The organism is Acinetobacter seifertii, from assembly GCF_016064815.1.
GTDB lineage: Bacteria > Pseudomonadota > Gammaproteobacteria > Pseudomonadales > Moraxellaceae > Acinetobacter > Acinetobacter seifertii.
Genome location: NZ_CP065820.1, coordinates 2,710,556 through 2,825,898, shown reverse-complemented (window position 1 = coordinate 2,825,898; position 115,343 = coordinate 2,710,556). Strand labels below are relative to the sequence as shown.

Here is a 115,343-nt window from a genome sequence, read left to right as displayed (position 1 = left end):
GACATGTTTAAGTGTTGGATGGTCAAAAGGAGTGGCTTTCCAGCGCTGTACAGATAGACCAATTGGAATATCGGCTAAGGTAAACTCAGTTCCTGCAACATAGGCTTGAGTTTTTGCAAGCTGTTGGTCAAGAATCTGCATATGGTGATTCCAATTATCAATACCTTTTTTTAATAAATCTGGATCTTGATGATTTGGTGAATGTCTAAGCAAAGACATAATCGTATAAGTCCAACTATTATTTAGCTCGATCGCTTGCCAATCAAGCCACTGGTCAACAAAGAATCTTTCTTTCGCTTGAGTAGGGTAAAGCTTATGCTCTTTATCATAAGCATTGGCGAGATAACGTATAATACTGTTGGACTGCCAAAGAACTAAATCACCATCTAAAACAACAGGAATTTGACCATTTGGGTTTAATTGTAAATATTCTGGTGATTGAGCAGAGCGAAAGCCTCTACCCCAGTCTTCTCTTTCATATTCAAGATTTAATTCTTCACATAGCCATAAGACTTTGCGAACATTAATGGAGTTATCACGCCCTAAAATTTTTAACATATTGTTTTCTGACTATGGTGAGTTTCAGTAAATTGAATGTAATACAGATTCTTTGATTTTTTAAGATTTAATAATAAAAAAAGATAAGTGAACAAAGAGCGCTTATCAAAGCATAATTTTCTTGATATTTATCATTCTGTTGCGCTAGAAATATACAGACAGTTTTGTATAGTTGGTGTTAAAATAATGTATTGAAAATGAAAATATAAATTCTTAATGTTTCTTAATTTTACAATTGATGATCAAGACAAGATCATAGGGGAAGGCGTAATCCAAGTAGGTTGGTTTCTGGTAGATGATACGTCTGCATTACTTTATGAACCACCTTATCGAATGCGTTCAAAATCTGAAACCAAGCATGCGAAGTCAGCGAGTCGCTGTCCTGCGGTATTACAACTTGAAAGTCGCTACTTCGTGGTGAATTGTCCTTTTGATTTTCATTTAAGATTCGCCCGAGATGCAAACGGAAAACCGACTTTAGTTAATGTATTAGGCGACCAGTCACCTGTTCGAGCCAATAAATTACGCGAGTTGCTAACGTTGGTAAATGAAAATGAATGGCGGACACCCCAAGTGCCAATTCTCCAACTTAAATTGCCTTACTGTTTTATAGCTGATGAAGTCGTGTATTTAACTCAACTCGATGCATTTGCACATTATCGTAAAAATCCTTTACCTGGAACTATTTTTGGTGGACGTTTCCCAATTCATATTTGGCCTAGACCATTAATGTGGGCGTTTGAATGGCACGACACATCAAAGGATTTAATATTAAAACGTGGTGCCCCTTTATTTTACTGCCAGTTTGATGGTTTTGATCCATCACGATCAGTTAAGTTAATTCAAGCAGAAAAAACTCCTGAGCTTATGCATTATATTGAACGAATATCTGGTGTTGTAAATTATATGAATCAGACATTTAGTTTGTTTAATGAAGTAGAGAAAATAAGGCCAAATAAGTTACTCGAGAATAGAAAGTTGTAAGTAAAATAAAATATTTTTTTTATAATATTTTATTGACATATTAAATCCCAACTAAAGTTGGGAATGTTTTTTAATAAATAGATTTTATGCGAATTGGTAGAGCTTTTAATTATAAAGTGAATTTAAATTTTCTTTTAATATCTATTTTAAGTTTTAGTATTTAATTAGCAAAAATCAGAAACCTTATTAAAAAATATTAAATCTAATTAATGATTAAAAAGGGGAAATCATATGAGTACAATCCAAAATTTAACAACTAAGCAAATTAAAGATTATCAAGAACTAATACTGACACAAGGTATTAATGCTGTTCCTGCTGTTTATAATGCACTAAATAATATAGGCTTTGGTTATGCTGGTTGGGCATTTGGTGTATCAACCGGTAATACTATAACAGGTACAGGAGCATTGGATTTTATGCAGGAGACAGCTCATCGCTTTGGGACAACGATTAGCGCTGGAACCGTTGAAAAAATTCGAGTTGGGATGCTTAATGGTTATTTAAATGCTTTGCTGGAAAAGGCAATTAATAATGGAGGTTTTGTTAATGAAGAAATAGATTTTCCAAAAATACGAGAATTTCATATGCAGGTTTTTAATGCTAATGGTTTAAATATTAATTATTGGACATTAGAAACACCCATGAAAATTATTGAAAACTTTGGTATTGATGTTGTTAACCAAAAGTGGAAGGAAATAACAGAAACTGAAGGCACAGGTCCAGATGCATTATTGAATAGTTTGGTACTAGTAGATTGGGTTACAGAGGCTAGCCATGGAACAATTTATTTAGATAAAAATAATAATTTAATTACTCGTTCTGAGTTATTGATTCATCCAGAATTAAGATTAAAAATTGAGCAAACTAAAGATGTATCTGATTATTCGAATGATGCTGAAGAATGGCTGGCTAGATTATCCTTAGGTGGTGTTGGGTCTGCAGCTCATTATGCTTTAAATCGTTTTTTTGGTGAAGATAACTACTGGGCTGTTGGTGATCAAGATAAGATTGATCAAAACGATATATTATCAGTTGAGCCTGGTACAGATGTCTCCTATGTCTATGGGTTGGGGGGAAATGATAGAATATATGGTTTAGAGACAAATTCTAATTTCATTGGATTATATCATTCATCTTATAGTACAAAAGATCGTTTCTATGGTGGGACAGGAGATGATGAACTTTATGGTGGTAGTAATCGAGATCAACTTTATGGTGGACTTGATAATGATCATTTATACGGTGGAAAGGATAATGATCACTTAGATGGCGGAGAAGGAGATGATATTTTAGATGGCGGAGAAGGAGATGATATTTTAGTTGATGAGAAAGGTGATGATACTTATATTTTTGATGGAAAATATGGATACGATACCATCTATGATTTAGATGGTAATGGTCAAATAAAAATAGATGGTGTAGTTCTATCTGTTGGTGAAAAAATTAATAATAAACTTTGGAAAAGTGCTGATGGACAATACACGATAGCGTTAGTCGATGATTTCGATGGTGTAACGACAACACAAAAAATAGTAATTAGTAAAGAAAATGATAATAAAAGTATTACTGTAAAATACTTTAATAATGGTGAGTTAGGCCTCAATTTTGGTGATTTAGAGAATAATAGTACTCCACCATCTGATACCTCGATTTATGCCTTTGGAACAGACGGTAATAATATTATTTTTGGTGAACGTTATGTGGCAAGTTTTGCAGGAAATGACTTTATTCATTCTACTAATGAAAATGCTGTCATTATTGCTGGTGATGGTAATGACTTAATCTCTACAGGCCAAGGGGATGATGTTATTTATGCTGGAGTAACTACATCAGAACAAGATAATAATATTATATTTTCTGGAATTGGTAGAGATCAGGTTTATGGAGGTGCTGGTAATGATATTATTATGACCTCAAATAGATTGGATACAGTAAAAGAACCCTTATTAAATCAAATTGGAAGTGCAAATATTGGGACCACAGAGTTAAATAAAGAATATAATATTTTAAACTTTAATTTTGAGCTGGATTTAGATAAGAATAATAAATTTTCATATTATATATATAATAATTTAGGGAAATCTACAGAGCAGATTCTCCCCTTTTTCGATATTTATTATACAGGCCAATATGGTAAATACTATCTTTATAACTTTATAGAAGCTTTAAATTATGGTCATGGCTACGCAGGAAGTGATATTGCTTATGGCGGTCTAGGAAATGACATTATCTTGGGTTCATCTGATAAAGACTTTCTATATGGTGGAGAAGGAGATGATGCTATTTATGGAATGGATGGCAGTGATTATCTATATGGTGGTGATAATAACGATACCATATATAGTGGGGATGGAAGTGATGAGCTAATAGGCGGTAATGGAAATGATGAGCTTGTGGGTGGGCTTGAGCGAGATACCCTATATGGTGGTGAAGGCGACGATATTATCGAAGCCGATTTAAAAGATTTGGAAGGTAAGTTTGCTCCACCAATTGAATCTGAAAATTATAATCGTTTCGGTGATGATTTAGTTTATGGCGGTGCAGGAAACGATAAGATCTTAGGAAACTTAGGTAATGATGAAATTTATGGGGATGATGGCGATGATGAAATTTTGGGAGATCACCTGACATTAGAAGGAAAATATCATGGCGATGATAGATTATTTGGAGGTAATGGTGATGACAAAATATGGGGGAATGGTGGAAAAGATATAATTCAGGGTGGAAGCGGAAACGATCATATTTCAGGAGATTATGTTTCATTAGATGGTGTATACCATAGCGAAGATACTTTATATGGTGGAGATGGTAACGATACGATTTTGGGGCAAGGTAACGCAGATTACATTTTTGGAGGCGATGGTGATGATTTAATTACAGGAGATGATTCGGATTTAGATGGACAATATCATGGAAATGATGAGATTCATGGGGATGATGGTAATGATGAGATTAATGGAGATGGTGGAGATGATGAAATCTATGGGGATAAGGGAAATGATAGGGTTTCTGGGGATAATTCAGCTCTAGATTCTCAATATCATGGTAATGATAAAATCTACGGTGGTTTAGGAGATGATCTGTTATGGGGGGATGGAGGTTCTGACATTATTTATGGGGGAGTTGGTAGCGACTATATAGAAGGAGATAATACTCAGTTAGATGGACAATATCACGGTGATGATACGCTTTATGGAGATGCTGGTAATGATAATATCCATGGTGATGGTGGTTCGGATATTTTATATGGAGGTGATGGAGATGATCACCTTGTAGGTGATGTAACTGATGATCGTACTTCCGATGGTAATGATCAACTTTATGGTGGAAGTGGAAAAGATATTTTATTGGGTTTTGATGGTAATGATATTTTAGATGGAGGAGCGGGAGATGATATTATTTATGGTGGAAAAGGCAATGATAATTTTATAAGTAATGAAGGGAATGATCAATTAGCTGGGGGCGAGGGAAATGATACATACTATATTCAAGTAAGAGATTCGGAAATTAATATTTTAGATAGTTCTGGAGAAAATCACTTTTATTTAGAAGGAAATTTTAATCTTTCAAATATAAATATCTATCATTATAATAATGCAGTTAGTCTTATTAGTCCAACAATAAGTCAAGATCCTGATGCTGTTTTACCCCAGTTTAAATTAACTTTTTTTGATGATAGTGAAACTCAACCAACAATTGATGGGGGAATTGTCACAGATGAATATGGAAACAACGTTACGGGTGGTTATAATCAATATCTTCATTTTAATCGTAATGAATATAATATAAATACAAATTTAAATAATACAATTCGGAATGATTATGTTATTCATCTTGATACCTATTTAAAAGAACGTGAAGGATTAAGTTATAAAATTTTGAATACCTCTTGGCATGGAATCCAAGGGTTATATCTAATTTTCACTAATAGTTATATTAAAGATGATAATTTAATTTATGAAAATTCCGATTTAAGTGACATTGTTGATATTCAACAGATTAGAAATAATGTTGTTTCGTATGGGCAATATCAGGCCAATGAATATCACTTGTTAGGAGGAAATGATCAAACAACAGGCTCTGAGAGTGAAGATATTGTTTATGGTGGAATTGGCGATGACACTATCAAAGGTCTTGGTGGTTCAGATCAGCTCTTTGGCGATGAAGGGGATGATAGGTTAGAGGGGAATACTGGCAATGACTTTATTAGTGGGGGCACTGGTAATGATCAACTCTTTGGTGGTGAAGGTGATGATCAGTTAGAAGGTGGTGAAGGTGATGATCAGTTAGAAGGTGGTGATGGAAATGACATTATTGAAGGTGGTGATGGAAATGACATCATTAAAGGTGGAAATGGTAATGATATCATTAAAGGGGGCATTGGCAATGATCAACTTTTCGGTGGTGTTGGTGAAGATCATTTAGAAGGTGGAGAGGATGATGACTATTTAGAAGCTGGCGATGGAAATGACATTATCGAGGGCGGCACTGGCAATGATCAACTTTTTGGAGATATTGGTAGAGACGTGCTTTACGGTGGAGATGGTGATGATAAATTATACGGTGGAGATGATAATGATATTTTAAGTGGAGGAAAAGGTAATAATATTTTAGAAGGAGGAAATGGGGAAGATATTTATTTGTTTGATATATTTAGTCAACAGAATACTATCTATGATGGGGATGATAGTATATTAAAGTTTAATGGAATAACTTCAAAAGATGTAGTAATTGAAGTGGTGAAAGATGATTTAAATATTCATTATAATGAAAGTTCATTAGTTACAATTTCTAATTTTATATCGAAAGGGAATATCAAGGAAATTCAGTTTGATGACTTGACTCTAACAAAAGATAAGTTGAATGAGTCAATAACAATAACAAAACTAGGAGATGGTGGTGATAATTACTTGGGTGGCTCTGCTGAGTTTAATAATATCATGTATGGTGGTGATGGTAATGATAATTTATCTGGTGGAAAATTATTAAATTATCTTTATGGTGGAAGTGGTAATGATTCATTCCAAGTAAATTATTCATACTCTCAATCAGAATTTAATTTATTTGGTGGGTTGGGTTATGATTCATACAATTTAAAATTAGGTACAAAAACTTGGATTGAAGATGAAGACTATCTTGGGGTTATAAATGTTGATTCACAAATCTATTTTACATTAGTAGGTAATGTTTTTATTCGCTCACCAAATAGCAGTTCTGCTGAATTAATATCTCAAAATAATGGACATACAGAATATAAATACACATTAAATAATAGGCCGTTACTTCAAGCAACTTATGATTATCATTCTAAAAAATTTACTCTCATGAAGGATGATTTGTTTATTTTTGGATTAAAAAATATAAACGCAGCTAGTGATTTAAGTTTATATAAAAATATGAATATTAGAATCGATGGTGAGGATATTTATCATACTAATGCCACTTATAGTCATTATCTAGCTACTGAATTTAAATTAACAGATTTTATTTCATCTATTGGCGATGTGAAATCTATTTATGATGATGGTGATAATATAATTGATGGTTTTGGAAATTTAAATAATTTAATTTATGCAGGAAATGGCAAAAATATTATTTTAACTCAAAGTGGGAATGATACCATTTATTCAGGAAGTGGAGCAGACACAATAGATGTTGGTAGTGGAAATAATAAAGTTGAAAGTGGTGATGGTGATGACCAAATAACTATAGGTCAAGGGAATAATTATATAATAGCAGGTGCTGGAAATGATATTATTAGAGGTGGAAGAGGTGAAGTATATGGTGGTGAAGGCAATGACTATATATCTATAGAAAGTGGTGATGTTTATGGCGGTAATGGTGATGATACTCTTGTTGCTGGAAAATCAGGTAATTATTTAGATGGTGGGGATGGAGCAGATCATCTGATAGGAGGGTTAGGTGATGATATCTTTATTGTGGATGAACAAGATACTTATGAAGAAAATGATACAAATGGTGGTTACGATACAATTTATATTGCTAAAAATTTTGATCTTGCATTAAATAATTTTGAGGCTGTTACATTATTGGGTAACCAGAATATTAATGCCTATGGAGATGAATTTGATAATAAATTAATTGGCAATAGTGGTAATAACTATATTGACGGTCGTGCAGGTAGTGACTATATGCAAGGGGGTATGGGTAATGACTATTATGTTGTTGATATAACCGAAACCATTGAAACTGATGATAATAGTGTTAGTTACATTATAGACGGAGACCTGGTTGTTGAAGATGTTGATGGTGGTATAGATACTCTTGAACGTTGGGAAGATGCACGCTTTATTAGTCAAGATGAAAATGGAAACCCAGTTTTAACAGATAGTTATAAAATATTAGAAAATAACATCGAAAATCTTATTTTAAAAGGTAATGCTAAAACAGGATTTGGTAATGATCTTGATAATATCATTGTTGGAAATGAGCAAGATAATTATATTGATGGTTTAGCCGGAAATGATACTTATATCTTTAACAGAGGTGGTGGTACAGATACCTACAGCTTTGAAGATAATATTGATGCTGTAAATATATTAAAAATTCAAGGTTATTCAGCTAATGATGTATCTGCTCAAAAATATGGCGATAGCGTATATCTTAGTTTTAAAGGTACAAATGATCATATTTGGCTTTCTAATTATTATATTGCAGATACCGAAAATACCACCTATAAGATGGATCAGATTAATTTTGATTCTGGAGTGATTTGGGGAGGTGATGATATTAACACATTAGTTAATAGAGCCTTAACAAACCATGCACCAACTGTTAATGCAGCTATACCATTAATTACAAGTAATCAGGGAACTGAATTTAGCTATAAATTTGCTAATAATATTATTGTTGATCAGGATAGCTGGGATTCTTTGAGTTATAAAATTACTTTAACGACTAAAGATAGTAGTGGACAATATCAATCTCTTCCATCATGGTTAAGTTTTGATACTGCAACACAAACTTTATCTGGTACTCCTCCTACTAATGTGACTGGCAACTTATCGTTCTTTTATTGGGGAACAGATATGTATGGTTATAGTACTGCCACCTCATTTAATTTAAAAGTTAGTTTACCGAACCAAGCTCCAACATTGTTAAATGCAATTGCAGATCAAAGCGTGACGGATGCTAAAGCATTTAGCTATACCGTTCCTGCAACAACATTCAAAGACCCTGATGGTGATACATTAACGTATTCGGCTACCTTAGAAGATGGCTCTCCATTACCATCTTGGCTTAGTTTCAACCCAACTACGAGAGTGTTGAGTGGTACTTCACCTGATAACACAATGCCGCTAAATATTAAAATTACAGTCAAAGATATTGCTAACCAATCAGTTTCTGATGTGTTTAAGCTAACATTTGTTGTTCAAAATCAAACAATAAATGGAACAAGCAATGCTGATACGTTATATGGAGCTTCAGGAAATGACACCCTAACAGGACAAGCAGGTAATGATATTCTCTATGGGCAAGCAGGTAATGACACTTTAAATGGTGGTACGGGTAACGACACAATGTACGGTGGAAAAGGTGATGACACTTATATTGTGGATAGTACTGCGGATGTTGTTAGTGAAAGTGTGAATGAAGGAACTGATACTGTCCAAAGTAGTGTTACTTACACATTAGTAAATAATGTGGAAAATTTAACCTTAACAGGCACTACAGCAATTAATGGTACAGGTAATGCACTCAATAATGTGATTATTGGTAATAGTGCAATTAATACTTTAACTGGTGGCGCAGGTGATGATTATCTGGATGGAGGAGTTGGGGCAGATAAATTATTAGGAGGAACAGGTAATGACTCTTACGTTATTGACAATACAGGTGACATTGTCACGGAAAATACCGGTGAAGGGATAGATACTGTTCTTAGTTCAATTACTTATACTCTCGGTAATAATCTTGAAAATCTAACATTGACTGGATCAACAGCAATTAATGGTACAGGTAATGCGCTCAATAATGTACTTGTTGGTAATAGTGCAATTAATACTTTAACTGGTGGCGCAGGTGATGATTATCTGGATGGAGGAGCAGGAGCTGATAAGTTACTTGGTGGTTTAGGTAATGATACTTATGTAATTGATAACTCTGGCGATATTGTTACAGAAAATGCTAGTGAAGGTATAGATACGGTTCTGAGCTCTATTACTTATACATTAGGCAGTAATTTAGAAAATTTAACTTTAAGTAGTTCAACAGCCATCAATGCAACAGGTAATACATTAAATAATACTCTTACAGGTAATAGTGGAGTAAATGCTTTAAATGGTGGAGCTGGTAATGACATTTTAGATGGACAAGGTGGAAATGATCAGCTTACCGGCGGAACTGGTGCTGATACAGCACTGTATCAATTATTAGTTCAATCTGATGCTCTGGGTGGAAATGGTACAGATGTCTGGTCTGATTTCACTATTGGTAATACCACATCAAATACAAATGCAGATAAAATTGATATTGGTGATCTGTTAATTGGTTATTCTGGTACTTATAGCTTTATTAGTTTGGAACCATTTATAAAAACTGTTGTGAGTGGTTCAAATACACAGTTATATATTGATAGGGATGGTGCAGGAACGACGTATAGTAGTTCATTGTTGTTAACATTGAATAATACAAACGTTAATTTAAATGATCTAATTAATAACCAGCAAGTTATTATTTAAAAATTAGGGCGATGAGACCAAAATTATTTTTGGTCTTTATCTTAAATTGTTCATTTATCTAAAAGATTAAAAAAGGCATTAAATACTAATATTTAATGCCTTTATTTTTTGTCTTTAGTAGTTAAATTTTACTTAATCTTTTTAAAGATAAAGTCATTAATTTTATGACCTGACTCAATACCACGGCGCTCAAACTTAGTCACTGGACGCCACTCTGGTCGAGGGTAACTGTTGCCTTTACCTGCCAAATTTTCAAGATCTGGGCGGTTATCTAAAATATCAAGCATCCATTCTGCATATGGTTCCCAGTCTGTTGCTGCGTGGAATGTACCACCAAGCTCAAGTTTCTGTTCAACCAGTTGCATACGCTCATGAATAACAAAACGGCGTTTGAAATGACGTTTCTTTTGCCAAGGGTCTGGGAAGTAAAGTTGTACACAGTTAATACTGTTGTCTGGCATTTCACGTAAAACTTGAATCGCGTCTGCATCGAGTACTCGTAAGTTTTTAAGTTCCGCTATACCTGCTTCGTATAAACATTGGGCAATACCAGGTACATGGACTTCAATGCCCACATAGTTGCGTTCAGGATTCGCCTTAGCCATAAGCACTAGCGAACGTCCCATACCAAAACCGATTTCAACAGTTAAAGGACGTTCTGGATGTTCAAAGTGTTGACGTAAGTCACCAACAGGATATTCCAAAATTAAATCGCGATGTTGTTCTAATGCCGTGCGTTGAGACGTATTAAGTGGTGCTGAACGACGCATAAACGTCACAATTTCACGGTGTTCAGGCAAATTGTCTAATTCTGCAATTTGCGTTTCTAACTGATCGATCGACATAACCTTGGCAATATTGAAATTCAAATGCGGTATTTTAAGTCTTCAGGTGGTCAAGTCAAATATTTCGGTGTTTTTCTTCATGTAGATGTCATGATCAATATTTAATCTAAGAGACTAATTAAAACTCACATGAACATTTTTAATCATGAAAACTTTTCAATTAAGAACACTTTCAGTTTTTTTAAGTGCATTTGGTGCATTTTCATATAGTTCTGTTGCTCAGGCACAGCTTATGTTTAGCCAGTATGTTGATGGTAGTAGTAATAAAAAAGGGTTGGAGATTTATAACCCTGATGGTACTACAGTTAACTTAGCTGATTATGAGATTCAACAGTTTAATAATGGTGGTACTGCAAAAACGGTGACTTTCCGTTTACAGGGTACACTTCCAAGTAAGCAGAAGTTTTTAGTGGGCCGCTCGGAGCTACAAACTGAACTTGGTAGTAAAGTAAATCAAGTAGCTGCCTTGTCTTTTAATGGTGATGATGCAGTTGTACTCGTTTATAAAGGCACACCTGTCGATCGTTTTGGGCGTATTGGTGAACGACCAGAGGCAGGTTGGGGAACAGCCGTTTCAAGTTTAGGAAATAGTTTTAAACGTATCGAAACTGAAAACCCAGCTTTAAGTATCGATCCAACCGCAGCATTTGATTTGGACCACTCGTGGACAGCATGGGCAAACCGAAATGATTTTTCAAATCTATCGGGTTCTACGACTCAGCCGCCAGTGCAAACGGTCAGTTGTTCAAGCTCAGATACACCAATTGCCGATTTAGCATCTTCAACACAAAATCAAACCTATACAGTACGTGGTGTAATTACTGCTGACTATCGCTATGCGAATGGTTTTTCAGGCTTTTATGTTCAAACACCTGACACCAAAGCACGTGCAAATGTAAGTAATGCCATTTTTGTTTATATTCCAAATAGCAGCACGGTAAAAGGTGGCCAAGTTGGTGATGAAGTTATTTTACGAGGCCGTTTAACAAGTTATCAAAACCAGCTACAAATAGACCAATTACAGCAAGATATTCAAAGCTGTAATAGCAATATGGCAAATCAAGTTCAGCCAATTAGCTTGGAGTTACCATTTACTAGCTTAGCAGGCGGTTCAACAAATTCTCCGCAGCGTTATCAAGGGATGTTGGTCAAATTACCTCAAGCTTTGACGGTAAGTGAAAACTATAACTATGGCCGTTATGGTGAACTATCGCTGAGCTTAGGCCGCTTATATATTCCAACCAATTTATATCCTGCCTTGTCGCCAGAAGCGAAAGCTTTAGCTCAGAAAAATTTATTATCGAAAATTATTTTTGATGATGGATATAACAACCAAAATCGTACTCCGTGGTTACCAACAAATTTTAGTGCTGCCAATACATTACGTTCAGGTTATCAGCTTAAAAACGTTGAAGGGATTTTAGAGTATCGTTTTAATGGCTGGCGCGTACAGCCAGTACTTGGACGGACACAACCAGAAGTTGTTACTCAAACAAATCCACGTCAGGGTGTCCTTACAAAAAATGCCAATCATATTCGCGTAGCTTCATTTAACGTTTTGAACTATGACAATGGCGCAACAGGCTTCCCAACAGAACGTGGCGCAAATACACAAACAGAGTTTGATAAACAACACCGTAAAATTGTAAGTGCATTAAAAGCGATTGATGCTGACGTATACGGTTTAATGGAAATTGCCAACAATGGTTATGGTCCAAACAGCGCAATTGCTCATTTAACAAGTGCATTAGGTCCAGACTGGAAATATGTGGTTCCTGAAAACTTGGATCGTTTAGGTGGCGATGTTATTGCTGTTGCGATTATTTATAACAGTAAGCGTGTTAGACCTTTAAATAAACCTGTTGTGCTGGATTTAGGTGATAAAAACCGAACGACCTTAGCACAAACTTTCCAAGCTGTTCGTGGCAATAAGACATTTACTGTTATTCCAAACCATTTAAAGTCAAAAGGTTGTACTGGAGTAGACGCGAACTCTACTGACGCTGATCAAAATGATGGTCAAGGATGTTGGAACCCAACCCGTGTGAAAGCAGTTGATCAAATCGTGCAGTGGCTCGCGAAAAATCCAACTCAAGTTCCTAAGCAAAATGCTTTGCTGGTAGGGGATATGAACAGCTACGCAAAAGAAGCACCAATTTTAGCTTTTGAAAAAGCCAACTATAAGGTTTTACTTAATGACGCTAAGATTGGGCAAGGTACTCAGGCATATAGCTATGTTTTTGGTGTGGCAAGTGATGCAAATGGCAATGGTGGAGCGGGTAACTTAGACCATGCAATTGCCGACGCAGATTTATATCCAAAAGTAGTTCGTACCTTTGCTTGGCATATCAATGCAGATGAGCCAACAGTTCTAGACTACAACGAAGAATATAAAACCGATGAGCAAAAAGCGCTATTTTATGGTGAAGATGCCTATCGTTCTTCAGATCATGATCCTGTCATTGTCGATCTAGATTTAAATGGTAAAGACTCAAGTCATCCTGATAATGGCAACAAAAATCCTATTTTGGATTTCTTAAACCAATTAGTTGAATGGATTAGCCAACTTTTTAAGCGTAATTAACGGTAAAAAATGCGTGATGTGAATGTGTTTTATCATATTTTAAACAATCGTCACGCAAGACAACTTGCAAGGTCAAACTTTTTCAAGAATATTAGATAGTGTAACTAATTTATAAATTTACGCTTTTTTACAATTAAGGAATTGTACAAACCTTGCAGGTTTTTTAGAAGCAATTTAAAACGTTAATGTGAGATAAGAAGGATCAGATATGAAATTATATTATTCGCCAGGCGCATGTTCTTTAGCTGCACATATTATTTTAAATGAAATTAATGTTGATTTTGATTTAGAAAAAGTAAATTTAAAAACACATAAAACAGAAAAAGGCGCAGATTATTACGAAATTAACCCGAAGGGCTATGTACCAGCTTTAGAAATTAACCCGGGTTTAATTTTGACTGAAAACGTGGCGATTTTACCGTTCCTTGCGCAGCATGACCCAAAACAGGATTTAATTCCTCCTTCAGGCTTAGGCCGTGCGAAAGTATTGGAATGGTTAGGTTATTTGAACTCTGAATTACATGATGCTTATGCAGTATTTTTTGGCGCACCGTTAACAAACGATGAAAAGACAAAAGCTTATGCTGAAATCGACCGTCTTTTAAAATATATCGATAGTTATCTATCTGAATCGGACTATGACTATTTAGTAAATGATAATTTTGGGCCAGCTGATGCTTATCTATTTGTTTTAACGAATTGGTCAAACTCTATTGAGCATGATTTAACACCTTATAAAAATATTATTGCATTACGTAATAAAGTTGCTGAGCGTCAATCTGTACAAATTGCAATGCGTGATGAAGGTTTAATTTCATAAGCGATTTTAAGTGTATTAAAAAAGCCCCTAATCAATAGGGGCTTTTTTAATATTAGAGATTGTTAGTTTTGAGCTTTCTCTTTAACGTCAGCAGCAGCATGTTCAACAGCTTTGGCTGTATCAGCAGTTGCTTTACGCGCAGTCGCTTCAGTTTGAGCAGCAGCATTTGCAGTTTTATCGGCAGCGTGGTCAGCAGCAGCATCAATTTTAGCTGTAGCATTGTCTGTAGCAGTTGCAATATCGCTCGCAGCTTTATCACCAGCAGATTTAATATCAGCGGTTGCTTGTTTAGCTGCATTTTCTAAATGTTCACCTGTAGTCGCACCAGTTTCTGGAGCTTTATCTTTATTACAACCAACTAGGGCTACGGTCGCAGCAAGACCTAAAGCAACAAGTAATTTATTCATTGTGTTTTTCCTTCTAATTCATGGCATCCAAATATGGATGTCTAAAATATAAACATAAAGTAAATGATTAATAAAGATCGAAAATTGTTAAAAAGTTGTAACTTCAATATTAAAAAAGCCTAGCATTTTAGAATGCTAGGCTTTCGTTTAATAAGAGGGAGCTAACCAGTTTTTACTGCCCAGAACGGATGATGTAATCAAACGCAGAGAGCGAAGCTTTAGCACCTTCACCTGTAGCAATAATAATTTGCTTGTAAGGTACAGTGGTACAGTCACCCGCAGCAAATACACCTTGTACATTGGTTTCGTTGCGGTCATTCACAATGATCTCACCACGGTTGGTTAACTCAACTTCACTGTCTTTCAAGAAGTCAGTGTTTGGTAATAAACCAATCTGTACAAAGATCCCTGCAAGTTCCACTACATGCTCTTCATCAGTCCCACGGTCTTTATATTTAAGGCCAGTGACTTGTGAGCCGTCACCTAACACTTCTGTACTTAAGGCATTCATAATCACAGTTGTGTTTGGCAAGCTATGCAGTTTGTTTTGCAAAACTTGGTCAGCACGAAGTTTCGTGTCGAACTCAACCAGAGTCACATGCTCAACAATCCCTGCAAGGTCAATTGCAGCTTCAACACCTGAGTTACCACCACCAATCACGGCAACACGTTTGCCTTTGAACAATGGACCATCACAGTGTGGGCAGTACGCAACACCACGGGTGCGGTATTCAGCCTCACCCGGTACATTCATTTCTCTCCAACGCGCTCCTGTTGAAAGGATAACTGTCTTCGATTCAAGCTTTGCACCGTTTTCAAGTTCAACTGCAACCAGACCATTTGCAGTTTGGTTGGCACCTGTGATTTTGCTGACACGTTGCAGGTTCATGATATCCACATCATATTCACGAACGTGTGCTTCCATCTCGGCAGCAAACTTAGGACCTTGAGTCTTTTGCACAGACGTGAAGTTTTCAATGTCCATGGTATCCATCACCTGACCACCAAAGCGTTCAGCTACGATACCAGTGTTAATACCTTTACGTGCAGCATAAATTGCAGCTGTTGCACCCGCAGGTCCACCACCAATCACCAATACATCAAAAGCATCTTTGGCATTGAGTGCTGCTGCATCTTTTTCAGCTGAGTTGGTGTCGAGTTTTGCCACAATCTCTTCAAGGGTCATACGACCTTGACCAATGTGCTCATTGTCTTGGAACACCATTGGTACAGCCATGATTTTGCGTTGTTCAACTTCGTCTTGGAAGAATGAGCCGTCAATCATGGTTGCTGTAGTGTTCGGGTTGTAAATGGCAATCAGGTTAAGTGCCTGTACCACGTCCGGACAGTTATGACAGCTTAATGATACAAACACATCAAAATTGGCTTTGAGGTTTAGGCCTTTAATTTGGTTGAGCACTTCATCAGAAACCTTCGGTGCATAGCCAGACACCTGTAACAGAGCCAAGATCAAAGACGTAAACTCATGACCCATTGGTAAGCCGGCAAAGAACACACGAGGCTGTTCACCTGCTTTAGCCACACCAAAGCTTGGACGACGTGTATTGTTACCATCAAAACGGGCAGTCACCTTGTCAGAAAGCTCAGCGATTTCTGTCACCAGTTCTTTAATTTGAGCAGCTTTATCTGACTCATCTAAAGCAGCCACTAATTCGATTGGACTTTCTAAACGTTCTAAGTAAGCTTTTAATTGAGTTTTAATGTTTTGATCTAACATCTGTTTTTACTCCAATTCATCCAAATTCTTTCAATAGATGCATAGTACGTTAAAACACAAAATAGGTGAAACAGTATGTTTTTATAGATTTAATCGGTTTTTTGAATTATTGAGTGTATTCATAAATAAGATCAATAATTTATCTATAAATGCTCTTTATTACTCATTTTTATCTTTTAAAGTGAAAGTATTTAAAAATTTATATATGTTATATGGCTGTAAAGATTTTATGTCATAACATTAAAAGGTACTTTCATGTCATTGCAACGCGGCATTTATCAGCATTATAAAGGTAATCTCTATCAAGTTTTTTCTGTGGCAAAACACAGCGAGACTGAAGAAGAGTTAGTTGTTTATCAGTGTCTTTATGGTGACTATTCAACATGGGTACGTCCGCTAGATATGTTTACTGAAACGGTTCAAATGGCTGATGGAAGTATCGTGCCGCGGTTCAAGTTAATTCAAAGCACTTAAGTTAAACGGCTGTCATATAAAATAACAATTTTAAAGGGTGAAAATATGCCAAATACTTTTTTCTTACAAAGAGTTGCAGATTTATATGACACCTTTAAACGACATGATGCCCAGCAGTCAGATCGCTTGCTGCGCTATCGAAATATTGAGGCTGAGTCTGCAAAACTTCTATCGCAATTGATTCGAATGCAGCAGGCCAAATCAATTTTAGAAATTGGTACTTCAACGGGTTATTCTACTTTATGGCTTGCTGAGGCTGCACAATCGACACACGGGAAAGTAATCACGCTTGAAATTGATGCCAATCGTAGTAATGAGGCGAAACGCCATGTTACTGAACTGGCATTAAATGAAGTCGTTGATTTTTGGATAGGGGATGCCGCAGATTATTTAAATGAAGCTCAGGAAACTTTCGATTTTATTTTGTTAGACGCTGAACGTGATGCATATGAAAGTTATTGGCCAGATTTAAAGCGTCTGATGAAGCCCAAAGGTGGTGTTCTTATTATTGATAAGGTTATTTCACATGCAGCTGAGGTAAGTCCATTTTTATCTTTGATTAAAAAGAATGCAGATTTCATGAGTAGTATTTTACCTATTGGCGCAGGGTTGTGTTTAGTGGTTCTAAAGTAGATTTACTTTCTTGAGATATTCTTGTCGATAAGCTTGTGGACTACAGCCGTGTACTTTATTAAATGCACGGGTGAAATTGGCAGGATTAGAATAGCCCAGTTCATACGCAATATGGGTAATGGTAAAGCTAGAATTCTCTAATAAATCAATGGCACGCTCAGTGCTGATTTGTTGCTTTAAAGCATGGAATTCAACACCTTGCTGCTGTAAATAACGTTGCAAGGTCTTGGTCGAAATATTTAATACTTTGGCACATTCCATTAGAGTTGGAACTTGATTGGCTTGCCGCAACATCATGCTAACCCATTCAACAATTTCGCCTTGATGGTAGATCTTCTGGATTTGTTCCTGGCAGCGTTGTTCAACTATTTTTAAACTATGTGCGTCAGCTAGAGGCAAGGGTAGTGCTAGTTGTTGCTCATCAATCACCACGCGTATACCTGAAAGCCATGTATAGTTAAAGTGGAAATTGGCCTTCACTAAAGATATGTAACGTTCTTGATAGCTCGGCTCAGGAATACTCAAATACACTTGGTAGCGTTGTAATTGCTGGCCTGCCAACTCTAACAAGCTGTAGTAAAACGCCACGGCAATCGCTTCAATATGAAAAGCCAAACACTGCTTATTCATCTGCAAAATCGGTTCAAATAATAGTTCAACCTTTTGCTGATTGGTCGGAAACCCGATGCTGAGCTTAAAACTCGGCATAATCAGTCTAAAATATTGTGCAATCAGCCTAAGTGCATGTTCCAAATTAGGACTAGTCATTAGCGCATAACCCACCAGACTATGTGAGCTGAGTTTTATATTTTTACCCAGTTCAAAGGCTAAGTCTTGGGTGTTGGGCAGACTTAAACCTATTTCAATAAATTGTTCAATTTGTTGAATCGATAATAATTCTGTTTTTGCCAGTTCTTGTTGGAATGTCCTCAGTAAATCATTATTGTATTGATGCGTGCCGATTAAAATTTCAATCAGCCGTAAATAATAACGTGATGGGATAACAGGAATCTGTTGCTTCTGCACAAGAAAAACTCAGCAAAGTCTTAAAATGATAATAACAAGTCTTAAAATGATAATATAGAGGGGCTATGAGCGAGCACAATCAATTCAAGCAAAACATTTTGTTTTTGATTGGAGTCTCTAATGAATATGCATACTCAACTGGATGTCGAGCAAGCGACAACAACATTTAAGGATAAAAAACGTCATTTATGGCTATTGGGTTTAGCTGTACCGACCATTGCAATGGGTGGGCTAGCAGGCTATCAATTTGGTCCTAAAAAAACTAAAAAGTTCTTCGCTTCATTTGGGCCATTATTTATTCATGGTGTTATTCCTGCATTAGATAAACTGATTGGTGAAGACAAGGAAAATCCACCATTAGATGCAATCGCTGATTTAGAAGCAGATCCGTATTACGCACGCATTGTTAAACTTTTTATTCCTTTGCAATATGCAACCAATATCTATGGAGCATATTTGGCAACTCGTAAAAATACACCTATAGCTGATCAGGTTTTACTTGGAACTTTAGTAGGAATGGTCAATGGGATTGCGATTAATACTGCACATGAACTTAGTCATAAGAGTGGTCGACTTGAACATTATTTATCTCATTTGGCGTTAGCACCTTCGGGGTATAACCATTTCCGAATTGAACACCCTTATGGACATCACCGCCGTGTTGCGACACCTGAGGACCCAGCATCTTCACAATTTGGCGAAACCTTTTGGAAGTTCTTACCGCGGACTGTAGTTGGGAGTTTTAAATCGGCGGTTGAAATTGAGAAGAATCGCTTAGAGCGTAAGAAATTGCCTTTCTTCTGTAAGGAAAATGAACTGATTCATGGCTGGGCAATGTCGGCTGCGTACCATGCAGCCATGTTTGCGAAATTTGGTGCGCGTTCGATTCCATTTCAAGTTACTCAAGCCGCGTATGCAGTAACTTTGTTTGAATCGGTGAATTACATTGAACATTATGGTTTAAAGCGTGCAAAGAAAGAAAATGGCCAATATGAACGTACTTTGCCAGAGCACAGCTGGAATAATAATAATGTGGTGACCAATCTGTTCTTGTATCAATTACAACGGCATTCAGATCATCATGCCAATCCAACTCGCAGCTTTCAGACCTTGCGGCATTTTGAAGATGCGCCGCAATTGCCAGCAGGTTATGGTGCAATGATTTTGCCCGCGTTTATTCCATCTTGGTGGTCAAAAATTATGGATGAACGTGTTGTCGAGCACTATAAGGGCGACCTCAGTAAAATCAATATGCATGTTGATGTGAAAGAAAAAATGCTAGAGAAATATATTAAGCAAAATAACGCGGCTTAATAGTCGAAAGATATAAAACAGATCAGCCCAAGCGGGCTGATTTTTTATAATTAAGCAGAAATACAGAGCCTGTTAAAATGAAGATCAAACTCAAGATATTTGTGAACAAATGCTGTTTTATCCGTGGTGCGTAACAAATTATTGTAGATAAACTCTGGAACGGGATGATAAAGCTCACCTGAGCCATTGCTATAGAAAATTTTTAAATAGCGTGAAGAAACATCATATTTCCAAGAGGTTACAACAACAGATTTTTCCATATAACTACTCCTACTTTTGTTTGATCTTTTAATACATATACAAAACTCTTTTGTTTCATAATTCGACAGTACTCTAAGTTAAGCAGGCTGACAATTCATAAATGAATGTTGCTATAAATTTATAAGTATAAGAATTGTAAAAAATTAGCTATGAAATTTTGGTAGATAATAAGACTTAGATTTATAAAAATAATCAATAAAAAAACCACCCTAAAAAGGGTGGTTTTAGACGTATTGGTCTAATCTAAAAAATTAGATTTTACCAACTAAGTCGATAGATGGAGCAAGAGTAGCTTCGCCTTCTTTCCATTTAGCTGGGCAAACTTCACCTGGGTGAGCGTGTACGTATTGAGCAGCTTTTACTTTACGAAGAAGTTCAGACGCATCACGGCCGATACCACCAGCGTTAAGTTCAACGATTTGGATTTTACCTTCTGGATCGATAACGAAAGTACCACGATCAGCTAAACCTTCAGATTCGATAAGAACGTCGAAGTTTTTAGAAAGAGTCCAAGTTGGGTCGCCAACTAATGGGTATTGGATTTTTTTGATTTCTTCAGAAGTGTCGTGCCAAGCTTTGTGAGTGAAGTGTGTATCAGTAGATACAGCATAAATTTCAACACCAAGTTTTTGGAATTCAGCGTAGTTGTCAGCTAAGTCACCAAGTTCAGTTGGGCAAACGAAAGTGAAGTCAGCTGGATAGAAGAATACAACAGACCATTTACCTTTAAGGTTAGTTTCGTTAACTTCAACAAATTGGCCGTTGTGGTAAGCAGTTGCTTGGAAAGGTTTAACTTCAGTATTAATCAAGCTCATCATTGTCTCCATGATTGAGGTTTATATTTAAACTTGTTTACGAGATGTAGAATAAATAAAAATTCTTTATTGGGGAAATAGTATTTTTACATGACTAAAATCGGAAAATTGAATAAGTGATAAATTTACGATTTTTAAGTCCCCAAACACTGTATTCGATTTGACTGCAAAAACATGTAAATCAAATGACAGTTATCGTAAAAGAAACTTGCATAACAACATGAAGTCTAGCGAGACAAAATTCAAGGGTAAAATTTTAAAAAATTAAAAATATATAAAAAACCAACTGTTTTACCTGAAGAGCATTAAAGCGTAAAATAGCGGATTGTTGAATTTTCAGGAAAATTTATCTGTGCTGAATGGTTTAAATATAGATCAATGGGTGATGGCGAGAGATCGTTACCGTTTAAATCGTTTGCGTAAAGATAAAAAAGCCGATACTTCAGAGATTGAAAAATTATTTGAACAGTCTAATGCAAAAGTTAGACAGCGTTTTGAACGTCTACCTAAAATTAAACTGAATCAGGATTTACCTGTTTCTCAATATGCAGATCGTTTAATTGAAGCGATTCAAAAGCATCAAGTTATTATTGTGGCAGGTGAGACAGGCTCAGGTAAAACTACTCAGCTTCCTCAAATTGCCATGTTAGCGGGTCGTGGTTTAACGGGCATGATTGGTCATACCCAGCCACGTCGTTTAGCTGCACGTAGTGTTTCTCAGCGTATTGCAGAAGAAGTTGGCGAAAAGCTTGGTGAATCGATTGGTTTTAAAATCCGTTTTAATGAACAAGGCTCGCAAGATTCGATTGTACGGTTAATGACCGACGGTATTTTGCTTGCCGAGTTAGGCAATGACCGCTTTTTGTCTAAATATGACACGATCATTATTGATGAAGCGCATGAACGCTCACTCAATATCGATTTTATTATGGGTTATTTAAAGCAGTTACTGCCAAAGCGCCCAGATCTAAAAGTGATTGTGACTTCGGCAACTTTAGACGTAAATCGTTTTAGTAACTACTTTAATAATGCACCAGTTTTTGAAGTAGAAGGTCGTAGCTACCCAGTTGAAGTACGTTATCGCCCAATTTCAGAGATGAATATTGGTGGTAGTGATGATGACGAGTTCGATGATTTTGAAGAAAACCTTCCTCGCGCAGTGGTACAAGCTGTAGAAGAATGTTTTGCCGATGCCGAAGAAAAAGGCCATCCTGAACATGCTGATATTCTGATTTTCTCAAGCACAGAACAAGAAATTCGTGAGTTGCAGGAAACCTTACAAAAGTACGGGCCAAGACACACCGAAATTTTACCTTTGTATGCACGCTTAGCTGTTTCTGAACAACAAAAGATTTTTAGTCCGGGTGGAAAAGGTCGTCGTATTATTATTGCCACGAACGTGGCCGAAACTGCACTGACGGTTCCAAATATTCGTTATGTAATCGACAGTGGTTTTGCCCGTATATCTCGTTATAACTACCGTTCACGCGTACAACGCTTACCCATTGAAGCTATTTCTCAAGCAGCAGCCAATCAGCGTAAAGGGCGTTGTGGTCGTATTGCTCCGGGTGTATGTATTCGTTTATATAGCGAAGAAGACTTTTTAAGCCGTCCTGAATTTACCGAACCTGAAATTAAGCGAACCAACTTGGCTTCGGTTATTTTGCAAATGCAAAGCTTAGGGTTAGGTGAGCTAGAAAACTTCGATTTTATTGAGCCACCAGATTTCCGCCTAGTCAATGACGGTCGAAAACTACTCATCGAGTTAGGAGCACTTAACGAGAAGAAAAATGAGCTGACTAAAGTCGGGCAAATGATGGCACGTATGCCAATTGACCCACGACTCGCACGCATGATTGTGGGCGGTGCTCATTTCGGGGTGCTTAAAGAAATTTTAGTGGTTGTCAGTGCGCTTGCAGTGCAAGATCCGCGTGAGCGTCCAGCCGACAAACAGATGCAGGCTGACCAAAAGCATGCACTATTCAAAGAAGCAGATTCAGACTTTCTGTTTTATTTAAAACTTTGGGAGACTTTAAATCCTAAAGGTGAAGGAGGGATGTCTGAAAATAAACGTCGCCAGTTTGCCAAGCAGCATTTCTTAAGTTGGTTACGTTTACGTGAATGGAAACAGACGCATAAACAATTGGTCGAGTTAGCTGAAGGTTTAAAACTGAGTTTTAATGAAAAACCTGCGAACTATGAAAACCTGCACCGTGCGTTGCTGACAGGTTTATTGTCTTTTATTGCCAATAAAACTGATGAACGTAATATCTTTATGGCAGTGCGTCAGCAAAAGGCGAAAGTCTTTCCTGCCAGTACTTTGCACAAAACCAATACTGCTTGGGTGATGGCTTTTGAGATGGTGGAAACCTCTCAGGTTTATTTACGTACTTTAGCCAAAATTGATCCTGAATGGATTTTGCTTGCTGCACGCGACTTGTTGAAATATCACTATTTTGAGCCGCATTGGTCTAAGAAAGCTGGGATTGTAAATGCGTATGCTCAAATTTCGCTGTTTGGTTTAATTATTGAACCAAAACGCTTAATTAATTTTGAGAAAGTTGACCAGCCTGCTGCTCATGAAATTTTCTTACGTGATGCATTAACCACAGGTAACTTAGGTACAGTTCCGCCATTTTTAAAACACAATTTACTTAAACTTGAAGAAGTTGAACGAGTTGAAGATAAATTGCGTCGCCGTGATTTGGTAGTGGATGAAGAAACGATTTATCAGTTCTATGCCTCTAAAATTCCTGAAGAAATTGCAAGTCGAAGTAGTTTTGAAGACTGGCGTGCAACGGTTGAAGCAAAAAATCCACGCTATTTATTTGTAGAAGATAATGCACTTTGGCTCAATGACCGTCCAACCACACAGCAATTCCCAGATCATTTGCATAATGGGCAGCTACGTTTAGCAACGACATATCGTTTTGACCCAAGTCATGATGAAGATGGTGCAACGGTTCAAATTCCGGTACAAGCTCTTCCTCAGGTCGATGAAAACATTTGGTCTTGGGGGATACCAGGTTGGCGTTTAGATTTAATCGAAGCACTACTAAAAGCTTTACCAAAAGACAAACGTCGTAGTGTAGTGCCTATTCCTGACACAGCTCGTAAACTCATGCAGGGTATCGATGCTGTACATTTGCGGCAGCATATTTTTAGTTATTTAGCTTTTGCTTTACGTGGTGAGCAAATTACTGAAAAAGATTTCTCGTTTGAACGTATTGATCCATATTTGGTGCCTTTCATTAAGGTCATTGATGAAAAAGGTAAGCTGATTGCGAAAGGGCGTGATTTACCTGAGTTAAAAGCACGTTGCCGCGTAGAAACACATCGTCCAGTTAAACAGCAAAAAGGTGAGTTTAAAAACTTTCCTGAAAACTTTACTTTTGAGGCCTCTCATAAAGTCACGGGCGTTGTAGTTAAACAATATCAGGCTTTAGTTCCGACCAAGGCTTTTGCTGACCTCGAAGCTAAAGATGAGTCAGGCATTGTTATTCAAACGTTTAACGATCAGGCTGAGGCGATTAAACAACATCGTGAAGGGATTATTCGTCTGGTCCATATGCAACTAGGGGACTTGATTCGCCAGTTGAAAAAGCAGATTTCAAAGCCGCTCGCGTTGGCTTATTCACCTTTGGGCGATAAAGCTAAGCTTGAGCAGATGTTGGTCTATGCAACGTTGCAGATGGCAATTACGACTTTGCCAATTAACGCTGATGAATTTAATAAGCTGCTAGATCAGGTCAAAAAGCAATTTTTGAGTTATGGTCAGCAAGCACTTGAGCAATTAAGTGATATTTATATACAGTGGCAGCAAATCCGTCGTCAGCTTTTAGTACTTGATTCAGGCGTGTTTGGACGCAGTATTGATGATATTGAAGACCAGTTAGATCTCATGTCACTTGGTAATTTTGTTTACCGCCAACCGGTCGATCTTTGGCAGGAATATCCGCGATATTTAAAAGCACTGCTATTGCGTTTAGATCGATTGCCAAATAATCTACAGCGAGATCATGCTGCAATTGACGATGTCGATCCATGGATGGACAAGGTGTTTAAATTCAAAAACGATCCAAAAATCAAAGAATTGTATTTGATGTTGGAAGAATTCCGCATTTCTTTATTTTCTCAACCGATGAAAACCAAGATGCCTATTTCGCCAACTCGACTGCAAAAGTTATGGGATCGTTTGGGAATCAGTTAAGATAGATCGGGGTCTGTTTATGCTGTTGTTTAGCCTACAACGCAATTTATAAATGAAAGATTAACAGACCCTATTCATTTTTTTAGGAGTTTTACATGGGCATTCGTATCACAGGTACTGGGTTATTTCACCCAACAGAAATCATTTCTAATGAAGAACTGGCCGACAGTTTAAATGCTTATGTGGAACAATATAACCAAGAGAATGCAGAGAAAATTGCAGCAGGTGAGCTAGAAGAATTACGTGGTTCTAGTGCTGAATTTATTGAAAAAGCGTCTGGTATTAAGCGCCGTTACGTGATTGAGAAATCAGGTATTCTCGATCCAAATCGTTTGCGTCCTCGTTTGTCTGAACGTTCAAATGATGAACTTTCACTTCAAGCAGAGTGGGGCGTCATTGCTGCGAAACAGGCAATGGAAAATGCAGGCGTAACAGCTGAAGATATTGATGTTGTGATTTTGGCATGTTCAAACATGCAGCGTGCTTATCCAGCTGTAGCGATTGAAATTCAGTCGGCACTTGGCATTCAAGGTTATGCCTACGACATGAACGTTGCATGTTCAGCTGCTACTTTTGGTTTGAAACAAGCAGCAGATGCAATTCGTTCAGGTGCTCGCCGTGTTTTATTGGTGAACGTTGAGATTACATCGGGTCACCTAGACTACCGTAACCGTGATTGTCATTTTATTTTTGGTGATGTTGCGACCGCTTCTATTATTGAAGAAACCACCACTAAAACTGGTTTTGAAATTTTAGATATTCATTTATTTACTCAATTTTCAAATAACATTCGCAATAACTTTGGTTTCTTAAACCGTAGCGAAGATGCGGTCGTTGATGACAAGTTATTCCGTCAAGATGGCCGTAAGGTATTTAAAGATGTTTGTCCATTGGTGGCAAAAATCATTAATGCACAGTTGGAAAAAATGCAGTTAACTGCAAATGATATTAAGCGTTTCTGGTTACACCAAGCTAACGCCAATATGAATGAATTAATCTTGAAATATGTGGCTGGTAAAGAGGCAGATCTAAGCCGTGCACCAATTATTCTAGATGAGTTTGCCAATACCTCATCAGCAGGTGTTATTATTGCTTTGCACCGTACAGGCCACGAAGTGGATGATGGCGAATATGGCGTGATTTCATCTTTCGGTGCTGGTTATTCAGTAGGTTCGATTGTTGTTCAAAAGCACGTTGCTTAAGTTACTAGATTAATTAAAAACGCTCGTAAGAGCGTTTTTTATGGGTCGAAAATAATAAAGCGGACTAAAATTAGCCCGCTTCAATTGAATCAAAAATGATTAAAACTTTTTGGTGTAGTTTACAAACAGGCGATCTTCACCAAAGTCATTGCCATGTTTAACCTTGTAATCAATTCGAATATATTGCAGAGCGACGCCTTTTAAGAATGGCTGCTGAAACGCATAATTTAAAATCACATTCGATTCGGTTTCATGGTTCTTTTCACCATTTGCTGCTTTAAAGTCATGGCCGTAAACATATTTCACCATTGCGTTTAAGCCCGGAACATAATCTTTAAAGTCATAGCCATACATGACATGGTAAGACTTTTCATCTTCTTTAAAGAATCCAGTAGCATTCCAGTTAATGAAATAGGTCTCTGGTAAAAAACCATCTGGTAATGGGTAAGCTGATTCTCCAATAATTTGTTGGTACCCCAAACCAAAGGTATGATTTTTTACTTTAAGCGTTTCTAACACCCCAATGTTTTGCGCATCAATATCAAAAGTATTGCCGTCATCTTTTGCATTGAAATATTTAAACTTAGACGTAAGCGCAAAATTAGGTTGTTTCCAATTATGCTCAAGCCCTACATAGTGTTTGTTGTAGAGGTCTTCTAAATTACCAAAATAGTATTCACCCTTGAGTGATGGCGTAAATTGATAACGCAAGTCAATGTAGTTCAGGCCATCAGATTCTTTAGTGATTCCATTTGCCGTAAAGGAAAACTTTTTAAAGTCTTCTTCATTTCGTGGAGAGACTTTTTCAACCCGACCAATTTCAGCATAAAGCTGATCTGAAAGTTGCGACTTAAGATTGGTTCCCCAATAAGAAGCAAGTAATTGTCGGCTGGCATCGACAGCCGTTACAGGCAGGTCTAACCAGAGCTCACCGACACTTAAAAGTGTTTTGTCGTAGCCCAGTTTTAAAGTTGCGCCGTATTTTAAGAAGTCAGATGCCTGAGACTGAGTTTCTTTATTAAAAGGTAAAACTGTGTCTGCAACATGTTTATCTGAACTCAAGCGAACGGCATATTGAACAGAAGCATCGACTCCAATGGTGATAGGCTTATCTACTATGACTAGTGGGGTGTCATGCATTTTAGATTTATAAAATAATGATGCTGCCTGAGACCAACTGCCAGTATCTTTTAAGGCATCATTATCAAAATTACGGTTGATATAGGCGTTTTTTAAAGTGAACTTCCATTCATCTTCACTTTGTTGAGCTGTATCTGCTGCCCATAAACTTGAGCTAGTCAATAAACCTAATAATGTAGCTATTGCTAAATTACATGGTCTAAAACGGTGTAATAATTCCATAATCCATTTCCAAAAAGATGCGCCAGTCCTCGACGCATGTATTTTTACTGCTGGGTAAGCGTGTTTTGAGAGTTAAAAGTTGATGGCGTTTGTGCAGTAACAGAGGCTTTTAAATTGACCATAAATATTGCAAGTGCAGCAATCACACCTGGAATTGCAATCGCTAAGAAATTCATTTGGTGTGGAAGCTCAAGAGTGAGTAGGGCTCCAGTTAAAACTGGTCCGATAATCGCACCAATACGGCCAATTCCAGATGCCCAGCCCATGCCTGTTGAACGAAGTGCCGTCGGATAGAACTGTGCAACGAAGGTATAGAGTAAGATTTGCGAACCAATTGTGGCGGCACCAGCAATCGCAATCAGGCTATATAAAATAATTTGCGGACTATTAATACCAAGCAGAATTAAAGCTGCTGATCCCACAACAAACATGATCGTAATAACAGGTTTTAAATGAAATCTGTCTGCTAAAGCACCGCCGCCAATTGCACCGACCATGCCGCCAATATTAAGTGCAAAGAGGAATAACATGCTTGTACCTAATGAGTAGCCCGCTTGCAGCATGAGTTTAGGTAACCAGCTTCCTAAGGCATACACCATGAGTAAGCACATAAAGAAAGCAATCCAGAACATAAATGTGCTGAAAGTACGGCCTTGTTGGAAAAGCGCACGGACAGGTGCATCGGTTGTGGTGCTTTCATTTAACACCAGTTGTGTATTGGCGGTTACCTGAGTTTGAGGTGCAATTTTACAAACAATACTTTTTGCCTGCTCGCTATGGTTTGATTTCACTAAAAAGGTGAGAGACTCTGGCAAAAATTTCCAGATCAACGGCAGTAATAGCAGGGGAATACCGGCAATTAAAAACATGATTTGCCAGCCCATATCTTTAATGAGCCATGCACCGAGTAGTGCTGATGTCATGCCACCAATTGCATAACCACTAAACATGATTGCCACTAATGTACTGCGGATTTTTTTCGGTGCGTATTCGGTCATAAGTGCGACCACATTTGGCATAACGCCACCAATCCCTAGGCCTGCAATAAAGCGCAAAATAGCAAACTCTGTTGGTCCTTTGGCAAAGGCACCGATAAAGGTAAATCCGCTAAATAAGGTGACACAAATCAGGATGGTTTTTTTACGTCCCAGTTTGTCTGAAAGTGTGCCGAAAATCATGGCACCAAACATCATACCAAATAGAGCAGCACTGGCGAGTAAACCAGCTTCTACCGCAGTTAATGACCATTGTTGCATTAACAGAGGAAGAGCAACCCCATAAATAACTAAATCATATCCATCAAAAATAATAATAAGTAGGCACCAGATTAAAACTTTCCAATGAAAAGATGTAAAACTGGCTTTATCAATTAACTCATTAATATTAACCTTGCTCGTATCCATTTTCTTCACCTCCAATTTGTGAAGTGTCGCGTTATTTTTTAATAAACTATTTTGTTATTGGATTAGAGTCAAAAACCTAATTGATATATCTTTATGTCTTTAAGGTATTGTGTTTTAATTGATTTAATTATTTGAAAAATATGTATTTATTTTTATTGTTTTAGCTGGTTTTGTTGTGTCTTTAAAATGGGGTTAAATATTGTATTATGAGAATTTTAAGTGTTTTATAGGTGTTTTTTTATAGATTTTATTGATGATAATCACAGCTAAAAATATAGCTAAATTTATATTGTGAATTGAAGTGAAAATATAAAAACAAAATACTAAAGTCTATTATTTAATTATTTTAGAAATTGATCTTAAAAATGAAATTTAATCTATATTCAATAAAAAATGCCAAATCAGAATTAGCAAATTATTTGCATCCTAATTTGGCGATTGAGGCTTTATTTTAGTGGTAGGCGCTTAGATAAAAAACTTAATTTTTGGCTGGCGTTGAGCGTGGTGTAAGAATGAAATGGGCGATTACACCAATACAAATACCCCAAAAAACTGAGCTTAATCCAAGAAAATGCATGCCTGATGCTGTCGCTAAAAAGGTAATAAGTGCAGCATCACGTTGACTGTCATTCTTCATGGCAACAGAAATATTGGTGGCAATCGCTCCAAGCAAGGCTAAACCTGCCAGTGCTGCAACTAATTCTTTAGGAAGTAAGCTAAATAGCATGACAATACTGCCAGCAAATAAGCCTCCTAAAATATAAAAAATTCCGTTGGCGATTCCTGCGATGTAACGTTTTTCTTTAAGTTCATGTGCATCTTTACCCATACATAAAGCTGCAGTAATTGAGGCTAGTACAATGGTAATACCGCCGACACAGGCAACAGCTAAAGAGGCAATACTAGTGACAGTAATAATGGGTTTGGCTGGGGTGTCGTAACCGCCGAGTTTCATAATCGCCATACCCGGTAAAAATTGGCCGGTTAGGCTGACTAAAATGAGAGGAACGGCGAGATTCAGTGTTGAGTTCCATGTCCATTCTGGGCTAATCCACTGTGGAATAGCTAAACTAAAACTCACATCAACCGGATTCATCTTGCCTAAAATGAGGCTTAATAAAACTCCAGCAGCTAACACCCAAATCATGGTGTAGCGCGGCATTAAACGTTTGGCAATTAAAAAGACAATAAGCATGCTAAATACAATAAAAGGCATGCTATCAGACGCGGTAAACAGACCAATACCAAATTGAAAAAGAATACCTGCCATCATGCCCGCAGCAACATCTTGCGGAATCCACTTCAGTAACTTGTCGAAGTAACCTGTAACGCCAATTAAAAAAATAACGATGGCAGAAGTAATATAGGCGGCTACTGCTTCATTCAACGAGACGTTTGGAAATAGAGTAACTAACAGGGCAGTACCCGGTGCAGACCATGCAGTTATGACAGGCGTTTTATATTTAATTGAAAGATAAATACCTGAAACGGCGGCACCAATTGAGATTCCCCAAATCCATGACACCATCATGTCAGTGGAAACATGGGCACGCTGAGCAGCTTGGAAAAAAATAATCAGTGGGCCTGAGTAAGAAATTAAAACCGCAAGAAAGCCAGCAACTGTTGCTGATATGGACCAGTCATTTTTTAATGTCTTGAACAGGGTTGCCATGTGTGATTGCCTCCATGCAAATCATGTTATTTACCCAATCATGTAAAAAGATCAGGGTTAACCCTGATCTCCACCTCCGACCGAAATAACCGATCCGGTCATATAGGATGCTTCGTCTGATGCAAGAAATAAAATTGCATTCACTTGTTCTTGAATTGTGCCATAACGACCCATAAATGTTCGATCTATTGTTTGATCAACCACTTGCTGCATCCAGTCTTTTTCATTTTGACTTAACGGATTAGCGTTACGTGGCACTTTACGAGGGGGTGCTTCGGTTCCGCCAGTCGCAACGGCATTGACTCGAATTCCGTCTTTAGCATGTTCAAAAGCAAGCGATGCTGTTAGAGCATTCACACCGCCCTTAGATGCAGAGTAGGGAATACGATTAATACCACGGGTTGCAATTGAAGAAACATTTACAATAACACCCGCTTGTTGCTTAATCATGGCGGGTAGCACAGCGCGGCAACACCATAACGTTGGAAACAATGAGCGGTTCACTTCCTTAATGATCTCTTCTTCAGAAAACTCTTCAAAAGGTTTCATCCAGATCGCGCCGCCTACGTTATTAATCAGGATATCTACCCGACCATAATGTTCGATGGCTTTTGCGACTACTGCTTGCGCACCTGCATAGGTTTCAAGGTCAGCATTAATCGTGACGGCATTGCCATTTGCGCTCTGAATTTCTTTGAGAACTTCCTCAACATATTCAGAGCGGTCAGCCATGATGACTTGGCCGCCTTCAGCTGCGACTTGCAGTGCCACACCACGACCAATGCCTTGAGCACTACCCGTAACAATCACGACCTTATCGGTAAATCTTTGACGGTTTGACATAGATAACTTCTCCACCTTGAATTAGTTTGCAGAGAATTTTTCAAACAAGAAATTAGCAGGTTTGATATTTTCAGTTTCTAACCAGCCACGTACCGCTTCTACCATTGGTACTGGTCCACATAGATAAACATCGACGTCGCCGCCATTTAACCATTCACTTTCAATATGACCAGTGACATAGCCTTTGCGTTCATGATTACTCTCAGGGCTTGCAACTACAGTTCGATATTCAAACCAAGGGAATTTCGCTTGCAACTCATTGAGTTTTTCTAGAGCAACCAAATCAAAGTCATTAGTTACGCCAAAGACTAAACGAACTGGTTGTTCTGAACCTTTTTCTTCAAGCACTTGTAACATCGACATAAATGGGGCAATGCCAGTACCGCCTGCGAGCATCAGCACTGGACGCGCTACATTACGTAAATAGAAGCTACCGAATGGACCGGTAAATGTCATTTTGTCGCCAGCTTGGGCATTTTTGCTCAAGAATTCACTCATTTTGCCATTTGGTACGTTACGGACCACAAAGCCCGTTAAGCGATTGCCCGGTTTTGAGCTAAATGAATATGAACGTGTTTCGCCAGTTTCAGGAATCGCAACGTTGACGTATTGACCTGCAAGGAAATGAATATCTGGTTGACCTTCATCAAGTTGAATATCAAATGTGATGGTTGAGTTTGATAAATTTTCAACGCGAGCTAGGGTGCCTTGGAAGCTATGAATTGCAGTTTTGCAAACATCTGACGAGGCTTGAATCTGGAATACCGCATCTGAAGTTGGGCGACATTGGCAAGCAAGAATATAACCTTGCTCAGCTTCTTCTGGGGTTAGTGCATCTTCAATATAGGTTTCTTCTGGCATGTCATAACTGCCAGATTCGCAAAATGCGCGGCAAGTTCCACATGCACCGTCACGGCAATCCAAAGGAATATTAATTTTTTGGCGATAGGCTGCGTCAGATAGGGTTTCGCCTTGAGCTACGTTAATGAAACGTGTAACACCATCTTCAAATTGAAGTGCGATATTGTGGTTTGACATGGCATGTATCCTACAAAATATTTGAAACTTTTACCCTCAGCCAACAGTCCGTTTAACTGAGGGGGTATGTCTTAAAGGTGGTAGATATCAATCACTTGATTGATATAGTCATTTTTCAAAACGACATACTTGCTCAAGATTCTTGGTTGATCACCTGAAAAATCGATCACATAACGTGACATACCGAAATAGCTGTAATTTGTCTTGTAACGGAAACTCAAGGTATTCCAGTTAAAGCGGACCGTGACTTTGTCGCCGTCGCGTTCTACGACTTCAACGTTGGCAATATTGTGGCTTGTGCGTGTGTCCGGCATGGTTGCAGATGAGCGCTCGGTTTTAATACGGAACACGCGATCTTCTAAACCTTGACGGTCTGGATAATAAATAAGTGAAATTTCAGATTGCGGATCTTCAGTTAATCTATCGTCGTCATCCCAAGCTGGCATCCAAAAAGAAGCTTCTGGTGCATAGCATTCAAGCCAATCTTCCCATTGTTCATCATCTAAAAAGCGAGCTTCACGATAGAGAAACTGAGCAATATTTTCTAAAGTTGCTTTGTCTTGAGCACTCATGCTGTTTCTCCCTGATCAGCAATTTCTTTCTCTGATGCAATCGCATGTTTCATGGTGTGTAACCAATATTGATGTTGGGCAAGATAAAGACCTTCATCTTCAGTTTTGATACCACTTAACATTGGTTTTAAACCGATTTCATTCGCTGCATCGTCTGGTCCATAAATCCAGTGTTTAGAACCACGGCACATGTCATTCCATTCAAGGGCAATACCTGCGTAGCCTGCCTGACAAGCACGGAATTCTTCTAAATCGTCTGGTGTTGCCATACCTGAAGCATTAAAGAAATCTTCATATTGACGGATACGACGTGCACGAGCTTCGGGTGCTTCGCCTTTAGGAGCAATACAGTAAATGGTAACTTCGGTTCTATTGACAGAAAGTGGGCGAAGTACACGAATTTGCGAACCGAACTGATCCATCAAATAAACGTTTGGATAGAGGCAAAGATTACGTGAACGCTCAATCATCCATTTCGACATCGCTTCACCGTATTTTTCGGTGTATTCGTCTGCTTTCGGGAAGTTTGGACGGTCTTCTGGGTTTGCCCATTGTGTCCAAAGCAACATGTGGCCATTTTCAAAGCCATACGAGCCACCGCCTTGTTTACCCCAAGAACCTGCACTCATCGCACGGATGTTATCGGCAGCTTGAGTTTCTTTACGGTGTTGAGTCGTTGCTGCGTAGTTCCAGTGCACAGCAGAAACGTGGTAACCATCGGCACCATTTTCAGCGGTGAGTTTCCAGTTACCTTCATAGGTATAGGTAGATGAACCACGTAAAACTTCTAAACCATGTTCAGACTGGTCAACAATCATGTCGATGATTTTGGTGGTTTCACCCAAGAATTCTTCAAGTGAAGGAACATCGGGATTTAAGCTACCAAATAAGAAACCTTTGTAGCTCTCAAAACGAGCCACTTTTTTAAGGTCGTGTGAGCCTTCTTGGTTAAAGCAGTCCGAGTAACCAGCTTCACTTGGATCTTTAACCTTGAGTAATTTACCTGAGTTGTTAAACGTCCAGCCGTGGAAAGGGCAAGTATATGTTGCTTTGTTACCACGCTTGTGACGGCAAAGTTGTGCTCCGCGGTGTGAACACGCATTGATCATGGCATTGAGTTCGCCGTTACGGTTGCGGGCAATAATGACTGGCTGACGGCCAATGTGCGTGGTGTAGTAGTCATTATTGTTTGGAATTTGGCTTTCGTGTGCTAAATAAACCCAATTACCTTCGAAGATATATTTCATTTCGAGGTCAAATAGGGCTTCGTCAGTAAAGACTGAGCGATGAAGTTTAAATTCACCTGTATCGATGTTATCGACAAGTAATTCATCAATACGGTCAAGATGGCTAGTATTGATTACAGGAATACGTGGCATGTCCGTTCTCCGACTTTCCAAAAGTGTGGAAGTCACCAAGGCCTTAGCTACGATCTACAAGGTCTTGATATCCTAATATTGTCAATGAAGCGCATGAGTGCGCTGGGTGTTTAACCGTGAATTGATGAAGATGAATCACTGGAAGATTGGCAAGAGGGCTTTTTCACTAAGCAATTCATCACTTCATCGGTTTGTTGCTTGTATATACCTTAAAAGAATGGTTAAACTGTGTCTAAGACTGAATTTGCATTTTTTTATATCTTAAAGGTATGGAAACCTGATGGAACTAAGACATTTACGGTATTTTGTGGCTGTTGTTGAAGAACAGAGCTTTACAAAAGCCGCGGAAAAACTATTTATTGCTCAACCACCTTTGAGTCGACAGATTCAAAATTTGGAAAGTGAGCTTGGAATTCAACTGTTTGAGCGTGGAAGCCGTCCTTTACAGACAACCCCAGCCGGACATTTCTTTTATCAGCACGCCCTTAAACTTTTGTCGAATGCTGAAGAAATAAAAAGTATGACCAAACGTATTGGTCTCATTGAACGTAGTGTGACGATTGGTTTTGTCGGGTCTTTACTCTATGGTTTACTGCCGCGAATCATCTATTTATTTCGGCAACAACAACCTCATTTGAATATTCAATTGATGGAGTTAAGTACGACTGAGCAACTACAGGCATTAAAAGAAGGGCGTATTGATGTTGGATTTGGACGTCTAAGAATTAGTGATCCTGCGGTGAGACGTATTTTGCTACGTAAAGAGCGATTGGTGGTTGCTGCACATACCAGCCACCCGATTGCTCAGCGTACGGAAGGGGTATATCTGGCCGATCTCATTGATGAAAAGATGTTTATGTATCCCACTTCTCCGAAACCCAATTTTTCGACCCAGCTTTTAAATATTTTTGCCGAGCATAGTTTGGTTCCAAAAAATATGCATGAAATACGGGAAATTCAGCTGGCTTTGGGCTTGGTTGCAGCGGGTGAAGGTTTGTGTATTATTCCTGCCAGTGCCGATACCATTCGATTTCCACACTTAAACTACATTCCGATTTTAGATAACGGTGCAGTCAGCCCGATTTTCATTACTGCTCGTGCAATGGACCGAAGTGAAGACTTACAGCTTTTATTTGATTGTATTTATCAGGTGTATGATCTTGAAGGGATACCTTATCAACGGACGGTTTTTACACTTGATCAGAACCCGATAGATGATTCAAACGGCATCGATTTTTAAATAAAGCAGGGCATAGCCTCAAAAGCTGAAGCTATGCGTTGATGTGTTTTAGAATGCCCAAATTAGTTTTAGCCAGCTGGTATGTCCTTCGGGACGATATTCGACTTCGGTTTCTTTTAAAATTTTGGCTTCAATAGACCAGTTTTTATCGGCATATTGAATACCTGGCCCAATTGCAAAAGCTTGTCCTTTAAACCCAATGTCATTTCCGTTTACTTTGTCATCTGTGGTTTGTTTAAAAGCATAGCCTTCAACCGCAATTTTTAGTTTGGGGTTAATGCGGTAACCTAAGCTATAATCACCCGCAATATATTGTCCAGACTGGTAGTCGGTTGCATCGTTACGCGTATTCTAGCTATAAGACAATTTTGTAGAAAGATCTAAGCCTGCCGCGTTGGCATAACTATAGGCAAGAATAGGTCGAATGGTGTGATAGTTTTTCCCGAGATTGGCTTCAACTGGATGTGTCGTACTTGGAGTGTCGTAATCACCTGTTCCAAGTACGGTTTCTAGGGCTGCAATCCAGTGATGATTTCCTTGATGCCAGCCGAGCATACCACCCAAAATTAAGTCTCCGAGACCTTGGTTTGAGTCAGCCATTCCATTTACTTTAAGGCGTAGATCAACCAATGGCTGGGCTGCATAAAACCCGAGTTGTCCATCCATAATTTTTTGATCGGTCATCCAGACCAACCGCGGAACCACAGCGTTGACATCAACATGGAACTGGTCGGGACCATTTTGAAAATCTGATGCGTGGTAATTTTGATAATAACTGAGTAGATAGACCCCAGCAGGTGGTAAGGCACCCGCCATCATACCTTCGGCACCTAATGCAAAAGAGTCTGAGCCATTTTCTGTCGCAAATGCAGAGGGAAGGTAAAGGGTGCTGATTACACCACATATGATTGCAGCAATTTTGTTATTCATAGAATGTCCTATTCTGTGTTGTTTGGCTTGTCACTAAAAAAACGTTATTCCTTAACGGTCTTTAAAAACTTAAGTCTGTTTAACCTGTAAATTTTGAATGCAGAACTCCTGTGAGCCTTGTATTTGCTTTCTAAATTACAAATAAATACAAAGCTCATTTGAAAAAGTGGATTGTTGAATGATTTATCTTTAAATATGTTTGAATAAAGCCGAACGCGATTGTCCGGCAGCACCATCGGCTGCACTTAAGAATCGTTCAGTGTGAATGTCTCGTTCGAATAAGCGACTTTGCATGAGTGTTGAAATTGCCGAGTCGATCATGATGGGTGGGCCGCACAAATACGCTTTGTGTCCACCACATCGATTTTCAAAGTAATCGGCAACAGCCTCATGCACGAATCCGGTAAATCCAGTCCATTGGTCTTCTGGTTTTGGTGCATTCAGGGCAGGGATATAGCGGAAGTTTGGATAGTCTTTTACGAGTTGTTCAAACAATTCTCGGTTGTACAGCTCTGCCAAGTCTCGTGCTCCTTGGAAGAGGTAAATCGTGCGACTATCTCCAGACTCAAGTAAATCTAAAATCATCGATTGTGGACTTGAAAGACCTGAACCACCTGCAATGAAAATGGCATTTTGATCATCTGATTTGCGTACAAAAAATTGACCATAAGGGCCCGAAATATCGAGCTGATCACCCGTGGAAAGCTGTTCATGCACATAAGTCGTTGCTGCACCGCCTTCAACTTTACGAATATGCAGTTCAACGATGCCGACTTCACTTGGTGAATTGGCAATTGAAAACGCACGAGTTCCTTCAATGTCTGGAAATTGGACATTGATATATTGACCCGCTTGGAACTCGATTGGGCGATCTAGTTGTAGACGAATACCCTTAATGGTCGGCGATAGGTCTTTTATTTCAATGACGGTCGCTTGATAGTCTTGAACCAAATGGCCTAAGAAATCTGGGTCTTCATCGACATCGGCTTCAATGATCATGTCGGATTGTGGTTTGCAGCAGCAGGCAAGTACCTTGTTTTCATCACGTTCAATATCCATGAGCGCAAAGGGCGAGGCTTCACCAACATCGTAAAAACCATCTGTGACTTGAACCTTACATGTCCCGCAAGTGCCATGACCACAGGCAAAGGGTAACCAAACGCCTTGACGTAAAGCGGCATCTAAAATGGTTTGGTCTTCTTCTACTTCAATCGTTGTTCCGATCGGTTCAATAGTGACTTGATAACTCATGACACACCTCCGAATTAAACATAGCTGTCGTTATAGCCATTTAATTCTGGCGTAACGAAACGAAGTAATGACTTATGACCAAAACCAAGCTCTGCCAAGCTTTGTGTACTCTTAGGACTAATTGTTTGACCATCTAAGGTATATTGCACTTTTGACCAATCAATTTTGGCAAAATCTGGATGTTGGGCAAAACCACCTGTAATTTGTTGCTCAATCAACTGTCCAAAAGTTTGTTGAGGTGAGGCAAGCATGGCATGTGCTGAGCAAAAAAGGGTGTGATGATCCCAACCCACGTAAAGTAAGAATTGATCGCCATAATTTTTTTGCAGATCAAGTGGTTCAAATTGATAGTTGTTGTGTATCGCGCGAACAGTCATGTTCAATCTCCTTATTTCCTATCAGGCAGCGTGATCACTGCCTGAATAATTCCTTGTGCTTAAGCTGCGTTACCTTTCCATTTTTTCCAGCGCTGTTGGTCTGGTGAACCTTCAATATCCAGATTGTCGGCACCGACATTCATGCGGTAATAATCGCGGAGCATGGTTTCGAGGTCACCGCCACCACAGTTGCCTTGCAAAATTTGATTTACAGGGAGCCATGCTTGTATATATTTCTCAGGCTCGCGCTCGAAAATGTCATGACAACCATCTGAACAGGTGTGGTAGCGTTCGCCTTGGTAAATGCTATGGCGATAACTAAACTGAGTCGGGTCATCGCCCATTTCAGTAAAGGTCATTGGAATCTGACAAACCTGACAAAGCTGTGGTAAACCTGCGCTATAGAAGCGTTTACCTTCAGCTTCCATTTTGCGAGCCAATTCCCATTTTGGACGGTAGTATTTATCGAAAGTGTCTGGATATTTAGCAGATAACCAATCCATTTCTTCGTCGGTTGGAATCCATGTATGGAAACCAGCAGCATGACCAAAGTTATAGAAAATCCACCATGCTTGATGTGAGACATGCTCTTTTTCTTTTACAATGACATCGCTATATTTCGGCATACGAATGCCATAACGGCTTAAATCTTTAAATAGCGCACCGCCTGCCTGTTCAAAATAAACTTCCCAAGCTTCTTTCCAAGACATCACTTTGTTTGGCAGCATGTAATCCATCATCATGCCCACAATTGAAAGCAAACGCGTCCCACGCCAGAACCATTTATCAATCCATTCCTGCACAATCGGTACGTTATCTTCATGCTGTTCGAGCAAGAATTTTACGATTTCAAGACCAAGCGTCATGTGACGAGCTTCATCGGACTGCGCACTAAAACCAAAGGTTACGGTTGCCATATCGCCGTTATAAGCTGCTCCCGACATAAACGGAACAAATAGCAAATTGGTAAGTACATATTCAAAAGCAAAACTAATTGCTAATAAAAACTCGAAAGGACCAGCAGAACGAGCGTCTTCAAAAAATGATTTAGGCACAGACAAATACCAAACGCGGTCATGCATATGCGCCCAGTCCTGAAAACCATCAAAAAACTTGTTGTAATGGCTCATGGCATGAATTTGAGTCTGTACATGACGCAGCTCATCAATCGACTGCATCTGAGAAGCAATACGTGCTCCAATACCACTAAACTGGCGACCTACATGGGCATAACCTTGATAAGCCTGATATTCAAGTGGGGTAACCGCCGTTAAAAAGAGTTTGATCGCATTTAAGTAGCGTTCATTGCTGACATTCATCTGACCATTGTTTTGAGCAAAGGCATCAAAAATGGCATAAAGTTTTTTCTCTTTTTCTGCCTGATATTTCCAGTAAGCATCCATGGTTAAACGGAATGGATCTTCCCATTTAGACCAGTCCGTAATTTTGATGCCTTCAAATTCTTCATAAGGGAAGGCGTCTTTACGGTCAGCATAGGAAAAGTCCCAGTCCAGATCACGGGTTAATGCGCGGTAACGATCTTTAGCATTTAACTTTTTGCTGGTTTCTTTGGTTTGAGTTGTCATGATTGATCATCCTTAAATCTTTGTTAAACAACATCTATGTTGTGATTAATTCCAGTGAAGGCGGAAAGTATCGTTATCTTCTTCGACGTTGCCGCCCAGCGTAATCATGTTGAGTTGTAACGATTGGATGTCCCAATCTTGGCCTAGTTTTTCAGATACGGTTTCGGCTTTAATGACCAAATCAGTTTCACTTTCAATTCGAATCATGGCTGGTAAATACTGAATTGAAGCTTCAGGGTTATCTTCTTCAATCGCTTCGAGGATGTAGCGTGACGTATCATTGTCTTGTAACGCGAGATAGACTTTAGACATGTTGCTTCTCCTTAAGCATTTGCAAGTTCAGGTTGTAGACCTAGTTTTTTTGCACGTTCAATCACAACTTGTTCTGCTTGATCGACTGCATTTGATGTTAAGGCTGCTGTTGCCCAAGGTGTAAAGGCCGCTTTTACTTGAGCTAAAGACTGAGTGAACCATTCATTTAATAGTTGTTTATTGTGATCGGATTCTGCTGCGGCAGTTTTAATGACGGTGTCTGACCACTTACGTAAATCACCTAAAGTGTCTTTCATAAATTCAGTCAGCATGGCTAAGTCACGAGCATTTTGAGTGACTAACCACTGATCAAACTGTTGATAGACCAGCTCTGTTACAAAGCCGTCAATCACAAGATTTTGTAATAAGAAAAGTTTGAAGTAGTCTTGCTCGGTGAGACTTTCTTCACACAGACGGCGTAAGCCTTGCCATGCAGGATGTTGCATCCAAATCTGTTTTGCCTGTTGTAATGAATCGCCGCTATTACCATCTAAAGCTAGACCAATGCGTGAGATGTACTGCGCAATTCCTAAATGATCCATTGCCGCATAAATACAAGCTTGGGTAAGTACCGTGCCATATCCATAGGCACTGCCAGACATCATGTGTAAGTTTGCAGTTTGTTCAACGTGGCGAAATGGCAATAAGCACTCAATGACCTTAGCTTTGACTTCATCAGACAGATGTTCTGCAAGCTGACGTTTTTCGAAAAAAGCAAAATTACTTTCTGCAGTGTCTTGTAAACGTGCACGGTGCTGAACATAAGTTCCATAATAGAATTGACGTGGATCTTTAAATGCATACCAGTCTCGCATTTGCAGGGCAGTATGGGTTTTGTCATTTAAAGTCTTTTCAGGTTTCCACAAAGGACGATAGTGAAAGTTAGTTTCTGCTTGTACATCGAAACTCACTTCTTGATATCGAGTTGCTGGCTTACTACCAAATCGTCTTTCGATATAGGCATAGTTCTGGCGGATAGGTTCGACATTTGACGTTTTGATTTCTAAAGTCATGGCTTTATCTCCTTATATTTTTACATCTGATCATCGTGATCGTTGCTATTACGTTGCGTGCCGACTAAGGTTGCTTCAGTGCCATAGCGCCATTTTTCTTCCTGAGCATCATTAAAAGCTTGCTGCTCTTGGGTCATTTCAACCACTTGATTGGTCTTACAAAAATCATTAAATGCATGTTTAGGCAAAACCAGTTCCACAAATAGACTTGGGTCGTGAATGGCAAAATCGAATTCGATAAACTCTGCGTTTAAGTCGCCAGTGACCCGGATATATTTGGTTAATGCTTCGACTTGAGGTTGCGTCATGCTGTACTCCATCAAGACATGGTCTCGAAATTGATGAATGCTCCTTGCTCTCGCTATAAGCTTTACAAAAGCTATGCCAACTTTATTTTTGTTATTAAAAAACAATAAATTAAGATTTTTTATAAAAATGAAGAATTTTTAAAATTCACCATTTCATGAATTTTTTGAATGGTGAAATAGAGATATTCATGATTTGATGAAGAGGGTTGTAAAAATTTCTTTTTAGAATGTTTGAGGCTTTAAATGAAGAGAGTTAGAAATACTTTTTTAGTATGAAGTTATGTCTTTAAGGTACTAGGACATTTATCTGGTTCTTCGATAAGATGAGATAACACCCAAATGTGTTTAATGGATTAAAACAGATCACTCATGGCTCGAGTAAAATACGATACAACGGGACGATACGCAGATCATCCGCAAGAAATTCATGATTTGCTGTCTAAACTGCATTTTGATACTGCCCACGGCCAAATCTGGTTTGATGAATATCGAATGCTGCTTTTACACACCAGCATTATGGGATATTTGCGTAAAGACTTAGCGCACATGATTGGGCTTGAGCGGACCAAGCGTTTTTTTATTCGTTTAGGGTATCAAGCTGGGTTAAAAGATGCAGAAGTTACAACAAAAATGCGTCCCGATTTAAATGAACACGATGCTTTTATGGCAGGCCCACAAATGCACGCCATTCGTGGAATGGTGCAAGTACAGGCCAACCAGCTCAATTTAAGCCACGATAAAAAACAGTTTTATGCCGATTTAAATTGGCTTAACTCTTTTGAAGCTGATGTGCATTTAGAGCATTTTGGCCCAAGTGATGAACCTGCGTGCTGGATGCTTCTGGGTTATGCATGCGGCTACAGTAGTTTTGCGACGGGCATGACCATTATTTATCAAGAAATAGAGTGTAAGGCCTGCGGCGATGAGCATTGCCGTATTATCGGTAAGCCTTTAGAAGAGTGGGAAAATGCAGATGAGCTAATTCAGTTCATGTCTCCCGAACCCATGGAAAAAGAACTGATTGCGTTGCAGGCTGAACTTTTTGAGCTTAAAAAATCAATTTATAGCGACAGTGAAGCCGATTACCAATTATTTAGCTCAGTGGGTAAGTCAGCATCTTATAAACAGGTCTGTGCATTACTAACCAAAGCAGCAGGTTCGAAAGTTTCTATTTTGCTACAAGGTGAAACTGGCGTTGGTAAAGAAGCTTTTGCACGAGGGGTTCATGCAAATAGCCAAAGAAAAGACCAACCTTTTGTTGCGGTAAATTGTGCAGCGATTCCGCCAGAATTAATTGAGTCTGAGTTATTTGGGGTAGAAAAAGGTGCCTATACGGGGGCACATCAATCTCGCTTGGGCAAGTTTGAACGAGCCAATGGCGGTACTATTTTTTTAGACGAAGTGATTGAGCTTTCACCTCGTGCACAAGCGGCACTATTACGCATTTTGCAAGAAGGTGAATTTGAGCGAGTTGGAGATTCGCAGACACGTATTTTAGATGTCCGTGTAATTACAGCAACCAATGAAGACCTTGAACAAGCTGTGAAAACAGGACGATTTCGGGCAGATTTGTATTATCGCTTAAATATTTTTCCAGTTCAGATTCCGCCTTTGCGGGAGCGCCGTGAAGACATTCCTTTATTGGTTGAACACTTTCTTCATCGTTTTGAAAAAATGTACGGCAAAACTATTCAGGGCGTAAGTGAAAAGACCAAAGTTTTTATGCAGCAATATGAATGGCCAGGAAATATTCGTGAGTTAGAAAACTTATTAGAAAGGGCGGTTTTATTAACGGATGATCAGCAACTCATTAAGTTAAATGCCATTTTTCCACAGATCAAGCATGACCCAGAGCAGGCTGTAACTGTTGAAACCAACTTTGAGCAATTATTGCAGGCAGAGTTTAATTTAGAAGAACACGAAAAGCAGTTAATTTTAACAGCTTTAAAAAAGGCAAATCATAATGTGTCTGAAGCGGCACGCTTATTGGGACTAACTCGGGCAGCACTAGACTATCGAATTAAAAAATTTCAGCTTTGAGACAATATCAACAAACACAAAATAAAGGCCTAACTTTAAACGTTAGGCCTTATTGATTATTGCACTTGAGCTGGGAAACCATCTTCTTCAAGTGCTTCAGTAATTTTATCAACGCTTTCACTGCTTTCAACAGTCACGATTTTGGTCGTTAAATCTACATCTACTTTGGCATTTGGATCGATATCTTGAATCGTCGCAGTCACGCCACGAGCGCAGCCACCACAAGTCATATTTTCAATAAGTAGTTTCATGTTCATACTCCATCAAGAATGAGATGTTTGTTTGGATAACACTGAGTCTAAACCTTGTCATGATTGTAAGGTCAAGACCAATTTTTTAAAAAAATATGCTTGACCTTCCCATGATGGGAATCTGTATGCTCAATACAGAATATTAAATTTTGCAGATTTGCAGAGGTGTTTGATGGACTCAAAAAACACAAAATTGCCAGCATATAGTGAAACACTTCCAATTGAAGGCATGACCTGTGCCTCGTGTGTAGGGCGTGTCGAAAAAGCACTTAAGAAAGTTGAAAATGTAGAGATTGCTAACGTTAATTTGGCAACAGAAAAAGCCGTTGTTTATTCAAATCAACCGATTCAGCGCGAAGCACTGGTTAAAGCAGTTGAACGAGCAGGTTATGATGTTCCAAAAGCTGCACCAGTAGAATTGTCTATTGAGGGTATGACTTGTGCATCTTGTGTTGCACGTGTTGAAAAGGCCCTTAAAAAAGTAGAAGGCGTTCAAGAAGCCACAGTCAACTTAGCAACAGAGCAAGCTTGGGTGCAGGCAGATGCATCAGTCAATATTGAAGACTTAATTCGCGCTGTTAAAAAAGCAGGTTATGACGCAAAAGCATCAGAAAAAAATCAAGATGAGCAGCTCGATAAAAAAGCGTCAGAGTTAGATCAGCTAAAAAAAGATTTGATCATTTCGATTGTGTTGGCTTTACCTGTGTTTATTTTGGAAATGGGTTCACATCTCATTCCAGCTTTTCACATGTGGGTCATGCATACGATTGGTCAATACAATAGCTGGCTTTTACAGTTTGTTTTGACCACATTAGTACTCGTTTTTCCTGGTCGCCGTTTTTACCAAAAAGGTATTCCGGCCTTATTACGTTTAGCGCCAGATATGAACTCGCTGGTTGCTGTTGGCAACTTAGCTGCCTATAGCTTTTCAGTTGTGGCAACCTTTATGCCGCAGTTTTTACCCGAAGGCACGGTCAATGTTTACTTTGAAGCGGCTGCCGTTATTGTCAGTTTAATTTTGCTCGGACGATATTTTGAAGCAAAAGCTAAAGGACGAACCTCGCAAGCTATTCAACATTTAGTGGGAATGCAGCCTAAAACAGCTCGTATTCAGCGTGATGGTCAAGTGGTGGAAGTTGCTGTTGCCGAAGTGGTCAGCGGAACGATTGTAGAAATTCGCCCGGGTGAACGTGTGTCTGTCGATGGTGAAGTGGTTGACGGACACAGCTACATTGATGAATCTATGATTACGGGTGAGCCTGTTCCTGTTGAAAAGAAAATAGGAGAGCAGGTGGTCGGTGGTACGGTCAACCAAAACGGTACTCTAAACATTCGGGCAACCGCCGTTGGTTCTTCTTCTGTACTTTCACAAATTATTCGCATGGTTGAGCAGGCCCAAGGTTCTAAACTTCCGATTCAGGGTTTGGTCGATAAAGTCACCATGTGGTTTGTACCGGCTGTCATGCTAGTTGCTGCAATTACTTTCTTGGTTTGGTTTATTTTTGGGCCAGAACCTGCGTTGACTTTTGGTTTAGTGAATGCTGTTGCGGTACTGATTATTGCGTGTCCTTGTGCGATGGGGCTTGCAACACCAACTTCTATTATGGTCGGTACTGGACGTGGTGCTGAGTTAGGGGTTCTGTTCCGTAAAGGTGAAGCTTTGCAGCTTTTGCAAGAAGCGCAGGTCGTTGCAGTTGATAAAACGGGCACACTGACCGAAGGTAAACCGACACTAACAGACTTTAATGTGCAATCTGGCTTTGAACGTGAACAAGTGCTAACTTTAGTTGCCTCAGTCGAAGCTAAGTCTGAACATCCAATTGCTCTTGCGATTGTTCAAGCAGCAGAAAGTGAAGGCTTAAACTTATTACCGGTAACAGCATTTAACTCGATTACAGGTTCAGGTATTGAGGCGGAAGTTTCAGGCCAAAAAGTGCAAATTGGCGCAGATCGTTATATCCACCAACTTGGTTTAGACACCAACTCATTCTACGCGATTGCTGCTCAATTAGGTGAAGAAGGCAAAACACCGCTGTATGTTGCTATTGACCAACAACTAGCTGCAATTATTGCTGTGGCGGATCCAATTAAAGAAACAACCTATGCTGCGATTGAGGCCTTGCATCAATTAGGTCTCAAGGTTGCCATGATTACAGGCGACAACCGTCATACGGCGCAAGCAATTGCCAAAAAGCTGAATATTGATGAAGTTGTGGCAGAAGTTTTACCCGAAGGCAAAGTGGACACAGTTCGCCAACTGCAAAAACAATATGGTCGTTTGGCCTTTGTAGGTGACGGTATTAACGATGCACCAGCCTTGGCGCAAGCAGATGTTGGCTTAGCCATCGGTACAGGAACAGATGTTGCCATTGAAGCTGCCGATGTTGTATTGATGTCAGGTAGTTTAAAAGGCGTACCGAACGCAATTGCATTAAGTAAAGCAACCATGCGAAACATACGTCAAAACCTGTTCTGGGCATTTGTATATAACGTTGCTTTAATTCCAATTGCAGCAGGTGCGCTATATCCAGCATTTGGTGTATTACTTTCACCGATGTTTGCAGCAGGCGCGATGGCACTTTCTTCGGTTTTTGTTTTAGGCAATGCATTACGCTTAAAACGTTTTCATGCGCTCGTACAGTAAGGGTGCTGAAAATCAACTTTTGGTTTAAGATCATGACAGCAGGTCTTAAACCAAATTTAATATTTGAGGTGTGAGATGAATATCGGTCAGGCATCCAAACATTCGGGTATTTCGGCGAAAATGATTCGCTACTATGAAGAAATCGGTTTACTTGAAGCAGCTCAGCGTTCTGCTTCTGGCTATCGCATTTATTCAGAAACAGACCTTAAAACTTTAAACTTTTTAAAGCATGCTCGAGAGTTAGGTTTTTCATCTGAACAGATGAAAGAGCTTATTTCGCTTTGGAAAAATACAGGCCGGCAGAGTGCAGAGGTGAAAGCCTTAACGGTAAAACACATTGCCGAATTAAAACAGAAAATTGCCCATCTCCAAGAAATGGTTAATATTTTGCAGGCTTCAGCCGATGATTGCTGCGGCAACCAGCAAGCTTCTTGTGCGATCTTAGATCACATTGAAAAAGGTGTGGGTGTAAGCTAAGTTTCATTAAAATAAAAAAGGAAAATTATAGTGTATACGGCATCTTGTCTATGTAATGGTATCCAACTACAAATTAATAGCGAATTAGAACCCATCATGGTGTGTCATTGCACACAGTGTCAAAAAGCCCAAGGTGCTGCTTTCGCTGCCATTACTCAAGTACAAAAAAATGACTTAAATATTGTGCAGGGTGAAAATCTTTTACAGGCTTATTTTGCATCACCTAATAAAAAGAGAGTGTTCTGTAAAACTTGTGGTTCACCGATCTGGAGTGAACGTCTAGATAAGCCTGAAGTAGTGCGTTTGAGGGTAGGACTCATTAATGAAGAAATATCGACATCTGTCATTTCTCATGCTTTTGTGTCTTCAAAAGTGAAATGGTATCCAATTTGCGATAGTGCTCGCCAATATCAAAATGGAGTAGAAAACCCTTAAATATTAAGGTTGGATCGTATTTTATTCATTTGTAAAAAAACGTGAACAAGACTAGTCATGAATAAATAATGTGCTATAATTGTACCTAAGGTAATCGTAATATCTCCTCGATCCACAGGGAAACTTGGGACAGGGCAAAAGATACGATAAGACCTTACATATAGCTAGCAAAGAGCATGTAAGAGATGGATAGACACAAATCTTAGATTGCTCACCGTTGCAGAAAAGCCCGTGAAACGGGCTTTTTTAATGCCTGTAGAAAACTATTTCTAGTTTGAGAAGTGCATAAATTTTTAGACTATTTATGAAAAATTAATGTAAAAATAACAAAATATTTTAAATAAACAGACTATTCTGTATTGTAATTTGTTTTTATTAAGGGTACATTTAATCAACGGTTTAAAGTTCAAGCTTAATAATGAACTCATGGTCGTTGTGGGAGATCTAAGAGCCTGCATTTTCCCCAAGATGCGGGTTTTTTTTATGCCTATAGAAAAGTGACGATTAACTCGACTTAAATAAAAAACATATAATTTTCTGTTATTTATTAGATTTTAATAAGCCTACGATCTAAAGATTGCGTAGGCTTTAGATGGTTAAAAATTTAGGCGCGATAGGCCAAACACGCTTGAGCACAAGCTAAACATGCTTTTGCACAGATTTGACAGTGCTCATGTTCATGTTTACTACATTCTGCTGCACAAAGTTGACAGGCATTGGCGCACAATTGCATGGCTTGTTCAGCAAGTTCAGAATTTCTTAACTCTAAAGATGTACACAGTTGGCAGGTTTCTACACATGTCATGCAATGCTTAATACACTCTCGCATCATATGGACATGTTCCTCTTGCAAACATGCAGCTGCACAAGTTTTACAGGCGATCATACATTCAATACAGGCTTGAACTGAGGTAGAGGTGTCACAAAATAAAGCCGAGTTTGTTTCTTGTTGAATTTCCATAAGAGTTCTCCTATCGAAGACTATTATTAAAAAATGGAATATCGTTATATTTTCTATTTTAGAAGATCATTTTTAAGGCATGGCTGTTTGAGATGAAAGGTCTACAAATCGCTAATACATAATTAACCTCGTAGTAGAATGTTACATCCAACTTTTAGCTTAAATGCTCGTATTTTTTGAAATTGATAGGGGATTTAAATTTAAGGATTGTGTTAAATTTAATTGCATATAATACTTTTGGCTAATTTCTTATTGTGTGAATATTAGGCAAATTAGGAATGTGAACTTTGAAGGACACGAAATGGAAAACGTTAATCAATACGCTCACGGAGCTGAGCATGAAGTCCACATCCATTGCAAACGATCATTAAGCACATTAATACTGAGTATGTTCGTATTAATTACAACTGGTCGTTAAAAGAAAAAGCACCCGAGGGTGCTTTTTCTGTATATAGCGACGAAATAGATAATTTTAAGAACTTATAAAGCCGCGTCGTTTTTTGTAGGCTTTACGGTCATAAGAAGGGATATTGGACTTTTGAAGATCAATCGCCAGTTGTTTCTTGCGTTGAAACTGAACTTCATTAAGAAGAGCAGCATAAATTTTGGGCCGGTCAGTTTTAAACTTATCTACATCCAATGGAATCTTATCTTCATTCTTGACTAAATATAGAACAGAACCGTTTGCATTGGTTTCATATATTGTCCAGCCAAGTCGAACAATGTAGAGACCGGTTTTCTGATTTTTACCTAAATAAGCTTTAAACCCATCGGGATGAGGGCGAACATAAGCATTCATCATGCATCCTCCATCAACTATTTAATTCGATGAAAGCGACAATCAATGAATTGATGGGGAGCGATACATCTATTCAATAAAATCACGATTTCTAATTGTATATATATTGATCAATTTGGCAATTTCAAGTCATGTGATCATTTTGTGCAATAGTTAAAAAATAATATAATCTGACTGAAACTCATTAAAAAAATGTGTGACGTATTTTGCAAATTAAAAATTAAACAAATTATAATGAATCTAAGTTCACTTTTTAATATGATTTTGATTTTAAAAATAAAAAAGTATTTGTAATATTTCTTGTTACAACGATTTTGTCGACAATAGATGCTCTTTTTTGACATATTTCGCCTAGAGCAATCAGTGAGTTTTGGCCTATGGTGTCATTTTTATTTATTGGACTTGTAGTCACTATCTTGCTGACTCCAGGACCAACAAATACATTATTAGCCTCGGCTGGCTTGCAAGCAGGGGTAAAGCATTCTCTTAAGTTAATTCCAGCAGAGGTAATAGGTTACCTGATCGCGATTACCTCATGGGGTGTTTTACTTGAGTCGGTATCTCATTTTATTCCATGGCTTCCAGCTATATTAAAATTGATGAGCGCGAGTTTCATTCTCTATCTTGCTTTTAAACTTTGGATAACATCGACTGAAGATATTAAGCTAGATCGACCACTGATCACGCCAAAGGCTTTATTTGTTGCGACACTTTTAAACCCTAAAGCGTTACTGTTTGCTTCAGCGATTTTTCCACATGCAGCGTGGGAAAATCCGAATTTATATTTTATTCACATTGTTGTCTTTTTATCTTTAATTACCCCAATTGCTTTTTTATGGATTATGTTTGGAACAGTACTGATTTCAAATAAAGTAACTTGGTTGAATCAACGTAATTTACAACGTACGGCTGCATTTATTTTAACTTTTTTTGCGATGCCAATCGGCTATTCTGCGATTAGCTCATTTTAAACTTAACCGATTATTTATATTAAAAATTTATTTTTCAGGAGATTTTTATGAAAAGATTAAAAGTAATTATCAAGGATCAGTTTGACAAAGAATCAATTGCTTTGGCAAAAGTTAGACCAATGAATGACCATGCACTTGAACTTCATAAAAGCATTGAACATATTGAAATTAATGACGATATTATTTTGCCCAATATGGATTTGTTATATGAAAACCCTAAAGACAGCAAAATTTATCAGTTAATCGGTGCATTCAGTGAGGAATAACTATTAAATTAAATTTAACAATAACCAACTACATAGTTTGTGTTTATTAGAGTCTCAATGGTGGAAATTAAGCCAAACTAACGTATAGACACAATTAAAATATTGAACATTGGTAGTCATTATGGGACTATGTTTTTGCAAAAATGTGACCTAATCCTCATTTTTGCATTTCAGGACTAAGTGGTATTCACTAAGCCCATTCCTTCAATGAGAAGTAGGAATGGGCTTTTTTTATGAAATCTTATTCTTTGAAAGTTTCATCTAAAGCTTGTTGAACAGCTTCAATTCGAGACTTGCAAGCTTTGTAAGCGCTAATAGACTCTTCAACAACTTTCATTAAATTATCAATATCGGGACTTTCTTGAGATTCCAATAACTCAGCATTTTTTTTCAAAATATCATGACCATCTTTAAACGTTAACTCTTCATTTTTCATTTGGAATTACCTGTGTAATGTTGGCTTCAAGCACACCATCTTGCATTTCAATTGCAATGGCGGGGCTTGAAATTTGCTGTATAGAGCGAATAGCTTTTCCTTCAGATCTGACTATTGCATAGCCTTTGGCTTGAACCTGTTTCGGGTTTTGCAAAAGAATTTCCTTCATTAAAGATTCGATTTGAGCGAATGAAAATTTAACTTGTTGCTGTGAGCTAAACTGAATACGTTCTTTCATCTGGTCAAGTAGACGATGCGCCGAGTTAAGCTGATTTTGTGCCGAAGACTTAATGTGTTGAAGCAGTTGATCATTTTTGCTTTGATACGTCGTGATTTGATGCTGAGAAAGCAGCTTAATCGTTTGTAGACTATCTAGTGCTTCTTGTACGCGTTCAACAATATGGTTGCGAATACCAGCAATCACTTTACTTGGAGTATCAAACGAACGGTGTGCAATCTCATCAAGGATGGTACGGTCTTTTTCATGTCCGATACCAACCCAAATTGGTACGCTGCGTTTACAGAGTAGTGCTGCGAGCTCATAATCATTTAAATAAGCTAAATCATTTACAGCGCCACCCCCACGAATAATTACAATCAGATCGGGTGGGAAGTTATAACAATTTGCCCATTGCTTTAAACCAGTTGCCAACGACTCCATCAGACTAACGGCAGCCGTATTGCCCTGAAAGGTTGCATTTTGATAAACAAAATGACAAATCCCATTTCGCTCAAGAGCGTCTGCATCTTTTTTAAAATCACCGAGGCCCGCAGCATTTTGAGGAGCAATCACTAAAACATTTTGTATATCAAAAGGAGTAGGGATGAGTTTATTTTTGTGAATTAAACCTTCTTGAGTTAAACGTTCCACAATTTGTTGATAACGTTTTGCAATTTCACCAAGTGTAAAACTTGAGTCTATCTCTTCAATATTGACTGAAAATCCATATTGCGCATCAAAACGCGCTCTAATTTTAATTAAAACATTTAAGTCACTTGCTAACTCAATTCCTGTTTCACGTTCAAACTTAAGAACAATTTTACTCGCTGAAAATTTCCAGATAGTTGCCTTACAACTGGCGATGACTTTATCTGTATCTGCGTCTTTCTCTGCAAGTTCTAAATAGTAATGTCCACCTTTAATATTTAAATTCCGAATCTCTGCTCTAACCCATACGGAATCGTCAAAGGTCAGGCGTATGACTTCCTGCACAGTGCCGAGATATTCACTTAGCGAGAACTGAGGATCAGACATATAAACTATAAATGTATTAATGAGAGAAAGAATCTAGATAGTATAAAAGCTATTCAAGCAAGGCAATTGGTGTCTATAAATATCGGGTTCTATTTAAAATAAATACAACAATTTAACGAGCTAAAAGTTGGAAATTGATACGGCTATTTAGAGCAAGTGGTAAAAAATGAAAAAATTAATAAAAAGATAATTGTTAATAATTACAACCGATTAAAAAATAAAGTTTGCTTTATAAAATATATAGGCGTATAAAGCTTACTTCCAATTGCGGGGTGGAGCAGTCTGGTAGCTCGTCGGGCTCATAACCCGAAGGTCGTTGGTTCAAATCCGACTCCCGCATCCAAAAATATTATGCTCTGTGATGTATCACTTTTCATGATACGAACTCATGAAAAGCAATTAGCTTATAAATAACCCTATATCAAGCTAAATATTAAATTCTAGACGAACTGTCCATACCTTAAATCTAGCGTTCTAATTACATACCGTAAAATCACATGAGCTCAGTGATGAGTAAATGATTGTGAATATAGTAAATGAGTGGCACATTGCCACAGCCGTAAATGGCAATGAAATTAATGTGAGGATTGTTCCTCATGTGCGTAAACAAAACTCTCTCGATGGATATCGTTGGGTTGAAGTTGGTAAAAAAATTCAACTTCAGTCAGGCGAAGAAATTGAGCTAAACCAAGATGGAAAAAGCTTCTATGCTGGTTTTAATCAACTTTATCGTTTAAATACATATTGTTGATAACACATGGCACTAAAGCGGAAAAACCTATCTCTTTTTATGGAGATAGGTTTTTTTATATTTATAGAATATAGAAATAATTAAAACTATAAAAAAGTAAAGTCTAAGTAAATTTTAAATTATTATTTTAACTATATTTAATAACTTAATTAACCTGCTCGCCAGAACTGACGGCCCATAACCTTAAAGTTTTTACCGTTCTCTTCAGTTACACGGCGGTCTCTAAATTTTTCATTTAAGCTATGCAAAATTAAAGAACCATCTGCCTCTTTAAAAATTTGTTTAATCATTCCTTCGCCAGCGAAATAAACAGCATAAATCTCACCATCAATGACTTCAGTCTGAGAAATATCAATGCCAACCAAATCCCCATCTTTAATGTAATCGGTCATGCTATCGCCTTTGGCTTTAATAATCCGCATACACTCTTGAGGAACGCGCTTTTCTTTAAAAAAAGAAGCAGGAAAAGGAATTTTTCCATTAATTGCATCAAAATGAAATTCGATTGATTCACCTGTACCACAAGAAAAACTTGCTTCAACCACATCAATCCAAAGATATTGATCTACTGCATCATGACTTACTACAGTAGGACTAAACACATCACTTTCTTTAAAAGAATCTTCTGAGTTACCAGTGGTAAGCCAATAAGCATCTACACCTAAAAACTGTGCAATAAGTGGAAGAAAAGCAGATTTTAAGTTCTTTCCCGATTCTAAAGCTTGGTAGGCAGGCTGAGACATTTTTACTGCTTCAGCAACTTCTGCCTGAGTTTTCTTAGCTTTAATCCTTGAATCTTTTAAACGGTCTTTAAGAGCCATAGTGATCGCACCAGCTAATTTATAACAAATATATAACTTAAGTTATATCTAGTAAAACAACTATAGTTATTGAATAATAATAACTATAGTTATAATATCAGTTATAAGGAACCATTGATAGAATGAACTAAATATTTTACTTAAATATATTTTTAATTTTTATCAATGGCTTAGTAAGTAGTGATTATTATTCTGCCTCAATGGACGACAGAATATAAAAAATGGCGATAGTGAATCAGTGATAGAGATCAGCTATCAAAAACAAAAAATGAAATAAAAAAAGCCCGATTCCGTGGATCAGGCTTAATGTTCGTCGATAAAGGGTATCAAGAACATGAAGAATCTAACAAAGAATTTAATGACTCACAAAAGTTTCCGATATACGGCAGCATGTTATGTCAAATTTTTGGTCAAAAAAGTGAAGCAATTCATCAACCTTACTCTTTTTTCTTGTTCTTATGCTAATGCTTAAGTGCTGGTAAAAAGGTTTATGAGATTGAGCGATTTTATTTAAATAGTTTCTCTAAAAGGTATTAAATAACATTGGTTTATAAGATTTTATCCTTTTAGAGCGTGTGAGGATTGAGTTATGGGAAAGTTTTTAACGACTGATGGATTAGTGACTGCTTTTAATCTCTATGGGACAGTAATAATGGTTGGCCTAGCAATAAGTTTGGTTGTTGCTGTTGTTCTAATCATGCGTTTTCCACGGTCACCTCAAGAATGGGTAGTTGGTTTGATTTGTACGATTGTCTCAAGCTTGACAGGTGGCTCATTCATTATCATGAAATGGAACTTGCATGAGTGGGTAACAGATATATGGGGAATGATTACTTTAGGTGGATTCTTCTTTATTTGTGGATTACCTGGTTGGGCGATTGTGAGGTGGATATTTAACTTTATTAATAAACAAGAAGGAAAAACCATTGTTGAAGTGATGAAAGACTTAAAAAAAGTAAAAGATGATATTCAAAATTAATATCTAACAGTAGGTGGTATAAATGAGGACAGTCCTATGAATATTGAACAATATTTAGATGCACTTATAAAACGTGAAGGTGGATATGTAAATGACCCACTGGACTCTGGCCAAGCGACAAAATTTGGAATTACTCAAGCAGTTGCTCGTAGTTATGGATATCAAGGTGAAATGAAGGATTTACCTTTAGAAATTGCTAGAGAGATTTATAAGAAACAATATTGGCTTGAACCACGATTTGATCAAGTTAATTTAATCAGTCCCACTACTGCTGAAGAACTATTTGATAGTGGAGTAAATTGTGGAATCAACTTTACAAAACCGCTTCTGCAACGGGCCTTGAACTTGTTAAATCGCCAAGGAAAAGAGGGCTGGACAGATCTTAAATTAGATGGGGAATATGGACCATCTACATTGCAGGCTTTATCAATGTATATTGATAAGCGCGGTCATGAAGGTGAGCAGGTACTCGTACGTCTCCTTAATATTATGCAAGGTCAGCGCTATATTGAAATTACAGAAAAGAATCCAAAATATGAGCAATTTTTTTTCGGATGGATTGCCAATCGTGTGAGCTTATAAAAAGACCAACTTGCAAAAGCTGTTTTAAGCAAAAGGGCTGTTAAGCACTTAACAAGTTGGTCGTTTTTTGTTTGGTTTATATAAATAAAACTACTTTACTGAGTAATAAGTAAAATCGCTAAAAGGAAGAAAATACAGCCACTCACTTTATTTAGTTTTGCAAAATTATTCCCAGCGAGCATTTTCTCTTTAAAAATTGAAGAAAAATTGGCATAGACTAAATGAATTAAAAAACCAATAAAGCAAAATGTTAAAGATAAAACTAAAAACTGATTTAATATTTCTTTTTTAATATCAATAAATTGTGGGAAAAGTGCTATAAAAAAGACAATTGTTTTGGGATTCAGTAGTGATGCAAATAATCCCTGATAGAAAAGTTTCGATTTCTTTATACCTTTCTCGTCATGTGCAGTTTCTAGTAAATCTTGAGTAGGGGACTTTTTGATAAAGTTTTTATAGCCTAAGTACATCAAGTAAAAGGCTCCAATAAACTTTAAAACAGTAAAGATGGTAGGATTACTGGTAATAATAAGTCCAACACCACTTGCAGAAATTACAGCGATAATAAACATACCAATGATTAAACCACTAATACCGAATAAAGCTGTTCGTACACCATAATTAATTGAATTTGTTACTGTAAATAAAACGCCTGGTCCGGGGCTGGATAACGTGAGAAAAGCAATGGTTATAAATACTAAAAGACCGTTCACGTGGTTACTTCCTGTTTGTCATCAACATATTAAGCTGCACGCGTACTTTAAAGTAGAAGAGATAATATGTATATACAAGTCTGTATATTTTATAAAATAATAAAATATTTTAGTAATTGATCAAAGTGACTATGAAGCTTATAGTAAGCCTTAAAAATCTATAGAAGAAAAAATTTTCAGAGTGTAAAAAAAATGAGATATATCTAATGAATATATCAATATTAAATCAATTAAATTTATTGTAAATAGTATTTAAAATCAATAAATAAGAAGATGGTGTCTGTGATCGAAATGAGTAAAAAATCAATTAATCGAGATAGAGATTGCAATTCGATAAGAAGCGTGTATAGTCGAGCATAACTACAAAAATATTCTTGTTAACCTAAATCTTTCTTTTCGCAGTTTTATTTATAATCCTCCGTATTTTATAAGATATTTAAGTAAACGCATATTTTTGAGTTTAATTGGTTTCTCCAATAACAAATGATAATTTTTTAAAAGTTAGGATTAATTTATGTCTAATACTACTGGTACAGTAAAATGGTTTAATGAAACTAAAGGTTTTGGTTTTATTCAATCTGATGAAGGTAAAGATGTTTTCGCACATTTTTCTGAAATTCAAACACAAGGCTTCAAAGTTCTTTTAGAAGGCCAACGTGTTCAGTTTACTGTGACACAGGGTAAAAAAGGCCCACAAGCATCAAATATCACTATTGTGAATAATGCTTAAATTTATATAATTTGATGATTTTATTGGGTTATCTTTAGAGTAAATTGCTCAAGTAATTTTTAAAAATCATTAATTTAGTTAAAAAACCCACTTCTTCCTTTGTGGGTTTTTTACATGAACAATCAAATAAGTTGATTATTTTATTTATATAATATAAAAATTAAACTTATGCTTAAAAAGTTAAATCAATAATTGGTATAAAAATGGATATTTGTATTGGCGGTATTTTAAATGGCAAAGTTTGCAAAAATAACGAAAATTATTTTAGTGCGGGAAATCCTCACTCAGATGAAGTAACTCAATATGAGAAGCAGTATTTTCATTTAAATGGGAAGCTTTTATCTTTTTGGGTGTGTAGTGACATAAAATTTCAAGAAGCGTTAAAAATTGCCGAGAGTTTTATTAAAAAATAAGAAAGATTTTTAAGTTAATATTAATTAAAAGTACTTTAAATTTAACAACTCAATTTCTCAAATGAGATAAGCTAAATATTATTTTTAATTACATATTTTTAACAATTTAAGTTATTTTGTTATTCATAAAGTCATGAGTGAAGAGTACTCTTAACTCAGAATATAACTTTGTTGTAAAATTAAACTTAATATTTATAAAAGTTTATTAAATTTTTATAGTTTTAACGGTCTATGACTTAAGTCATAAATAATATTTCTTTTTGTAGTGTATCTAAAGGAAGGAAATAACTCTAAATGTTGAATATAGTACAGCCTAATATTTGCTTTATTGGCAGCAGTAATTTGTCTTTAGCTTTGATTGGAGGTTTAGTTTTAAAGGGATTTCAAAAAGAAAAAATTAATCTTATAGAAGAAGTAAAGTTTGATAATGAAATCATTCTCAAGCAAAAGCAGCATGAGGTAAAAAAGGCTGATATTGTTGTTCTGTTATTAGATCCCAAAAACTTAAAAGCCATACTAGCGCCATTAAAAAAATGGTTAGTAGATAAAACTATAGTGTCGATGATGGCTGGGGTGAATATTAAACAACTTATGAGTATGACGGGCTCACAAAAAATTATACGAATTATTTCAAACCCCCCAGTATTAACTTATAGCGGTACACATGTGCTGATTGGTTCTGAATACTTGGAACCTTTAGATAAAGAGGTCATTGAGGTAATTTATTCAGCAACAGGTAAGACGTATTGGGCGCATTCTGAATCAGACGCTGATGCGATTATTGCGCTATCAGGTTCAGGGCCAGCTTATTTCTTTTATATTCTCGACAGTATGATCAAAACAGGTACGGCTATGGGTTTAGATAAGCAATTTGCTTTAGATCTAGCACTACAAGCTGCATCGGGTGCTGTGGAAATGGTACGTAAAAGTAACGTTCAGCCAAGTGAGTTATGTGGAAAGGTGACATTGGCTAATGGAATCACTGAATCTGCATTACGGATGTTTGAATTAGGCAATCTTTCTGATGATATTCGACTTGCTTTAAAAGCAGCGTATCACCGTAGTAAAGAAATAAGTGCAGAGATTAACGCTGAAATTATCAAACACTAGTTTTTATTTCTAACCAAGTACCTTTTAACCCTGAAATAACAAATTGTTGAAAGGTACTTGATACAGTTACTTTAACCATGTGCTTGCTAAACAAACATTTTAGTGTATTTAATCTTAACGAAAGCTCTTCTAAATTACACTTTGTAACTTCAAAATTTTAAATCAATGAAGTTTAAGAAAATATTCCCAAATAATAAAGCCGATGCCAAACCCTAACATTGAGTAGAGAGTAATAATAAATAATACAAAACTAGCTTTATTTTTCTTTCTCAAAAAATTCATGTTAGCTACCTCGTGTCTAGATATGTACCATCATGAACAGATTCGATGTGTAATCATAGATACAGAGTTTTTTTAAAAAAATATAACAGATAAGATGATTATTATAATTTACTCATTAATTAAGTTTTTCTTAAATTTTCAGAGAGGTAAGCAATAGTAATAATATGCTGTAGGGCAATTAAGACGATATTTATTTTTAAATTTTAATGACTTTTAGAGGCGAAATGATCGATAGTCATAAAGTATATTTTTTGAATTAATTAGAAATTATACATTCAGTAGGTCGTAATCTTGATAAAGAATCTAGCTAAAAAATCTAGGAATTTATTTATATATTGTGATGGGGAGGTTTGCCTAATTTAAAAGTTGATCTTTTGAGACTTAAATTTTAGAGGATAAATTGCTACCCTTGCGCGTGAAATTAAGGTGAGACTATGAAATTTATATTCCTCTTTATGAGCGCTATCACACTTCCATGTTATGCGGCATCAGAAACAATGGAGATTCACTATTGTCAGCTTGTGAAAAATGCTGCAAAAGGAGTGATGGATGCAAGACAGCATGATGTGCCAGTGATTGAACTACAAGAGATTGCGAGTCATCTTGAAGAAGTAGAGGCAAAGCAGTTGTATCAACAGCTTATTGATACAGCATATTCTTCAAAGTTATTTGAAGATCCTTTGACTAAGACAAAAGCTGTTGAAGACTTTCAAACGGCATGGCATGAAAAATGTTTAATCAAAAGTTCTATAAGCTGAACTTACATGTAAATCGAACCTACTCATTGAGTAGGTTTTTTATTTCAATTAACTAAATAATTTAAAAAAATGCTGCATCGGATACTATAAAAATAGGTGCCACATTCCACTATGTTTATAGCTCATTTAGCTTTTATGACATGATTATTAAACGGTTGTGCATTGCAAAATGTTTACAACAAATAAAAGGCTAATTATGTCTTCTAGTTATTAAAAGTACTCATTATAGGCAAAATTTGTAGTTTATTTTTACTCTTAATTTGAGCTTAAGGCTGGAACTCTTAGATATGGGCGAATCAGTAAGTATGTTTGGAGAACATACAATGATAAGTCATGAAAGTTTATCTAAAAGTTTAAGTAAAGTTCCAGAAGTCACTTTGCTATTTTGGATCATTAAAATTGCTGCCACAACTTTGGGCGAGACAGCTGGAGATGCGCTATCTATGTCCCTGAACTTAGGGTATGTGATTAGTACAGCTATTTTCGCAGTGATATTTGCAGTTTTTGTTGGCTTGCAAATTAAAGCTAAGAACTATAATTCATTTTTTTATTGGGCGACTATTATTGCGACGACCACGCTCGGAACCACAATTGCCGATTTTGTTGACCGAACTTTAGGCGTGGGCTATGCAGGGGGTAGTTTAATATTACTTATTTTATTAGGCGTCTCTCTGTTTGTTTGGTATTTAAGTTGCGGCACAATTTCGGTAAAAAGCATTCAGTCTGCTAAAAGCGAAGCTTTTTATTGGTTAACCATCATGTTCTCTCAAACATTAGGGACAGCATTAGGTGACTGGACTGCAGATACCCAAGGGTTGGGCTATACGAGCGCGGCTTTAATTTTTGGTACTTTATTATTGGTATTAGCAATTTGCTATTTTTATACCAAAATCTCAAGAACCTTATTATTCTGGTTAGCCTTTGTTCTTACTCGACCACTCGGGGCTGTTTTAGGTGATTTCCTCGATAAACCCATTGCACATGGTGGATTAGAGCTAAGTAGATTTAGCGCATCTTTTGTTTTGTTGGCTTTTATTGTGATTTGTTTAACGGTCTTTAAACCTAAAGCAGCACAGACAGCTCATTAAATTAACTCTTAAAAAAGACCGCATTACTCTGTTGGGTGATGTGGTTTTTTTATTTGAGGCTAGATTTTATCGATATTTAAGAGACTTTACGTGTTATCCACCAAAATAATAGCGCCAAACAACTAACACTTGCACCGAGTGTACATACGCCCAGCCATCCAGCATAAGCGTAAGTAACAGTTGTGCTAATTGCACCTAGCCCACTTCCTACCGCGTAAAAGAGCATGTATAGCCCAACGAGCCGACTATGCGCTTCTGGATGAGTACGGAAAATCATACTCTGGTTGGTTACATGCAGAGCTTGACCACCTAAATCTAACAGTACTATGCCAATTATGAGCGCCCAAAGTGAGTAGTCCATGAGCGAGAGTGGTACCCATGCGCTTAGCAATATTAAGAGTGCTATGGCGCTTGTACGTTGACCATAACCGTGGTCAGCCCAGTGCCCAGCTCGTGCGGCAGCTAATGCACCTACAGCCCCGACAAGTCCAAAAGCCCCAATTACAGTGTGCGAAAAACTATATGGTGGTGCACTTAACGGCAGTACCAACGCGCTCCAAAAAATATTAAATGCCGCGAACATCAGTAAAGCTAAAACACCGCGTACTTGTAAAACTTTCTCTTGGTGAATCAGTTTGAACATGGATGTTAAAAGCTGTAGGTAGCGCATGTTAACAGACTGAGTTTTTAAATGAGGAAGGCGTTTCCAAAGTGGCAACGCAAGGATGAGCATAAGTATTGCTGCGCAAAAGTACACACCACGCCAACCAGCAATATCGCTAATTCCTCCTGAAAATATCCGGGCAAGCAGTAAACCTATAAATACACCACTTTGTGCGGTACCTACTATATGTCCTTGCTCATGTGGGGCAGCAGCGCTTGCAGAATAAGCAATTAGCCCTTGAGTCATGGCTGTGCCGAGTAAACCGACAGCAAGCATTCCTGCCAATAGAACACTTACAGAATGAGCAAAGGCAACCACGAGCAATGCAGATACTAAAGCCAATAATTGTAGGGTCATTAATCGACGTCGATTTACAAGATCACCCAACGGTACTAGAAACAATAGAGCAAGAGCGCAGCCAATTTGTGTGGCTGTCACTACACCACCTATTGAGGCATGGCTAATATTAAAGTCTTTAGCCAATATGTCGAGCAAAGGCTGCGCATAATAGACATTTGCCACACTCGCACCACTGGCTATAGCAAACAGCAAAATTACGCCACGGGGCATGCTTGAAAGCGGTTTATCACTTTTGGCGTGTGAAGTAGAAGATGCAAGAGAAGCTTTCATGGCCTAAATCCATTTAATCTAGTTTTAAAATGCAACCAGTTGAATGTTAAGTCTACTAGTTTTAAAATGCAACTAGATGGCTTGTTACTGATTATTGATAAGGAAACTCAATGACGAACTCTACATTGTTAAAAGATGAGCCTTGTCCTGTTGCGCGCTGCGTCAACCTTATAGGAGACCGATGGTCACTGCTTATTGTGCGTGATGCTTTTGATGGAATGCGCCGTTTTAAAGATTTTCAGCAGAGCTTAGGAGTGGCTAGAAATATTCTTTCTGATCGACTGAAAAAGTTAGTAGATGCTGGTGTTCTTGAAATGCAAGATGCTTCTGATGGTACGGCTTATCAGGAGTATGTATTGACTGCTAAAGGAGAGAGTTTGTTTCCAGTAGTGGTAGCTTTACGACAATGGGGAGAACAAAACTTATTTGAAAGTGGTGAGCGCCATTCTCTATTAATTGATAAAAATACAGGTCAGCAAATTCCATTTATGGCACCCGTTGGACAAGATGGAAAAGTGCTCAGAGGTTCAGATACTCAAGTGCAAAAGGTTAAATGAATTATTGTTAATACTTTATTTTGGGCGTAAAAAAGCCCTTGCTCGAAAGCTAAGGGCTTAGTCATTCATTGATCTAGCAATGAACTATATAAGGCTCATCTCATACTGAGGCTAGTATATATGAAATTGAGCTAATAAAGAAGGTGGTAGTGTCCTAATAGTAATAAAAGGCTTTACATAGATTTTTAATACTAATGGCCAAAACCACCTAATTCTCTCTCAAATTAAGTGATTTAAATTTTGGAATCTTGGCATTGGCTGGAACTTACTTCCAGCCAAACAATTAGCTGTTATTTAAAGAGCTTAGTAAATTGTAGACTTCATCTGACAATATCAATTTGGAAGCACCAATATTTTCTTCTAAATGAGCTACCGATGATGTGCCAGGAATTAATAAGATATTAGGCGATCGTTTTAATAGCCATGCCAATGCGACTTGTTTTGGAGTTGCACCAAGATCATTTGCTATAGCAGATAATGTATCTGATTGAAAAGGTGTAAAACCACCTAGCGGAAAAAAGGGTACATAACAAATTCCTTTCCTAGCCAGTTGATCAATTAATACATCATCTTGGCGATTGAATAAATTATATTGGTTTTGTACACAAGCAATATCTGTGATTTTTTCAGCTTCAGTAATTTGAGTTTCTGTAACATTGCTTAATCCAATATGTTGAATTAAACCTTTTTCTTTTAATTTAGCCAGTACAACAACTACTTCCTCAATGGAACCTTCGGAAGGCATCATGGGGTTAAACATTGCTCGAAAGTTTACAACATCTAAAGTTTGTAGACCCAAATTACGCAAATTATCATGTACATCTTTTTCAATTTGTTCTGCAGAAAAAGCTGGTAGCCAAGAAGCATCTTCTCCACGCTTTGCTCCAATTTTTGTGACAATGGTAAAATCATCTGGATAAGGATATAGAGCCTCTCGAATGATTTGATTGGTTATGTGAGGGCCATAAAAATCGCTGGTATCGATATGATTAATACCTAACTCGATGGCGGTTTTTAGGACATTTATTGCAGCATTTTTATCTTTTGGTGGTCCAAATGCATGGTGACCTGCCAGTTGCATTGCACCATAGCCCATTCTATTTACAATTTTATTTCCAAGTTTGTATGTGTCGGAAAGATTTATAAGATCGGACATAAGTTTTCCTCAGACTTTACTTTCAATATTGTTAAAGATAAAGTTTATGAAGAATCCTTCACATTTAGAATTCGCATTTTATGTCTATAAATAAAACTGCTCTGAAGCCACGAAAATCACCAGTTCAGACGCGTTCAACAGCAACAATAGAAGTTCTTCATGAAGCAACCATTCAGGTTTTACTCAAAGAAGGAATTGTAAAATGTAATACCACACGTATTGCTGAAAGAGCGGGTGTATCAGTCGGTAGTATTTACCAATACTATCCAAACCGAGATTCTTTATTAGCTGCAGTTTTGCAACGTCATCTTGATCGCGTTGCAGAAAAAATTGAAGAGCTTTGCCTGAAATATGAAAAAACTTCAATTAGGACTCTAATCTCAGCTTTAGTCGATGAAATAATCTTGGCAAAGTTAAGTAATCCTGAGGAATCAAAGGCGCTATATGCTATTTCAGGAGAAAGAGGGGGATTGGATCTTTCAAAGCGAATGAATGACCGTATGTTAGCCGCTGTTTCAAATTTATTGGAGAGTGCGTCGGATATTGAGTTTGATGATAGTCAGATCGTCGCTGAGTTTGTTTTAGGTGCAATTATGGGATTAATAAGAAGAGTGCTTGAAAATCAGGTAACAGATAAAGTGGAGCAGGTATTAGAGTCTCATTTAAAGTTAATGGTCGTCGCCTATTTACAACAAATTGGACATATAAAGAATTAAAAAATTTTAATCTTACAAATATAAAAGCTTTTGTTTGTATGGAAAGAAGAGTGATAAAACTTCTCTAAATTTATATATGGCCAATAAAAAACCACCTAATTCTTTCGAATTAAGTGGTTTTTGAATTTTGGAGCGGGAAACGAGACTCGAACTCGCGACCCCAACCTTGGCAAGGTTATGCTCTACCAACTGAGCTATTCCCGCAATGTGAGCACATTATAGAGTGTTTCATTAAAGTGTCAACACTCTTGTGATCTAATTGAACGTTTAATCAGCACGACGCCAAACTGTACCTTGACGCGTATCTTCAAGTACCACACCTTGGTCGAGCAAAGACTGACGAATACCATCTGCTTTCGCAAAGTCTTTAGCTTTTTTCGCATCAACACGTTGTTGAATGAAATCTTCAATTTCAGCATCAGACAAAGCAAGCGCTTCTTGTCCAATATCTGATTTTAAGAAATCATCTACATTGTGTTGTACCAAACCTAAAATGTTGGTGAGGTGACGTAAAGTCGAATAAAGCACAGTTGCTTGGTCAGCTTGCTCTTCTTTTACAGCACGGTTTAACTCTTTGTTGAGTTCAAACAATACTGCCATTGCTTCAGCCGTATTGAAATCGTCACACATTGCGTTGTTAAAGCGTTCAATAAAACTCTGATCAAGCGTTTCAGTTGTCTTTTGACCATACACTTGTTGATAAGCTTTAAATGAATGATAGAAACGAGTTAAAGAAGTTTTTGCTTCTTTAAGCGCTACATCAGAGAAGTTTACAGGACTACGATAGTGTGAAGACACAATAAAGTAGCGAATCACTTCAGGGTGGAACTTCTCCATCACGTCACGAATCGTGAAGAAGTTGCCTAAAGACTTAGACATCTTTTCACCATCAACGTTAATAAAGCCAACATGCATCCAATAGTTCACATATTGCTCGCCAGTTGAAGCTTCACTTTGAGCAATTTCATTTTCATGGTGTGGGAACATTAAATCTGAACCACCACCATGAATGTCAAAGTGATTGCCTAAGCAGCAAGTCGACATTGCAGAACATTCGATGTGCCAACCCGGACGACCATTACCCCAAGGAGATGCCCAAGATGGTTCGTTTTCTTTTGCATGTTTCCAAAGTACAAAGTCAAAAGGATGTTTCTTTTCAACTTCTACATCGACACGTTCACTTGCACCAGCTTGCATATCATCAAGCTTACGGCCAGAAAGGCGACCATATTTTTCAAATTTGGTCACTTCAAAATAAACATCGCCGTTTGAAGCAGGGTAAGCAGCGCCTTTATTGACCAAATTGCCAATCATATTTTGCATCTGGTCGATATATTCAGTGGCTTTCGGTGCTTCATCGGGTGCAGCACAACCTAAATTGGCTGCATCTTCATTCATTGCATCAATAAAACGAGTGGTGAGCTGTTGGATGGTTTCACCATTTTCTTGAGCACGTTTGATGATTTTGTCGTCAATATCAGTAATGTTGCGAATGTAGCGAACATTCCACCCTTGACTACGCAAGAAACGAATAATGTAGTCAAATGCAACCATAACTCGAGCGTGCCCGATATGACAGTAGTCGTAAACGGTCATACCGCAGACGTACATATCGATGTGACCTTCTTTGCGAGGTACAAATTCAACTTTTTTTCGTTGCTCAGAGTTATATAAAACAAATGGTTGCATAAGGGTTTTCAAACACTCAACAAAAATAGTGTTACATCATAACTTATGCATCATTTTTAAAAAAGTTTTATGCATTAATTTTATAAGCTTGTGAAATCTTATACATTTAAAAACGTGTAACTGATTGAGTTATGCTAGAATGCCCCCAAATCTTTTGATTAAAATCACCGATCTCAATAGAGAGATCAGATCAATTATTTTGAGTCACACTCGTATGCCTAATCCTACAGATTTCCAAAGCAGTGCATTAGCTACATTGCGCATTGAGCAACAAGCCATAGATGTATTAGCAACACAAATTGATGACCGTTTTAACCGTGCTTGCGAAGTACTGTTGCAGTGTAAAGGTCGTGTTGTGATTACAGGGATGGGTAAATCTGGGCATATTGGTCGAAAAATGGCGGCAACATTTGCCTCTACAGGGACGCCGTCTTTCTTTATGCATCCTGGTGAAGCAGGCCATGGCGATTTAGGTATGCTGGTTCGTGGCGATGTGCTTATTGCAATTTCCAACTCTGGAAAAAGCGATGAAATCATGATGCTCATGCCACTGATTAAACATCTTGGCGTACCTATGATTACGATTAGCCGTACTGATAAAGGCCCAATGCCACAAAATGCGGATATTGCTTTAACTTTAGGTGAGTCTGATGAAGCTTGTCCTTTAGGTTTGGCGCCTACATCAAGTACGACGGCAACATTAGTGTTAGGTGACGCTTTGGCCGTTGCATTACTAGAAGCACGTGGTTTTACTGCTGATGATTTTGCTCGTTCGCATCCAGCAGGTGCATTGGGTAAGCGTTTACTTTTACATGTAAAACATTTAATGCATACAGGCGATGAGCTACCAAAAGTTTCGCCAGAAACCCCAATGAATCAAGTGCTTTATGAAATTTCGAATAAGCGTTTGGGTTTAACGACGATTGTTGATGAACAAGATCATTTGCTCGGTATTTTTACAGATGGGGACTTACGTCGCCTCATTGATAAACAGCAAGGTTTTGATGTGAATTTACCTGTTTCTGATGTGATGACAAAAAAACCGTCAACTATTTCTCAGGAAGCACGTGCTGTAGAAGCGTTACAACAGCTTAACCAGAAAAAAATTAGTCAGTTTGTGGTGGTAGATGACCAAAACAAAGTGATTGGTGTAATTAGTATGCATGACCTTATTCAGGCAGGGGTGAATTAATTCATGGCATCGTATGCATTGTTAGAACAAGCACGTCATTTGCAGGCATTGGTTCTGGATGTTGATGGTATTTTGAGCGATGGCTTTGTTACATTAACCAATACGGGTGATGAAATTAAATCATTCGATATTCGTGATGGTTTAGGCATGAAACTTGTTCAAAAAGCAGGTATGAAAGTCATTATCATTACTGGTCGAAAAAGTAATATCGTTGACAAACGAATGTCTGATTTGGGTGTAGACCTTGTTTTTCAGGGTCGTGAAGACAAAGGCTCAGCACTTCGTGAAGCTTGTGCACAGTTTAATATTTTGCCTTCTGATTGCTTATATATGGGTGATGATTGGCCTGATCTTTCGGCTTTTGCGATTGCCGGAATGAACGTTACTGTGCCAAATGGACATGAAGAAGTGCGTCGCCGTGCACACTTGGTTACCCAAGCGATGGGTGGTCGTGGAGCTGTACGTGAAGTCTGTGATATGTTGCTGATCGCAAAAGGCATTTACCAAGAACTTCTTGAAAAATATCTTGCAGTACCGCATTAATAACAAGATTACTTAAAAAGGTAGGCTATTCCTGCTTATGGATACCAGAGTTTTATATATTGTTGCTGTAGTGGTTGCTGCTGTAAGTGGTGGTTACTACTACTATAGTGGCAAGGCAAAAAAACTGGACATTGGTTCGGCGAAGAATATGACTTATTCGGCGCAGGGCGTCCATTTGACTCAAACTGATGACAAAGGCAATTTATATGTTCGTGCTGAAGTTCGTCAGCTTGAACAGGATATGCAACAAAAAACGTCGAAGTTGGATCAACTTAATGCCTCTATGTATAAATTAGGTAAAGTTGATGCAACATTCTTTGCTAAACAAGCTTATGGCTATGATGATAATCAAAAGGTTGTCTTATCGGGTGATGTGGTTGCAACTAAGATTGCACCTCAAGGAACAATTGAGTTTCAAACCGATCAGTTAACTGCCTATCCCAAAAACAGAGATATTGAAACCAATCATCAAGTGATTGTTCAGTCTCCACAAGGCGAGTTTGTGAGTAAAGGATTAAAAGGCAATTTGAATAACGGTCAGTACGAATTTTTTAATATTCGAGGAAAGTATGCACCAAAGTCTTAATTTAAAACGTTCTTCAGCTTTCCTAAAACAAGCTGCGGTCATTACATTCGTTGCTTTAACATCTGCTTCGACGTTTGCTTTGCCGTCTGACCGTAATCAACAAATTTCATTGGTTGCAGACCGCGCAACATATAATGAAAAAACTGGTTTGACGACTTATACCGGTAATGTTGTGATTGAGCAAGGTACGATGAAGCTACAAGCAGATTCGATTGTTGCTAATCTTAACTCGAAACGTGAAATTCAGGTTATCACTGCAAAGGGTAGACCTGCTAAGTTTCAGCAGCAAGTCAATGCGAATAAAGGCTTAGCGCGTGGTGAGGGTCAGACCATTGTTTATAATGCTGATACTGGCATTATTACTTTGTCTGGTGGTGCATATTTATATCAAGATGGTTCAAGTATTCGTGGTAACTCTCTGAAATATAGTATGAATAAAGGTGATGTCGAAGCTCAAGGCTCTTCTTCAAACCGTGTACAAATTATTATTCCACCGTCAAGTTCAAAAAGTTTCCCAGGAGCGCGTGACTAATGCAGCAAGCTCTTCAACAACCGCAAACTTTGTGTATTAAGCACTTAGCAAAAAACTATAGTAAGCGTTGGGTAGTTAAAGACGTCTCTTTTAGTATGCAAAGTGGACAGATTGTTGGTTTGCTTGGTCCTAATGGTGCTGGTAAAACGACGAGCTTCTATATGGTCGTTGGACTGGTACGCATGGATAAAGGCGAGATCCATCTTGACGATTTAGATATGTCCGATTTGGCGATGCATGAGCGTGCACGTAAAGGTATTGGTTATTTACCTCAAGAAGCTTCTATTTTTAGAAAACTGACAATTGCTGAAAATATTATGTCGATCTTAGAGACGCGTAAAGATTTGAATAAACAGCAACGTCAACAACGTCTTCATGAGTTATTGAATGACTTTAAAATTAGTCATATTAAAGACTCATTAGGAATGAGTGTATCGGGTGGTGAACGTCGCCGTGCAGAGATTGCGCGTGCTTTAGCAGCAGACCCTAAATTTATGCTTTTAGATGAGCCATTTGCGGGTGTCGATCCAATTTCAGTCGGTGATATTAAAGACATTATCCAGACCTTAAAAGATCGTGGCATTGGCGTACTCATTACAGATCATAACGTTCGTGAAACTTTAGCAATCTGTGAGCGTGCATATATCGTGAGTGAAGGCTCAGTAATTGCAGAAGGTACGCCACAAGAGATTTTAGACAATGAGCAAGTTCGTAAAGTCTATTTGGGTGATGATTTTACAGTTTAATTAAAGCCACTAATCTGTTTGGTTAAAAAGAGGTCAAGGCCTCTTTTTTCATTTTTGGAGGTTTTGTAAATAAAAACAATAATATATACCACTCATTTAATAAAAAAATAATGTGTGATTTATTCCGCTAATTATGCTGTTTTAACTAAAAAACTCTGTAGAATGGAGATGCTTTTAAACGATAACAAACAACATCAACAAGATAAGCATGATTGGATATAACCAGAAAAGAAAGAAAGGGAAATGTAGAAAGCAAGCTTTCCTGAAAGGGCTAATGCTTTTAAGTTCACTACACGTACCTGTCGTGATATACGCTGCTAAACCAAGTGAGCAATATCACACCCTGAAAGATAACTTGTCACAACTTTTTGTCCCGAAAAGTAGTGATGATTTTAAAGTAGCCAAGATGCAAGAGCTTAGTAATTTTAAGCTAGATCGTTCTATTGCGCAGGAATTTCCCACTGTTCAACTTAATGACAATTCGGCTTCATCTTTTAACGCCTTGCCCTCTAAAAAACTGACACTGCAAGATGCAGTAAAAATTGCGATTCAGCGTAGTCCGGATATTTCACAATCTATTGCAACTTTAGCAGGTCAAAATTCAGGTGTTGACGTTGCTAAAGCTGGTTACTATCCTCAGCTTGCCGGAGGCGTCTCAACTGGTGACTTGACCACTGGAGAACGAGGAAGGCAGTTACTCACTTTAACTGCCACTCAAATGCTTTTTGATTTTGGTAAAATCAAATCAGGTGTAAGCGTTGAACAAGCTAAAGTTCAGGTGGAACAAGCAAACGTTCTGGTCAGCGTAGATACCCTTGCGCTTGATGTTGCGCAGACTATCGTCAATATTCAGCGTTATCTGCAACTTAATAAAATTGCTGAGCAGCAAATTGCAGGTATTCAAAGAATTCAAGATATTGCTAACCTGCGTGCAAATGCGGGTGTCGCGAGTCAAGCTGACCCAATTCAGGCACAGTCATACTTACAAGCTGCACAGTCAACTTTAATTGCCCAACAATCATTGTTACGTCAGTATCAACAGCATTTAAGAACATTATTGGGTGCTGATGTTACTCGTACAGGTTGGATTATTTCTGATGATTTAGTGAAGCAATCTGACCTATATGGAGAGCCTGAGTTTAATACTATTCCTAAAATGATTGCCGCACAGGCAAGTGTTGAGGTTGCTAAAGCGCAAAAAGAACAAACCCGTTTAACTCGCTATCCGACCTTAGCTGTAAAAGGCTCAGTTAGTCAGGCCATTAATGGTAAAAATCCAAATAACGATAAAGATAACGGTTTATATAGCTCAGTCATGCTAGAAGCAACGAGTCAGTTTTATCAAGGTGGGGCAACCGCTTCACAGGTAAAAATGGCAAGTTACGCTGAAGAAGCTGCGAAAGCTAAAGTAAATTCAGTATATATGGATGTGCTGGATCAAATTCGAACCAGTCGCGAACAGATTGAGAATAAACAGCGTCAAATGCAGGTTTTGGTAAGTCGCCAAGCAACCACGGTTCGTACACGTGAACTTTACCAAGAACAATACAAGCTTGGTACTCGTTCACTGGTCGATTTATTAAATGCCGAACAAGCCATTCACAGTGCTAACTCAGAACTCGAATCAGCACGCTATGATATTTATAACAGCATTGTTCAGTACATTGAAGCAACAGGACGTTCCCGCCAAGCCTACGGCTTAAATAATATTTCAATTCAGGGGTTCGAAGTACAACCATGATGACAAAAATAAATTACCAGCCTTGGTTACAGGCGGTCTTAACTATTGCCAAACATTACCGAATAGAACCGTCAGAAGAAAGAATTCGCTTACAACTTGATTGGAACCAAAACCAGAATCTTGATGACATCTTGCAGTTAATGACGCGTCAGGTCGGATTAAATCTTCGTAAGGCACCATTCTCGTTAGACTTATTAAACCCATGGCGTTTACCGGTTATGGTGGAGTTTAATGATGGACAAGTCGGGGTTATCGATAAGGCAGATACGCAAGGAAATGTCAGTATTCAGTTCAGTGGAGATCAAGGTCTTTCTCAGAACTTATCTTTAGAAGCACTGAAAACGACACTTAAAAATGTCTATATCTTGCGCCCTGAAATGTCTATTCCAGATGCGCGTATTGATGAATATATCAAGCCATACGAAGCAAACTGGTTCTGGTCAATTGTTTTAAGAGACTGGAAGCGTTATATCGATATTATGTTTGCCTCTTTAATTGCCAATATTTTGGCACTGGCAACCATTATTTTCTCAATGCAGGTCTATGACCGTGTTGTACCATCACAGTCAATTCCGACCTTGTGGGTTTTGGCAGGTGGTGTGCTGATTGCAGCTCTTTTTGAGTTTACCTTACGAGTTTCAAGGGTCTATTTATCCGATATTATCGGTAAACGTGCTGACTTACGTGTTTCAGATCGTGTGTTTGGCCACGCCCTAAGAATTAAAAACAAGGAACGTTCAAAATCTACAGGTAGTTTTATTTCCCAGATTCGTGAACTTGAAGGTGTTCGTGAACTGGTGACGTCAACCACCATTAGTGCAATTGCAGATTTTCCATTCTTTTTCTTATTCATTACTATTTTTGCCATTATTGGTGGCAAATTATTTTGGGTAATGTTGCTTGTTGTTCCTCTCATGATTTTGCCGGGTATTTTGGTACAGAAAAAGCTGGCACAACTGGCACAAGAGGGTATGAGAGAATCTTCAATCCGTAACGCAATTCTTGTGGAAGCGGTGCAAGGTATTGAGGACATTAAACTGTTACGCGCTGAGTCACGTTTCCAAAACCAGTGGAATCACATGAATGAAGTTTCAGCCGATATTGGTATGAGACAACGTAAAATTGTGGGTACCTTGATGGCTTGGACCCAAATGATTCAAGGTCTAACGTATGCCATTGTGGTTTTAGTTGGCTGTTTTGCAGTGATGGATGGTGAAATGACCACAGGTGCGTTAGTGGCATGTTCAATTTTATCTTCACGTATGCTGGGGCCGATTGCCCAAATTACAGGGGTGTTAGGTCGTTTACAGCAAGCGAAAGTTGCCAAACAAAGTTTAGATGAACTCATGCAACGTTCGATCGATCAGGCGGATCGCTCTCATTTAGTACATAAGGCTGTCTTAAACGGAAATTATGAATTAAAAAATTTATTGTTCCAATACACTGACGATGACACAAAACCAAGTATTGCTATTCGCCATTTGCAGATCCGTGCAGGTGAAAAAATTGCAATCTTAGGTCGTAATGGTGCAGGTAAGTCGACCTTGCTTCAACTTTTATCTGGTATGCAGGTTCCAGTTCAAGGCGCTGTGCATTTAGATGGTCTAGATCTTTCTTTAATTGACCCATCTGATGTACGTCGTGATATGGGCTTACTTAACCAGAATGCTCATTTATTTTACGGTACGATTCGTGAAAATCTAACCTTAGGCGCACCGCTTGCAACGGATGAAGACATTCTTCGTGCATTGGTTGTGACAGGGGCACTTCCTTTTGTTCAAGAGAAAAAAGAAGGACTTGATCACCTTATTTTAGAAGGTGGCGTTGGTTTCTCTGGTGGCCAAAGACAAGCCTTATTGCTTGCACGTTTATTAATCCGTCAACCTAATATTCTCTTACTTGATGAACCAACAGCAGCGATTGATGATGTGGCAGAGAAGCAACTGATTGATCACCTTAAAGGGTGGTTGGCACATCGAACATTGGTTGTGGCGACACACCGTCGCGCTGTTTTAGAACTGGTCGATCGTATTATTGTCGTGAATGAGGGCAAGATCGTGATGGATGGACCAAGAGATCAAGTACTTAATCAATCATTAGCCCAACAAAAACAAGTAAGCCAAGGGGGATAATTCATGAGCGAACCACAACAAGAACTCACCCGTTCAATGAATGTATCTTATACTGAACCACCATTACCACGTGCCAGTTTAGTGATTTGGATTGTAGGTATTGGACTCATTAGTTTGTTTGTTTGGGCATGGTTTTTTCAGTTAGAAGAAGTGTCAACAGGTACAGGTAAAGTGATTCCATCATCTAAAGAACAGGTGATTCAATCATTAGAAGGCGGTATTTTAACTAAACTGAATGTGCAAGAAGGCGACATTGTTCAAAAAGGTGAAATTCTTGCTCAATTAGACCCAACGCGTTTTGCGTCAAATGTGGGTGAGTCTAGATCTTTATTAATTGCAGCTCAGGCCACATCAGCGCGTTTACGTGCAGAAGTGAATGGCACACCGTTAGTCTTCCCTGAAATCGTTGCAAAAGACCCTAAGCTTGTTCATGAAGAAACAGCGTTGTATGAATCTCGTAGAGCTGATCTTGAACAGACATTGTCAGGTTTAAGACAAGCTTTGAAATTGGTTCAGCAAGAGCTGGCAATGACAGAGCCGCTAGTTGCGAAAGGCGCAGCGAGTGAAGTTGAGGTTTTACGTTTACGTCGTGAAGCAAATGATTTGCAAAATAAAATGAACGATGCACGTAACCAGTATTATGTGAAGGCTCGTGAAGAGTTATCTAAAGCCAATACAGATAGCCAAACTCAACAACAAATCGTACTAGGACGTAGTGACAGTTTAGATCGTGCTGTATTTAGAGCGCCTGTACGAGGTGTTGTAAAAGAAATTACTGTGACAACGCATGGTGGTGTTATCCCGCAAAATGGTAAGTTAATGACCATTGTTCCAATTGATGAACAATTGCTTATTGAAGCGCGTATTTTGCCACGTGACATTGCATTTATTCGTCCAGGTCAAGAAGCTTTGGTGAAGATCACAGCTTATGACTATTCAATTTATGGCGGTTTAAAAGGTAAAGTTACAGTTATTTCTCCAGACACGATTCGTGATGAAGTTAAACAAGATCAGTTCTACTATCGTGTTTATATCCGCACTGATACAGATAAGCTCTACAACAAACAAGGTAAAGCTTTTGGTATTACACCGGGTATGGTGGCAACTGTAGATATTCGTACTGGTGAGAAAACTGTAATGGATTACTTGTTGAAACCGTTTAATAAAGCGAAAGAAGCATTACGAGAAAGATAATAGTAAAAGCCCCGAAATTCGGGGCTTTTTTATGGGTTTGCTTCTATTAAATTCACGCTATAATTTGATTTTTATTATGCTTTATTTATTTTATGGCTTTTACGATTGCGTCACCTGTTACATTTGAAGAAGAAATTAAAAAAAGTAGATTTCAGGCGATTGCTGCGCCAGTAGAAAATGAGCAACAAGTAAAAGAATTTTTAGAACTCAATAAAGATATATCGACCACACATCAATGTTGGGCGTGGAAAATTGGACATAACGTCCGCTTTAATGATGATGGCGAGCCATCTGGTACGGCAGGGCGGCCAATCTTGGCGACTATTGAAGGTAACGACTTAACTAACATCATCGTGATGGTGAACCGCTGGTATGGTGGCATAAAACTTGGAACTGGTGGTTTAGTACGGGCTTATGGTGGTTGTGCAGGGCAATCCTTATTGTTAGCTGAACGAATTGAACTCATTGCAAAGAAAACCATTCACTTTTCTTGTCATTTTAATGAATGGGCTATTTTTCAATATGAACTTTCACAACATCAAATAGAATACCAAGAAACTTATACCGCAACAGGTGTAGATATTGAAGCTAGACTACAAGTCCACCAAATTGAACCACTTGCTTTGAAACTTCGCGACGTTACGCGTGGCCGTGAAGAATTAAAAGTTGAGGAGGAATTAACTGATGACTGACTCCTTACTCAAGTACCGTGAGCAACATAAACACCGTTTAAATTATATGCCGTGGTTATATTGGACACTAAAACCTAAAAACCGTGCATGGGCTGAAGAGTGGCAAAAAGAATATCAGACTTATTTAATGGACATGGAGACAGTCGAGATTGGTGAGAACTGTTTTATTTCACCTTTAGCTCATATTTTTGCCGAGCCTGGTCGAAAAATTAAGATTGGTGATAATTGCTTTATTGCAGCCAACTGTAGTTTGCATGGACCGCTTGAGATTGGTAACGAAGTCGCAATTAACCATCATTGTATTTTAGATGGTGGGCGAGCTGGCATCAAATTACATGACCAAGTTCGTATAGCTGCTTATTGCCATCTCTATGCATTTGATCATGGTATGCAACTAGACCGTCCACTTTACCAACAGCCTGTTCGGTCTCAGGGAATTGAAATTGAGCAAGATGTTTGGTTAGGTGCGCATGTAGGAATAAAAGACGGTATTAAAATTGGAAAACATGCGGTTATTGGTATGAATAGTATGGTGACTAAGGATGTCGAACCCTATCATATTGTGGGGGGAAACCCAGCGAAATTTATTCGCTTAAGAGAGTAATACAGTCTTAAGAGTGTAATAAAATGTTTGATCTTTAAACAAAAAAGTGGATTTTAATACATAAACCTTAACATACAGATTTTTATCTATGTTAAGTTAAAGCTAAGTTATAGAAAAATCTCCAAGGCAAATAGACCTGAAGAAGAGAGGCAAACAATGAACCGTGTTATTGCGTGTATTGACTCATCACCTTGTATTAATGCTATTGCAGATGCAGCAGCGTGGGTTGCAAAAGCAACTGGACGAGAGCTTGTATTATTACAAATTCTAGATTACTACCCAGCAAGTTATCACCTTGGTGAGATTAGTGGGGTAATCGGCTTTGAAAGCAATGCGATGTTGCTTAAAGAGTTAGCTGAATTAGAGCAAAAACAAAGTGAACTCGCTTTAGATTACAGCAATAATTTACTCAGACATATTTCTGACCTAATTAAAGAAAAACACGGAATTACATGCTCAAAAATTCAAGAAAAGGGTGATTTTTTAGAGCAAAGCTTTAATCTCCTCGATGAAAATGACATTGTTATTTTAGGTCGAGTTGGCGAAAGAGCAGCTGAAAAGCACAAACCTATTGGTAGTAATGTTGAAAATTTCATTCGCGGCGCGAATTGTACAGTGTTGACCATTGGTGAAAACTTTAAAGTGCCAACACGTTTTATTTTCGCCTATGAATATTCACCAACATGTCAAAAGATGATGCGCCGTATTGCCCAAAGTGACCTATTACGGACTTTACAATGCCATTTAGTGTATGTGGGTGATCATCCTGAAATATTAAATGAACCTGAGCATTATCTTAAACAAGCTGGTCTAGAGGTTGTCACTGTTTATCGCTATGGTGATGTAGCTCAGAATATTCTTGAATATCAACAAGAGCATGGTATTCAAATTATTGTTCTTGGTGCATTTAGTCATAGCAAGATTCATCAGTTCTTCTTGGGAAGTATCGCAACGACGATATTCCGAAATGCAACTGTGCCTTTACTTGTAGCTAAATGATGAGATTTGCATATAGTTATCCGCAAATGTTGTGGATAACTATATGGAAAAGCGAGGGTAATAAAAGTAATCTATTGATTATAAATAATAAAATAAAAAAGATGATTTTTTGATCATTATTTCACAATCGCTATAGCGAAACCATCATGACCTTTTGAGCCAACCGTTTGTAAAGCTGTGCAAGACAGAATTTGCGGATGATTTTCGAGGGCTTTAAAAGTTTCGCGAATACCTTCAATACTCGGTTTTTTGTTTTCAGGATTTAAAATATCGCCACCACGGATGACATTGTCTAGCACAATAATCGTACCTGATTTTGAAAACTTTAAGCTGAGTTCCAAATATTCAGGATAACCCTGTTTATCGGCATCAATAAATATAAAATCGAAAGGTTGAATTGACTGTGGGTCAATTGCTGAAAGGATATCTGCAGCACGGCCTGCTTTTAGCTCAACTTTTACAGGAAGATTCGCATGGTCGATATTTTTTTGAGCCATTTCTGCATGAGTATCACGGCCTTCAATAGTCAGTAAATAACCATCTTCAGGCAGGGCACGTCCTAGCCAAATGGTACTGTAGGCTGCAAAAGTTCCAATTTCTAAAACACGCTTGCAATTATTCATCTGAATAAGCATTTGCAAGAACATCCCTTGGTTTGGAGCAACCGCAAGATGATTTGAAAAGCCGTGTTCGTCGGTATTTTTTAATGCAAAGTCGAGTCGAGGATCTTCGGGAATTAAATGTGAGTCGATATATTCGTCAATGTCTGTCCACAACTGCTGCATAGTCAAATTTACCTGTATGTTGATAGGCGTATTTTAAACGTTTATGACTAGAGTGCAAAAATCTTCGGATTAAGAAATTTTGGTTGATTATGGAATGTACAAATTCTTAATTAATTTCAGTGTTTTTCTTACTAGGTTATATAAATGAGAACAACAAAAATCCCCTAATGCGAAAGTGTATTAGGGGACATTAATTTTAAAAATTACACATTGAAGTATTACGGGTTAAGTCAGGCCCCCAAGTACGATAGCCTTGAGTATCAATATGGATTTGTCCTGAACTATATAAACCAATACCTAGGTTTAAACTTTGGCCATGTTGAGCCCAGAATTGACACAATTTAAACTTTGTATTTTCAATAAATGCATAGTCTTGTGGCTGTGGAATTTCTGGTCCAATACGAAAATCGATGGCTGAGTTAAACAAATGCTTAGACGAACTTGCACCACCAGCACACTGATTTAAAGGTAAATCACGATACACCGAGGTTACTTCAAAGTCAGTTAGAACTTTTGCCGCAATTAAATATTTAAAGACACGTAAAGTCGATAAAGAGTTATTCCAAAGTTCACGGTTTGGAACAGCATATTCTGAACTGCCACATTTTTGCCAATCGCGAGCTGATCTTAATAATTCAAAGCTTGGTACGATGCCTGCAACATTATTACGCGCTAGAAATTTTTCATATTCTCGTACACGCTCATAATGATCGCCAGTATTTAACCAGGCACGATAAGAAGCAGGCTCAACTTTAGGTGGAATAGGACGTTCGATAATAACGCGCTCTTGAGGAATAAAAATGCGTTTACCGTTTGGAGAGGTTTTGCCTGTTGTTGTGTGTTGGGGAGAGCTGACGCAACCTACCATAATCGCTGGGATTATGCATAAGGGCAACATACTCTGCAAAAACTTCCGCATAAGAAAAATCAAAAGCTTAATAAATATTGCGCTTATTTTAATGCAAAACAGTGCACAAATTACGAGGAATTTGCAATGAAATGTTTGAATAGGGTATAAAAAAGATCAGCGGTTGCTGATCTTTTTTGAAATTATTTTTCTAGATACTGTAACTTATCTGGTTTGCCGTTCCATTCTTCACGGTCAGCAGGTTGGTCACCAATTTGAGTAATGTTAGGCCACTTTTGAGAAAGATCTGCATTTAATTCAATAAATACTTCCTGACCTTCTGGTAACTCATCTTCAGAGAAAATTGCATTTGCAGGGCATTCTGGTTCACACAATGCACAGTCAATACATTCATCCGGATTAATCACTAGGAAATTCGGACCTTCGTAAAAACAGTCTACAGGACAAACTTCTACGCAATCTTGGTATTTACATTTAATACAATTTTCAGTGACAACAAAGGTCATGGCGACAGCTACCTAAAAAATATGGTTTCATTTCGAATAGCTTATTTTAGGCAAAAAAGGGGTAAACAAACAATTGCTTTTATTGATATTGTTTATTTATACATATGAAGATAAGTTAATACATTGATATTTAAAACAATGTTGTGAGCTTGAGATTGGCCAAATTGTAAAATTAAGATAATAATATGTTTTAAAAAACAACAGTTTGAATAAATTTTTGCATATAGTTGCAAATGTCATTTAGGTCAAGGTATCTATTTGATTAGATACCTTAAATACAACTTTCAGTTTTAAATTTTGCTTTTATACCGAACTGATATCCAAAAAAACTTTAAATATCGAGACTTAAAGTAAGCAAAGCAAATGAATATCTTCTGGTTCAAGCTCCCATAAGTGCTGATCTGGATGTCCTAATACTACTGCGCCATGCTTGATATAAAAGTCGACAGTACGTTTACTCGGTGTGGCTGAAATATAAAGTTGCAGCGCGCCCAGTTGCTTAGCTGACTCTTTGGCTGCCTGCATGAGTTTTGCACCAATACCTTGACCTTGCTGGTCTGCATCGACATAAAAGTATTGCAGTAATTTTGCATCTGGATAATCAGCAATGTGTTGATTCGACACGACACTAATGCCAACTAATTTTTCAGATGTATTAAAAGCACCTACAAATGAAGCACCTTGTTGATAGAGTTCTTTTAACTTCGGTGGGTCATTTTCTAAATGATAGTCATCCCAATTTTCAACATCGTAAAAACAATCTGTTAATTCGAGTTGTTCTTGTTTTTGTATATAGAGTTGGGTAATGAGTTCACGTCGACTAATGTGTTGCCAAATTAAATCGATCTCTGTGTATTGTAGTGGCCTTAAGAAAATAGAAATTTTATTCTCCTTAAAGTAAGAGCAAACATGCCCATAGACATGTTTGCTCAATCAATGATTATGATTTAAGTGCAGCTTTTAGTTCATAAAGTTGTTCAAGTGCTTGGCGAGGTGTCAAGTTATCGACTTCAATTTGCTTAAGCAAATCTAGGGCAGGTGAAGGCACTTCAATTTCAATCACTTTCTCTATGACTTGCGTACTTGATTTAGCATTTGAATCTAAAGTTGCAAACAAATCATCTTGAACACTAGTTTGTAAGTGTTGCTGTTGTTGCTTCTCTAAAATGCGTAAACGTTTTTGAGCTTCTTTAATGACATTAGCAGGAATACCAGCTAATTTCGCAACTTGTAAACCATGACTTTGACTTGCAGGACCTTGTTGAACTTTGTGCAATAAAATCAGGTTACCGTTAAGCTCTTGCGCTGTCACATGATAGTTATCGATACCTGCTTCACTACCTAACTCAGTCAATTCGAAATAGTGCGTGGCAAATAGACATAAGCATTTTACGCGCTTGGTTAAATCAACCACACAGGCCCATGCCAAAGAAAGTCCATCGTAGGTACTGGTACCACGGCCAACTTCATCCATTAACACCAAAGACTGATTGGTTGCATGGTGCAAGATTTGTGAAGTTTCAGTCATCTCGACCATAAATGTTGATTTACCTGTCGACAAATCATCGGCTGAACCAATACGTGTGAAAATACGGTCAATTGGGCCAAGCTTGGCGGCTCGTGCAGGAACATAACTACCGCAGTAAGCGAGTAAACTGATTAATGCAGTTTGACGCATAAAGGTAGATTTACCACCCATGTTTGGGCCAGTAATAATTGCCATGCGGTGCTGAGCATCAAGGAAAGTATCATTTGGTGTAAATGGTGCTTTATTTAAAGCTTCAACAACAGGATGGCGACCACCTTGAATCTTAATACCGGTTTCTGGGGTAAATTCTGGTCGCGCCCAATTATTTAAACGTGCTTGATAAGCAAAGTTTGCAATTACATCAATGTGCGCAATTGCCGAACTCATCATTTGTAGGTGAGCAATATTTTCACGGAGGTTTTCAAGTAAAGCTTCAAATAATGCTTTTTCACGTGCTAATGCACGAGACTCACTCGATAAAACTTTATCTTCAAAGCTTTTTAGTTCAGGTGTGATGTAACGCTCTGCATTCTTTAAAGTTTGACGGCGAATATAGTCGGCAGGGGCTTGTTCAGCTTGAGCACGCGTAAGCTCAATGTAGTAGCCACTCACACGGTTATAGCCGATTTTTAAGGTGTTAATGCCCGTGCGTTCACGCTCTTTTATTTCTAAATCAATCAGGAATTGACCTGCATGATCACGAATTTTACGCAGTTCATCAAGTTCTGCATCATAACCTTCTGCAATTACATTGCCATCACGAAGTAATACAGGCGGGTTTTCAACAATGGCTGCCATCAAGTGTTGATGAAGCGATTTAAAGTCACCAAGTTCTTGATCGAGTTGAATTAATAACTTGGATTTTTTTGATTGAATAACAGGCGTTAAAGCATTTCTTAAAAATGGAATTTGTGCGCAAGCATGACGAAGCTGAACTAAATCGCGTGGTCGAGCACTACCAAGCGCAACACGGCTAAGAACACGTTCGATATCACCAATTTCTTTAAGCACTAAACGAACTGGAGTTTCGTGATAGCCTTGAATGAGCTGTTCAATTGCATCTAAGCGGGCATCGAGTAACGCCGTATCACGAACAGGTTGCATGAGGGTACGGCTGAGTAAACGGCCACCCATTGCAGTTTGGCAGTCATTTACCAGTTGGAATAATGACGTACCATGTTCAAACAAAGGTTCAATAATTTCTAAATTACGGCGTGTAATTGGATCAAGCGCAATAAAGTCTGTGCTTTGTTCTAAAAGAATAGAACGAATATGCGGTAACGCCGTTTTCTGAGTTTCTTTAGCGTAGTGAATCAGAGCCGCTGCGGCAGCCTTAGCTAACGGTAATGTATCGAGTCCAAAACCAGAAAGCGTCGATACAGAGAACTGGTCACATAAGGTTTTTTGTGCGTTATTTAAATTGAAATCTACATTTGGACGCTTGGTTACAGGGCAATCTAAATGCTTTTTAATTTGTTCAATAATATTCGGGTCAACCAGATCTTCATCAATCAAAATTTCACTTGGCATGAGGCGAGCAAGTTCAATTGGAAGTTGTTCAGGTTTGTAGTCTTGTTGTTGAACTTTAAAAATACCCGCGCTTAAGTCGAGCAAAGCAAAACCGATTTGATTTTGATGAATACATAACGCAACAAGGTTGGATGACTGATAGCTTGTAAGTAGTGCGTCGTCGGTTAATGTACCAGGTGTAAGAATACGAACAACTTTACGCTCAACAGGGCCTTTACCAGTAACTTCACCGACTTGTTCGCAAATGGCTACTGTGCGACCTGCTTTGACAAGGCGAGCAAGATAACCTTCGGCTGAATGGTAAGGAACACCCGCCATTGGAATCGGGTTACCGTTTGCTTTACCGCGATGGGTTAGGGTGATTCCTAAAAGTTTGGCTGCTAAGTGTGCGTCTTCAAAGAAAAGTTCATAAAAGTCGCCCATACGATAAAACAGCAACGCATGTTGATAATCTTTTTTGACCTTGAGATATTGCTGCATCATTGGAGTGTGGTTAGAGAGATCGGCCATGATTTCAGCGCTATTCATGCGTAATAAACCCTTAAAAAAAGCAATAATATTTTACGGTTGGTCATCTAACCAATTCTAATAACTTCTGTGTGAATTGGACTTAATCTAAGAAAAAAGTATACCTTTTCATGTACCTTTTTTATGTCAAAATTGAGTCAACAGTGTGTAAGAGCTTAACTTAATTTCTCACGGTTGCCATCTTAACAAATTGAGACTGATTCGCAAAAAGGATTCCTAAAATGAGCGAGGAAATAAGCAACAAAAAGAAAGCGACCTGAGCAGTTTGAGTATAAGACAGACTGACGATTGGCAGTCCTGATAAAACTGACATAGTTAAATATGTCGATTTCAGAATGCGTATGAAATGATAGGTTTTATAAGGATACATGCCCCAATTTCTGTTGTATGAAATCTATAAGCGCTCTTGTTTTAGCAGGCAAATAACGACGATCTGAATAAAGTGCAAACAATTGCAGTGGCGCTACCGCTTGTTCAAACTCAATCTCGATCAGACGACCATCACTAATATAAGGTTGGCAAGCATGTTTCGATAAAATTGCAAACCCAATACCTGCTACAGCAGCTTGGCCCGCCATTTCTCCGCTGTTTACCCGATAGTGTCCTTTAACCTTGATGGTCTCGAATTCCCCCTTTTTATTAACAAATTGCCAAGGAGCACCTTTGAGCGCACTGACTGTTGTAATACACGGTAATTCTTCAAATTGTTGAATATGAGTAGGGGTGCCATAACGCTGAATAAGAGAAGGGGCTGCCACAATGGTGCAAGGGATAGTCACCAGATGACGAGCGATATAGTCACTGTTATCCATTTGACCGCGGCTAATAATAATAGCTAAATCCAGATCATCTCGCAGAGACTCAAAACCTGACAAATTTGTGACACAGCTTATTTCTAAGTCTGGATACTGACAGGCAAATTCTGCAATAACAGAACCTAGCAATGCAGGGCCTATTTCAGTGGGAATACAGATTCTTAAAGGACCCTTGAGCTGCATTTGCCGCAACGTTAACTCTGTCTCCGTTTGCTCAAGCGCTTCGAGTAATGGCTTTGCTCTGGTATAGAGTAGCTGCCCCGCCTGAGTGACTTTCATATGTCGGGTGCTGCGCTCAATGAGCTGAAGATCGAGTTTTTCTTCTAACTGAGAAATACAGCGACTTACGTTTGATGTCGGCATTTCAAGGAGTTTCGATGCACCCACAAAACTTTCTCTTTCAACCACAGCAACGAACACTTTCAGGGTATTAAAATCCAGAGCCGGACGCATTAATTGTCCCATATTTGATAATAATAAATGCAATTTTTACCATATAATCAATACTATTGATAGCAGTTAAACTCGGACATCTTTTATCTATAGGTTACTGCGATGTGCCTAGCCAAACAGACGTTTAATCATAAAGCCCTCATGTGGATAGCCACTGTGATTGCTTTCGTCCAGTTCACGAATGCACTGGAATATATGGTGTTTAATCCTATTTTTGTTTTTATGGCGACAGATTTCGCAGTGCCAGTATCATTCTCAGGTTATGTTTCAGGGATGTATACGCTTGGCGCAGTCCTTTCAGGAATTATTGCTTTTTACTGGATTGATCATTTCAATAAAAAGCGCTTTTTAATTATCAATATGGCGCTGTTGGGTCTACTAACACTTTTAACTACCTGCACATCTAGTTTTAGTCTTCTACTTGCACTTCGATTTTGTGCAGGGTTGGTTGGTGGTACTACCATGGGAGTGGGTATCAGTATATTAATAAACAACGCACCGCCTAATTTACGGGGGAAAATGTTAGCGACGGTGATTGCATCATTTTCAATAGTAAGTATTGTCGGAATGCCCGCCATATTATTTGTATGCACTCACTATGGTTGGCATGTGGCTTTGTGGCTCATAAGTGGATTGTGTGTGTTGGCATTGCCACTTATTGTATTGCTTATACCCAAAGACCAAGTCTCTTTAGATATGCTTCGTGCGCCGCCTTTAGATGCAGATACTCTATTGTTCGCCTCTGCTAATGCGCTCGTACAGTTTAGTCCTATGTTGGTTATTCCTATTTTGGCACCCTTAATGATTCAGCAGTTGGGCGCTTCGCAATACCTACTGCCTTGGCTATTTTTTAGCGGGGGTGTGATGGGCTATGTATCTACAAAAATTACAGGGGCGTTAACCTCCCGTTTTTCTGCTTTACTACTGGCTACAGCTTCGACTCTAGTCTTTATACTCAGTTTGCTTATACCAATGCTTGGCTATCAGCATGCAGCATTATTTATTAGTTTATTTCTCGGTGCATCTTATAGTCGTTTGGTGTCATCTTCAGTGGTTACGATGCAGTTTCCTAACGACCGACAACGAGCTGGATTTTCTTCATTACAGACATCCATCATGTATTTGCTGACAACAGTTGCATTTTTCTTATCTGCCTTTTTATTACCTGCTCATGGCATGACGCCACAAAGTGTAAATACGTTACTGGCGGTATGTGCAATTTCCGCAGCAGGGTTCCCAATATTGGTTATTATTTTGCAAAAGAAGCTGGCTAAACGTGTGCCTATAAGCTAATTCTAAAGTCACTATTTTTCCGTACATTAAAATAGTGACGACTAAATCTATAACGTGTAAATAGTATTGAAAACGTAGCATTTTGGGGAAGAAAAACGTCTTTTTATAAACCCCACTTTAACAATAACTCAGGCATTATTTATCCTTACTTTTTAATGATCTATTTTAAAACAAATGTCATTTTGTATGCTTGACTGCAATAAACTTGGGCACTATCCTTTGCCTGCTGGCCTACATTGCCAGTCGGTTGTCGCAGACCGTGTCATAGAAGCATTAAAGGTTTTATATCTTTAGTGTGTACACCCTCGCGCCCCCTCTATGGTGGAACGGAGGGGGACACCTTTGGGTGTGCTGGATCTATGACCAGTCTGCGAACCCCCTTCGTTCTGCCACCATAATTTTAATGTCGGCAGAACTCCCAGTAAAAAGGAGTTGGCTTTGCACATCCATTATTTGGCAGCCTTTGCCAAAAGCTATAACGACACGGCTTAAAAAAAATACAGCAGCTTGAACGCCGTAGGGTTTTCAGGCTTTAGTCATTTTTACTTAAAACTTAGCAACAAAAAACTTGAGATGTGCCAAGCACCGTCTTACGGCTTTGCTGTGCCTTTTTTTCTCCCAAAAGGGCACAGGCTTTTTATCTCATTTAGAAACAACAAGAATTTTATAACGGTAAAACTATGCGAAATTTAGAAAGCTCTTCCAAAAAACTACATGTAGTTCAAACTGCCATACAACTCATTACGGCGCATGGGTTCCACAATACAGGCGTAGACCTGATTACTAAAGAAACCAAAATTGCCAAAGGTACGCTTTACAATTATTTCCACTCGAAAGAAGGCTTAATTGAAATGTGCATCGCCTTTCAAAAAAGTCTGCTCAGAGAAGAAGTGCTTTCCATTATTTACTCAAATCGTTACTACAGTTCAAAAGATAAACTTAAAGAAATTATTGTGTTACATACCAATTTAAACAGCCAGTACCATCTTTTAATTAAAGCTATTTTTGAAATAAAACTGCTTTATCCAAAGGCTTATCGAATGACAGTTGAATACCGAAAGTGGTTGCGCCATGAAATTTTTGACCTGATTTTTAGCGGAGAAATCCGCGAGCCAAAATTCGATGCCCACATGGTGGTAAACCTGATCGATGGTTTGCTGTTACAGGTTTTAAGCTTAAATAGTTTGAAAGAAAGGGATGAGGTGTTGGAGCAATTTTTTTAAGTTTAGTCTGAGTTATCTGATTGGTTCAGATATAGATTTTTTGTGAAAAAATTGCAAGGAGTGCTCTAGATGCTTTCATAGGCAGCTCTATGAATGGATGCACTCAGCCATTCAGAGTGCCTCAATCTATAGTGGTTTTGAAATATAGTGGATCAATTTTAGGTGATGACTAAGTAAAGATTTCTCTAAAAATTTTCTGGTCTTGGTCGTGATGTAACTTATTTTTCTTCAAAAAAATATATACTATGGGGGAGTATTAATAAAAGACCATAAATATGGAAATTAACAGCAATTTAGAACGTTACCATTCTCATCAGTTTGATGAAGGAAACCCGCTTGCTCAAAAGAAAATTTTGATCGCAACGATTTTAACTGCCGTGATGATGGTTTTTGAAATTGTGGGTGGATGGATCTTTAACTCCATGGCTCTTTTAGCTGATGGCTGGCACATGAGTTCACATATGGTTGCTCTAGGGTTGGCCTATGTTGCTTACAAAATGGCTCGCCGTTATGCCCATGACAAACGCTTTAGTTTTGGAACTTGGAAAATCGAAATTTTAGGTGGATATAGCAGTGCAATCATATTAATGGTCGTTGCACTGTTAATGGGATTTCAATCTATTGAGCGATTACTCCATCCTGTTGATATTCATTATAATGAAGCTATTTCTATTGCTGTTGTGGGGTTGGCAGTCAATTTAATTTGTGCGTGGTTATTACATGATAATCATGAACATCACCACCACCATCACGACCATGAGCATAGTCACCACCATCATCATGATCACCATCACGATTTAAACCATAAAGCTGCGTTTCTACATGTGGTTGCCGATGCTGTAACTTCTGTATTAGCCATAGCCGCACTTATAGCGGGTAAATTTTTTGGATGGAATTTTTTAGATGCTTTATTGGGTATTGTAGGGGCGATACTGGTTGCACAGTGGTCATGGGGGCTTTTGCGTGACACAGGAAAAACGTTATTAGATGCTGAAATGTCACATCCAGTAGTCGCTGAAATCCAAGAAGTGATTGAGCAATTATCACAAGTGAAAATTACAGATTTACATGTATGGAAAGTCGGTAAAGGAAAATTTTCATGCATTTTGGCTTTAGAAACAGACCGAACAGATTTAACGCCCGATTCAGTTAAAAAGGCTTTGTCTATTCATGAAGAAATTGTACATGCCAGTGTAGAAATACATTTTATTTAGTCGATAAAGAGAGCTTTAAAACCGACTGTGAATTTTTAAAGCTCTTGATCATTTTGTCAGACCATTTTTGTAGAGTTACTTTTCAATCACTGGTAAACTTCACCTATTGTCATTGGGGAGTAGCCATTCCTAGTACCCAACTAGGAAGACCACGTCAACAAACTTGAGATCAGTATCTCATGGCGTGTTCAGCCACTGTATACACAGTGTGAGCTAGGCGAGACCTTTGGCCGCAACGTACTTTGCTAGTCGGGCGAAGAGCGTTGTCGCGCCAATGGTTTCTTATTCGCCCGGCTGGACTATTCCTATGCTCCTCACGTTCATCTTATTCTTTGTGTCCGCCGCGGCAATTTACCTAGCCTGTGAATATTTCGTCAATGGAATTGAATGGTTTGGTAAGCGTCTTAATCTTGGTGCAACAGCAGTAGGCTCGGTACTCGCAGCTTTTGGTACAGCGCTACCTGAAAGTGCGGTGACCTTTATGGCCGTCGTATTTGGTGATACCCCAGAACAAAAAGACCTTGGTGTTGGTGCTGCAATGGGTGGCCCATTGGTTTTAGCGACCTTGGGTTACGCCGTAGTCGGTCTGGTATTGATGCTTCATCGCAAAAAATTAGCTCGAACTTCGCATAAAGTTCAAGTTGATTATGCCCGTTTAAGCCGAGATCAAGTCTCGTTCCTTGCTATCTTTGTTTTAAAAGTAGCGCTTGGTTTAGTCGCATTTGCCATCAAACCTTGGTTAGGCATTCTATTTTTAGCGGCTTATGCAGCTTATGTTTGGCGTGAGATTAAGGAAGCTGATACATCTTCCGATGAAGAAGACCTCGAACCGCTCAAGTTCCGTCCTAATACAGCCGAACCGTCACTAGGGTGGGCTGGTCTACAGGTATTGGTCGCTTTAGTTGTAATTAGTGTTGCGTCGCATACTTTTGTTGCTCAGCTTGAAGCGATTGGTACAGCGCTAAGTTGGCCGCCACATTTGGTTGCTTTATTACTGAGTCCAGTTGCTACCGAATTACCTGAGATTATGAATGCGCTGATTTGGGTACGCCAAGGTAAAGAGCGTTTGGCTTTAGCGAATATTTCTGGTGCCATGATGATTCAGGCCACCATACCAAGTGCATTAGGTATTTTCTTTACGCCGTGGCGCTTTGATACCTTGTTGTTAGCCTCTGGCATTATTACTGCATTAGCGATTGTGTTTCTGTGGAATTTATTCCGCCGTGGCACAGTCGATGACCGATCATTGGTTGCAGTAAGTGCGCTGTATGGTGTTTTCGCAATTTTAGTTGTGATTTATCTCTGATAAACATTAACGCGCTGGACATGTGCCAGCGCGTTTCAGTCGTCGTATTTGCTATTGATTAGATAATCTTAAGAAACGATGAGCTAATAACCTTGTAAAATCGGTAAATAATTAACCAATTGTCTTATTTTTCATAACTTATGCCCTGTACCTTAGTAGCAGAGGCTTGTACCCTGAGTGAATCATAATTTAAACTTATGGGGTCTTTGAAAAGTCCTCTTTTTTGACTAAATTTATTAAACAAATGAACTTTATTTTGTGTAATAAAATACTTTCTAAACACATAAAAGATAAATAAAAACTTTATAGAAAATTAAGTTTGATTGTTAAATTCTGAAATAGAGCATGAAGGGCAATGTTACTGCTTTTGTTATATTTATGGTTGATTTACCTATGATAGCTTCGTCTTACTTAAAAAAATGTAAAAATAATTACCACAACATAAAAGACCAGCAGCTTACCATCGCAGCTAAAGCAAATATCTTTATTTGTATTATTTTTTGCCTGTTCTGGACCATATATTTCGCATTTTCAAAAATGTGGATCATTGTTTATATGGATATCGTTTTTACACTGCTTTCCATTTTTAGTTTTTTTCTCATTTATATAAATCGAATTTCAGCGGGTATTCTTTTATCTCAAGCTGTTCTACTTGTTTTTCCAGTCGTTTTTTGCGTATTTTTTGATATAGCGACTACTCATCATCCTCAAGTTGCTCATTTGTTTTTGCCTGCTGGGGCAATATTAGGATACTTAAACTACCGCAGAAATCCGAGTTTCTTACAACTCGTTTTAATTTTACTGTCAATCGCGTGCTTTATATTTTTTAGTGGCAGCTCTTTTACTTTAGAGCATGCTATACCGCTATCGGAACATACTCGGAGTCATGGTCGATGGATTGCAATTTGCGTCGCCACGCTCATGATTTGTATATCCATCTATACTATGCAATTAGAAATACAAATAGAAGATTCCATGGCGAAAGACTTACGTTTAGCACTGGGAAAAGAGCAATTTGAATTGTTTTATCAACCTCAAGTCAATGCTTCTGAAAAGTTAATTGGTGCTGAGGCTTTACTCAGATGGCATCATCCTGTTTTAGGTTCTGTTCCCACACAAGATTTTATTCCTGCGGCACAAACTTTAGGACTAATGCCTGAAATAGGTACATGGGTTTTAGCTCAAGCCTGCAAAGTTTTACAAGATTGGAGTAAACAAGAACAGACTAAAGATTTGACACTTTCAATCAATATTAGTGCTGATCATTTCATGCAAGCCAACTTTGAGGAAACTGTAATTTGCATGATTCATAGATATGACATAAATCCATCTCGGCTTATCTTGGAAATTACTGAAAATATTGCTTTGAACAATTGTGTGAGCATGATTGAAAAAATGAATTCCTTATCGGAAAGAGGAGTTCAGCTTTCTCTTGATGACTTCGGAACAGGTTATTCATCTTTAAGTTATTTGCAAAAAATGCAAATTAGACAAATCAAAATTGATCGTAGCTTTGTACAGGCAGCGTTGGATGATAAACGCAGTTATAAATTAGTCTCGGGTATTGTTAAAATTGGTCTAGATTTAAACCTTCGAGTGTTAGTAGAGGGAATAGAAACGGCCGAACAATTTTATGCTTTTAAAAATAATGGTTGTATCGAGTTTCAAGGTTATTTATGGGGCGTACCAATGCCGTTAAATGACTTTATTAAACAGTTGCCAACTTTTAATAAATAAGTAAAACAGATCTAAATTTTATTCTATAGTAGTGACATCTCATAAAATAATAGAACACAGCTATGCCAAGAGAATATAAATATTACCAAGTAGGTTCAACACATTATAATCTTGAACAAGTTGTTAAATTTACAACCAGTTCTGATTTAAGTTCTGTTCTTGTTCGATTCGCAGATGGCTCAGACGTAGAGTTTACTTTTGAAAATGAAGATGAATATTCGGAATTTCTGCAAGTCATACGAGGTGTGGATTTCTAATTTTTATCTATGATTTATAAACTAATTTATATAACTAAAAGCATATAAGTAATTGTTAAATATTATATAATTTTTAAAGAAAATATGGTGGGTCGTCATTACGCGATATAAATTTTTCTAATAAATTAATCTACATATTAAGACACACTTTGCAAACGGATGTAGATTCGGGCTGTGTTAGGATGAAGACCTATACCTCTAGATATTTACAGTATGACGAAATCTGAACCGCAGTATCAATCTGGGCAGTTTCAATTTTCCTTTCTATCATTAAAATATTGGGGTATCTGGTTCGCAGCTTTTATTCTCATGTTTCTTGCCTACTTGCCTTGGGCAATCCAGTGGCGTTTAGCAAAGGTTTTCTCAAAAATTGCTTGGATATTATTAGCTTCGAGACGGAAAACAACATTAAGAAACTTACAAGCTTGTTTCCCTGAAAAAACACCTGAGCAAATTGAAGCCAAAGCAAAACTAGTCTTTAAAGATACCATGATAGGGATATTTGAAGCCTTAAACGCTTGGTATTGTCCTGAATGGTTTAAAAAAAGAGTTCGTATAGAAGGCTTGGAACATCTGGAACAGAATCGGGATAAGGGTATCTTGTTGTTAGGCACACATAGTACTTTACTAGATGCTGGTGGCGCTGCGTGTACCTTATTTTTTGATATGGATGTGGTGTATAGACCGCAAAACAATCCTTTTATGGATTTTCTCATTCATCGTAGTCGTGCTCGAGTTTATAAAAACCAAATTGCGAAAGACAACATGCGTAGTTTAATTTCGAAACTAAAAAATGGTCATGCAATCTGGTATAGCCCTGATCAGGATTTTGGTTTGAAGCAGGGTGTGATGGCATCATTCTTTGGAATACAGGCGGCAACAGTAACAGCCCACCGTAGACTCATGGATATTTCAAATGCTGTTGCAATACCGCTATATTTTTATAGAAGTGGTGATATTCGAAACCCTCAATACAATGTGCTCGTCGAACCTAAACTTGAAAACTTTCCAAGTGAATGCGAAGTAAATGATGCTGAACGCGTCAATAAAATTATTGAGAACCAAATTCGAATCGCCCCAACACAATATATGTGGTTCCATAGACGGTTTAAAACTCGTCCGATTGGTGAAGCAAAATTCTACTGATAGATTTTGCTTTCATTATTTAAGATTGAGTTGCTTGTTATCTTTGCTTAGTAGCTTACACTCTAGTACAGATCAGCACTTGTAACTAGCTACCGACTTATGTCTTACTTTAAATTCCAGTACTACAATAAAAAGGAATTTTGTATGAAGTACATTAAGTATATTTTCGCTGCATTGGTCATCGCGCTTTCAGCTCCGACCTTTGCACAAGACCATGGTTATCGCGAATCACATCATGGTTATGGTCATGCTTATCACGGTATGCATCATGGTAAAGCTTATGCTTATCATGGCAATCATCATGGTAAAGGCTACTATCATAATAAAGCACATCGTGAACGTGGTTTTGAACGACATCATGACAGACATGGTCATTGGTAATTCAACGCACTACAAAAAATCCCGCAATATTTTGCGGGTTTTTTATGGTTCAATCTGAACAAGTTATAGCATCTAATTTAATTATTTTTAAATTTCACTTGAGTTATCTGTCTATGTCCAATGCTTTACCTCGACAACTTAAAAATAACTGATTTTGATGCCAAGCCAACTGTCCTGAAACAATAGTTGTATCAACTTCATAGCGAAAGCTTTTGTTTTGAAATGGAGTCCAGTTACATCGCATATAGTTTTTTTGATCTTTAACAGTAATAGCTTCTTTATTTTCTTTAAGCAGAACCAAATCTGCCCAGTAGCCTTCGCGTATATATCCTCGATCTTTGAGTTTAAATAAATCAGCGACTTGGTGTGATGTTTTCTTCACCATTGTTTCTATACTTATTTTTTTTTCTGCCACAAGTTCCATGAGTGCTGGAACAGCATGTTGAACCAACGGAAGGCCAGATGGTGCTTTTAAATAGGATTGTTGTTTTTCCTCCCATGTATGCGGTGCGTGATCTGTACCAATAATATCTAAGCGATTAGTTTGAGCGATGGCAGTGATAAGTGCATCTTTGTCTTGTTGAGTTTTAATGGCTGGATTACATTTAATTAAATGGCTAAGCGCAGCATAGTCTGATTCATCAAAACTAAGGTGATGAATGCATACTTCCGCAGAAATATGCTTTAAATTTAAGGGCAAATCTTTAAACAAGCATAATTCTTTGGCTGTACTAATATGTAAAACATGCAGTTGAGTTCCATATTTTTCTGCTAAAGACACTGCTAAACTTGAGCTTTCAAAGCATGCTTGTTTATCCCGAATTTTAGGGTGCATATGTGCTGGAATGTTTGCGCCATATTTCTCAAAATATAATTTTTCTCTTTCTTTAATGCGCGGTGTATATTCGCAGTGCGTTAAAAGAATGGTTGGGACATTTGCAAATAAACGTTCAAGCACTTGTGGATCATCTACCAACATATTGCCAGTAGAGGCGCCCATAAAAACTTTTACACCGCTGATGAGCTTGGGATTAAGCTGTTCAACAATATCTAAATTTGCAGAACTTACTCCAAAATGGAAGGCATAATTTGCCATGCTATATTGGGCGGCTATTTGTTTTTTTTGTATTAAGGCATCTAAAGATAGGGTTGGTGGATTTGTGTTTGGCATATCCATATAACTGGTAATTCCACCAATGACTGCTGCCATAGATTCCGAAGCAATACTGCCTTTATGGGTTGAGCCTGGATCTCTAAAATGGACTTGATCATCGATCATTCCGGGAATTAGCCAGTTTCCGTTAGCATGAATTGTTTTAGCGTTAACAACATGAGGAATGCTTGGTGCAATTTTTTTGATCCGTCCATCTTGAATAAGTACATCTACACATTGCTGTTTTCCCTCATTCACTACATTGGCATCTCGAATAATAATTTTAGAATAGGGTTTAAAACTCATTGTGTAATGCCTTATAGCCTTTAACCAACTCAATGTTTGTTGAGACAACACTCTCTGAAAATTCACTGATAGAGATATCAACCGGAGGGTATTGCGCTAAGTCAGTTTTAGGGTTGATGTAGCTCATTGCGGGAACATAAAAATGGTTCGGTAAATCACGGCCGTCGACGACTGCGTTATGGCGAATAGCGCTGTAATTACCGACCTTGCAGTTAAATATGACGCTGTTGAAACCCACGAAAACATGATGACCAATTTCACAAGGCCCATGAATAATTGAACGATGAGCAATTGATGTACTTTCACCAATCACTACTGATGCACCAGCTTTGGAGTGAATCACAACACCATCTTGGATATTGGAATTTGCGCCAATGATAATAGGTTGCATTTCTCCATTTTCGTCGGTTTCATCTGCACGAATTACGGCATAAGGGCCAATAAATACATTGGCATGAACAATGACCTTGCCACAAATAATAGCGGTTTGATCGATATAGGCTGATTGATCAATAACAGGGAGATGGCCAGATGGGTTTTTACGTAGCATGGAATTACCGTTTAGATCAGTTTATTTAAGTTGAGATGGTGAGAGGGATAAGCTGAAACTATTTAACTCATGGGAAATACAGTTTTTTAAACCCGATAACGCGTAGTTTCAGTTGGTTATAGAATGTCCTACCACTGCCAAGACCCTTGAGCCACAGCATCATGTGCATGCAGACTTTCTGCATGAGTCACTCTAAATTTGAAACCATGAATATATTTGTGATGTATAAATGAGCCATAAAGTCGTCTTAATGCATCTTCGCAGAACATTAAATTTTGACCGTTGGCAACCGCAAATGCTTGTTCATCAACCCGTTTTACAGCAGTTTGTACGGGTGTCATTAAGGCTAGTTCAGCTTGGTTTATAAATTCGATGAGTGGAATTTCATGAAAGTCTTGGTTTAATTTAAATTGAAGTAGGGCAAAGCTTCTTTGGCTATGTGGCGTTGCTGCAATTGCATCGGTGGTATTTAACCAGCTCATAATGTCTTGTGGATCAAGCCGAATTTCTTGGTTTTGTAAGGCTGACTCAAACCGTTGTTGAATAATATTTCTTGAAAGTGCAGCAGAGCATGGACAGGTTGAAGAATAGGGAATCTCGACTTTTAATTCTGCCTCGAATTGATCATTAAAGAGTTGGCATGACAAAACAAAAGGATAACTTTTCCACCCTGAAAGCTTGCTGACTAATGCTGGTCGTTCGATATAAAGGCTACTGTGAATTTCAATTTTTGCATGCTGTGATAAATCTTGATGGCTTTCTAAAAAGTCTTCTAAGACTAATTTTAGATCGAGCATATTAATATTTTTGAGGGATGTTAACTCTAAAAGGCGTGTATACAGACGTGACATATGGATGCCCTTTGCTAAGGGATCATCTAAACTGACATAAGCATTGACGTGACTTGAGCATAAAGTATTTTCAATACGGACTGGTAAGGCGATGTTTTCCATACCGACCCAATCAAGGCGGTAACTATAAGCATTTGGTAAAGTTGGCTCGGCAGAGATATCTGGGAGAACAAGATTCATTTATTAAGAACTTAAATTATGAAATTAATGTTATGTTATAACATAACATTAATAACTGGCAAGTTTGCTAGATGGCTTAAGTACCTTGATAAATTTTAATTAAGTAAAAAATAAAGAAGAAAAGACCATGCTTGTGCATGGTCTTTTCTTGTTAGGTAAGATTTTTCAAAACAAATTCGGGTGATTTAATAAATAGCCGAATAAGTGCTTGAGACGGTTTAGAAGGGTGCCTAATTCCTCTTTCCCAACTTTCTAAAGTGCGTATTGATATTCCTAGCTTACTTGCAAGTTGGGCTTGTGAAATTTTCATTTGTCGCCGTGCTCTGATAATTTCATAGCCAAACTCTTGCTCGTGCATTTGCATGATGGAGGGCATATCCACTGTGTGATCCTCCTTTAATAAGCAAGCTGCAAAAGTAATCTAAAGAACATTGCAATAGTGAGTAGACTTAAGAAACCAGCAACCCAGAGTAAAATAAACCATTGGAATTTCGATAATTTCATGTCATTTACTCTTAGTGATAACCTTCATCACCTACACGTACTTTGTCCCTAAACACCCAATAAGCCATAATGGTATAGATGATGATAATAGGGATAAGTACGAGCGCGCCTATAAGCGCAAACAATTGACTATTGGCAGGCGCTGCGGCTTCCCAAATCGTAATTGATGGTGGAATAACGTATGGAAAAATGCTAATCAGAAAACCGGTATAGGCTAAAAATACTAAAGCCAAGGTATATAAGAAGGGCATTGATTCTTGCTGTTTTTGACAGGCTTTAATGGTGAGATAAGTAAAAACTACGACCAGAATAGGTACCGGACTAAAGTAAAGAAGCTGATGCGCATTGAACCAGCGTGCTGCAATAACCGGATGAGCTAATGGGGTATAAACACTCACAGCAATAAAAACTAACAATAGCGTCATAATTAGTTTTGGCATTAAGCGATACATACTCGTTTGTAATTGCATTTCAGTTTTCATAATGAGCCAACCGCAACCAAGTGCTGCATATACAATGATTACGCCGAACCCTGTAAAAACTGAAAAAGGCGTTAACCAATCTAATCCGCCACCTGCATAGCGACCATCAATAACATGGATACCTTGAATATACGCACCAAGAATGACGCCTTGTAAGAAACTTGATAAAACAGAACCTCCAATAAAAGCAGCATCCCATAGGTATTTGGTTCGATTCGCTTTAAATCTGAACTCAAAAGCGACACCGCGAAAAATTAGAGCGATCACCATGAGAATAATAGGTAAATATAAAGCAGATAAAACTGCTGAATAAACCATCGGGAATGCCGCAAACAAACCAGCACCGCCAAGTACCATCCATGTTTCATTACCGTCCCAGACAGGTGCAACGGTATTCATCATTACATCGCGTTCCTGTTGGTCTTTGATAAAAGGAAACAAGATTCCAATGCCTAGATCAAAACCATCAAGTACAACATATATAAATACGCCAATTGCAATAATGACAATCCAGATCAAAGATAAATCAATCATGAAGATGCTCCTTGTTCTTGATCATCAATATCTTCATCAGTTGCACTTAGAGGGCGCATTGGTGTTTTAAAGTGTCCAACACCGCCAACCTCATTAACTTGGCTATAAATGAACTCAGGCCCTTTATTGATCAATTTCAGCATGTAATAAATGCCGATTCCAAATACGATGCAATAAACCAAAACAAAAATAATGAGCGTGAGTCCGACTTGTTCGGCAGATACAGGAGATAATGCATCTTTAGTTCGCATGACACCATAAACAACCCAAGGTTGACGTCCAACTTCTGTAGTAAACCAACCTGCAAGTAAAGCAATAAAACCTGACGGGCCCATAACTAAAGCAAAGCGATGAAACCATTTACTCTCATAAAGCTTGCCAGTTTTTCTTAGCCATAATCCTGTAAGTGCCAAAAGCAGCATAAGCATGCCAAGCCCGACCATAATTCGGAAACTCCAAAATACTACAGTCGAATTCGGACGATCTTCTGGTGCAAAATCTTTCAAACCTTTTACGCTTCCGTCTTTGGAGTGAGTAAGAATTAAGCTTCCAAGATTTGGAATTGAAATCGCATACTTGGTGCGTTCTTCTTGCATATCTGGAATACCAAATAAGTACAGTGGCATTCCCTCGTTATGATTGGTTTCCCAATGACCTTCCATTGCTGCAAGTTTTGCTGGTTGATGTTCTAAGGTATTTAAACCGTGTGCGTCACCGACAAAGATTTGTACTGGCGCTAAAATTAAAATCAGCCAAAGAGCCATAGAAAACGACTTTTTTACTAACTCATCACGGCGACCTTTAATTAAATGCCAAGCTGCAGTACCTGCTACAAGTAAAGCTGCAACCATAAAAGCTGCGATTGCCATATGCGCAAGTCGATAAGGGAAGGAAGGGTTAAATACAATTGCAAACCAGTCTTGAGGAACTATGATGCCATTCTCAATTGAGAACCCTTGAGGGGTTTGCATCCAGCTATTTGAAGATAAAATCCAGAACATTGAAATACAGGTACCTATCGCAACCATAAGTGTTGCGAAGAAGTGAGCTTTTTTACCCACACGGCCCCAGCCAAATAGCATAATTCCTAAAAAACCGGCTTCCAAGAAAAAAGCACTAAGAACTTCATAGGTGAGTAAAGGGCCTGTAACTCCACCTGCAAATCTTGAAAATTCGCTCCAGTTGGTTCCAAATTGATAGCTCATGACCACACCAGAGACAACGCCCATTCCAAATGCAACCGCGAAGATTTTGACCCAATACTTAAAGAGATCTTTATATATAGCGTCATTGGTACGCAGCCAACGCCATTCTAAAACAGCAAGGAAGCTTGCAAGACCAATCGAGATTGCAGGGAAAATAATATGAAATGAAACGGTAAATGCGAATTGGATTCGAGCCAATTCAAGTGCTGTTAAACCTAGAGTCATACGAGCACCTCAAATTTTATTTGATTTGCTAAAACGACAGTTGTAGTTATCTCTACCCGTTTAAGAGCATGATTTTGAAAAGAAAGCATTACTATAATCTCTTGAAAAATATATTTTTTTCAAAACATAAAGTTTTGAGTATCAAGTTAGACTGATAGTAATAAAGGTGGGGCGCGGCCTTGGGGAATAAGAAAGAGCTGTTGAAGCTTAAAGAAAACATGAAAAAAGTTTTCTAGAAAAGCAAGAAACCGAACCTGAATTCTGACTAGAATTTGCTTTAAATCCAGATCTGGCAAAGGCAACACGTGACTGTAAACAACACAGTACTGACATTGATGACCCGCATCATGATGATGTGTCGTATTTTGCTTCGCTTCAGCTTTAATGACGGAAGAAGAGGTCATATCATGCATTTGATGATGAGATAAATCATCATGATGCATTGAATGGTGAGAATGCTGCTCTGGAGAGTGATTGAGTTGAAGTGCTTGGGCAATAGTCTCACATACTGGAGAAACTTGATATTTCTCTGGTAGTAATGGCTGTAAGAAAACAGCGATTTGTAACAAGATTGCTGCTAAACCAAGCAATCTGCCTAAAACCATTGACACCCAAATAATCACTTTATGGAAATCAGTTGCGCAACACTATAACAAAAAATCTGACTTCTTAAAGGCATAAATAGATTTTTTTATAAAACTTTGATTTTTGCTATTTTATAAGTTTAATTAGCCTACTGATAAGATCCCTTCAGTAGGCTGATTAGAGATAATTAGATTCAGTTTTTGGGACGAAAACTTATTGGTTCTTACTAAGTAGAGGAGGGTGATCTGACTCCATAAACTTTGACATCTAATAAACAGTTTTAAAAATACTAATTTCTAACTTATAACCGTTTATGGCCAATAGAAAATTGAATGAAATTAACAAGATCATCTTCAAGGTCTAATAGTTCAGTAAATTTGTTCTGGCAAATATAACGAAAGATAATTTCATAAGCGCCACCAATTGCTGCATCGTAAAATAAATCTGGGACAGCCACCCACTGATCGGGCTGAGTCTTTTTAATAACGGTATGTATAGATTTAAGTCTTTTGCCTAATTCAGCGAAGAATAAGTTACGTTGTTCACGACAACGATTCCCTGCATTTGGAAACTCGATTGCCCAAGCTTTGGTAAAGTCTTGTTCGCTATTACACAGATGTAAGTAGGCGCGGACGGAAGATCTAATCCATTGATCGGCATCATTACTCTCAAGTTTAATATCAGAGAGAACTTGTTCAAATAAAGCTTTTCTACCTAAAGCATCCGCGGCTAAAAAACAATCTTCTTTATTTTCAAATATTTCATAAAAAACCTGTTTAGATACACGTGCTCTTTTAACAATGTCTGTAATGGTTGTAGCGGTAAATCCTTTTTCTGCAAATGCACTAATCGCTGCTTTAACCAAACGACGTTGCTGCTTTTCACGTGTTTCTTCAGTTAACAGGCTGGTTCTACCTCTGGGTAAGCCTGCTGCTTGAGTATCGTAAGCGCCAGAGAGTTTTTCCACACTAAATCTTCTAATATTTTGAAATCTTGCTAAAACTAACATTAACCGCTTTTTGGCTCAAGATTGTTTTTTTAAACATTGAACCTTACAAATAAATATTTGAATTTCAATTGGATGAAAATTAGCTATTGACGGGAAATCTATTCCAATTTACAAAAGAACTAATTGGTACTTTTGAAAATTGGAATAAATATGACCACGCTAGAAGCAACTAAATCTAAACCGTCTTCGATAGCACATCGCTTAAAAGCTTCTTTTCCAGTTAGACGGTTAAGTTTTGATTTCACTAGTTCAAAGCGCTATTGGTTCGATAATGATCCTTATTTCACGCATTTAATGAATGCGATGTCAGCTATTTTTCCTCAAGGAGAATTAATGTTGATTGAAGCTTTAAGAAATGTTCGAGATAAGATTGATGATTCTGTACTTCAAGCAGAGATAAGTGCTTTTATTGGGCAAGAAGCAATGCATGCTAAAGAACATTTGGCATTTAACCGATATGCAGATGAACAGCAGATCAATATAGATAAATTGCAGAATGAAGTTAAAGCCTTATATGCCCTAATGCAAAAAATATTACCAAGTATGCATATCATGTCGATTGGCTGCGCGATTGAACATATCACCGCAACCTTGGGGGCTGAACTATTACGCAATGATAATTGGAATAATCGTCTGGTAGGTCCAGTTGCTGAACTATGGCTATGGCATGCGGTAGAAGAAAATGAACATAAAGCGGTTTTTTTTGATGCTTATGTCGCATCTGGCGGGGGATATTTATCACGGATTTTTTACATGACATTTGCAGGAAGTATTTTAATTTTCTTAATTGCAAATAACACCCGAAGACTACTCAAAGCAGATCAAGTACTTTCTTTAAAAGGTATTACTAAATTTTTTAAAAAAGGTTTGGGAAGTGAAGGACTACTGACAATGCAAACCGTTAAAGATTTTTTAGATTACTACCGACCAGATTTTCACCCTTTTGACCACGATACCAAAAAGTTAGAAAACCTGTGGCAACAGCGTTTAAACCTCAAAATTTAAACTTTTAGAGCAATACCTAAAATGAAAACAGTCTTAAACAGTGATATAAGTAATATCCAAGCGCAATCTGAAGACATTGTAGAACGCTTTCTAAATGCACTAATGCAACAAGATCATGTCACAATCAGCGAGTTACTCCATCCTGACATTGTTTATACCAATGTTTCTTTACCAACATTTAAAGGTGGAAAAAGGGTAGCTGGCTTGATAAAGCTTGCCCTGAGCAACGCAAGAAAATTAAAAGTTAAAAATCATCAGCTTGTTGCTAAAGAAAATATTGTACTTACTGAACGTACAGATATTTTAGAGATTGGACCGCTACATGTCGGATTTTGGGTCTGTGGTACATTCGAAGTAGAAGATGGAAAAATAATTTTATGGCGTGATTATTTTGATTGGCTAAATGTGAGTAAGGGACTAATCAGAGGATTTCTCGGAATAGGAATAAAAGCTTTACGTCCAAAAGTTTAGATAAAAAATCAATAAATGATTTCAGAAAGTAAGGCCAGCTTAATGCCATTTTATTGTCTTTAATTCAAACAAACGAACTTCATTCGAAATTTTAGAATTTGGGATGGAATTGTTAAATCTTAATTTTAATTAACGATTGTCCCTAAATGATATTTTTCTAGCACCAATCAAGTTCTAAAATAGAACTTGATTTTAAGTGGATAAAAATAAAGGATTTTAAAAATGCTAATCTCAAGCCATAGAATGCCAAGCAGTATTAAAGACAAAGCCAATCAAACAATTGCAAAGGTTTCTGGCTCATTAATGGGAGCTGTTACACCAGAGCGCCAAACAACATTACCAAAAGATTTTGAACTCAGTCCACATACGCTTTATAAACGCTTTGGTAGTACACATTATGGAGTCATGATACCCGATTTACCTGAACCATTCCGTTACTTGTCATGGGCTTCAGTATTGGGTTATGTAGGATTTACCATTACAGACATGAATTATCAAATGTCTAAAGATGGAAAAGGAGATACAGCTTCTTTAGTGCATGGAACGGCTTTATCTACCACATCTGAAGCTTATAGAACATTTTCGATTAAAAATGATATCCAGTTTAATCAAACTCCTTTTGCGATTAACTTTGATAATCAAACTGCTATACACGAAGACGGTGATGGATTTTTATTAATTACCAAGAGAGAAGACCTAGAGTTAGAACTTTATTTAAAACCTACATCAGCAATTTCATGGTTCGCGTACAGTAAGTTTTATAAGCACTTTAGTGTGCTAATGCAGTATGAAGGTCATATTAAACAAAAGGGCCATAGTAAGACAGTTCAAGGCTTATGCACACTTGAGTCTTGGAAAGCTGTAGCGACTTCAATGCTAAAGAACAAATGGTTAGTTGAAAATATACAACTTCCCGTAAAAGTTTTTAGTTATCAGGTGATTAATATTGATCATGAACAGCAGTTATTGCTGGCTTTTATTTGCTACGAAGACCAGCCAATTTTGACTTCTGTTTACTACCGACATATAGATGGAACTTCAATTCAATACAACGGAGATATTCTTTTTGAAGTAACCAGTCTTCAACAAGAGCCACAGATTACTCCTGATAATTTTTCAATGAATTTACCAAATACTTTTCGGTGGGTTGCTTATCACAATAACCAAAAGGTTTTAGATATTTCAGCACATGTAGACACTCCATATTGTTTCGGGTTGGCTGCTGGATTTGTTTCTGCCTATCAATGGGAAGGTGAATTTTCTTCTCAAAAAATGAGTGGGCGAGGCTACTTAGAATATATAGATCGAAGATAAAAAATCATTTTAATGCGTAATTCTGTAGATAATGTTCTAACTCAATTGGAAAAAATATCTATTTTATAAACCCAATTTAACAATAACCTACTCATTGTTTAGCCTTACTTTTTTAATGATCTAATTTAAAACAAATGTCATTTTGTGTGCTTGACGCCAATAAACTTGGGCACTATTCTTTGCCTGCTGGCCACATTGCCAGTCGGTTTTAGCAGACCGTGATGAAAGATCGCATCAGAGTTATTCCGTCTGAGGAATACTCTTATGTGTAAACTCCTAGTCTCCTCCCGTAGCGGTAGGACGGGAGAGGGACACCTTCGGGTGTGCTGGTTATATCTTTCACCAGTCTGCTAACCCTTTCTCGTTCTGCCACCATAATTTTAATGTCGGCAGAACTCCCAATAAAAAAGGAGTTGGCTTTGCACATCCATTATTTCTTGGCAGCCTTTGCCAAAAGCTATAACGATACAGCTTAAAAATTTACAGCAGCTTGAATGCCGTAGGGTTTTCAGGCTTTAAGTCATTTTTACTTAAAACTTAGCAACAACAAACTTGAGATGTGCCAAGCACTGTCTTACGGCTTTGCTGTGCCTTTTTTCTCCCAAAAGGACACAGTTTTTTTCTTTTAGAAACAACAAGAATTTTATAACGGTAAAACTATGCGAAATTTAGAAACCTCTTCCAAAAAACTACATGTCGTTCAAACCACCATACAATTCATTACGATACATGGGTTTCATCATGTAGGTGTGGACCTGATTGTTAAAGAAACCCAAATTGCCAAAGGTACGTTTTACAACTATTTCCACTCTAAAGAACGCTTAATCGAAATGTGTATTGCCTTTCAAAAGAGCCTGCTCAAAGAAAAAGTGCTCTCTATTATTTATTCAAACCATTACCGAACACCAATCGATAAACTCAAAGAAATAGTGGTTTTCCATGCCAATTTAAACAGTCTGTATAACTTTTTACTTAAAGCTATTTTTGAAATAAAACTACTTTACCCACAGGCTTATCGCATGGCAGTTGAATATCGAAAGTGGCTGCTGCATGAAATTTTTGATTTGATTTTTAGCGGAGAAACTCGCGAGGCAAAATTCGATGCTCACATGGTGGTAAACCTGATAGATGGTTTGTTACTACAAGTTTTAAGCTCAAATAGTTTGGAAGAAAGAGATGCTGTGATGGAGCAGTTTTTTAAAATATCTGTCTGAATTTTAAAATAATGTAAGTAATAGCATGTATGGTCTGCTTGATTTTTGCCAAATAAGCAGACCAAAGGCCGCTTGCAATAAGCTGACGTGATGAATTGGGGAAATTAAAATTTCACTTAATATATTGTTTATATTACAAAAAAATATTTTTTTGACTTTATGGGAGTAATATTGCTATTTTTAATTACGCCAATCGTAAATAAATTACGAATAACGTAATTAAAATGGATTAATTTAAAGCATGTCATGGAGAAGGGAATACCATGAAAGAAGTTGCATTAAGTGATTTGATCAATCAGCAAAAAGTTGGACGTTATCAAAAATTTATTCTGATCACCTGTTTATTACTCATGATTATGGATGGCTATGACATTCAGTCTATGGCTTACGCAGCCCCAATGATTATAGAAGACTGGGGTGTTCAAAAAACCATGTTAGGGGTGGTGTTTAGTGCAAGCTTATTTGGTTTGTTTGTCGGATCATTTTTATTAAGTTCACTTTCTGATCGTTTTGGTCGCCGTCCGATACTACTCATTTCGACCTTTATGTTCTCGGTATTGATGCTGTTAACGCCCCATGTCGGCAATATTGAGCAATTGACCGTAATCCGCTTTGTTACAGGAATTTTTTTAGGCGGCATCATGCCAAATGTGATGGCTTATAGCTCCGAAATTGTTCCACACAAATCTCGTATTTTTACCATGATGGTCATTTCTTGTGGCTATACGGTAGGGGCAATGTTGGGGGGCGGTATATCCGCCTTACTCGTTCCTTGGGGCGGTTGGCAGTCGATTTTTTATTTTGGCGGTATTATCCCTTTAATTATTTTCTTTATTACATACTTTAAGATGCCAGAATCTTTATATTTTCTGAGTGAAGATAACAAAAACACGCCTAAAATTTTATTTTGGTTAAAGAAATTTTATCCTGCATTAACATTCAATTCACAAATAAAAATCATTAATAACACTGAAGTCGAGGTTAAAAAGTCGCCGCTTGAATTGTTTAAAAATCAGCGCGCATTTTTTACCTATTCTATCTGGATCATCAGTATTTTAAATATGATCAGTCTCTATTTTCTGGCGAATTGGCTACCCACCTTAGCCAAAGAGTCAGGTCTTTCATTAAATCAGGCATTAATGATTGGTTCCACTTTACAGTTAGGCGGGACGATTGGTAGTGTTGTGATGGGACTTAAAATTGATAAGACAGGATTCTATAAAGTACTCATTCCTGTTTTTATCGTTGCCGTGATTAGTGTTGCTTTAATTGGTTATGCTGTTAGCCATATTGCTTTACTATTTATAATTATTTTTATAGCTGGCTTCGCAATTGTTGGTGGGCAGCCTGCTATTAATGCCTTATCTGCAAGTTATTATCCAGTTTCACTTCGTACTACAGGAGTAGGTTGGAGTATTGGAATTGCTCGTTTAGGGTCGGTTATTGGGCCGCTATTTGGTGGGTATCTCTCTCAATTCTTGGTCATTACCCATTTGTTTGTGATTGCTGCAATACCTTCGCTATTCGTCATTATCATGCTGATTGTTCAGGCTAAATACCGATCATAACAATGTCTACACACATCATTTATATAGTGCACATATAGACCGTAATTATGATCGGTGAGTAGCTAGAGAGTGGGTCACAAGCTAGTTCAAGAGTTATTTAACTCGATACCACGTTTGGTTTCGGCCAATTGCAGAAATACCAATATAGCCACGCGCGGTAAGTTTCTCGCCGTCTGGTGATACAGTTACACTAAAGCGATAAGTTTTATCTGACTGAGGGTCGAGAATAGATCCTTTGTCATATTTATTTTTACCTACGCTTTTTAAATTTTTGACAATGGTTAGACCAACTAAAGATTTGTTTTTATAAGTGCCTTCACACATCGTACATTTGTTGGCTTCACTTGGAACAAGGATTTTTTCAATGTTTGCAGTTAGAAGCCCATTTTTATCTTCACTAAATTTTACCAGTGCTCTAGGTTGATTTGTTTCATCATCAATGGTTTTCCAAACACTGCCATGTAGTTTGTCCGAAGCAAATGAATGTATCGAATAGAAGCTAAGTAAAAGTAATAATAAATATTTTTTCATATCCATGATTTCTCAAGTTAAAGGTGGATGGTTTTAGTCACTAGAATTATTCATTTTAAATTTAACTTCACAGTTTTCTTAGTATTGAATCTATAAACTAAACAATATGTAAAGTTATATTTTATTGGGCTTTATATTATTTTGATCACCTTTTTTATGCAATTGCGAGAATGTACAGAATCCTTCAATTTTGAAAAGTCGCTGTTGGTGGGGAGGGAGAACAAAAGTGGCACTTAAAGAATTCTAGACTAGAGTGCAGCTTTTTATGATCACTTCATATACCGCATAAATTTAACTATAATCTTTCATATCAGCTAGTAAATCTTTATAGTTAGCTTTAAAAAATAATCAAATATAACTCTATACAATATTCCACTATGGCTGAATCATTATATTTGTGAGTAAAATTTATTAAAAAATAAATTTTAATATTTAAAAATAGTTTTTTTTAAATCTAAATTATTTTGGATTAGCTTACCTAAAATAATTTAAATAAAATTTTTGATACAGAATTCAGCTGAAGTTAAATTTATATGTTTTAAGTAAATAGAGACTTATTCTAGTTAATTTATAGTTGAAGAGTTGGGATTTTTGATTATTTTATTATCTTGTTCTATTATTTATATGATGATAGAAATGCATAAAATGTAGTGCATTAACAAAACGATAGAGTAGAAGCTGTATAGATCCTTAAAATCGAGCAAATTTATATGAGTCATTTACAAAAGATAGCCGCAGATAAGCAATCGCTTGGTTTTGAATTTCAGGATTTTGTTTATATTGAAAAACTTATTGAACTTAGACCAGAACAATCTTTAGGATTAGAAGTCTATGATGACATCCATGTAACCACTAATGATGAAAATGGAGATGCTAAAGAACTTCTACTTATTCAAGTAAAGCACTCAATTGATGCTAGTAATATTAGTGACAGAGATATTGATATCTGGAAGACTTTTTATAATTGGCTAAAACTAGTTCCTGAGTTACCAGATCATTTGCAACTTAAATTTCAGTTATACACTAATAAGAAACTGAATAGTCAAGAATTCGTTAGTTTACTAAAATATCCTACCAAGAATATTAAAGAGATACTTAACTTTATTAAGCAAACTAATAAAGAAATTTCTGAAGCTGAATCAAAAAAGAAGCCTGAGGATTCAAGCAATCCAATTGCAAAATATGTAAAAGCTATCGCTGAGGCTAGTGATGAAGATGTTAGGTTTGTCTTTGAAAAATTTGAGTTTCATTCAGATAATTCTGCAATAATTAATAGAATATCTTTAGCATTAAGACAGTTAGCTATTCCAGTTTCACGTATTGATGAAACCCGAAAATATATAATAGGTTCATTCAAAGAATCTAAATTTTCAAAAATTATAAGGGGCAATAAGGTAGAAATAACTTTTGATGATTTTCGAATTGAAATGGGTTTTGACAGAATTATTAGATCTGCCCGTGCTTTGCCTGCGGATTTTGATGAATTTCTTGATATATATTACAACTACCAACGTCCAGATACTCTTTCATTTAGTAGTAGTAAATTTCATGACCAACTCAAAGATATTGGTATTGACGATGAGGAAATTGTGGATAGGGGAATTGAAATGATGCTTGCTGATCAGTTTATGAAGTCTTTGGAAGATGCTGGTTCATTTAGTGCAAGTGAAAATTTGAGATTAGAGTACAAAGCCGTATCTGATTGGAAATTAATTCATAATCAAATACATAGAATAAATTCTGGAGATGATGAAGTTAAACATTTTCAAGCTTCACTCGATTGCTATTATCAAACGATGAGAAGTCCTTTGAAAGCGGGCAATGTTGAGCTTCCAAGTAATTTGAGTTGTGGGAAATATATCAAGCTTTCCAATCTACCTCGGATTGGTTGGCGCAAAGATTGGAAAGGAAAATTCGAATAATGAATCGTTTATTTCACAATGAATTAATGGGTGTAGTTGCAATACAAAGTGCTTTAGAAAACTCAAATGAAAATCGATTATCATTAGCAAAAGTGATGCTAATTTTACCTTTACTTTTTGATAAAAATATTCGTTCGATCCTTAAAAGAAAAAATAGTGTTGTGTTAAGTAGCAAAGATCTACTACTTTCTAACCCCGAAGCTTTTATTAATGTACGAGCAAGGTATGAAGACTTAGTCATAACTTCGTTAAATAGTATGATCCTTACACAGGAGTTAGGTATTGCAACACTCATGGGTGAATATTTGACGCTTGAAAAGAAAATATTTTTTCAAAATAAAAATGAGATTGGAAAAATTGCCACAGATATCTTGGCTGCTGGCCCCAAACTTGGGCTGCTTCTTAATGAAACTAATATAAATCTTTATCAAACTTTTAGGATCGATTTGTGAGTAATATTCAAATTTCAAATATTGTACTTTGGCAAAAGAACGGTATTAAACGAACCCTTGATTTTCTACCTAATCGTGTGAATGTTATTACTGGAGATTCTGGTAAAGGAAAATCTTCAATTTTATTTATTATAGATTATTGTTTGCTAGCAAGTGAAACCAAAGGAATATCAAAAACAAATATTGATTCAAAAGTTGAATGGTATGGAATTAAACTTTCTATAGATGGTAAGGAAATAGTTATAGCACGCCCGTCGGAAAGCAAAGGTGCAAATGATCGAGCATATTTTAGTGAAAATGGTGTTATCCCACCCTTACCATTCTTGAATATTAGAATTGATAATTTAAAAAGAGTCTTAAGTGGTGCATTTGGTATTGATACTGATTTACGAGTGCCTTATGGGGGAAAATATATTCAAGCAGGATCGAAAGTCTCTTTCCGCAACTTTCTGGCGTATAGTTATCAAGATCAAAATACGATTGTTGCACCTGATCACCTTTACATTCGACCGACTGATGGCCGATATCAGGAAGCAATTGAACGGACATTTAGGATGGCTATTGGTGCTGAGAATGTGGATACTGCATTATCTCGTAGCCGTCTTTCAGAACTGGAGCGAAAAAGATCTATTCAAATAAGGAAAATTGAATCTTATGAAAGATCTGCAAAAGTATTTTCTGAAGAGGTAGGAACGCTATCTAAAGAGGCTCATTTGCTTGGAATAATTGAAAATATTCCTGAAACTTATGATGAGAGTATTACTGCACTACAAGATTTGGTTCAGATGCCTATCATTCCTAGTAATCAAAATCATGAAATTGAGAAGATTGAGCGTGAAATATTTCGTTTAACTGCTAAAAATCGCCAATTAAAAGCATTTCTTGATAATAAATCCATTTATATTGAGGAACTTAAAGAAGTTGAAGACTCACTAAAACCAGTTAGTATTTTTAATAAACAAGCCGATAATTTATTTCCTTCAGAATTTGCTAATAAAATTATTGCTCGATTAGGTCAAGAACTTTCAAATATAAAATCTTCACTGAATAGCCGTAAGAGTTTTCCTTTTATGGATGAGGTAAAAAATATTATCAATCAGAATGATGAAGAAATTCGAGCTCTTAAGAATGAACTGTATTCAATAAAAGGAAACCAACTGATTGCATGTAATCCTAATGATTATTATAGGTATTTAGGGCGTCTTGAGGCTAAACTTGAAGTGTACAGTCGTATTGAAAATCATGGATATCAGGTACAAGACGACTTTGACAGTGCAATAGTGGCTTTAAAAAGAATAGTTGATGAGAATGAAGAAAAAAGTAATTTAGCTAAACAGGAATTAAATTACTTAATTAATAAACGTCTTGCTAATCTACCTTTGAAAGGTTATGAAGGTTTCTCTGCTTCATATTATGAAAAAGAGAAGCTGATTCATTTACGTTCTCCAGACTTTAATATTCTAGAGAATATGCCTGATGTAGGAAGTGCTTCAAATTATCTTTATCTTCATGTTTCATATTTTCTTGCAATACATGAAATCGCAAAAAAGATGCGAATTCCTTGGGTTCCTTCTTTCTTAGTTCTAGATCAGGTTAGTACTCCTTACTTTTCAAGTAATGGGGAGCCAAATGACGATATTCGTAGCTTAGATAAAGTATTAATAGAGTTGAATCAATTTGTGACTGATATGGATAAATATGATGGATTCCAAATTATTTTATTAGAACATATTGGTATGGAACATTGGACTTCACTGAGTTTAGATAGATTTCATCTTGTAGATAAAGAGCTTCGTGATGACTATGGCCTCATTCTTGATATTCCTGAAAATGAAGATTTAGAAGAATAGGTCTCATTTAAAATCAAGTGCAGCTCAGAAAATTACCACAATAAATTTTTTGAGCTGCGTAGATAAAGGACTTATTAGGGAATTATTGAATGAATGTATCAAATAGCTTTATCCCTCATCAGGTGGAGGGGAAAAGATGACTTAAGAAAAATAAAAACATCGACTAATTTTTAAACTAAATAAATTACGTTGAATGCATCACAAATTATAAGAATAATATGAAAATCATGTGATTATTATCGATTGACAGTATGCAATATTAAGCTTTATAAATAAAACGAACCTGAAAAAACTGTTTCTTTAGTAAAACAGAAAAATGACATTATAAATTTGAAAAGACATTAGAACATAAAGATAAGGAGAAGAAATGAAACTCATTAAACACGCCTTATTTTCTCTTATGGGAATACTCTTAATAAATAGTGCAGAGGCTGCAAGCGCATCTACGTCATTAAAGGTTAGCTTAACTATTGTAGAAAGTTGTGAAGTCTCAACACAAGGAAATTTAGATTTCGGTTCTGTTGTACGTGCGCAGCCAGTTGCTGCCGCTAGAACCGATGTAACTGTCCAATGTAACCATAATACACCGTATCAATTAGCAGTAACTTCCGACAATAATTTTGAGCTTAAATCTGCTACAAGTCCTGCCTCTGTCGCATATATACTGTATCAAGATGCAGGGCATACTCAAATTTGGGGAAATGTAGCAAGTAAAATGCACTCAGGAATCGCAACAGGAATGAAAGAAAATATTCCTATTTATGGAGTAATTCAGTCGAGTACCAATGTGCAGGCTACAAAGTATGAAGACTGGGTTCGAGTGAATGTTGTCTACTAATCGCAGCTCTGCAAGGTGTAATCAATAAGACCTTGAGAGCTGTATAAATGATTTTATTTGTTGGTGAGCCATTGAATTGAGGCATCAAACAGTTTTAAGCCATCGTCAGATAGATTGGTAAACGTGTCATTGTTAAGAAAGAACATGAGCCGTTTTGCTGGCGCTAAAGATTCATAATCCATGGTTGCACCTTTTTCATATCCCCAAATTGCTACTTTTTCAGGTTGTCCATAAATCGTTGCGATAATGGTGGCACCTAAACCAGGCTTACCCCAACTCATAGGCGCTTGAGCTTTATACACATTGCGGGTTCCGGCAGGAAGCTGTGCAGACAATGGATGTGGCGCATTGACCAACCACAAATAACGTTCTTTCTCGACTTCGCCAAAATCGGTATTTATACGTTTACCTGTCATAGCCAAGTCATCAAGATAATCGTTTTCCCACGTCATGAGTGGAAGGGGCAGTTGACGCCAACCAGATTGAAGGTTTTTAGAAGCAACTGTAGATGAAATAATGACTAAATCTGTGTTCTTTAAGGTGTTTGGTGAAACAGATTGATCTAATACCTCAACTTGATAGCCCTTGCTTTGCAAGTATTTTTGAATGGCAATATCTGTACCAGCCGATGCACCTTTAACTTGAGAGATGAGGGCAATTCGTGTTTGAGCATAAACTGCTGAGCTAAACAATGAGCCAATCAACAGGACAACGGAAAGAAGCTTTTTCATAGTGTTCTCAAAAGAGCAGTGATTTAGGCACTGCTCTGATCCGGTGTTTTAAAATTTAAAAGTTGCACGTAATACCGCTTGGCGAGAGTCACCTTGAGACACGGCCAAATTATTTACACTGGCTGTGTAGTAGGTTTTGTCAAAGATATTATTTAAATTAAATTGGAACGTGACTGCTTGTTTGGCAATAGTGGTGTCATAACTTACAAAGGCATTGGCAAGGGTGTAGTCAGGCAGGTCGAAGGTATTTTCTGAATCGCCAGCGCGTTTACCCACATAATTACCGCTTACGCCAAAACGTAAATTACCGTTGTAAAGTTCACCATAGTTATATGCCAATGCTAAAGAAGCAGTATTTTTTGCTACATTATTCAAGCGATTGCCTTCAAGGCCGCTTTCATCTTCAGTTACTTTCGCATCTGTATAGGCATAGGTTAGGGTCGCATCAAGTTGATCAGTTACACGTCCTGTCAGGTCAAGCTCAGCACCTTTAGAACGAACTGCACCCGTAGTATGTAGTTCAACTTCACCAGTTGATGAGTTAGTGACTTTAGCTAAAACATTACGCTTTTTAATATCGTAGAGTGCAAAGTTAGCTTTGATACGGTCATTTAACTCATATTTCGCGCCAACTTCATAAGACTTGGCTTGTTCAGGTTGAACATCAGAGTTAATAACAGCACCGCCACCCAAAGGTGCAATTGAAGAAGACGGCTTAAGTGACTCGGTATAGCTACCATAAAATGAAAGCTGGTCATTCCATTTATAAACTAAACCTGCATGTGGTAGCCAAGCATCATCGTTAGTGTTGGTATTTTCTTTAAACGGTCTGCCACGTCCAGCAGTTTGTTGATAGTTCAGGTAACGTCCACCCAGCACAGCAATCCATTTTTCATTTAACTGAATTGCATCTTGCACATAAAAACCGTAAGTGTGCAGTTTATCGGTTTGGTCACTATCTGATGCGACAACATTTTGAGATGGCTCAACAGTTCCATAACTTGGATTTAAATAATCTAAAGTTGAGGTGTTGCCACGAACCATATCTGGACGGAAATACTTACGGTATTCGATGTCTGAACCGAATTGAATATCATGCTTTAAACCAAACAAATTGGTTGAACCATTAATATATGCTTGAGCATTACTGTCTACGCTTTGGGCATTTAAAGTCGCATCGGTACGGCGTGTCACGGTGTGTTTAGTTGTATCTAACTTGGTTACACGTAATTGGTTAGCATCATAAGTTTCGTAGTTGTAGGTATAACCAAAGTGAGCCGACCAGTTATCATTAATTTGGTGGTCTACCAACAATTGCGCCAAATGATCTTCACCTTTCATTTGGTTAAACGCTTCATCTAGACGTTGATATTTAGAGATCGGTAGGGCTTTATTGGTTTTCGGGTCAAAAACGGTAGAGCGGTCAAATGGTACATCAAAGTGACGATATTGATAACTCAGGTTCACTTTAGTTTGACCATTATCCCATGCGACAGACGGAGCAATTAAAGTCTGTTTGAGATTACCAAAATTACGCCAATAGTCAGCGTCGGAATGATCTGCAATAAAGCGATAAGCAAAGTTACTATCACTAATTGCACCTGTGGTATCTATGCTTGCACCTAGACCATTTTTACCCGCAGCAAAGCTTGAGCCGTATACGGAAAGTTCAGTTTTCTGGGTAGTCTCAGGTTTTTTTGTAATGACATTGACCACACCACCCGGGTCCATAATGCCATAGAGTAATGAAGATGGGCCTTTTAAAACTTCAACTTGTTCAACTGCCGCATTCATGGTTCGGCCTTGCACAATTGGCATGCCATTTACAGTAATTGAACCGTCACGGTTATCACCAAAGCCGCGTTTCATTACGGTGTCTTGCGTACCACCTAAAGTATTACCCTGCGTAATGCCACTGACTTGAGTCAGTGCATTGTCCAAGTTTGCAGGCAAATAATCTTTCATGTATTGCTTCGATACAACGTTTACAGTTTGCGGGCTTTCTAGATTTTTTTGTTTGCCTCTAAGCGTCGACGCCGTTTGTGTTGCGATATAACTTGAGTCTGCTTCAGCCTGAACCTTAATTGTTTCTAGTTGTGCTGGTTGAATCGCGGTTGTTTCTGCCCAAGACATCATTGGGATGAGGGATAAAAGTAAGGGGCTACTATGTTTTAAAATTTCAACAGTAATTAAATTTTTACGCGGGGAGAAAGCAAACATAAGTATACCTAAGTGATATAAAAATCGTGAAAGGCTAAAAAAGAGCGACTATTCAAGCGAACAAACAAGAGTGCTGACTAGACTCAAAAAAGTGAGTAAAGTATATATAAATGAGACTCATTTGCAATGGTTATGGATGATAAAGCCGTAGGAAAAATTAATAATAATTTAACTTTTTAATTAGATTATCTTTTATGCTCGGCCACTCTTCATCAATAATACTGAACCTGACAGAATTTCTTTTTCTGCCATTAGGCATGATTCGCTCATTTCTAACCACACCTTCTTTCTGGGCGCCGATTCTTAAAATCGCATTTTGGGATTTTTCATTGAGTACATCTGTTGTGAACTGAACTCTAACGCAATTTAGCTCTTCAAAGGCATATTGAAGAAGTAAATATTTTGCTTCTGTATTTGCGTATGTTCGCTGCCACGATTTTGAGTACCAAGTACTTCCAATTTCTAACTTTAAATTTTTTCTATCTATTTTCCAAAATCTGGTAGACCCAATGATTTTTCCTGTAGCAATATCTTCGACTACAAAAGGAAGAACCGTACCCGCTTGGTAACCTTCTAGTGCATGCTGAATATAGTCATCTACTGTTTCTGCTGAAGGGACTACAGTGAAAGGGAGGTTCCATAGTTCTCCATCGGAAGCAGCGGTAACTAAGTCTCTTGAATCTTCAATAGTTAATATGCGTAGTCGTATACGATGGCTTGAAAGCGTTATGTTTAAAGGCATAACAGAGGTCCTAGCTAAAAGGTACTAAATAAAGCGGTTTATCCAAATCTTATTTAAATCGACTATTAAGATCGCCACTTGAAACCGAAGTATTGAGCGAATGGAAATTACCTGACTCGGCAATCGCACTTGCTGTTTTAATAAAACCATCCCAAGCTGAACGAGCTAATGCTCCACCAAGACTAATACGTCTTACACCCAAGTCTGCAAGTTCTGCTGCCGTTAAATCACTATCCCAACCAATTAAAACGTTTACAGGTTTTGGTGAAACGGCATTCACCACAGCAATGATTTGTTCACGAGTTTTAATACCAGGCGCATACAGGCAGTCAGCAC

General features: G+C 37.7%; 102 protein-coding genes, 2 tRNA genes, 3 pseudogenes and 1 riboswitch (2 of these 108 running past the window's edge). Of the genes and pseudogenes, 55 read left to right on the top strand and 52 right to left on the bottom strand.

Annotated features, from left to right (window positions below; genetic code table 11):
* Positions 1-558: the 5' portion of a glutathione S-transferase family protein gene (locus tag I8T81_RS13110; RefSeq protein WP_004702752.1), read on the bottom strand. It extends 69 nt beyond the left edge of the window; the window shows 558 of its 627 coding nt (coding positions 1-558); its start codon is at positions 556-558; the stop codon falls past the left edge of the window.
* A gap of 216 nt (positions 559-774) precedes the next feature.
* On the opposite strand from I8T81_RS13110, the gene I8T81_RS13105 reads away from it, so the two are divergent.
* Positions 775-1,542 (top strand): hypothetical protein, encoded by a 768-nt coding sequence (locus tag I8T81_RS13105; RefSeq protein ID WP_198071396.1) that lies wholly within the window; start codon positions 775-777, stop codon positions 1,540-1,542.
* Between the two features lie 231 nt (positions 1,543-1,773).
* Positions 1,774-10,245 (top strand): putative Ig domain-containing protein, encoded by an 8,472-nt coding sequence (locus I8T81_RS19060; RefSeq protein WP_198071395.1) that lies wholly within the window; start codon positions 1,774-1,776, stop codon positions 10,243-10,245.
* A 128-nt stretch (positions 10,246-10,373) separates the two neighbouring features.
* Here the strand turns inward: I8T81_RS19060 and trmB are convergent, their stop codons facing one another.
* Positions 10,374-11,090, bottom strand: coding sequence for a tRNA (guanosine(46)-N7)-methyltransferase TrmB (gene trmB / locus I8T81_RS13095; protein WP_077168203.1), 717 nt, complete (start codon positions 11,088-11,090; stop codon positions 10,374-10,376).
* 145 nt (positions 11,091-11,235) lie between these two features.
* On the opposite strand from trmB, the gene I8T81_RS13090 reads away from it, so the two are divergent.
* Together I8T81_RS13090 and I8T81_RS13085 are read left to right on the top strand one after the other, a co-directional pair.
* Complete coding sequence (locus I8T81_RS13090; RefSeq protein ID WP_198071394.1) at positions 11,236-13,674, top strand: ExeM/NucH family extracellular endonuclease; 2,439 nt, start codon at positions 11,236-11,238, stop codon at positions 13,672-13,674.
* A gap of 208 nt (positions 13,675-13,882) precedes the next feature.
* On the top strand, positions 13,883-14,494 hold the full coding sequence (locus tag I8T81_RS13085) for a glutathione binding-like protein (RefSeq protein ID WP_004702749.1): 612 nt from the start codon (positions 13,883-13,885) through the stop codon (positions 14,492-14,494).
* Positions 14,495-14,556: 62 nt separating this feature from the next.
* Here I8T81_RS13085 and I8T81_RS13080 read toward each other — a convergent pair whose 3' ends face one another.
* Positions 14,557-14,901, bottom strand: a complete 345-nt coding sequence (locus I8T81_RS13080; protein WP_004702748.1) for a hypothetical protein — start codon at positions 14,899-14,901, stop codon at positions 14,557-14,559.
* A gap of 172 nt (positions 14,902-15,073) precedes the next feature.
* Positions 15,074-16,639, bottom strand: coding sequence for an alkyl hydroperoxide reductase subunit F (ahpF, locus tag I8T81_RS13075; protein WP_191012899.1), 1,566 nt, complete (start codon positions 16,637-16,639; stop codon positions 15,074-15,076).
* Between the two features lie 255 nt (positions 16,640-16,894).
* Between ahpF and I8T81_RS13070 the strand changes: the two genes are divergently transcribed.
* Both I8T81_RS13070 and I8T81_RS13065 read left to right on the top strand, forming a co-directional pair.
* Positions 16,895-17,113, top strand: coding sequence for a DUF1653 domain-containing protein (locus I8T81_RS13070; RefSeq protein WP_004702746.1), 219 nt, complete (start codon positions 16,895-16,897; stop codon positions 17,111-17,113).
* A gap of 45 nt (positions 17,114-17,158) precedes the next feature.
* The gene (locus I8T81_RS13065) at positions 17,159-17,746 is read left to right on the top strand and encodes an O-methyltransferase (protein WP_019457442.1); all 588 of its coding nucleotides are present in this window, start codon (positions 17,159-17,161) and stop codon (positions 17,744-17,746) included.
* Here the strand turns inward: I8T81_RS13065 and I8T81_RS13060 are convergent.
* Entirely contained in the window at positions 17,738-18,772 is a 1,035-nt protein-coding gene (locus I8T81_RS13060; RefSeq protein WP_198071393.1) for a helix-turn-helix domain-containing protein, read from the bottom strand. The two genes, I8T81_RS13065 and I8T81_RS13060, sit on opposite strands and share 9 nt — an antisense overlap.
* 120 nt (positions 18,773-18,892) lie before the next feature.
* Here I8T81_RS13060 and I8T81_RS13055 point away from each other — a divergent pair, with 120 nt between their 5' ends.
* Positions 18,893-20,086 (top strand): alkane 1-monooxygenase, encoded by a 1,194-nt coding sequence (locus I8T81_RS13055; protein ID WP_198071392.1) that lies wholly within the window; start codon positions 18,893-18,895, stop codon positions 20,084-20,086.
* 50 nt (positions 20,087-20,136) lie between these two features.
* On the opposite strand, the gene I8T81_RS13050 is transcribed toward I8T81_RS13055, so the two are convergent.
* Positions 20,137-20,346, bottom strand: a complete 210-nt coding sequence (locus I8T81_RS13050) for a KTSC domain-containing protein (RefSeq protein ID WP_004702739.1) — start codon at positions 20,344-20,346, stop codon at positions 20,137-20,139.
* 252 nt (positions 20,347-20,598) lie between these two features.
* A complete protein-coding gene (ahpC, locus tag I8T81_RS13045) occupies positions 20,599-21,162 on the bottom strand; it encodes an alkyl hydroperoxide reductase subunit C (protein WP_003652649.1) in 564 nt (187 codons plus the stop codon).
* Positions 21,163-21,514: 352 nt separating this feature from the next.
* Here ahpC and hrpA point away from each other — a divergent pair, with 352 nt between their 5' ends.
* Positions 21,515-25,372, top strand: coding sequence for an ATP-dependent RNA helicase HrpA (hrpA, locus tag I8T81_RS13040; protein ID WP_198071391.1), 3,858 nt, complete (start codon positions 21,515-21,517; stop codon positions 25,370-25,372).
* 95 nt (positions 25,373-25,467) lie between these two features.
* Entirely contained in the window at positions 25,468-26,574 is a 1,107-nt protein-coding gene (locus I8T81_RS13035) for a beta-ketoacyl-ACP synthase III (RefSeq protein WP_032004013.1), read from the top strand.
* Between the two features lie 99 nt (positions 26,575-26,673).
* On the opposite strand, the gene I8T81_RS13030 is transcribed toward I8T81_RS13035, so the two are convergent.
* The 7 genes and pseudogenes from I8T81_RS13030 to benA form a co-directional block, all read right to left on the bottom strand.
* Positions 26,674-27,936, bottom strand: a complete 1,263-nt coding sequence (locus tag I8T81_RS13030) for an OprD family outer membrane porin (protein WP_198071390.1) — start codon at positions 27,934-27,936, stop codon at positions 26,674-26,676.
* Positions 27,937-27,980: 44 nt separating this feature from the next.
* The gene (locus I8T81_RS13025; RefSeq protein ID WP_198071389.1) at positions 27,981-29,339 is read right to left on the bottom strand and encodes an aromatic acid/H+ symport family MFS transporter; all 1,359 of its coding nucleotides are present in this window, start codon (positions 29,337-29,339) and stop codon (positions 27,981-27,983) included.
* Positions 29,340-29,817: 478 nt separating this feature from the next.
* Positions 29,818-31,011 carry a benzoate/H(+) symporter BenE gene (gene benE, locus I8T81_RS13020; RefSeq protein WP_198071388.1) on the bottom strand — a complete coding sequence of 398 codons (1,194 nt, stop codon included), beginning with the start codon at positions 31,009-31,011 and terminating at the stop codon, positions 29,818-29,820.
* A 57-nt stretch (positions 31,012-31,068) separates the two neighbouring features.
* Positions 31,069-31,854, bottom strand: a complete 786-nt coding sequence (locus I8T81_RS13015; protein ID WP_198071387.1) for a 1,6-dihydroxycyclohexa-2,4-diene-1-carboxylate dehydrogenase — start codon at positions 31,852-31,854, stop codon at positions 31,069-31,071.
* Positions 31,855-31,875: 21 nt separating this feature from the next.
* Complete coding sequence (gene benC / locus I8T81_RS13010; RefSeq protein ID WP_191105468.1) at positions 31,876-32,892, bottom strand: benzoate 1,2-dioxygenase electron transfer component BenC; 1,017 nt, start codon at positions 32,890-32,892, stop codon at positions 31,876-31,878.
* A gap of 52 nt (positions 32,893-32,944) precedes the next feature.
* Positions 32,945-33,464, bottom strand: a pseudogene (gene benB, locus I8T81_RS13005) (benzoate 1,2-dioxygenase small subunit).
* Positions 33,461-34,843 (bottom strand): benzoate 1,2-dioxygenase large subunit, encoded by a 1,383-nt coding sequence (gene benA, locus I8T81_RS13000; protein WP_004793610.1) that lies wholly within the window; start codon positions 34,841-34,843, stop codon positions 33,461-33,463. The pseudogene benB and the gene benA overlap by 4 nt, the downstream one beginning before the upstream one ends.
* Positions 34,844-34,949: 106 nt before the next feature.
* Between benA and I8T81_RS12995 the strand changes: the two are divergent.
* Positions 34,950-35,079, top strand: a pseudogene (locus I8T81_RS12995) (hypothetical protein).
* Between the two features lie 44 nt (positions 35,080-35,123).
* On the top strand, positions 35,124-36,083 hold the full coding sequence (locus tag I8T81_RS12990) for a LysR family transcriptional regulator (RefSeq protein ID WP_003652630.1): 960 nt from the start codon (positions 35,124-35,126) through the stop codon (positions 36,081-36,083).
* Positions 36,084-36,131: 48 nt separating this feature from the next.
* Here the strand turns inward: I8T81_RS12990 and I8T81_RS12985 are convergent.
* The 7 genes and pseudogenes from I8T81_RS12985 to I8T81_RS12955 form a co-directional block, all read right to left on the bottom strand.
* Positions 36,132-37,013, bottom strand: a pseudogene (locus I8T81_RS12985) (SphA family protein).
* A 189-nt stretch (positions 37,014-37,202) separates the two neighbouring features.
* Positions 37,203-38,264 carry an NADH:ubiquinone reductase (Na(+)-transporting) subunit F gene (locus tag I8T81_RS12980; protein WP_198071385.1) on the bottom strand — a complete coding sequence of 354 codons (1,062 nt, stop codon included), beginning with the start codon at positions 38,262-38,264 and terminating at the stop codon, positions 37,203-37,205.
* A gap of 14 nt (positions 38,265-38,278) precedes the next feature.
* A complete protein-coding gene (locus I8T81_RS12975; RefSeq protein ID WP_198071384.1) occupies positions 38,279-38,641 on the bottom strand; it encodes a phenol hydroxylase subunit P4 in 363 nt (120 codons plus the stop codon).
* Positions 38,642-38,700: 59 nt separating this feature from the next.
* Positions 38,701-40,227: an aromatic/alkene/methane monooxygenase hydroxylase/oxygenase subunit alpha gene (locus tag I8T81_RS12970; RefSeq protein ID WP_000211828.1), complete on the bottom strand. Its 1,527-nt coding sequence runs from the start codon at positions 40,225-40,227 to the stop codon at positions 38,701-38,703.
* A 45-nt stretch (positions 40,228-40,272) separates the two neighbouring features.
* Positions 40,273-40,539: an MmoB/DmpM family protein gene (locus I8T81_RS12965; RefSeq protein WP_151761574.1), complete on the bottom strand. Its 267-nt coding sequence runs from the start codon at positions 40,537-40,539 to the stop codon at positions 40,273-40,275.
* Between the two features lie 11 nt (positions 40,540-40,550).
* Complete coding sequence (locus I8T81_RS12960) at positions 40,551-41,552, bottom strand: aromatic/alkene monooxygenase hydroxylase subunit beta (RefSeq protein ID WP_198071383.1); 1,002 nt, start codon at positions 41,550-41,552, stop codon at positions 40,551-40,553.
* 20 nt (positions 41,553-41,572) lie between these two features.
* Positions 41,573-41,860: a phenol hydroxylase subunit gene (locus I8T81_RS12955; protein ID WP_000193471.1), complete on the bottom strand. Its 288-nt coding sequence runs from the start codon at positions 41,858-41,860 to the stop codon at positions 41,573-41,575.
* 369 nt (positions 41,861-42,229) lie between these two features.
* Here I8T81_RS12955 and mobR point away from each other — a divergent pair, with 369 nt between their 5' ends.
* Entirely contained in the window at positions 42,230-43,900 is a 1,671-nt protein-coding gene (gene mobR, locus I8T81_RS12945; RefSeq protein WP_198071382.1) for a phenol degradation transcriptional regulator MobR, read from the top strand.
* Between the two features lie 56 nt (positions 43,901-43,956).
* Here the strand turns inward: mobR and I8T81_RS12940 are convergent, their stop codons facing one another.
* The gene (locus I8T81_RS12940) at positions 43,957-44,157 is read right to left on the bottom strand and encodes a heavy-metal-associated domain-containing protein (protein WP_075382609.1); all 201 of its coding nucleotides are present in this window, start codon (positions 44,155-44,157) and stop codon (positions 43,957-43,959) included.
* A 166-nt stretch (positions 44,158-44,323) separates the two neighbouring features.
* On the opposite strand from I8T81_RS12940, the gene I8T81_RS12935 reads away from it, so the two are divergent.
* From I8T81_RS12935 to I8T81_RS12925, 3 genes are all read left to right on the top strand, one after another.
* The gene (locus I8T81_RS12935) at positions 44,324-46,795 is read left to right on the top strand and encodes a heavy metal translocating P-type ATPase (RefSeq protein ID WP_198071381.1); all 2,472 of its coding nucleotides are present in this window, start codon (positions 44,324-44,326) and stop codon (positions 46,793-46,795) included.
* 75 nt (positions 46,796-46,870) lie between these two features.
* Positions 46,871-47,272: a Cu(I)-responsive transcriptional regulator gene (gene cueR / locus I8T81_RS12930; protein ID WP_191015205.1), complete on the top strand. Its 402-nt coding sequence runs from the start codon at positions 46,871-46,873 to the stop codon at positions 47,270-47,272.
* A gap of 27 nt (positions 47,273-47,299) precedes the next feature.
* Positions 47,300-47,707, top strand: a complete 408-nt coding sequence (locus I8T81_RS12925; RefSeq protein WP_191017774.1) for a GFA family protein — start codon at positions 47,300-47,302, stop codon at positions 47,705-47,707.
* Between the two features lie 604 nt (positions 47,708-48,311).
* Here I8T81_RS12925 and I8T81_RS12920 read toward each other — a convergent pair.
* Together I8T81_RS12920 and I8T81_RS12915 are read right to left on the bottom strand one after the other, a co-directional pair.
* The gene (locus I8T81_RS12920; RefSeq protein WP_005303648.1) at positions 48,312-48,668 is read right to left on the bottom strand and encodes a four-helix bundle copper-binding protein; all 357 of its coding nucleotides are present in this window, start codon (positions 48,666-48,668) and stop codon (positions 48,312-48,314) included.
* A 472-nt stretch (positions 48,669-49,140) separates the two neighbouring features.
* On the bottom strand, positions 49,141-49,470 hold the full coding sequence (locus tag I8T81_RS12915) for a hypothetical protein (protein WP_198071380.1): 330 nt from the start codon (positions 49,468-49,470) through the stop codon (positions 49,141-49,143).
* Between the two features lie 374 nt (positions 49,471-49,844).
* Between I8T81_RS12915 and I8T81_RS12910 the strand changes: the two genes are divergently transcribed.
* Both I8T81_RS12910 and I8T81_RS12905 read left to right on the top strand, forming a co-directional pair.
* Positions 49,845-50,438 carry a LysE family translocator gene (locus I8T81_RS12910; protein WP_004702695.1) on the top strand — a complete coding sequence of 198 codons (594 nt, stop codon included), beginning with the start codon at positions 49,845-49,847 and terminating at the stop codon, positions 50,436-50,438.
* A gap of 47 nt (positions 50,439-50,485) precedes the next feature.
* Positions 50,486-50,704, top strand: a complete 219-nt coding sequence (locus I8T81_RS12905) for a hypothetical protein (RefSeq protein WP_198071379.1) — start codon at positions 50,486-50,488, stop codon at positions 50,702-50,704.
* A gap of 241 nt (positions 50,705-50,945) precedes the next feature.
* On the opposite strand, the gene xseB is transcribed toward I8T81_RS12905, so the two are convergent.
* Together xseB and xseA are read right to left on the bottom strand one after the other, a co-directional pair.
* Positions 50,946-51,140, bottom strand: coding sequence for an exodeoxyribonuclease VII small subunit (gene xseB, locus I8T81_RS12900; protein WP_004702693.1), 195 nt, complete (start codon positions 51,138-51,140; stop codon positions 50,946-50,948).
* On the bottom strand, positions 51,130-52,395 hold the full coding sequence (gene xseA, locus I8T81_RS12895; protein WP_198071378.1) for an exodeoxyribonuclease VII large subunit: 1,266 nt from the start codon (positions 52,393-52,395) through the stop codon (positions 51,130-51,132). The genes xseB and xseA overlap by 11 nt, the downstream gene beginning before the upstream one ends.
* 266 nt (positions 52,396-52,661) lie before the next feature.
* On the opposite strand from xseA, the gene I8T81_RS12890 reads away from it, so the two are divergent.
* A tRNA-Met gene (locus I8T81_RS12890) sits at positions 52,662-52,738 on the top strand.
* A gap of 174 nt (positions 52,739-52,912) precedes the next feature.
* Complete coding sequence (locus I8T81_RS12885; RefSeq protein WP_002119938.1) at positions 52,913-53,146, top strand: hypothetical protein; 234 nt, start codon at positions 52,913-52,915, stop codon at positions 53,144-53,146.
* A gap of 149 nt (positions 53,147-53,295) precedes the next feature.
* On the opposite strand, the gene I8T81_RS12880 is transcribed toward I8T81_RS12885, so the two are convergent.
* Positions 53,296-53,967, bottom strand: a complete 672-nt coding sequence (locus I8T81_RS12880; protein ID WP_019457418.1) for an XRE family transcriptional regulator — start codon at positions 53,965-53,967, stop codon at positions 53,296-53,298.
* A gap of 589 nt (positions 53,968-54,556) precedes the next feature.
* On the opposite strand from I8T81_RS12880, the gene I8T81_RS12875 reads away from it, so the two are divergent.
* Entirely contained in the window at positions 54,557-54,946 is a 390-nt protein-coding gene (locus I8T81_RS12875) for a hypothetical protein (protein WP_198071377.1), read from the top strand.
* Positions 54,947-54,982: 36 nt separating this feature from the next.
* The gene (locus I8T81_RS12870; protein ID WP_198071376.1) at positions 54,983-55,528 is read left to right on the top strand and encodes a glycoside hydrolase family 108 protein; all 546 of its coding nucleotides are present in this window, start codon (positions 54,983-54,985) and stop codon (positions 55,526-55,528) included.
* 95 nt (positions 55,529-55,623) lie between these two features.
* Here the strand turns inward: I8T81_RS12870 and I8T81_RS12865 are convergent, their stop codons facing one another.
* Positions 55,624-56,241: a LysE family translocator gene (locus I8T81_RS12865; protein ID WP_019457414.1), complete on the bottom strand. Its 618-nt coding sequence runs from the start codon at positions 56,239-56,241 to the stop codon at positions 55,624-55,626.
* A 514-nt stretch (positions 56,242-56,755) separates the two neighbouring features.
* Between I8T81_RS12865 and I8T81_RS12860 the strand changes: the two genes are divergently transcribed.
* From I8T81_RS12860 to I8T81_RS12850, 3 genes are all read left to right on the top strand, one after another.
* Positions 56,756-56,971: a cold-shock protein gene (locus I8T81_RS12860; RefSeq protein ID WP_004702680.1), complete on the top strand. Its 216-nt coding sequence runs from the start codon at positions 56,756-56,758 to the stop codon at positions 56,969-56,971.
* Between the two features lie 203 nt (positions 56,972-57,174).
* Positions 57,175-57,384 (top strand): hypothetical protein, encoded by a 210-nt coding sequence (locus I8T81_RS12855; RefSeq protein WP_077164550.1) that lies wholly within the window; start codon positions 57,175-57,177, stop codon positions 57,382-57,384.
* Between the two features lie 294 nt (positions 57,385-57,678).
* A complete protein-coding gene (locus tag I8T81_RS12850; RefSeq protein ID WP_004702676.1) occupies positions 57,679-58,494 on the top strand; it encodes a pyrroline-5-carboxylate reductase family protein in 816 nt (271 codons plus the stop codon).
* A gap of 162 nt (positions 58,495-58,656) precedes the next feature.
* Here I8T81_RS12850 and I8T81_RS12845 read toward each other — a convergent pair whose 3' ends face one another.
* Positions 58,657-58,776, bottom strand: a complete 120-nt coding sequence (locus tag I8T81_RS12845) for a hypothetical protein (RefSeq protein WP_004702673.1) — start codon at positions 58,774-58,776, stop codon at positions 58,657-58,659.
* A 434-nt stretch (positions 58,777-59,210) separates the two neighbouring features.
* Here I8T81_RS12845 and I8T81_RS12840 point away from each other — a divergent pair, with 434 nt between their 5' ends.
* Both I8T81_RS12840 and I8T81_RS12835 read left to right on the top strand, forming a co-directional pair.
* Positions 59,211-59,534, top strand: coding sequence for a hypothetical protein (locus tag I8T81_RS12840; RefSeq protein ID WP_004702672.1), 324 nt, complete (start codon positions 59,211-59,213; stop codon positions 59,532-59,534).
* A gap of 323 nt (positions 59,535-59,857) precedes the next feature.
* Entirely contained in the window at positions 59,858-60,622 is a 765-nt protein-coding gene (locus I8T81_RS12835) for a COG4705 family protein (protein WP_198071375.1), read from the top strand.
* Between the two features lie 76 nt (positions 60,623-60,698).
* On the opposite strand, the gene I8T81_RS12830 is transcribed toward I8T81_RS12835, so the two are convergent.
* Positions 60,699-61,916, bottom strand: a complete 1,218-nt coding sequence (locus tag I8T81_RS12830; RefSeq protein WP_198071374.1) for an MFS transporter — start codon at positions 61,914-61,916, stop codon at positions 60,699-60,701.
* 110 nt (positions 61,917-62,026) lie between these two features.
* On the opposite strand from I8T81_RS12830, the gene I8T81_RS12825 reads away from it, so the two are divergent.
* Positions 62,027-62,473 carry a winged helix-turn-helix transcriptional regulator gene (locus tag I8T81_RS12825; protein ID WP_198071373.1) on the top strand — a complete coding sequence of 149 codons (447 nt, stop codon included), beginning with the start codon at positions 62,027-62,029 and terminating at the stop codon, positions 62,471-62,473.
* A gap of 283 nt (positions 62,474-62,756) precedes the next feature.
* Here the strand turns inward: I8T81_RS12825 and I8T81_RS12820 are convergent, their stop codons facing one another.
* A complete protein-coding gene (locus I8T81_RS12820; RefSeq protein ID WP_198071372.1) occupies positions 62,757-63,629 on the bottom strand; it encodes an aldo/keto reductase family oxidoreductase in 873 nt (290 codons plus the stop codon).
* A gap of 80 nt (positions 63,630-63,709) precedes the next feature.
* Between I8T81_RS12820 and I8T81_RS12815 the strand changes: the two genes are divergently transcribed.
* Positions 63,710-64,345 carry a TetR/AcrR family transcriptional regulator gene (locus tag I8T81_RS12815; protein ID WP_198071371.1) on the top strand — a complete coding sequence of 212 codons (636 nt, stop codon included), beginning with the start codon at positions 63,710-63,712 and terminating at the stop codon, positions 64,343-64,345.
* Positions 64,346-64,473: 128 nt separating this feature from the next.
* Here I8T81_RS12815 and I8T81_RS12810 read toward each other — a convergent pair.
* A tRNA-Gly gene (locus I8T81_RS12810) sits at positions 64,474-64,549 on the bottom strand.
* A gap of 63 nt (positions 64,550-64,612) precedes the next feature.
* Positions 64,613-66,034 carry a cysteine--tRNA ligase gene (gene cysS, locus I8T81_RS12805; protein ID WP_032064088.1) on the bottom strand — a complete coding sequence of 474 codons (1,422 nt, stop codon included), beginning with the start codon at positions 66,032-66,034 and terminating at the stop codon, positions 64,613-64,615.
* A gap of 214 nt (positions 66,035-66,248) precedes the next feature.
* On the opposite strand from cysS, the gene I8T81_RS12800 reads away from it, so the two are divergent.
* The 11 genes from I8T81_RS12800 (at position 66,249) to I8T81_RS12750 (ending at position 76,995) form a co-directional block, all read left to right on the top strand.
* The gene (locus tag I8T81_RS12800; RefSeq protein ID WP_019457396.1) at positions 66,249-67,226 is read left to right on the top strand and encodes a KpsF/GutQ family sugar-phosphate isomerase; all 978 of its coding nucleotides are present in this window, start codon (positions 66,249-66,251) and stop codon (positions 67,224-67,226) included.
* Between the two features lie 3 nt (positions 67,227-67,229).
* Entirely contained in the window at positions 67,230-67,769 is a 540-nt protein-coding gene (locus I8T81_RS12795; RefSeq protein WP_004702656.1) for a KdsC family phosphatase, read from the top strand.
* A gap of 37 nt (positions 67,770-67,806) precedes the next feature.
* Positions 67,807-68,355, top strand: a complete 549-nt coding sequence (gene lptC, locus I8T81_RS12790) for an LPS export ABC transporter periplasmic protein LptC (RefSeq protein WP_004702654.1) — start codon at positions 67,807-67,809, stop codon at positions 68,353-68,355.
* On the top strand, positions 68,339-68,887 hold the full coding sequence (gene lptA / locus I8T81_RS12785) for a lipopolysaccharide transport periplasmic protein LptA (RefSeq protein WP_004702651.1): 549 nt from the start codon (positions 68,339-68,341) through the stop codon (positions 68,885-68,887). Before lptC ends, lptA begins: the two co-directional genes overlap by 17 nt.
* Entirely contained in the window at positions 68,887-69,633 is a 747-nt protein-coding gene (gene lptB / locus I8T81_RS12780; RefSeq protein ID WP_002051056.1) for an LPS export ABC transporter ATP-binding protein, read from the top strand. The genes lptA and lptB overlap by 1 nt, the downstream gene beginning before the upstream one ends.
* A gap of 274 nt (positions 69,634-69,907) precedes the next feature.
* A complete protein-coding gene (locus I8T81_RS12775) occupies positions 69,908-71,374 on the top strand; it encodes a TolC family protein (protein ID WP_019457395.1) in 1,467 nt (488 codons plus the stop codon).
* Positions 71,371-73,506 carry a type I secretion system permease/ATPase gene (locus I8T81_RS12770; protein ID WP_077168234.1) on the top strand — a complete coding sequence of 712 codons (2,136 nt, stop codon included), beginning with the start codon at positions 71,371-71,373 and terminating at the stop codon, positions 73,504-73,506. The genes I8T81_RS12775 and I8T81_RS12770 overlap by 4 nt, the downstream gene beginning before the upstream one ends.
* A 3-nt stretch (positions 73,507-73,509) precedes the next feature.
* Positions 73,510-74,700 (top strand): HlyD family efflux transporter periplasmic adaptor subunit, encoded by a 1,191-nt coding sequence (locus I8T81_RS12765; RefSeq protein ID WP_019457393.1) that lies wholly within the window; start codon positions 73,510-73,512, stop codon positions 74,698-74,700.
* A 92-nt stretch (positions 74,701-74,792) separates the two neighbouring features.
* The gene (locus tag I8T81_RS12760) at positions 74,793-75,392 is read left to right on the top strand and encodes an IMPACT family protein (protein ID WP_004702645.1); all 600 of its coding nucleotides are present in this window, start codon (positions 74,793-74,795) and stop codon (positions 75,390-75,392) included.
* The gene (locus I8T81_RS12755) at positions 75,385-75,996 is read left to right on the top strand and encodes a DapH/DapD/GlmU-related protein (RefSeq protein ID WP_198071370.1); all 612 of its coding nucleotides are present in this window, start codon (positions 75,385-75,387) and stop codon (positions 75,994-75,996) included. Before I8T81_RS12760 ends, I8T81_RS12755 begins: the two co-directional genes overlap by 8 nt.
* A gap of 156 nt (positions 75,997-76,152) precedes the next feature.
* On the top strand, positions 76,153-76,995 hold the full coding sequence (locus I8T81_RS12750; protein WP_004702641.1) for a universal stress protein: 843 nt from the start codon (positions 76,153-76,155) through the stop codon (positions 76,993-76,995).
* 116 nt (positions 76,996-77,111) lie between these two features.
* Here I8T81_RS12750 and I8T81_RS12745 read toward each other — a convergent pair whose 3' ends face one another.
* The 6 genes from I8T81_RS12745 to I8T81_RS12720 form a co-directional block, all read right to left on the bottom strand.
* Positions 77,112-77,780 carry an O-methyltransferase gene (locus tag I8T81_RS12745; protein WP_004702639.1) on the bottom strand — a complete coding sequence of 223 codons (669 nt, stop codon included), beginning with the start codon at positions 77,778-77,780 and terminating at the stop codon, positions 77,112-77,114.
* Between the two features lie 196 nt (positions 77,781-77,976).
* Positions 77,977-78,699, bottom strand: a complete 723-nt coding sequence (locus I8T81_RS12740; protein WP_174742285.1) for a D-Ala-D-Ala carboxypeptidase family metallohydrolase — start codon at positions 78,697-78,699, stop codon at positions 77,977-77,979.
* Between the two features lie 131 nt (positions 78,700-78,830).
* Positions 78,831-79,154: a ferredoxin FdxA gene (gene fdxA / locus I8T81_RS12735; RefSeq protein ID WP_003650851.1), complete on the bottom strand. Its 324-nt coding sequence runs from the start codon at positions 79,152-79,154 to the stop codon at positions 78,831-78,833.
* Positions 79,155-79,499: 345 nt separating this feature from the next.
* On the bottom strand, positions 79,500-80,030 hold the full coding sequence (locus tag I8T81_RS12730) for a GNAT family N-acetyltransferase (protein WP_151741863.1): 531 nt from the start codon (positions 80,028-80,030) through the stop codon (positions 79,500-79,502).
* A 64-nt stretch (positions 80,031-80,094) separates the two neighbouring features.
* Positions 80,095-82,740 (bottom strand): DNA mismatch repair protein MutS, encoded by a 2,646-nt coding sequence (gene mutS / locus I8T81_RS12725; protein ID WP_134263330.1) that lies wholly within the window; start codon positions 82,738-82,740, stop codon positions 80,095-80,097.
* A gap of 356 nt (positions 82,741-83,096) precedes the next feature.
* Positions 83,097-84,008 carry a LysR family transcriptional regulator gene (locus I8T81_RS12720; protein WP_198071369.1) on the bottom strand — a complete coding sequence of 304 codons (912 nt, stop codon included), beginning with the start codon at positions 84,006-84,008 and terminating at the stop codon, positions 83,097-83,099.
* Between the two features lie 102 nt (positions 84,009-84,110).
* On the opposite strand from I8T81_RS12720, the gene I8T81_RS12715 reads away from it, so the two are divergent.
* The 7 genes from I8T81_RS12715 (at position 84,111) to I8T81_RS12685 (ending at position 92,565) form a co-directional block, all read left to right on the top strand.
* The gene (locus tag I8T81_RS12715) at positions 84,111-85,301 is read left to right on the top strand and encodes an MFS transporter (RefSeq protein ID WP_198071368.1); all 1,191 of its coding nucleotides are present in this window, start codon (positions 84,111-84,113) and stop codon (positions 85,299-85,301) included.
* A gap of 680 nt (positions 85,302-85,981) precedes the next feature.
* Positions 85,982-86,524, top strand: a complete 543-nt coding sequence (locus tag I8T81_RS12710) for a TetR/AcrR family transcriptional regulator (protein ID WP_198071367.1) — start codon at positions 85,982-85,984, stop codon at positions 86,522-86,524.
* A gap of 275 nt (positions 86,525-86,799) precedes the next feature.
* Positions 86,800-87,738, top strand: coding sequence for a CDF family Co(II)/Ni(II) efflux transporter DmeF (gene dmeF / locus I8T81_RS12705; protein ID WP_151760962.1), 939 nt, complete (start codon positions 86,800-86,802; stop codon positions 87,736-87,738).
* A 102-nt stretch (positions 87,739-87,840) separates the two neighbouring features.
* A riboswitch (yybP-ykoY riboswitch) is annotated at positions 87,841-87,953 on the top strand.
* An 11-nt stretch (positions 87,954-87,964) separates the two neighbouring features.
* Positions 87,965-89,044, top strand: a complete 1,080-nt coding sequence (locus I8T81_RS12700) for a sodium:calcium antiporter (RefSeq protein WP_228269887.1) — start codon at positions 87,965-87,967, stop codon at positions 89,042-89,044.
* Positions 89,045-89,389: 345 nt separating this feature from the next.
* Complete coding sequence (locus tag I8T81_RS12695) at positions 89,390-90,781, top strand: putative bifunctional diguanylate cyclase/phosphodiesterase (protein WP_151684548.1); 1,392 nt, start codon at positions 89,390-89,392, stop codon at positions 90,779-90,781.
* 470 nt (positions 90,782-91,251) lie between these two features.
* A complete protein-coding gene (locus tag I8T81_RS12690) occupies positions 91,252-92,184 on the top strand; it encodes an LpxL/LpxP family acyltransferase (RefSeq protein ID WP_039250617.1) in 933 nt (310 codons plus the stop codon).
* 144 nt (positions 92,185-92,328) lie between these two features.
* Positions 92,329-92,565, top strand: coding sequence for a hypothetical protein (locus I8T81_RS12685; protein ID WP_151749669.1), 237 nt, complete (start codon positions 92,329-92,331; stop codon positions 92,563-92,565).
* Between the two features lie 103 nt (positions 92,566-92,668).
* Here the strand turns inward: I8T81_RS12685 and I8T81_RS12680 are convergent, their stop codons facing one another.
* From I8T81_RS12680 to I8T81_RS12645, 8 genes are all read right to left on the bottom strand, one after another.
* Complete coding sequence (locus tag I8T81_RS12680) at positions 92,669-94,024, bottom strand: dihydroorotase (RefSeq protein ID WP_198071366.1); 1,356 nt, start codon at positions 94,022-94,024, stop codon at positions 92,669-92,671.
* Complete coding sequence (locus I8T81_RS12675; protein WP_198071365.1) at positions 94,014-94,574, bottom strand: gamma carbonic anhydrase family protein; 561 nt, start codon at positions 94,572-94,574, stop codon at positions 94,014-94,016. Before I8T81_RS12675 ends, I8T81_RS12680 begins: the two co-directional genes overlap by 11 nt.
* Positions 94,575-94,702: 128 nt before the next feature.
* Complete coding sequence (gene folE2, locus I8T81_RS12670) at positions 94,703-95,605, bottom strand: GTP cyclohydrolase FolE2 (RefSeq protein WP_198071364.1); 903 nt, start codon at positions 95,603-95,605, stop codon at positions 94,703-94,705.
* A gap of 151 nt (positions 95,606-95,756) precedes the next feature.
* Positions 95,757-95,981 (bottom strand): helix-turn-helix domain-containing protein, encoded by a 225-nt coding sequence (locus tag I8T81_RS12665; protein ID WP_052319507.1) that lies wholly within the window; start codon positions 95,979-95,981, stop codon positions 95,757-95,759.
* A gap of 139 nt (positions 95,982-96,120) precedes the next feature.
* The gene (gene cydB / locus I8T81_RS12660) at positions 96,121-97,125 is read right to left on the bottom strand and encodes a cytochrome d ubiquinol oxidase subunit II (RefSeq protein WP_077162526.1); all 1,005 of its coding nucleotides are present in this window, start codon (positions 97,123-97,125) and stop codon (positions 96,121-96,123) included.
* Positions 97,122-98,555 (bottom strand): cytochrome ubiquinol oxidase subunit I, encoded by a 1,434-nt coding sequence (locus I8T81_RS12655; protein ID WP_077162525.1) that lies wholly within the window; start codon positions 98,553-98,555, stop codon positions 97,122-97,124. Before I8T81_RS12655 ends, cydB begins: the two co-directional genes overlap by 4 nt.
* 146 nt (positions 98,556-98,701) lie before the next feature.
* On the bottom strand, positions 98,702-99,160 hold the full coding sequence (locus I8T81_RS12650; protein ID WP_019457368.1) for a DUF2946 family protein: 459 nt from the start codon (positions 99,158-99,160) through the stop codon (positions 98,702-98,704).
* A 281-nt stretch (positions 99,161-99,441) separates the two neighbouring features.
* Entirely contained in the window at positions 99,442-100,107 is a 666-nt protein-coding gene (locus tag I8T81_RS12645; protein WP_151684539.1) for a TetR/AcrR family transcriptional regulator, read from the bottom strand.
* 192 nt (positions 100,108-100,299) lie between these two features.
* Between I8T81_RS12645 and I8T81_RS12640 the strand changes: the two genes are divergently transcribed.
* The 5 genes from I8T81_RS12640 (at position 100,300) to I8T81_RS12620 (ending at position 105,721) form a co-directional block, all read left to right on the top strand.
* Positions 100,300-101,154, top strand: coding sequence for a metal-dependent hydrolase (locus tag I8T81_RS12640; RefSeq protein WP_019457366.1), 855 nt, complete (start codon positions 100,300-100,302; stop codon positions 101,152-101,154).
* 21 nt (positions 101,155-101,175) lie between these two features.
* Entirely contained in the window at positions 101,176-101,625 is a 450-nt protein-coding gene (locus tag I8T81_RS12635) for a limonene-1,2-epoxide hydrolase family protein (RefSeq protein WP_198071363.1), read from the top strand.
* 222 nt (positions 101,626-101,847) lie between these two features.
* Positions 101,848-102,939 (top strand): DUF6670 family protein, encoded by a 1,092-nt coding sequence (locus I8T81_RS12630; protein WP_198071362.1) that lies wholly within the window; start codon positions 101,848-101,850, stop codon positions 102,937-102,939.
* A 659-nt stretch (positions 102,940-103,598) separates the two neighbouring features.
* Positions 103,599-104,153, top strand: coding sequence for a TetR/AcrR family transcriptional regulator (locus I8T81_RS12625; RefSeq protein ID WP_198071361.1), 555 nt, complete (start codon positions 103,599-103,601; stop codon positions 104,151-104,153).
* A 263-nt stretch (positions 104,154-104,416) separates the two neighbouring features.
* Positions 104,417-105,721, top strand: coding sequence for an MFS transporter (locus I8T81_RS12620; RefSeq protein WP_198071360.1), 1,305 nt, complete (start codon positions 104,417-104,419; stop codon positions 105,719-105,721).
* Between the two features lie 93 nt (positions 105,722-105,814).
* On the opposite strand, the gene I8T81_RS12615 is transcribed toward I8T81_RS12620, so the two are convergent.
* Complete coding sequence (locus tag I8T81_RS12615) at positions 105,815-106,252, bottom strand: DUF2147 domain-containing protein (RefSeq protein WP_025465118.1); 438 nt, start codon at positions 106,250-106,252, stop codon at positions 105,815-105,817.
* A gap of 710 nt (positions 106,253-106,962) precedes the next feature.
* Between I8T81_RS12615 and I8T81_RS12610 the strand changes: the two genes are divergently transcribed.
* The 4 genes from I8T81_RS12610 to I8T81_RS12595 all read left to right on the top strand — a co-directional run bounded on the left by I8T81_RS12610 (position 106,963) and on the right by I8T81_RS12595 (position 111,314).
* Entirely contained in the window at positions 106,963-108,174 is a 1,212-nt protein-coding gene (locus I8T81_RS12610) for a hypothetical protein (RefSeq protein WP_198071359.1), read from the top strand.
* Entirely contained in the window at positions 108,174-108,626 is a 453-nt protein-coding gene (locus I8T81_RS12605) for a three component ABC system middle component (RefSeq protein WP_198071358.1), read from the top strand. Before I8T81_RS12610 ends, I8T81_RS12605 begins: the two co-directional genes overlap by 1 nt.
* Entirely contained in the window at positions 108,623-110,476 is a 1,854-nt protein-coding gene (locus I8T81_RS12600) for a DUF3732 domain-containing protein (protein ID WP_198071357.1), read from the top strand. The genes I8T81_RS12605 and I8T81_RS12600 overlap by 4 nt, the downstream gene beginning before the upstream one ends.
* 367 nt (positions 110,477-110,843) lie before the next feature.
* On the top strand, positions 110,844-111,314 hold the full coding sequence (locus I8T81_RS12595; RefSeq protein WP_004702585.1) for a Csu type fimbrial protein: 471 nt from the start codon (positions 110,844-110,846) through the stop codon (positions 111,312-111,314).
* Between the two features lie 53 nt (positions 111,315-111,367).
* On the opposite strand, the gene I8T81_RS12590 is transcribed toward I8T81_RS12595, so the two are convergent.
* The 4 genes from I8T81_RS12590 to I8T81_RS12575 form a co-directional block, all read right to left on the bottom strand.
* A complete protein-coding gene (locus tag I8T81_RS12590; protein ID WP_198071356.1) occupies positions 111,368-112,045 on the bottom strand; it encodes a hypothetical protein in 678 nt (225 codons plus the stop codon).
* Positions 112,046-112,093: 48 nt separating this feature from the next.
* Complete coding sequence (locus I8T81_RS12585; RefSeq protein ID WP_198071355.1) at positions 112,094-114,265, bottom strand: TonB-dependent siderophore receptor; 2,172 nt, start codon at positions 114,263-114,265, stop codon at positions 112,094-112,096.
* Between the two features lie 157 nt (positions 114,266-114,422).
* Positions 114,423-115,007: a GNAT family N-acetyltransferase gene (locus tag I8T81_RS12580; protein ID WP_198071354.1), complete on the bottom strand. Its 585-nt coding sequence runs from the start codon at positions 115,005-115,007 to the stop codon at positions 114,423-114,425.
* Between the two features lie 49 nt (positions 115,008-115,056).
* On the bottom strand, positions 115,057-115,343 hold the final stretch of the coding sequence (locus tag I8T81_RS12575; protein WP_198071353.1) for an isocitrate lyase/PEP mutase family protein. 532 nt of this gene lie beyond the right edge of the window; 287 of the gene's 819 nt are visible here — the last part of the coding sequence; its start codon lies off the right edge, out of view; its stop codon occupies positions 115,057-115,059.

What these genes read in the sequence shown, in the direction of transcription:
- I8T81_RS13105 (WP_198071396.1), top strand. Translation starts at nt 775, where the DNA reads ATGTTTCTTAATTTTACAATTGATGATCAAGACAAGATCATAGGGGAA.
- I8T81_RS19060 (WP_198071395.1), top strand. Translation starts at nt 1,774, where the DNA reads ATGAGTACAATCCAAAATTTAACAACTAAGCAAATTAAAGATTATCAA.
- trmB (WP_077168203.1), bottom strand. Translation starts at nt 11,090, where the DNA reads ATGTCGATCGATCAGTTAGAAACGCAAATTGCAGAATTAGACAATTTG.
- I8T81_RS13090 (WP_198071394.1), top strand. Translation starts at nt 11,236, where the DNA reads ATGAAAACTTTTCAATTAAGAACACTTTCAGTTTTTTTAAGTGCATTT.
- I8T81_RS13085 (WP_004702749.1), top strand. Translation starts at nt 13,883, where the DNA reads ATGAAATTATATTATTCGCCAGGCGCATGTTCTTTAGCTGCACATATT.
- I8T81_RS13080 (WP_004702748.1), bottom strand. Translation starts at nt 14,901, where the DNA reads ATGAATAAATTACTTGTTGCTTTAGGTCTTGCTGCGACCGTAGCCCTA.
- ahpF (WP_191012899.1), bottom strand. Translation starts at nt 16,639, where the DNA reads ATGTTAGATCAAAACATTAAAACTCAATTAAAAGCTTACTTAGAACGT.
- I8T81_RS13070 (WP_004702746.1), top strand. Translation starts at nt 16,895, where the DNA reads ATGTCATTGCAACGCGGCATTTATCAGCATTATAAAGGTAATCTCTAT.
- I8T81_RS13065 (WP_019457442.1), top strand. Translation starts at nt 17,159, where the DNA reads ATGCCAAATACTTTTTTCTTACAAAGAGTTGCAGATTTATATGACACC.
- I8T81_RS13055 (WP_198071392.1), top strand. Translation starts at nt 18,893, where the DNA reads ATGAATATGCATACTCAACTGGATGTCGAGCAAGCGACAACAACATTT.
- I8T81_RS13050 (WP_004702739.1), bottom strand. Translation starts at nt 20,346, where the DNA reads ATGGAAAAATCTGTTGTTGTAACCTCTTGGAAATATGATGTTTCTTCA.
- ahpC (WP_003652649.1), bottom strand. Translation starts at nt 21,162, where the DNA reads ATGAGCTTGATTAATACTGAAGTTAAACCTTTCCAAGCAACTGCTTAC.
- I8T81_RS13035 (WP_032004013.1), top strand. Translation starts at nt 25,468, where the DNA reads ATGGGCATTCGTATCACAGGTACTGGGTTATTTCACCCAACAGAAATC.
- I8T81_RS13030 (WP_198071390.1), bottom strand. Translation starts at nt 27,936, where the DNA reads ATGGAATTATTACACCGTTTTAGACCATGTAATTTAGCAATAGCTACA.
- I8T81_RS13025 (WP_198071389.1), bottom strand. Translation starts at nt 29,339, where the DNA reads ATGGATACGAGCAAGGTTAATATTAATGAGTTAATTGATAAAGCCAGT.
- benE (WP_198071388.1), bottom strand. Translation starts at nt 31,011, where the DNA reads ATGGCAACCCTGTTCAAGACATTAAAAAATGACTGGTCCATATCAGCA.
- I8T81_RS13015 (WP_198071387.1), bottom strand. Translation starts at nt 31,854, where the DNA reads ATGTCAAACCGTCAAAGATTTACCGATAAGGTCGTGATTGTTACGGGT.
- benC (WP_191105468.1), bottom strand. Translation starts at nt 32,892, where the DNA reads ATGTCAAACCACAATATCGCACTTCAATTTGAAGATGGTGTTACACGT.
- benA (WP_004793610.1), bottom strand. Translation starts at nt 34,843, where the DNA reads ATGCCACGTATTCCTGTAATCAATACTAGCCATCTTGACCGTATTGAT.
- I8T81_RS12990 (WP_003652630.1), top strand. Translation starts at nt 35,124, where the DNA reads ATGGAACTAAGACATTTACGGTATTTTGTGGCTGTTGTTGAAGAACAG.
- I8T81_RS12980 (WP_198071385.1), bottom strand. Translation starts at nt 38,264, where the DNA reads ATGAGTTATCAAGTCACTATTGAACCGATCGGAACAACGATTGAAGTA.
- I8T81_RS12975 (WP_198071384.1), bottom strand. Translation starts at nt 38,641, where the DNA reads ATGACTGTTCGCGCGATACACAACAACTATCAATTTGAACCACTTGAT.
- I8T81_RS12970 (WP_000211828.1), bottom strand. Translation starts at nt 40,227, where the DNA reads ATGACAACTCAAACCAAAGAAACCAGCAAAAAGTTAAATGCTAAAGAT.
- I8T81_RS12965 (WP_151761574.1), bottom strand. Translation starts at nt 40,539, where the DNA reads ATGTCTAAAGTCTATCTCGCGTTACAAGACAATGATACGTCACGCTAC.
- I8T81_RS12960 (WP_198071383.1), bottom strand. Translation starts at nt 41,552, where the DNA reads ATGACTTTAGAAATCAAAACGTCAAATGTCGAACCTATCCGCCAGAAC.
- I8T81_RS12955 (WP_000193471.1), bottom strand. Translation starts at nt 41,860, where the DNA reads ATGACGCAACCTCAAGTCGAAGCATTAACCAAATATATCCGGGTCACT.
- mobR (WP_198071382.1), top strand. Translation starts at nt 42,230, where the DNA reads ATGGCTCGAGTAAAATACGATACAACGGGACGATACGCAGATCATCCG.
- I8T81_RS12940 (WP_075382609.1), bottom strand. Translation starts at nt 44,157, where the DNA reads ATGAACATGAAACTACTTATTGAAAATATGACTTGTGGTGGCTGCGCT.
- I8T81_RS12935 (WP_198071381.1), top strand. Translation starts at nt 44,324, where the DNA reads ATGGACTCAAAAAACACAAAATTGCCAGCATATAGTGAAACACTTCCA.
- cueR (WP_191015205.1), top strand. Translation starts at nt 46,871, where the DNA reads ATGAATATCGGTCAGGCATCCAAACATTCGGGTATTTCGGCGAAAATG.
- I8T81_RS12920 (WP_005303648.1), bottom strand. Translation starts at nt 48,668, where the DNA reads ATGGAAATTCAACAAGAAACAAACTCGGCTTTATTTTGTGACACCTCT.
- I8T81_RS12915 (WP_198071380.1), bottom strand. Translation starts at nt 49,470, where the DNA reads ATGATGAATGCTTATGTTCGCCCTCATCCCGATGGGTTTAAAGCTTAT.
- I8T81_RS12910 (WP_004702695.1), top strand. Translation starts at nt 49,845, where the DNA reads ATGGTGTCATTTTTATTTATTGGACTTGTAGTCACTATCTTGCTGACT.
- I8T81_RS12905 (WP_198071379.1), top strand. Translation starts at nt 50,486, where the DNA reads ATGAAAAGATTAAAAGTAATTATCAAGGATCAGTTTGACAAAGAATCA.
- xseB (WP_004702693.1), bottom strand. Translation starts at nt 51,140, where the DNA reads ATGAAAAATGAAGAGTTAACGTTTAAAGATGGTCATGATATTTTGAAA.
- xseA (WP_198071378.1), bottom strand. Translation starts at nt 52,395, where the DNA reads ATGTCTGATCCTCAGTTCTCGCTAAGTGAATATCTCGGCACTGTGCAG.
- I8T81_RS12885 (WP_002119938.1), top strand. Translation starts at nt 52,913, where the DNA reads ATGATTGTGAATATAGTAAATGAGTGGCACATTGCCACAGCCGTAAAT.
- I8T81_RS12880 (WP_019457418.1), bottom strand. Translation starts at nt 53,967, where the DNA reads ATGGCTCTTAAAGACCGTTTAAAAGATTCAAGGATTAAAGCTAAGAAA.
- I8T81_RS12875 (WP_198071377.1), top strand. Translation starts at nt 54,557, where the DNA reads ATGGGAAAGTTTTTAACGACTGATGGATTAGTGACTGCTTTTAATCTC.
- I8T81_RS12870 (WP_198071376.1), top strand. Translation starts at nt 54,983, where the DNA reads ATGAATATTGAACAATATTTAGATGCACTTATAAAACGTGAAGGTGGA.
- I8T81_RS12860 (WP_004702680.1), top strand. Translation starts at nt 56,756, where the DNA reads ATGTCTAATACTACTGGTACAGTAAAATGGTTTAATGAAACTAAAGGT.
- I8T81_RS12855 (WP_077164550.1), top strand. Translation starts at nt 57,175, where the DNA reads ATGGATATTTGTATTGGCGGTATTTTAAATGGCAAAGTTTGCAAAAAT.
- I8T81_RS12850 (WP_004702676.1), top strand. Translation starts at nt 57,679, where the DNA reads ATGTTGAATATAGTACAGCCTAATATTTGCTTTATTGGCAGCAGTAAT.
- I8T81_RS12845 (WP_004702673.1), bottom strand. Translation starts at nt 58,776, where the DNA reads ATGAATTTTTTGAGAAAGAAAAATAAAGCTAGTTTTGTATTATTTATT.
- I8T81_RS12840 (WP_004702672.1), top strand. Translation starts at nt 59,211, where the DNA reads ATGAAATTTATATTCCTCTTTATGAGCGCTATCACACTTCCATGTTAT.
- I8T81_RS12835 (WP_198071375.1), top strand. Translation starts at nt 59,858, where the DNA reads ATGATAAGTCATGAAAGTTTATCTAAAAGTTTAAGTAAAGTTCCAGAA.
- I8T81_RS12830 (WP_198071374.1), bottom strand. Translation starts at nt 61,916, where the DNA reads ATGAAAGCTTCTCTTGCATCTTCTACTTCACACGCCAAAAGTGATAAA.
- I8T81_RS12825 (WP_198071373.1), top strand. Translation starts at nt 62,027, where the DNA reads ATGACGAACTCTACATTGTTAAAAGATGAGCCTTGTCCTGTTGCGCGC.
- I8T81_RS12820 (WP_198071372.1), bottom strand. Translation starts at nt 63,629, where the DNA reads ATGTCCGATCTTATAAATCTTTCCGACACATACAAACTTGGAAATAAA.
- I8T81_RS12815 (WP_198071371.1), top strand. Translation starts at nt 63,710, where the DNA reads ATGTCTATAAATAAAACTGCTCTGAAGCCACGAAAATCACCAGTTCAG.
- cysS (WP_032064088.1), bottom strand. Translation starts at nt 66,034, where the DNA reads ATGCAACCATTTGTTTTATATAACTCTGAGCAACGAAAAAAAGTTGAA.
- I8T81_RS12800 (WP_019457396.1), top strand. Translation starts at nt 66,249, where the DNA reads ATGCCTAATCCTACAGATTTCCAAAGCAGTGCATTAGCTACATTGCGC.
- I8T81_RS12795 (WP_004702656.1), top strand. Translation starts at nt 67,230, where the DNA reads ATGGCATCGTATGCATTGTTAGAACAAGCACGTCATTTGCAGGCATTG.
- lptC (WP_004702654.1), top strand. Translation starts at nt 67,807, where the DNA reads ATGGATACCAGAGTTTTATATATTGTTGCTGTAGTGGTTGCTGCTGTA.
- lptA (WP_004702651.1), top strand. Translation starts at nt 68,339, where the DNA reads ATGCACCAAAGTCTTAATTTAAAACGTTCTTCAGCTTTCCTAAAACAA.
- lptB (WP_002051056.1), top strand. Translation starts at nt 68,887, where the DNA reads ATGCAGCAAGCTCTTCAACAACCGCAAACTTTGTGTATTAAGCACTTA.
- I8T81_RS12775 (WP_019457395.1), top strand. Translation starts at nt 69,908, where the DNA reads ATGCTTTTAAGTTCACTACACGTACCTGTCGTGATATACGCTGCTAAA.
- I8T81_RS12770 (WP_077168234.1), top strand. Translation starts at nt 71,371, where the DNA reads ATGATGACAAAAATAAATTACCAGCCTTGGTTACAGGCGGTCTTAACT.
- I8T81_RS12765 (WP_019457393.1), top strand. Translation starts at nt 73,510, where the DNA reads ATGAGCGAACCACAACAAGAACTCACCCGTTCAATGAATGTATCTTAT.
- I8T81_RS12760 (WP_004702645.1), top strand. Translation starts at nt 74,793, where the DNA reads ATGGCTTTTACGATTGCGTCACCTGTTACATTTGAAGAAGAAATTAAA.
- I8T81_RS12755 (WP_198071370.1), top strand. Translation starts at nt 75,385, where the DNA reads ATGACTGACTCCTTACTCAAGTACCGTGAGCAACATAAACACCGTTTA.
- I8T81_RS12750 (WP_004702641.1), top strand. Translation starts at nt 76,153, where the DNA reads ATGAACCGTGTTATTGCGTGTATTGACTCATCACCTTGTATTAATGCT.
- I8T81_RS12745 (WP_004702639.1), bottom strand. Translation starts at nt 77,780, where the DNA reads ATGCAGCAGTTGTGGACAGACATTGACGAATATATCGACTCACATTTA.
- I8T81_RS12740 (WP_174742285.1), bottom strand. Translation starts at nt 78,699, where the DNA reads ATGCGGAAGTTTTTGCAGAGTATGTTGCCCTTATGCATAATCCCAGCG.
- fdxA (WP_003650851.1), bottom strand. Translation starts at nt 79,154, where the DNA reads ATGACCTTTGTTGTCACTGAAAATTGTATTAAATGTAAATACCAAGAT.
- mutS (WP_134263330.1), bottom strand. Translation starts at nt 82,740, where the DNA reads ATGAATAGCGCTGAAATCATGGCCGATCTCTCTAACCACACTCCAATG.
- I8T81_RS12720 (WP_198071369.1), bottom strand. Translation starts at nt 84,008, where the DNA reads ATGCGTCCGGCTCTGGATTTTAATACCCTGAAAGTGTTCGTTGCTGTG.
- I8T81_RS12715 (WP_198071368.1), top strand. Translation starts at nt 84,111, where the DNA reads ATGTGCCTAGCCAAACAGACGTTTAATCATAAAGCCCTCATGTGGATA.
- I8T81_RS12710 (WP_198071367.1), top strand. Translation starts at nt 85,982, where the DNA reads ATGCGAAATTTAGAAAGCTCTTCCAAAAAACTACATGTAGTTCAAACT.
- dmeF (WP_151760962.1), top strand. Translation starts at nt 86,800, where the DNA reads ATGGAAATTAACAGCAATTTAGAACGTTACCATTCTCATCAGTTTGAT.
- I8T81_RS12695 (WP_151684548.1), top strand. Translation starts at nt 89,390, where the DNA reads ATGAAGGGCAATGTTACTGCTTTTGTTATATTTATGGTTGATTTACCT.
- I8T81_RS12690 (WP_039250617.1), top strand. Translation starts at nt 91,252, where the DNA reads ATGACGAAATCTGAACCGCAGTATCAATCTGGGCAGTTTCAATTTTCC.
- I8T81_RS12685 (WP_151749669.1), top strand. Translation starts at nt 92,329, where the DNA reads ATGAAGTACATTAAGTATATTTTCGCTGCATTGGTCATCGCGCTTTCA.
- I8T81_RS12680 (WP_198071366.1), bottom strand. Translation starts at nt 94,024, where the DNA reads ATGAGTTTTAAACCCTATTCTAAAATTATTATTCGAGATGCCAATGTA.
- I8T81_RS12675 (WP_198071365.1), bottom strand. Translation starts at nt 94,574, where the DNA reads ATGCTACGTAAAAACCCATCTGGCCATCTCCCTGTTATTGATCAATCA.
- folE2 (WP_198071364.1), bottom strand. Translation starts at nt 95,605, where the DNA reads ATGAATCTTGTTCTCCCAGATATCTCTGCCGAGCCAACTTTACCAAAT.
- I8T81_RS12665 (WP_052319507.1), bottom strand. Translation starts at nt 95,981, where the DNA reads ATGCCCTCCATCATGCAAATGCACGAGCAAGAGTTTGGCTATGAAATT.
- cydB (WP_077162526.1), bottom strand. Translation starts at nt 97,125, where the DNA reads ATGATTGATTTATCTTTGATCTGGATTGTCATTATTGCAATTGGCGTA.
- I8T81_RS12655 (WP_077162525.1), bottom strand. Translation starts at nt 98,555, where the DNA reads ATGACTCTAGGTTTAACAGCACTTGAATTGGCTCGAATCCAATTCGCA.
- I8T81_RS12650 (WP_019457368.1), bottom strand. Translation starts at nt 99,160, where the DNA reads ATGGTTTTAGGCAGATTGCTTGGTTTAGCAGCAATCTTGTTACAAATC.
- I8T81_RS12640 (WP_019457366.1), top strand. Translation starts at nt 100,300, where the DNA reads ATGACCACGCTAGAAGCAACTAAATCTAAACCGTCTTCGATAGCACAT.
- I8T81_RS12635 (WP_198071363.1), top strand. Translation starts at nt 101,176, where the DNA reads ATGAAAACAGTCTTAAACAGTGATATAAGTAATATCCAAGCGCAATCT.
- I8T81_RS12630 (WP_198071362.1), top strand. Translation starts at nt 101,848, where the DNA reads ATGCTAATCTCAAGCCATAGAATGCCAAGCAGTATTAAAGACAAAGCC.
- I8T81_RS12625 (WP_198071361.1), top strand. Translation starts at nt 103,599, where the DNA reads ATGCGAAATTTAGAAACCTCTTCCAAAAAACTACATGTCGTTCAAACC.
- I8T81_RS12620 (WP_198071360.1), top strand. Translation starts at nt 104,417, where the DNA reads ATGAAAGAAGTTGCATTAAGTGATTTGATCAATCAGCAAAAAGTTGGA.
- I8T81_RS12615 (WP_025465118.1), bottom strand. Translation starts at nt 106,252, where the DNA reads ATGAAAAAATATTTATTATTACTTTTACTTAGCTTCTATTCGATACAT.
- I8T81_RS12610 (WP_198071359.1), top strand. Translation starts at nt 106,963, where the DNA reads ATGAGTCATTTACAAAAGATAGCCGCAGATAAGCAATCGCTTGGTTTT.
- I8T81_RS12605 (WP_198071358.1), top strand. Translation starts at nt 108,174, where the DNA reads ATGAATCGTTTATTTCACAATGAATTAATGGGTGTAGTTGCAATACAA.
- I8T81_RS12595 (WP_004702585.1), top strand. Translation starts at nt 110,844, where the DNA reads ATGAAACTCATTAAACACGCCTTATTTTCTCTTATGGGAATACTCTTA.
- I8T81_RS12590 (WP_198071356.1), bottom strand. Translation starts at nt 112,045, where the DNA reads ATGAAAAAGCTTCTTTCCGTTGTCCTGTTGATTGGCTCATTGTTTAGC.
- I8T81_RS12585 (WP_198071355.1), bottom strand. Translation starts at nt 114,265, where the DNA reads ATGTTTGCTTTCTCCCCGCGTAAAAATTTAATTACTGTTGAAATTTTA.
- I8T81_RS12580 (WP_198071354.1), bottom strand. Translation starts at nt 115,007, where the DNA reads ATGCCTTTAAACATAACGCTTTCAAGCCATCGTATACGACTACGCATA.